We start from the raw sequence: 111,417 nt of genomic DNA on the forward strand, positions 1-111,417 counted from the left end.
ATCGCCCATTGGGCGAATGCGCGCGCAGAATCGCGCCGAGATCGGATGCAGTTTTTGGGGGGAAACGCGAGGCCAATGCCGTCACGTTGCTGTTACTTTTCCTCAGCAATTGGTCTGTTTCTGCGCCTGCAACATCACGGGTTGCGAAAAAGGGCGCTTGAATTTGTCTTTTCAAACGCAAAGGGTTAACCGATCTGTTCACCTTAGGGTGAAAACGGCCCGATAATTTTGCACGTTTCCTTGAGAAACTAGGAGATTCCCATCCCGTTCTCGTGATTTCCCTCAAGTTCTCTTGCGTGGAACGGTACCCCTGCACACTCGCACACAAGGAAATATCCACATGATTGCAAAGAGAAAAACGGCGTTGCTGCTTGCCGTGTCCGCGCTTGGCATGTCCGGCGCGGCTGCTTTCGCCCAAGACGCCCAGACGCAAACGGAACTTGATGCCCTGCGTGCCCGCGTCGAAGCCCTCGAGGCCGCAAATCCCGGCGCTGGCACTGGCGATCTTCGAATCGGAAACACCACTCTTGATGTTTATGGGTACGTTAAGGCTGATTTCTTCTACGACACGGACTTTGAACTGGGCGATCTTGCTGATGCGACCCGAATAGGCGAGCCAGCAAACGCGACCAGCGGCACCTTTGGGGCTACCGTGCGCCAATCGCGCATCGGGCTTCGGACCAATACGCCGTCTGCCATCGGCGATATTGCGGGCCAGCTGGAACTGGACCTGTTTTCCGGCGGGACGGATGGGCCTGCTGAATTGCGCCTGCGCCACGCCAATATCCGTATTGGTGACAACTGGTTGATCGGTCAATTCTGGACCAACTTCCAGCCGTTGGACACCTATCCCACGACAGTCGAATTCAACGGCCCCGTTGGCATTCCTTTCGCCCGCGTCCCTCAGGTGCGCTATACGAACACGCTGGGCTCGAACACAACCTTTGCGGTGGCGATCGAGGAAAACGTTGGCGGGTCGGATTCGAATGATCCCGTCCTGACCGGATCCATCGAATACAACAACGGTACCTACCTGGCCCGAGCCTCGGCTTTGTATGGTAAGGCCCAATCCAGCGCGGTCGAAGTGGATCAGACCGGCTATACCCTCTCGGCTGGCATCCGGCCCTGGCAAGGCGGTCTGTTTCAGGTCAACTATGTCGACGGCGAGGCTTTGGGCCCCTACCTGATCGCTGCCGGTGACGCCATCGTCAACGGACAGGCCAACGACGTGGATGGATTTACCGTGGAATTCCGCCAGGAACTGAGCCCCAAATGGAACGTCGGCATCGCCTATGGGCAAGAGAATTACGACCTGCCGACCTCGACCGGGACCTTGTCCTTTACCGAAATTGAAACGATCCACGTGAACGCCTTTTACAAAGCGACAGACAATCTGACGCTTAGCGCCGAATACTTCTATGGTGAGCGGAACGATGCACCGACCGGACGCACCTTTGACAGCAACCGAATTCAATTGGCGGCGCAACTGAACTTCTGACCACACATACCGACCCTGCCCCGACACGGGCAGGGTTTTTGGCCTGGAAGGCCTCACCGCGTTATGTGCGACAGCGGTTGGCACGATCAGCGCACCCCGTCAAAAATTTCGGGGAAGGAAATCCGGCCCACATTCGGATCAATGACCAAAAGCGCGTCGTAACTAGCTGAATCAAAAGGATCTTCGGCCGGAATGACTTCGCGTTCGAAGAGCCAGCAAAGACGGCCAGCATCCAAATTGCCCCTCTCAAACGGTTGGTCGCCAAAATGCGCCCACAGGGCTTCCATAAAAGCCGCATCCGCGCGCTTGTCCGCGGGTTTACGATCTCGAAACCGCTCGCGGCGGGTCAGGGGCGTCACGCCTTTGGGATTGGCCCGACGAATAATGAACTGAAAGTCAGTTCCCGGCAGGCGCCCGGGAAATCCGCGATGTTTCAGCATGGTTCCACCTCAGTTGCACAAGGGGTCATGGGGATCAGATATTCACATCCGTCACAGGATGATGTCATGGTGCGCACCTCCAAAGCCGCGTAGCTGTTCAGAAATGCCCTGACGGGATGAATAGCGCGATTCATGGTCAAAGCCCCTCCCAGATACACCGGGACTGTTCCAGCCGGTAGGCTTCAAAGAACTGCGTGGCATCAGGGGATGTACGGCCGAATTCGATGGGCCGGTCAGACAGGGAAATGACCACCCGGGCAGCGTCCAGTTCGTATTTAGCCACATAAGTAACCGCAAGCGTCTGGCACAGATGTTCCATGTCGACCGAGGCGATATCGTACCCGATCCGGCCAATGTCCGAACCGATCTTGGGCGCAATAAAGCGAAACCGCACCCAAAGCTCACCGGGGTTATTGTCCAGCAGAACGTCGCTCAGGTGCACTGGCTGTCCGGACGGGACCGGCAACAGGTTTTCGGAATCAGCCAGAACGGGGACCGCAAAAACCGACAGTACAACAGCTAAAGCGCGATCCCGGACCCGCCACAGGCGAGCTCCTCTCTCCGGGATCGCGCGCGCCTGGCTTTCGGCCCGCGCTGTTCTATGTCTGATTGGGCAACTCATTAGCAGTTGTGGCCTCAAAGTCAATTTTGCACCCAAGTAATCTGCCCTGACCGTTTGTCCGAGACGCTGTCCAAACCGTTTTGGCCGGGCAGATTTCCTTGCACATCCCCTCAAAGAGGGATGTTGTCGTGCTTTTTCCACGGGTTTTTCACGTGCTTGTTCCGCAAGCTGGCAAAGGCCCGCGAAACGCGACGGCGGGTCGATTGAGGCATGATCACCTCATCGATAAAGCCACGCTCGGCCGCGACAAACGGGTTCGCAAACCTGTCCTCATAATCCTGCGTGTGCTGCACAATTTTCTCGGCATCGCCCAGATCGGCACGGTGAATGATCTCGGTCGCGCCCTTTGCGCCCATCACCGCGATTTCGGCTGTAGGCCAGGCATAGTTGAAGTCACCGCGCAGGTGCTTGGACGCCATAACATCATAGGCACCACCATAAGCCTTACGGGTGATGACGGTAACTTTTGGCACCGTGGCTTCACCGTAGGCAAACAACAGCTTGGCGCCGTGCTTGATCACTCCGCCATATTCCTGCGACGTCCCCGGCAGGAATCCAGGTACATCCACCAGCGTCAGGATCGGAATTTCGAAGCAATCGCAGAACCGCACAAACCGCGCGGCCTTGCGCGAGCTGTCGATGTCCAAACAACCGGCCAGGATCATCGGCTGATTGGCTACAACGCCCACTGTCTGCCCTTCAAGCCGGATGAACCCTGTGATGATGTTTTTAGCAAAATCCTCCTGAATTTCGTAGAAATCACCCTCATCCGCCACTTTGGTGATGAGTTCCTTCATGTCGTACGGCGTATTAGGGTTGTCGGGGATCAATGTATCCAGCGAGGTTTCCAGACGGTCGGGTTCGTCAAAGAACGGGCGCACTGGCGGCTTTTCGCGGTTGTTGAGCGGCAGGAAATCAACCAAACGGCGCACCTCGGCCAATGCTTCGACGTCGTTCTCAAACGCTCCGTCAGCAACCGAGGATTTCTTGGTATGGGTCGACGCCCCACCCAGCTCCTCGGCGGTAACGACTTCGTTTGTGACCGTCTTGACCACGTCGGGGCCGGTCACAAACATGTACGAGGTGTCTTTGACCATGAAGATAAAGTCGGTCATCGCCGGGCTGTAGACTGCGCCACCAGCACAGGGCCCCATGATCACGCTGATCTGCGGAACCACGCCTGACGCCATGATGTTGCGCTGGAACACCTCGGCATAACCAGCCAGCGACGCCACGCCTTCCTGAATTCGCGCCCCGCCCGAGTCGTTAATGCCAATCACCGGTGCACCGTTCTGAACGGCCATATCCATGATCTTGCAGATCTTCTGAGCATGGGTTTCCGAAAGCGAGCCGCCAAAGACCGTAAAGTCCTGGCTGAACACATAAACCATGCGACCATTGATAGTACCCCAGCCAGTAACGACACCGTCACCCGCTGGCCTTTGCTTCTCCATCCCGAAATCGGCGCACCGATGGCTGACAAACATGTCAAATTCTTCAAAGCTGCCTTCATCCAGCAACAGTTCGACCCGTTCCCGCGCAGTCAGTTTGCCGCGCGAGTGCTGTGCGTCGATGCGCTTTTGTCCACCACCCAGCCGCGCGTTGTCGCGACGGTCTTCAAGTTCGGAAAGGATGTCTTTCATAACGATGATCCCCTGTAAAATCTGGCCGGACACTATACGCAGATGCCGCGAGACCAAAGTATCTTTCGGCAAATTTGCAAATCTTATCCAATCATCTTGGTGAATATTGTAAACTTGCTAATTTTCACTCACAAAACGCGTGATGGATGGCATTCTGATCCGTGGTGACTATACACGTGAACTATGCAGTTTAGTTCTTCGTCGGCGCATCGCTCGCCTCCTAAAATTACCACTCTGGTTTTGCTGTCCGGATTGTCCGCGCTCAGCCTCAATCTGTTTTTGCCGAGCCTGCCCAATATGGCACTGCACTTTCAGGCCGACTACAAGGTCATGCAACTGTCGATTGCCCTGTACCTGCTGGTCAATGCGGTGCTTCAGATCCTGATCGGACCAATTGCCGACAAGGCGGGGCGCCGTCCCGTTCTACTTTGGGGGTTGGTCCTTTTTTTAGTGGCTACGTTGGGCTGCATCCATGCACCCAACGTCCAGGTTTTTCTTGTTTTCAGAATGTGTCAGGCAATCATCGTGGTCGGCATGGTTCTTAGCCGTGCGGCGGTTCGGGACCTATATGATCAGGACCAGGCGGCGTCGATGATCGGTTATGTAACGATGGGCATGGCCATTGTCCCCATGATCGGACCCGCGATCGGAGGCCTGTTGGAGGAGAGCTTTGGCTGGAAAGCCAACTTCTGGCTGCCCTTCGTTCTTGGCGTAATGACGCTGGTGCTAACTTACTTAGATTTTGGCGAAACCTCAGCCAAGAGCGGCAAAACACTGGTTCAACAATTCCGGGAATACCCCGAACTGCTGGGTTCCCCGCGATTTTGGGGCTATTCGCTGTCATCCGCGCTGTCGTCTGGCGCCTTCTTTGCCTATCTGGGCGGCGCTCCCTTTATCGGCACCGAACTATTCGGCCTCAGCGCCGCCGAGGTCGGCATCTACTTTGGCGCCCCAGCCGTAGGGTACTTTTTTGGCAATTTCTTCAGCGGTCGCTATTCCGTTCACTTCGGCGTCAATCGAATGGTACTTTGGGGCTGCTGGCTGAACGCAGCAGGCGTTGCAATGTCCGCGATCTTGTTTCTGGCCGGTTTCGGAACGGCGCTTAGCTTTTTCGGCTTCATGACCTTTGTAGGCATTGGAAACGGCATGACGATTCCCAACGCAACGTCGGGCGCACTTTCGGTGCGACCGCATCTGGCCGCCACAGCATCCGGACTGAGTGGAGCGATCATGCTGGGCGGCGGCGCGGGCCTCAGCGCGCTTGCAGGAGCCTTGCTAACCCATGAAACTGGAGCAATGCCCCTGCTGTGGTTGATGCTGGCAACCTCGGTCCTGGCAGTATGCGCAATATTGTCCGTCATTCGACGCGAACGGCAACTGGGCCTTTGAATGGCTTGCCTATGACGGTTTGCAAAGTTAGCTTGCCGAATTAGGAAAGTTGCAAAGGCCCAACATGGCGACTCAGAAACTCTATGCAGGTGCAAAGCTACGCGAAATGCGTACGCGCTTGTCACTGACCCAAAAGGAATTTGCCGCCAAACTGGGTGTTTCCCTGCCCTATCTAAACCAGATGGAGAACAACAACCGTCCGATTTCGACCACGGTCGTTCTGGCGCTGGCGCAAGAATTCGGAATGGATGTCACCGAGTTGAGCACCGGCGACAGTGAACGCCTGGTCTCGGACATGCGCGAGGCATTGGCCGATCCGGTCTTTGACGATGCCGTTCCGCCACTCGCCGATCTCCGCCTGACGGCTTCAAACGCACCCGCTCTGGCACGAGCCTTCATTGCTCTGCACCGCACCTATCGTCAGACGCATGAACGCCTGGCCTCTCTTGATGAAGCATTGGGGCGCGAAGACGCGCAAATCCAGGCCAGCCCATGGGAGGAAGTGCGGGACTTCTTCCACTATTGCGACAACTATATCGACGCGGTGGACCGCGCGGCTGAACGATTTGCCGGGCGCGCCGAGGATGCAGGTGGCATACGCGCCGCAGCCCTGGACGGCCTCGCGGAGCGCGGCATCCGGGTACAATTCCCGGATATCGATGAAACCCGAAAGTACGACCCAGAAAACAAAACACTGCAGCTTTCGTCCAGAACCGCACCACAAACTCAGGTGTTTCAGTTGTTGTTGCAGGTTGCACTGATCAGTCAGGACAAACTTCTTGAAGCAACGCTGGATTTTGCCAAATTTCACAGCGATGAGGCCCGTGCCATTGCCAAGATCGGGCTGGCAAATTACTTCGCCGGCGCATCACTGATGCCTTATGCCAAATTTCTGGCCACAGCACAGGAATATCGTCACGACCTTGAACTGCTTAGCAACCGGTTTGGCGCATCGATCGAACAGGTGGCGCACAGGTTGTCGACCCTGCAACGCCCTGGCGCAAAAGGCATTCCGTTTTTTTTCGTTCGCGTTGATCAGGCCGGAACGATCACCAAAAGACACTCGGCCACGCGCCTGCAATTTGCCCGGTTCGGCGGCGCCTGCCCCTTATGGAACGTGCACCGCGCCTTCGAAACACCCGGCCACTTTCTGCGTCAGCTTGCAGAAACACCCGATGGCGTTCAGTATATTTCTCTGGCTCGGGACGTGTCGAAATCCGGAGGCTCATACGGTGCACCGGTACGTCGTTATGCCATTGCCCTTGGGTGCGAAGTGCGTCACGCCGAGGCGCTGGTTTATGCCGACAATCTGGACTTCAAAAACGCCAGCGCCTACGAGCCAATTGGCATATCCTGCCGCATCTGCGAGCGGCAGAATTGTCATCAGCGATCGGTTCCGCCATTGGAAAGACGCTTAACGATAGACGCCCATACCCGCGGCACCCTGCCCTATGAAGTCACCTGATCTTTACCTGGCCTGACAATATCCCGGGGGAGGCGCGGCCTGCCGCGACCGGGGGCGGAGCCCCCGACATGCCTCAGGCTTTCGACAGGATAGCCCAGATCTCGTCTTTCAAACCCGCACGTTTCTTACGCAGGTCCGTTTCAGCAAGATCATCCATCGGCTCGACATTCGTTTCGGCTCGATGCACTTCGCGGTTAATCTCATGGTATTCATCCGCCAGCCGCGCAAAGTGAGCGTCCGTCTGCTTGAGTTGGCTCATCAGCTCAACCTTGTCCGGAAACTCTTCAGCCAGTTCGTGCGGGGTATGGGACATTCCTGTTCGCTCCTCAAAACATGTTGTTGCGATTCAAGTCTATTCGTCCGGTCCCCGTCAATCTTTGACGCGGATCAAATCATTCTTTCGATCATCGCTGTGCAACCGCCCATTGGGGATTAATCCAAGGTTGGTCATTGGCTGCTGGCAGGGCATTCTTACCCAACAGATGATCGGACATCTTCTCACCCACCATGATAGATGGCGCGTTCAGATTGCCATTGGTGATCTGCGGGAAGATGGAGCTGTCGGCAACGCGCAGCCCGTCCACGCCAATAACGCGCCCCTCGGGATCGACCACAGCGTTTTTGTCATCAGCCCGACCCATCCGGCAGGTTCCACAAGGGTGATACGCGCTTTCGGCATGTTCCGCGATAAATGCATTGAGCGCGTCGTCAGACTGCACATCCGCACCAGGTTGGATTTCTTTACCGGAATAAGGTTTGAACGCATCCTGTCCGAAAATCTCACGCGTCAGGCGAATACAGGTGCGAAAATCTGCCCAATCCTCTTCATGGCTCATGTAGTTGAATCGGATCACTGGCCTGTCTTCGACATTGGCTGACCGCAGCGTCACCGCCCCGCGCGACGGCGAGCGCATCGGTCCGACATGCGCCTGGAACCCATGACCTTCGGCCGCCGCCTGGCCATCATAGCGAACGGCAATTGGCAGGAAGTGATATTGAATATCCGGGTATTCCACGCCCGGTTTGGACCGAATGAAAGCCGCACTTTCGAATTGGTTGGATGCACCCAGACCGGTTTTTGTGAACAGCCACTGCGCCCCGATCAGACCTTTGCTGATCAGATTCCAGTGTTTGTACAGCGTGATCGGCTGTAGGGATGCCTGCTGGATGTAAAGCTCCAGATGGTCCTGAAGGTTCGCACCCACACCCGGGCGATCCGCCACGATGTCGATCCCATGCTCGGCCAGATGCGCTGCCGGACCGATGCCTGACAACATCAGCAGCTTGGGAGAGTTGATGGAGGACGCGGCAAGAACCACTTCGCGCCGAGCGCGGATGACCTCAGTCTTGCCACCTCGGATCAATTCCACTCCAATTGCGCGGCCATTTTCCATAACCACCCTTGAGGCCAGTCCGCGCACGATATCGCAGTTGTCGCGCTTGAGCGCAGGTTTCAGATAGGCATTCGCCGCCGACCAACGCCGTCCTTTCCAGACGGTTTGTTCCATCGGGCCAAAGCCTTCCTGCTTTTCACCGTTGTAGTCGCCGGTAACCTCGTACCCCGCCTGCTGACCCGCATCGACGAAAGCCTGAAATAGAGGGTTCTCGCGCGGTCCGCGAGAAACATGCAGCGGGCCATCGGTGCCGCGCCATGTCGGATCACCGCCGTGGCCACCATCATGCCAGGTCTCCATGCGTTTGTAGTACGGAAGAACATCCGCAAAGGACCAGCCATCGGCGCCCATCTCGGCCCATGTATCGAAATCGCGCGCGTGGCCACGAACGTAGACCATACCATTGATCGAAGACGAGCCGCCAATCACCTTGCCGCGCGGGCAGGCCAGTTCGCGGTTATTCAGGTGCGGCTCGGGCTCGGACTTGTAACCCCAGTCATACATCGGCATGTTCATCGGATAGCTCAGCGCCGCTGGCATCTGGATGAACGGTCCGGCATCGGTGCCACCATGCTCGATCACCAGAACCGAGGCCCCGGCCTCGCTCAGGCGATATGCCATCGCGCAACCTGCGGATCCTGCGCCGACGATGACGAAATCTGCTTCCATTTTCAGGTCTCCATATCCTGCCGAACTGCGTTTTGAACCGTTCGGCAGGAGTATTTTCAAAAAGGTGAAGAGGTTACTCGCCGCGCGGGTAGCGGGCGTTTTCCTCGACGACATTCAGATCCATGTGATTGCGCATGTAGCGCTCGGATGCCTTCTGCAGTGGCTGGTAATCCCATGGGTAATACCCGCCCTGCCGCAGCGCCTCGTAAACAACCCAGCGGCGCGCCTGGCTGGCGCGGACATCCGCGTCGAATTTATCCAAGTCCCAACGCGCCTGAGATTTCGCGCGCAAAGTTTCCAGTGTACCTGCGTGTTCGGGATTTTCCGCGAGGTTTTCCAACTCATGCGGGTCAGCCTCAAGGTCGTACAACTGATCAGGGTCCAGTGCGCAGCGATTGTATTTCCACTTGCCATAGCGCAGCGAAACCAGCGGCGCATACGAGCCTTCGGCCGCGTATTCCATCTTCACCGGAGCAGTCCGTTCGGTGCCATTGGCCAGTGGTACAAGGTCTTCACCATCGGTCCACGGCGCGATCTCGGCCATATCTACACCCGCCAGTGCGCCAAGGGTTGGCGTGACGTCGATTGTCGAAACCGGTGTGTCGATACGGCCTGCCGGCATATCCGGCGCGGCAATCATCAACGGCACGCGTGCCGATCCCTCGTAGAAGTTCATTTTGAACCACAGGCCCCGTTCACCCAGCATGTCGCCGTGATCCGAGACAAACATGATGATCGCCTCTTGCCGGGTTGTTTCCAGCACCTCGAGGATTTCACCGATCTTGTCGTCCAGATACGAGATATTGGAAAAGTACGCGCGGCGCGACTTGCGGATGTCTTCTTCTGTGATGTCGAAGCTGCGCCAATCATTGGCATCAAAGATACGCTTTGAGTGCGGGTCCTGATTGTCATAGCCAATGTCCGCAATCTCGGGCTGCAGGTGCTCGCAGTCTTCGTACAGATCCCAATACTTGCGGCGCGCCACGTAAGGGTCATGCGGGTGGGTAAAGCTGACGGTCACGCACCATGGGCGGTCATCCTTGCCGCGCGCCAGATCGTAGAGCTTGGCCTTGGCGTTGTAGGCGACCTCGTCGTCATACTCCATCTGGTTGGAGATTTCGGCCACGCCTGCGCCCGTCACCGAGCCCATATTGTGGTACCACCAGTCAATACGCTCACCCGGTTTGCGATAGTCCGGCGTCCAGCCAAAATCAGCCGGGTAGATATCGGTTGTCAGGCGGTCCTCAAACCCGTGCATCTGATCTGGGCCGACAAAGTGCATTTTGCCGGACAGGCAGGTGTAGTAGCCCGCACGGCGCAGATGGTGCGCATAGGTCGGGATGTCGCTGCGGAATTCTGCGGCGTTGTCGTAGACACCCGTGCGCGAAGGCAGTTGACCGGACATGAAGCTGGCCCGCCCTGGCGCGCAAAGCGGCGAAGCCGTATAAGCATTGGCAAACCGGGTCGACCGCTCAGCCAGCTTCTTCAGGTTTGGAGCGTGAAGCCAGTCAGCGGGACCGTCTGGAAAGAGGGTCCCGTTCAGCTGATCCACCATCAGGATCAGAATGTTCGGTTTTGTCATTTTTCAGCCTCGAGCAGAGTGTTGAGGACACGCATTGCGTGATTGACCGCCAGCTGCGGTTCTTCCGGCGCGCTTAGTGCGGCGCGGATATACAGCCCATCGATCAGGGCGATCATGTTTTCGGCCGCCTCGGCCGGATCGCCCAGCAATGGGCGCAGGGCGTGTGTCAGGTTCGACCGGATACGCGCCTGATAGATTTGCCACAGGCGCAAGGCGTCATCATTCGTTTGGGCCAGCACGTAAAACGTCATCCACGCAGCGATGACATCCGGTGTGAAACACGATGGTGCAAAACAGGCCCGAATAATGGCCTGCGCGCGTTCCTGCGGGACAGCATTCTTCAGCTCCTGCCTAGCCTCGTCGGCAAAGTCCGACAGGATACGGCGCATGGCAGCCAGAAAGATCTGGTCTTTGCCACCGAAATAATGATGCGCCAGCGCGCTGGACATGCCTGCCCGTTTGGCAATCTGGCTGACCGTTACATCAAGGGATTTCTTCGACCCGAGCTCGGCAATTGTTGCCTTGACGATCGCGTCACGGCGGATTGGCTCCATTCCGAGTTTCGGCATCGCTATCCCCTCATTGCGTATTTGAGAAAACGCTAAGGGGTTTTTATTGACTCGTCAATCAATAACGTTTCATGCGGCCGTCAACTGTCAGAGTTTGGGTGCGATACTGGGGGTCGTCAAGCTGCTGCGGTTCAAAACCGCTTCGCGCCAGGCAATGAAACTGACCGCCAACAGAATCACCGTACCACCCGCGACAACCCAAATGTCGATGCTTTCGTTGAAGACCAGCGCGCCCAACAGGGTGGCCCAGATCAGCTGCAGGAATGTAACCGGCTGTGTGACCGCGACCGGGGCCGCCTTAAGTGCGATCGTCATGAAATAGTGGCCCGCCGTGGCAAAACTGGCCACCAGAAACAGCACGCCGAGGTCGCGCAAGCTGGGCGTGGTCCAAACTGCAATCGCAAAGGGGATCAAGGCTATGGTCACCCAGATCGACATATGCGCCACAACGACCGACGGCGGCAGATCACGCACAAGCACTTTGGCGATCAGATAAGATCCGCCCAGGGTCAGGGCCGTGCCCAGCATGGTGATATGACCCAGTGAAATCTCACGAAAACCCGGCCTTAGGATGATCAGAACGCCAACCAGTGCCACGCCAATCGCGGCGATCCGACGGATGGCCAGCTTTTCGCCCAGAAACAATGCGGCCCCCAGCGTGACATAGACCGGCGTCATGTAGTTCATCGCCGTAACCTCGGCCAGCGGGATCTGGGTCATCGAGAAGAACCACAGCATCACTGCAAATGCGTGGACGACACCGCGTGTCCCCAGCAACACGATGTGGCTGCGTGTAAGGTGGGTTTTCAACACCAGGCGCAACGCCGGCAACAGAAAGATCAAGCCGAAGGCAAACCGCAGAAACGCAGCCTGCGTAGGGTCCATCGTGGAGCCCAGCGACTTTACCAACGCGGTCATGACCACAAACGACAAGCCTGCCGAAAACATCCAGAGCATGCCAGCCACGGGGCGGTGTTGGGCGGTTAAAGTTGACATGTTAACGGTTGAACACCGAATACTTGGCAGAGGCAACCCGTCACATCAATACGAGCTTTGCAGCAATTGCCAGCATGACCACGCCGATTATTAAATCCAGCAACTGCCACGCCCGTGGTCTTGCAAATATCGGCGACAGCGCCCCTGCCCCGTAGCCCAGCGAAAAGAAGAACACAAAGCTGGACGTCATTGCCCCAAGCGCAAAGGCCAGCCGATCATCATACTGCGCCGAGATTGACCCGATCAGCACAACTGTATCCAGATAGACATGCGGGTTCAGCCATGTGAACGCAAGAACAGTCAGCAAAACAGATTTCAGGCTGACGCGCTTCCCCTCGCCGATCTCCATCACCGCTCCGCCGCGCCATGCCGAACCCAGGCTGCGCAAACCGTACCATATCAGGAAGATCGCCCCGCCATACCGCATGACGGTCTCGAACCAGGGCAACGCGTGCGCCAATGTTCCGAAACCCGCAACGCCCGCGGCTATGAGAATGGCATCAGACACCGCGCAAGTCAGGCACAGTGGGAACACATGCTCGCGCCGCAACCCCTGGCGCAGGACAAAGGCGTTTTGCGCGCCAATGGCGAGGATCAGGCTGAAGCCAAGCACAAAGCCTGCAATCAAGGATGTGGACATGAAACCTCCGATAGTCTGAGGCGTTGACTACCTGCTTACCAAGCATCTATCAAATTAAAGAAACTGACCTGAATTAAGTCTGGCTAATGCTACTGGATCCAAACCATCTGTCCGCGCTGTCTGCCATCCTGCGTCATGGCAGCTTTGACGCGGCCGCCTCAGAACTTGCGGTTACGCCTTCCGCGGTTTCACAGCGGATCAAGGCGCTGGAAGACCTTGTCGGCGCAACACTGATCAATCGGGGAACGCCCTGCACGGGCACTCCGATGGGTTTGCGCATCGCTCAACACGCCGAGGACATCGGGTTACTTGAGACGCATCTGGCCCGCGAACTGACACTTGATCAAACCAACGGCCCCGCGCGCGTGCGCGTCGCCGTGCCAGCCGACGTCCTGGCGACGTGGTTCATCAATGTCATGTCTCAGGTTGACGGCCTGCTGTTCGATCTGGTCGTTGACGATCAGGATCATTCGGCGGAATGGCTGAGGCGCGGAGAGGTCAGCGCCGCCATAACGGTCGGAGGTGATACAGTCCCAGGCAGCGACGCCGTCGCCCTTGGCGCCCTGCGGTACATCCCCACGGCCAGCCCCGATTTCATACGCAAATGGTTCGCGGACGGTGTAAATGTCGAGACGTTGTCCCGCGCCACCTGTTTGACATTCAACCGCAAGGATGGGCTGCAAAAAGCCTGGATTACCCGGCAGACAGGTCAACGGCTATCACCCCCTTCGCATTTCCTGCCGTCCTCTCAGGGGTTTGTAGAAGCGGCCATTGCGGGGATTGGTTGGGGAATGAATCCGGAAAGTCTTGCGCGCCCAGCGCTGGAAGATGGCCGGTTATGCCCTTTGGTACCGGGCGCGCGGCTTGACGTAGGGCTGACCTGGCAGGTGGGTCGCGTGCTATCCACGGCGTTGGCCCCGCTGACTGACGCAGTCAAACGCGCCGCCAATGGTGCCCTGCTTCCTGCTGACACGGCAGACTAGGGCTGAACCGCTTTTTTCTCGCTGGGTACAACCACACGGTAACAGGCGATCGCCGCGAAAACGCTTGTGGCGACGATGAAGGCGATTGCCCAGGCGACCTCGTGCAAATGCGCAACGCCTGCCAACGCGGCCGAGAGCAATACACCGGAGATCCGGCAAATGCTCTTGATCGCTGCGGCACCTTTGACCCTCTGATCTTTTGGGGCAACGTCCAGGAAGTACAGCTTGCGGGCGCTGCTGATCCCTGTCACCGCAACAGTGACAACGAACAAGGCAATGGCGTGCAAGTGAACGTCGTGATCCATGCCCAGAAAGTGCACGGACAAAAGCGCACCGCCCGTCAGCGCCACCATCAGGTTCCCGGTGACCATCACGGCGCGATGCGATTTCATGTTCACCAATTGCCACAGTGGGGCAGATACAAGATACCCCGACGCCGACGACACGATCATCGCCGTCAGCCCTCTGGCCGAATCGTGGTGCGCTTCGGCTGCGATCAGCGCAAAGAACGGTACGGACAGGGATACGACAACAAGCGGCATGCGCATGATCATGTAACGGCGGAACCAGTGCTGATCGAACATTGCGGCGATATCGGTGAAGTTATCCAGGAACTTTCGCTTCTTGACCCGTTGCGCGCCCTGTTCCTGGGTGGGACCGGCGGTTTCGGACATCATTAGAATCGACAGGCCGGATAGGACAAAGAATGTTACCGAAACGGCGATGACTGCGGAATGGCGCGAAAACGGTGGGTTTTCTTTGGTGATCTCGTGAACCAGCAACGCCAATCCGATTGCGCCCAATCCACCCACCCCCAGCTGCAGATAATGCATGATCATCCGCGATTTGGAGCGCACCTGATCGCCCAGCAGATCGGTATACATCAGCGACTGAATTTCTTCGATCAAACCGATCATGAAAAATGCCGCGACAAAAGCCACACCTATGACCGGAACGACACCTGTTGAGGCCACCAACAAAGCCAAAATCAGGCAGGCACCGATTGCGACCTCAGTCATCGCGATTGCACGTTTCTTGCGGTCACGCGCTGCGATGGGATACGCGAGGAAAACATCCGAGATCATGCTGCCAACCATCCGCACCGACACCAGCGCGCCGGCTATGTACATCGGAAGCTCAAGCGACACGGCCAGAAATGGCAAGACCACGGATGGGCTGCCTAGGGTCCACGCCACCTGAGACAGAATGCTTTGCCCAGCCAGGACCGGAACGTTTCTTTTCGATGTGTCCAGTGACTTGTCAGTCATATGCGCGCTTGGGTTCCTCGGCTCGCAAAAGGGCGCGCCACTTGGGTTTGATCAATCCATGGTACTCAGTTCCACGCAACCGGCCAAGAACCCCCTGTGTCAAAAATGAAAACCCGGCCAAAGACCGGGTTTTTCGTGCTTTTCTTGCAATGCGGATCAGAGCTGAGCCATGACTTCGTCCGTGGCTTCGAAATTCGTCGTCACGCGTTGAACGTCATCGTCGTCCTCCAGCGCATCGACCAGCTTCATCAGCTTTTGCATGTCTTCCAGACCCAACTCGGTTGTCGTCGTAGGCTTCCAGATCAGCTTGGTGGAATCGGTTTCCCCCAGCGCAGCTTCAAGGGCGCTCGACACTTCGTTCAGGTCGGTATCGGCACACCAGATGATATGCCCTTCTTCCGAGCTTTCGACATCTTCAGCGCCGGCTTCGATTGCGGCTTCGAACACGGTGTCCGCGTCGCCGACGGAACCCGGATAAACCACTTCGCCCTTGCGTTCGAACATGAAGCCAACTGAACCGGTTTCGCCCAGGTTGCCGCCGTTCTTGGAAAAGGTCGAACGCACGGTCGACGCTGTGCGATTGCGGTTGTCGGTCATCGTCTCGACGATCACCGCCACACCGTTCGGGCCATAGCCCTCATACCGGATCTCTTCGTATTCATCGCCTTCGCCCGCCGTCGATTTCTTGATCGCGCGGTCGATGACATCTTTTGGAACCGACTGTGACTTGGCTTCTTTCACGGCCAAACGCAGCCGTGGGTTTTTTTCAGGATCGGGGTCGCCCATCTTGGCAGCGACGGTGATCTCTTTCGACAGTTTGGAAAACAGTTTGGACCGCGCGGCGTCCTGACGCCCCTTGCGGTGCTGGATGTTGGCCCATTTGGAATGGCCTGCCATGTTGCGTCCTCGTCATCGTGATTGCGTATTCGGCGCTCATATAGACGTTTGCGGGGCCAAGGATCAAGAGAGCGGCTTGCGACAGTCGCCGCGAAGGGTATGGTGGCCGCATGACGACAGACCAGATTATTCTTTTTTCCCTTTTCGCCACTGTGTTTGGAATGCTGCTTTGGGGGAAGTTTCGATACGACCTTGTGGCCTTCACCGCGCTATTGATCGGAGTTACGCTGGGTGTTGTGCCGGTCGATGACGCCTTTGCCGGGTTCGGACACCCCGCCACGATCATCGTCGCTTTGGTATTGGTTGTCTCGGCCGGGTTGGTGCGCTCCGGCGCTGTTTTCCTGATCACCCGCACACTGGTCGATGCCTCGCGCGGGCTTGGCGCGCACATCGCACTGATGGGCGGGATTGGCGCTGTTCTGTCAGCCTTTATGAACAACGTGGCTGCGCTGGCACTGCTGATGCCGGTCGATATCCAAACCGCGCGCAAGGCGGGGCGACCGGTCGGCCTGACCCTGATGCCGCTGAGTTTTGCCACTATTCTGGGCGGCATGGCCACGTTGATTGGAACGCCCCCAAACATCATCATCGCATCGATCCGGGCTGAGACCTTGGGTGAACCGTTCCGAATGTTCGATTTCGCCCCCGTTGGTGGATTGGCCGCGATTGCCGGGCTAGCATTTGTCGCGCTGGTCGGATGGCGGTTGATTCCCAATCGCGGAACACAGGAAGAGGCCTCGGAAACCCTTGCCGAATACATCGCGGAACTGACGGTCCCGCCAGAGTCGCCGCAAATCGGAAAACGTGTCAGCGAACTTTATGAGGCCGCCGAGAAATCCGACGTGGCCATCATCGGCCTTATTCGAGATGGAAAACGGCGCTATGGCCGGTCGGCCCATGCTACAATCAAACCGGGCGACGCTTTGGTGCTGGAGGCCCGCCCCGAGGCGCTAGACGAATTTCGCACCGCGCTGAACCTCGATTTCTCGGATACCCGCCGTCAGGAATTGCTGACCGCCGAAGGGGACGGTCTTGAGGTGATTGAGGTTGTTGTGCCGTTGAACGCACGCGTCACCGGTCGCACCGCGCAGGGCCTAGGATTGGCTTGGCGTCAAAGCACCGTTTTGATGGGGATTTCACGTCAGGGCCGCCGCATAACCGAACAGGTCCGCAAAACTCAGATTGAAGCGGGCGATATTCTGTTGCTGCTGTGCCCACGTGACCGCAGTGCCGATGTGACCGAATGGCTGGGTTGTTTGCCACTTGCTGAACGCGGTCTGAACGTCACCGCCAACGAAAAAGCGTGGCTTGCCATTGGCTTGTTTGGTGCAGCTGTTCTGGCGGCCAGTGTCGGGCTGATCTACCTGCCCATCGCTTTGGGGTTGGTCGTTGTCGCCTATGTTCTGACCAAGATCATGCCGATTGCCGATATCTACAATCATATCGAGTGGCCCGTTGTCGTTCTGCTGGGTTCAATGATCCCGCTAGGCAGCGCATTGGAGACTTCCGGCGGTACAGAACTGATTGCGAATGCTTTGATTCAATTGACCGACGGGCTGCCGGCCTGGGCCATTCTGACCGTGTTGATGGTGGTCACAATGACCCTGTCAGACGTGCTGAACAATACGGCTACCGCCATTGTTGCGGCTCCGGTCGGCATCCAGATGGCCCGCACGCTTGAGGTTTCACCCGACCCGTTCCTGATGACGGTTGCCGTTGCTGCGTCAGCCGCGTTCCTGACGCCGATCGGGCATAAGAACAATACGCTGGTGCTGGGGCCCGGAGGGTATCAGTTTGGTGATTATTGGCGCATGGGGTTGCCGCTGGAAATCCTGATCATCGCCGTTTCCATTCCCGCCATCCTTGTATTCTGGCCACTGTGACGGATAAAGGCCTTTCATGAAACGATTTCTGATCCTGCAACTGCGCCCGGAAACCGATGCTTCGGATGCCGAATATACCTCGATCCTGGACAAAACGGGGCTGACTCCCGATCAGACCCATCGCATCCGATTGGATTGTGAGGCTTTGCCCGACGATTTGAATGTCACTGACTATGCTGGGGTGATTGTTGGTGGTGGACCGGGATGCGTCAGTGACGACCCCGCAACCAAATCCGAAGCCGACGCGCGCATTGAAGGCGTCATCATGGGATTGATGCCGCAGATCATCGCACAAGATCATCCCTTTATGGGCTGTTGCTATGGGCTGGGCATTCTGGTCGCCCATCTTGGCGGTGACGTCAGCAAAGAGAAATACGGTGAACCTGTCGGACCTTCGACCTGCCACCTGACTGCAGACGGAGCGCAAGACCCGCTAACGGCAGGGCTGACCGGAACATTCGACGCCTTCGTCGGCCACAAAGAGGCCGTGCAGGCGCTGCCGAGCGGGTGCATCCACCTGCTGGCGTCGGACCCCTGCCCGTTCCAGATGATCCGCTGGGGGCAGAATGTTTATGCCACGCAATTCCACCCCGAGGCGGACGCGCGCGATTTTGAGCAGCGCATCAATATCTACAAGAACCACGGCTATTTTCCGCCCGAAGACGCCCAGCGCCTGATCGACATTTGTCACGCAGCGGACGTCACGCAACCGGCCGAAATCCTCCGCAGATTTGCCCAACGCTATGGGTGACCCAACGGCGTTATTGCCTGATCCACGACCGCTCGCTTAGGGTGACCCGAACGGCTTTGGGAGGAGTTGTTCTTGGATCTTCTAATTAATGTCGGCCTGCCGCTGTCGCTGGCCATTATCATGCTGTCTCTGGGCGTTGGGCTTGAGGTAGCTGATTTCCGCCGCGTACTCAGCCGGCGCTATCCTTTCGCCATCGGTGCGTTGTGTCAGATTGTGCTGCTGCCGGTCGCAGCCTTCATCACGGTCATAGTGTTCGCCTTACCGCCCGAGATCGCGGTCGGCTTCATGATCCTCAGTTTTTGCCCCGGCGGTGTGACCAGCAACATTTTGTCGAAACTGGCCAAAGGTGATGTCGCCCTTTCGGTCAGTTTGACAGCCGTCATCAGCCTGCTTTCGATGGTTACCGTGCCCTTTCTTGCCGCCTGGTCAGTGAACTATTTCATGGGCGATGCGGCACCCGAGGTGTCCATCTCAGGGTTTGCAATCGCCATGTTCCTGATCACCACGCTACCCGTGGCGCTTGGCGTCACACTTCGCAGCTTTGCAACAGATTTTGCAAAGCGGATCGAGCCCGGGCTGTCCAAGCTTGCGACCGTATTATTCGTGCTGATCGTTATGGCTGCTCTGGCTGGAAACTGGCAGCTGTTTGTCGACAACCTCGGCGTCATGGGCGCTGGGTTGATTACGTTGAACGTCGCGCTTTTGCTGATCGGGTTGGGGCTGGCACGTGCCGCAAAGCTGTCGTGGAACGAAAGCAAGACTGTTTCCATCGAAACCGGCATACAAAACTCGACACTTGGGATTACACTGGCCGCACTGATCACCGGGACGGAAAGCGGGTTCAGCCCGCTGGCCCTGCCGTCTGCGGTATACGGAATCACGATGTATGTTGTGGCCCTGCCCTTCATCCTTTGGTTCCGCAGTCGCTGAAAGGACGTGACATGACCAACAATACTGCTGATGCCATCGTCGTGGGGGCCGGGCTTGCCGGGTTGGCCGCAGCTGCCGAACTGGGCGACCGTGGCAAGAAGGTGATCGTGGTCGACCAGGAGCCCGCGCATTTCCTAGGTGGTCAGGCGTTTTGGAGTCTCGGCGGCCTATTCATGGTCGACACGCCGGAACAGCGGCGCATGGGCATCAAGGACAGCTACGACCTTGCCTTGCGAGACTGGATGGGCAGCGCGCAGTTCGATCGTGACGAGGACGCATGGCCCAGGAAATGGGCCGAGGCCTATGTTGAATTTGCCGCCGGCGAAATGCGCCCTTGGCTGCATGACATGGGCCTGCGCTGGTTTCCGATAGTCGGCTGGGCCGAACGCGGTGGATCATATGCGGATGGTCACGGCAATTCTGTGCCCCGCTTTCATATCACTTGGGGCACCGGCCCAGGTGTTCTGGAGCATTTTAAACGCCGCGTACGCGAACATGTCAGCAACGGATTGATCGAGCTGAAATTCCGCCATCAGGTCAGCCACATCATCATGCAGAACAGCGCGGCCAAAGGCGTCTCGGGCGAAGTTCTGGCAGACGACACCGCACCCCACGGCGCCAAGACTAACCGTGATGAGGTCGGCGAGTTCGAATTTTACGCCCCGGCCGTCATCGTCACGTCAGGTGGCATCGGCGGGAATTTTGAAATGGTGCGCAAAAGCTGGCCACGCGACCGTCTGGGCGAGCCACCACAGGACATGGTCGCAGGCGTGCCATTCCACGTTGATGGCCGCATGATCGGCATCAGCGAAAAGGCCGGCGGCCATGTGATCAACGGCGACCGGATGTGGCATTACACCGAAGGCGTGCGTAACTGGAATCCGATCTGGCCATCACACGGTATTCGCATTCTGCCCGGCCCAAGCTCAATGTGGTTCGACGCCGAAGGCAACCGGTTGAAACCGCCGTGCCTGCCGGGTTTTGATACATTGGGGACGCTAAAGGAAATCCTGAAAACCGGCCATGAATACAGCTGGTTCGTCCTGACCCAGAAGGTAATCAAAAAAGAGTTCGCCCTGTCCGGGTCTGAACAGAACCCCGACATGACGGACGGTGGTTGGAAAGAGGTTCTGTTCCAACGCATTCTGACCGGGTCCAAGGCCACCGCTCCGGTCGAGGCGTTCAAGGAACACGGCGAAGACTTCATCGTCGCCAATACCTTGACCGAGCTTGTTAACGGCATGAACCATCTGGGCGGAGGGCTGATCGATGAGGCGCATCTACGCGCCCAGATCGAGGCGCGGGATTCCCAGATCGACAACCCGTTCACCAAGGATGCGCAGATGGCCGCCATTCTGGCCGCGCGCAACTACCGTGGAGACAGACTGATCCGAACCGCCAAGCCGCACAAGTTCCTTGATCCGGCCAATGGCCCGCTGATCGCGGTGAAACTGCACGTGCTGACGCGCAAAACGCTGGGTGGGCTTCAGACCAATCTGGACAGTCAGATGGTCGGCGCAGACGGTCAGGTCGTTCCTGGCCTGTTCGCAGCCGGAGAGGTCGCGGGTTTCGGTGGCGGTGGCTATCACGGCTACAACGCGCTCGAAGGTTCATTCCTAGGCGGCTGCATTTTCTCCGGCCGCAATGCAGGACGGTCAAGGGCCGTCGCGTGACGGCCCCTTCAAACCCTACTGTTCCCGGGCAAACTGAACGACGGATTGCCCAGCACTGTCCAGCAACACCAGCGTATCGCCTTTGAACGCATATGCTGTCACCCCTTGTAGGGCTTTGAAAAATTGCCGCTCAACTTCATCCAGTGGGGGCGGACAGGCCATCAGGGTGGCAGCCATGTTGTCGGGGAATTCAATATTGTTTCCCGCAATCTCGGCTTGGCCGGAAAACCGGTTACATCCACCGCTGCCTGAGAACGCGCCATCATTGGCGAATGAAAGCGCGGGGCGCCTTTCGGTCTCAAGTGCTGCTCCATTTAGGCCGGTTGCAGTCCAGTTGGTGTTCTCCAGTACGGCAGCACCGGGCGGTTGTACTTTGACCAGCATCAGATCGGTCGTGTTCCCGGCCCCATTCGTCAGAACAGGGTAGGCGGTATCGGTTGTGAACAACAGCTTGTCGCCCTGAAAGATCGAACCACGCACCACATAGCGCATCCCCTCTTGAATAAGGGCGTCGTCATAGCTCAGCTCGAATTGTGCTGGCACTCCGGTCAGCGCATAGCGCTTTGCCGACAGGGTCACCGACGGTGCGTCCGCGCGCGAGACGTCTTGCAATTGCACGTAAAGCGTCGCATCCGGAGGTACGGCGATACGCTCGCGATATGCTGCAGTGCCTTCGATCGTTCCGCCGATGGCCGCGCCGCTCAGCAGGACTGATGTGGCCGCAACCGTAAGCGCAGTATATCCGGTCTTGAGCATTGGCGTGCTCCTTTTCGCAAAATCACTTATTCAAAACATTGTATGAGGTTTTGATTTTACAAGGACTTCGCCGGAAAACCAGCGGTTCCGTGCCAAACTCAAAGCGGCCAGATCAGAGGGATCAACAGCGAAGCCAGCAAACCCACGGTCAGATTCAGCGGCACGCCAACCTTCAGAAAATCTGTGAACCTGTACCCACCGGGGCCGTAAACCATCATGTTGGTCTGATATCCGATCGGCGTCGCAAATGAAGCCGAGGCTGCCACCATGACCGCCACCACCAGAGGACGCGGATCAACGCCCACGGCCTGCGCCAAACCGATGGCAATCGGCGTCACCACAACTGCCACGGCGTTATTCGACACTAGCTCTGTCAGCACAGAAGTCAGCAAATAGACCGCCCAGATGATCAGGAATGGTGGCAGGGCACCAAGACCCGGCGCCACGGCTTCGACAATTAAGGAAACTGCACCGGATTTATCCAAGGCCGCGCCTATGGCCAGCATTGAGAAGATGAGGGCCAGCAATCTTCCTTCGACAAAGGAAAACGCCTCATCCGCGTCGATGCAGCGCGTAATCAAAACTACCGCAACAGCCAGGATCGACAGCAGCAGGATGGGCGCAACGCCCAGCGCGGCCAGCACAACGATCCCGCTCAGCGCCCCGATGGCAATCGGTGCGTGGCTGCGGCGGAATGCGCGGGCCGAAGGTTGGGTCACATCGACCATATCCATATCGGCCGCCAGTTTCCGGATATCTGCTGGTGATCCCTCCAGTAGCAGCGTGTCACCGACCCGCACGACCAGATTATCCAATTGCCGCCCAATATTCTGGTTTCTTCGATGCACCGCCAGCACATAGACGCCATAACGGCGGCGTAAACGCATCGCGCCCAACGTCCGCCCCACCATGCGGCAACCCGGAGTGATCAGCACCTCGACCGTTTTCGTCTCAACCGCCGAGACCTGATCGACACGCTTGAGTTCTCTATTAGATTGCAGGCTCAGCAGTTCCGTCATCTCAGTCCGAAGAACTACACGGTCGCCAACTTTCAAAGCGACGCCCTTGAGGTTGCGCCGCAACGACTCGTCGCCGCGCACGACGTCGATCAGGCGCACGCCAGGACGTTTGAACAGCTGCACGCCCGTCACCTCACGCCCGATCAGGTTGCTGTCGGGAGGAATGACAGCCTCGGTAAAGAACTTCATCTTCGACCGATCGCTAAGCATTGTCGCCATGCTGTCCCGTTCCGGCAGCAGGCGCGGCGCGACAAACCGCAAGTAGAACATACCGTAAATGACCAGCGCAATGCCCAGCGGCGTGACCTCGAAGATCGTAAACGGGGCCATCCCCTGGGACCGCGCTACACCATCAACCAACAGGTTGGTCGAGGTCCCGATCAGGGTCAGCGTACCACCCAGAATGGCCGCATAACTAAGCGGGATCAGCAGTTTCGAGGCCGACACATTCAGCGTCCGCGCGATCTGAACAAATACGGGGATCATGACGACCACGACAGGCGTGTTTGAAACCACCGCCGAGGCAAAGACAACAAAGGCCATCAGCGTCGCGATTGCGACCTTGGGACTTACCTGTGCCTGTTTTTGCGCGGTCGATGTGAATGCGTCCAGTGCTCCGGTACGCACCAATGCTCCCATGATGATGAACATCGCGGCAATCGTCCAAGGGGCCGGGTTTGACAGAACGGCAAGTGCGCTTTGATAAGGCAGAATGCCCGTCACCAGCATCACGGCCACGCCACCAATTGCGACCACTTCAGTCGGATAGGATTCGCGCAGGAACATGATGAACATGCCTGCAACGACCAACAGCGCCAGTATCGCGCTTCCCATTTCTGTCAGTTGAAGGAATTGCATTCTTGGTTTTCTGTCCGAACCCTGGCCTGGTTTACGCGCCCGTCAGGCAGTTTCACGTATTGCGCGCGACAGAGCAAGCCTGACGTGCCCTTACTGTGGGCCAGCTTGCTGTAGCCGCCCGCCAACGCGCACCATTTGAACAGATTTCGCCTGACCGTCCCGGTCGTCGGTTTCAACGAACACGCCACTTAGCGTGGCCTCGCCATTAGCCGGCGTGAACCGGGCCTTGGGCATGCCAGTGATAAACCGGCGCATCGGTTCCAGCTTGTCCATGCCGATGACCGAGTCATAATCGCCGCACATGCCCGCATCCGTCAGATATGCCGTGCCACCCGGCAGGATTTGCGCGTCCGCGGTTGGCACATGCGTATGCGTGCCCACAACAAGGCTGGCGCGTTTGTCGCAATAGTGGCCCATGGCCATCTTTTCGGAAGTCGCTTCACAATGCATATCGACGATGATCGCCTGCGCTTGCCCGCCACGCGGGTGCGACTTCAGGATTGGTTCAATAGCAGAGAACGGATCATCAAAGGGGCGTTTCATGAAGACTTGCCCCAACACCTGAACAACCAGAACCTTGCGCCCGCCCGGCGCGGTGTACAACCGGTGGCCCCTGCCCGGCGCGCCCTTGGCAAAGTTCACCGGGCGCACGATACGGGGTTCACTTTCGATGAATTGCAACATGTCTTTCTGGTCGAACGCGTGATCGCCCAGTGTCAGGCAATCGGCCCCGGCATCCAGCAGCAGCTTGGCGTGATCCCCGGTCAGACCCATCCCGTTTGATGCGTTCTCGCCATTGACCACGACAAAATCCAACCGCCATTCGTCGCGCAGACGCGGCAAATGTTGCTGAATGGCCGCGCGTCCGGCGCGGCCCATCACGTCACCCAGAAAAAGTATCCTCATTCGAACTGTCCTAAGTGTGGTATCTCTCAAGCACAAGTGGTTAAGCTGGCAGAATAAACCGCCAAAGCACATTATGCAGGAGATTTCCCATGCGCCTTGCCCTTCTGACCGCCGCCAGTTTGACCGCGCTTTCAGCTTGCGACCAACCTGCTTCAAACGACTCGTCCACCCAGCTGGCGAACCCGGCAGCAACCTTTTGCGTTGAAAGCGGCAATCGTTACGAAATCCGAGATGGCGAAGGCGGCCAGATCGGTATCTGCATCCTGCCCGATGGCACAGAAGTGGACGCGTGGGAGTACTTTCGCGAAAACAGCCCGACCTAAGGCGGTCAGGCCGAGAACGTCAGTACTCGGCTTTCAGTGATGACCATATCCAACGTCTGATCCGTGGGTTCCAACGGCAGCCCCTCGGCCTCTTGTGCGTCAAAGGCAAAGCCGATGGCCAGTGTGGGGCGCTTGGCGCGCAATCCCTCTAGCGTGCGGTCATAAAAGCCACCGCCATATCCCAGTCTTCCGCCTTGCGCGTCAAAAGCAACCAGCGGCACAACCAGAATCTCGGGGTCAAAATAATCGTCAATCTCGGGAACCTTGGCGCCGAACGGGCCGTCTTTCAACACGCCCTCGGGCGTCCAGCGCGAAAACCGCAACGCCTGTCCGGCGGCCTGAATGACTGGCACACCGACCGGACCATAAGCCGCGGCCTCGGCCATAGCAGGCAAAGGATCAATTTCGGTGCGGATCGGCATGTACCCCGACATCGGGACGCCGCGATGCCCCGCAAGCACTTCGGACAAACGTCCGGCTGCACCCGGCAAACGCGCATCGAATGCAACCTTCCGGCGCGCAAATGCCGCCTTACGGGCGACGGCCTTGATTTCAGTCAGATCGGTCACAGAAGCACCACGCTGGCAAGCCCAAGAAAGATGAAGAACCCCATGACATCCGTTGTGGTGGTCACGAAAGTCCCTGACGCCAGCGCCGGGTCAATGCCCAGACGATCCAGCACAACCGGTACTACCGTACCTGCGAAGCCTGCGATCGCCATATTCACGACCAAGGCCGAGCCGATCACGACACCCAGCAAGGGTGAATCGAACCACATCATGCCGACAGTCCCCAAAACGGTCGCGAAGCACAGACCATTGAGCACTCCCACAAGCAATTCTCGCCGGATAACGCGCGCCACGTTCGATCCGGTCAGGTCGCGCGTTGCAAGCGCCCGCACTGCAACCGTCAGCGACTGTGTCCCGGCATTACCCCCCATCGAGGCAACGATTGGCATCAGGATTGCCAGTGCCACTAACTGATTGATCGCCGCCTCGAACTGCGAGATGACCAGTGACGCGCATATTGCGGTACACAGGTTGACAGCCAGCCACGGCAAGCGCCGCCTACTGGTTGCGGCGACACTGTCGGACAGCGAGCTTTCGTCGCTGACACCGGCAAGGCGTAACATGTCCTCTTCGTATTCTTCGTCCAGAACAACCATGGCGTCATCAATGGTAATCACGCCGACCAAACGCCCATCGGCATCAACCACCGGGGCGGAAATCAGGTGGTACTGGTTAAAGGCGTAGGCCACATCCTCTTCGTCCTGATCGACGGGGATGGTGTGAAATTCCTCTTCGGCGATGTCGTGCAACGGCACTTCGCGCCGGGTTGCCATCAGCTTGCCCAGCGTGACCTGTGCCACCGGTTTGAGCCGCGGATCAACCAGAACAACGTGATAGAACTGTTCCGGCAAGTCATCATTGGCGCGCATGAAATCGATGGTCTGCCCCACGGTCCAATGCTCGGGCGACATAACCACCTCGCGCTGCATGAGGCGACCGGCTGAGTTCTCCGGATAGGACAGCGCCTGTTCAGCGGCGATCCGCTCTGAATCTTCCAGCGCGTCCAGGATGGCTTCTTGCTGCGGCTCTTCAAGGTCTTCCAGCAGGTCGACGACGTCATCGCTATCCATTTCCCGCACGGCGTCGGCCAGAACGTCGGGGCGCAGGACACTGATAACCTCTTCGCGGACGGACTCATCCAGTTCGGATAAGATATCGCCGTCAAATTCCTTGTCGTAAAGACGGATCAAACGCCCACGGTCATAGGGATTAATCTGTTCAAGGAGGTCAGCAATGTCCGCAGGGTGCAGCGGCTCCATAAGCTCGATCAGCTTGTCGCGATCTTCCACATCAACCGCATACAGGATCGCGGCAACCATCCGGCGATCCAGCGCATAGGCGTCATCGTCGCTTGCGGAATCGATTACGGGTTCATCATAGCCTGTCGTCATGTCTGCCCCCGGTTGGTTCGCGCATTGACCCCTAATTAGAAGAAGCAGCTACCGGAAAACAATGACAATGCGCCGATTTACCGACAAGTTTCGCCCCACTATGCTGTTTCGCAGTCCCATACAGGCGGAGATGAACGGAAATGGCGCAAAAAACGCTGCTGAAAGGGCGTGTCCTGAGCTTCAACGGATCACCATTCAAAGGTGAGCCGACAGAGGCTGTGACAATCAGCGAAGCGGTCCTGATCGAAGACGGCTGCATATCTGCAGTCGGCGAGGCCGACAGCTTGATATCCGCGAACCGCGATGCCGAAGTTGTAAACCACGGTCAACACGTGATCATGGCTGGCTTTGTGGATGCGCATGTCCATTACCCACAGACCGCGATGATCGCCAGCTGGGGCAAGCGCCTGATCGACTGGCTGAACACATATACTTTCCCCGAGGAAATGAAGTTCGGGAATCCCGACTATGCAGCCGAGATCGCCAACCGTTATTTGGATCTGACGGCGTCGCACGGTACCACGACAATGTGCAGTTTCTGCACCATCCACCCCGAAAGCGTCGACGCATTCTTCACAGCCGCCCAGCAACGCCGGCAGCGTGTGGTGGCAGGCAAAACCTGCATGGATCGCAACGCGCCCGAAGGGCTGCGGGATACCCCGCAGACGGCCTATGATCAATCGCAGGCGCTGCTTGAGAAATGGCACGGTGTCGACCGGATATCTTACGCCATCACACCACGGTTCTCGCCCACATCCACGCCCGAGCAGCTTGAGGCGATGGGCGCACTGTGGGCCGAACACCCGCATTGCCTGATGCAAACACACCTGAGCGAGCAGACAGACGAAATCTCATGGGTTCGTGAGCTTTTCCCTGATGCGCGGGACTATTTGGATACCTATGAAAAGTTCGGGCTGCTGGGCTCGCATGGCGTATACGGCCACGTTATCCACCTGGAATCGCGCGAGCGCGACCGGCTACGCGAGGTTGATGCCTCGCTAATCCACTGCCCGACCTCGAACACCTTTATCGGATCCGGCTTGTTCGACATGGACGGACTGATGCGCGAAGGGCACCGGGTTGGTCTGGCAACAGATACTGGCGGCGGGTCGAGCTTTTCAATGCTGCACACGATGGCCTCGGCCTATGAAATCGGGCAACTGCGCGGCTCGCCGCTGCACGCGGCACAACTGCTGTGGCTGGGCACGGTTGGCTCGGCCCGTACGCTGCGGATGGATGATTGCATCGGCAATGTCGCACCGGGGATGGAGGCTGATCTGGTCGTTCTTGACCTCGCTTCAACCCCCGCAATTGCCCAGCGTGAAGCTTGCGCCGATGATCTGTGGGAGGCGATCTTTCCTACGATCATGATGGGCGACGACCGGGCGATTGCTGAGGTTTGGATCGCCGGTCGCCGCGTGTCTTCCTAGGCCTGCAAAGCGCGGGCCAATTGGGTCTGCCGTTCGATCACGCGCGGCAGGTCCAACGTCGTGACATGCCCGTCGCGCACGATCTGGCGGCCTTCAACAAACAAGTGTTTCACCTTCATCGGTCCGGCCAACAGCAATGCGGCCGGGTCCCAGCTGCCTGCACTTTCGATACCGCGCGTGTCCCATATGGCGATATCAGCGCGCTTGCCGGGCTCTAGCCGACCACAATCAGGGCGGTTCAGCACGTCTGCCCCGCCGCGTGTCGCGATTTCCAACGCTTCGCGTGACGACATCGCATCCGCGCCATTGGCAACGCGCTGCAGCAGCATGGCCTGTCGGGCCTCGAGGATCAGACTGCCGTTATCGTTACTGGCCGAACCGTCGGCGCCCAGACCCACCGGAACCCCGTGATCACGCATGGTTCGAACCGGTGCGATACCGGACCCCAAGCGGCAGTTCGAGCACGGGCAATGCGCCACGCCCGTTTGGGTTCTGGCGAACAGGTCAATCTCGGCCCCGTCCAGTTTCACGCAATGCGCGTGCCAGACGTCTGATCCGGTCCAACCCAGATCTTCGGCATATTGACCAGGGCGGCACCCGAACTGCGCCTGCGAATACGCTATATCCTCATCATTTTCCGCCAGATGAGTGTGCAGCATCACACCTTTGTCGCGCGCAAGGATTGCGGTGTCGCGCATCAGGTCCCTGCTGACGGAAAACGGGGAGCAAGGTGCCAACCCTACCCGGCACATCGCGCCATCGGATGGATCATGAAACGCGTCAACCACGCGGATCATGTCGTCGAGGATATCGGATTCGACCTCGACCAATGCATCTGGCGGCAACCCGCCGTCGCCTTCCCCGATACTCATCGCTCCACGAGTCGGATGAAACCGCAAACCAATTTCGGCGGCGGCAGCGATCGTATCCTCTAGGCGCGCGCCGTTGGGGTAAAGGTACAGGTGGTCAGAGCTGAGCGTACAGCCCGACAGAGCCAATTCAGCCAGACCGATCTGAGCCGACACAAACATCTCTTCAGGCCCGAAACGGGACCAGATCGGATAGAGTGTCTGCAACCATCCGAACAGCAATGCATCCTGCCCGCCCGGCACAGCCCGCGTCAGGGTTTGGTACAGATGGTGATGGGTATTCACCAGCCCGGGCGTCACAACACAACCCGCAGCATCGTGGATCTCACCGTCGGTTTGCAAGTTGTGGCCGATCTGCGCGATCTGCCCCCCCACGATCAGAATGTCTGCGCCTGACAACTCTTGCCGCGCGTCATCCATCGTCAGAATGGTATCTGCATTTTTGATAAGGATTTCGGTCAATTCGCCCTCCTGCAACAGCCCGTCTCATGCAAGAAGTGCAAAGGCTGGCGGAAAACGGGCATAAGAACCAGCCGCGTAGAACCTACCCGACCGGCCAAATTGCGGCAACCAGTTTCAGTAGTTGCGCAGGATTTCCAGTGCGACCGCGTGCAATTCGGGATTCGCCGCCGCCAGAGCCCGCCCGCCATTATGGGCCGGACCGCCCCGCCAGTCGGTCACAACCCCACCAGCAGCCTCTATCACTGCAATGGGGGCCTGAATATCATAGGCGTTCAGGCTGGATTCGATCACCAGATCAACCTGCCCCGCCGCCACCAACGCATAGGCATAACAATCCATGCCATAACGGGTCAGCTTTGCTTGCCGGGCCACCGCTTCGAACCCTGCGCGGTCCTCAGGTGTGCCAACCTCTGGGAAGGTCGTAAAAACAACCGCCTGATCCAAGGCGGATGTCGAGCGTGTCTTCAACGGTGCCGTTCCGGATGGGCCGGTGACCTGCGCGATATCCGCCGAACCCACAAACCGTTCGCCGATATAGGGTTGGTCGATCACCCCCATAATCGGGCCGTCAGTTGTGCTGAGAGCAATCAGAACCCCCCAAGTCGGAGTACCGCTGATAAAACCGCGGGTACCGTCGATGGGGTCCAGAACCCAAGTTCGTCCGCTGGAGCCTTCTTCGCGACCAAACTCTTCGCCGAAAATGCCATCTTCGGGCCGATAGCGCGCCAGAACCGCGCGCATCGCCTTTTCGGCGTTTCGGTCGGCTATAGTGACGGGGTCAAACCCATCATCCAATTTGTTCGTGGTGTCCAGATTAGTTTGCCGGAAATACGGAAGAATGGCCGCACGCGCCGCGTCGGCCATTTCTTCGGCAACTTCCAGATCGCTTAGAGAGGTCTCTTGCATGCGTAACCCGTGAGGCGCGCACGGTTTGAAGTCAACCCGCTAATTTATGCGACGTCGCTAAGAACCCGCGCCAGCTCAAAAAGGCGGCGACGTTGGTTTTCGGGAATCGCGTAATAGGACCGCACGAGGTCCAGCGCTTCCTTGTCCCCCATCAGATCGGCAGGAACCGACTTTTTACCTGATGTTTCTTTTTCGGCCTCTTCCAGACCTTCAAAGAAAAAGCTGACGGGAACGTCCAATGCCTCGGCAATGTCCCACAGGCGAGACGCGCTGATCCGGTTGGCCCCAGTTTCATACTTTTGAATTTGTTGAAACTTAATACCAACTTGCTGCGCCAACTGCTGCTGGGTCATGCCAATCAGCCAGCGGCGATGCCGGACGCGCTTGCCCACATGGACATCGACGTGATGGGTCATTGGTATTCTCCTCTTTTACACACAACTACTAGGGGCGCGCGTTGCTTTTTATCGCAACACTAGCGAGTCGCACTTAACCACTCCCTAATTTGGAACATACCCCCAAAACAGCACCATAGCGCAATATTGCCGCATTTGGGTAATTTTTCAAGAAGGTTGAATCCGTTTCCCGTCACAAAGATTTAAGGTTGTGTGTTTTTGACGCTTCGAAGCGTACTGCACCCGCTGTCGGAAACCCGAATGCAACCGATGCGCCCGGAGAAATGATTGACAAACCCTGGCTGAAAAGAATCTATGCCTCAAAATTACGGAGCGCGATCATGCAGGCATTCACGATTCAATCCCAGGGAAGCGCGGCCCAATTGGCTGAAATTGACCCTCCCGAACCCGGCACAGGGCAGGTGCGCATCGCGATCAAGGCCTGCGGACTGAATTTTGCCGACCTGCTAATGCAGAAGGGTACGTATCAGGACACGCCCGAGGCTCCGTTCACGCTGGGTATGGAGGTTGCGGGCGTTGTCGACAAGCTGGGTAACGGTGTTACGCGCCTGAATGTCGGGGACCGCGTGGCCGTATATTCCGGTCAGGGTGGGCTGGCGGAATATGGCGTTTTTGATGCGAGCCGTGCGATACCCCTGCCCGACGCAATTAGCTTTGAAAATGCAGCGGCCATTCAGATCGCTTACGGCACAAGCCACATCGCCCTGGATCACCGGGCGCATCTGCGGCCGGGCGAGACCCTTTTGGTGACCGGGGCCGCAGGTGGGGTTGGACTTACCGCCGTCGAAATCGGCAAGCTGATGGGCGCGACGGTAATTGCCCATGCGCGCGGGCAGGAAAAACTGGATGTGGCCCGCGCGGCTGGTGCGGATCACCTGATCGACGCCTCGGAAGACTTGCGCGCACGCGTCAAGGAACTGGGCGGCGCGGATGTCGTCTATGACGCTGTCGGAGGGGATGTCTTCAAAGCCGCGTTCCGGGCAACCAACCCCGAAGGGCGTCTGTTACCCATCGGGTTTGCGGGTGGCGACGTCCCCCAAATTCCGGCCAACCATCTGTTGGTGAAAAACCTGACAGTGATTGGGTTTTACATCGGCGGCTATTTGAAATTCCGGCCGCAGATCGTTCAGGACAGCTTTGACACGCTGTTCGGCTGGCTTGCCGATGGTCGGATCAAGCCCCATATAAGCCACGTTCTTCCAATGGCCGAGGCCGACGAAGGCATGCAGTTGCTGCGCGATCGCGTGGCCACCGGCAAAGTGGTTATTACTCCCTGACGGGCGCTTACCCCACGACAGCCTTGAGCGGTGCACTGCCCAGCATACGAAAATTCTGACGCACCAGCGCAGCCAGCGCTTCGACGACGGCGCCGCGCCCGGTCTCGCCTCCGTACAGATTGATCATGTGGGCGGGCAGTTCCGGCAATGCCCCTCCGGTATCAATCTGTTCAAGATGTGCGGGTTCGGTCCCGTCCAGCATCGCGTGAACAGCCAGATCCGCGCTGACGGTCGCCTCGATCGTGCGGTCGTTTTCTGTTTCGACTGACAGTTCCCACGGGATACCTTCCGCATCAAGGGCCGAGATCATCTGGGGCCGAAACGCGCATCGCCGCCCAACAGCCAGCGGAATCGGGTTCTTACGCCATGCTGACCCGCCTGGCGCCCCAATCCACCGTAAGGGCAGTTCCGCGACGGTCTCAGATCCGTCACTGGCTGAGGCTTCGGTTGTCAGGATCAGATCGCACTCGCCGCGCTTGAACATTTCTTTCAGCTGAAGGGAATATGATGAAATCAGTTGCACTCGAACCCGCGGGAAGTCAGCATTGAAACGCTGCAAGACCCGCGGAATGGCCGGGTAGACGATATCATGCGGAACGCCCAGAACGACCTCGCCTTCATAGGCCTGATCCGTGAGCTTTGAGATCACTTCGTCATTCAGCACGATCATGCGCCGGGCATAGGCCAGCAGCTGCTCACCGGATGCAGTCAATGCAATTGTGCGTCCACTACGGTCCAATAATTCAAGGCCCAGCAGTTCTTCCAACCGCTTCAACTGCATCGACACAGCGGATTGCGTCAGATGCAGAAATCCGGCGGCCCGTGTGACGCCGCCTTGGTCAGCAACGGCAACGAAGGAACGGAGCGTGGTGATATCCAGATTTCGCATGTTCACAAATCCTTATGCATCTCTTCATAAATATTCATTTTCAAAATGTGACATGTTGCGCCATATAAATCAAGGAAGTTGATGGAAACACGATCAACCATCATGAAACAGAGAAAGGACAATAAATATGACCCAAATTGCAATCAAACAGCACTGCACACCGCAGCGTCGCTCTTTGTTGTCCTCGCTTCGGGATGCGCTCTCTCTTCTGCGTCAGCGCAAAACGCTTGCCAGACTTGATGATCGCGCCCTGGAAGACATCGGTATCACCCGCCAACAGGCCGAAGCCGAGGCGTCACGATCCATTTGGGATGCGCCGGAGTTCTGGCAAAAGTGATTCGATACCGCACCTTTTCTCAGTGAATGGCAGCGCGAACCGTCGGGCTGCCATTTTTGTTGCGTGTTTTAGCCAGTTTCGGCCGTTAAACCCTTGAAACACAGCCCGCACTTGCCGATATTTGCGGGGAATGGGGTCAACATCATGGCCCGACAAGAAATATGCAAAGGGAGACCCTTAATGGCACAATTTGACACGATCCGGACGGCGACCGGTGCGCGCGCTGCCCAGATTGACGAGGGCCTGCGCGCCCATATGAACAAAGTCTACGGCACGATGTCTGTGGGCATGCTGATTACATTCATGGCGGCCTGGGCCATTTCCGGCCTTGCAACCACAACGGACCCGTCGGCTGCGGTCGGGCAAATCAACTCGGGCACCTATCTGACTTCGCTGGGTGCCGCGATCTACACGTCGCCCCTGCGCTGGGTGATCATGTTTGCACCGCTGGCGTTCATCTTTGGCTTTAGCGCGGGCATCAACCGCTTGTCCGCCGCAGCTGCGCAGCTGGTGTTCTATGCATTCGCAGCGGTGATGGGCCTATCGATCAGCTGGATTTTCATTGCCTTTACAGGCATGTCGATCATTCAGGTGTTCCTGATTACTTCGATCGCCTTCGCTGGGCTGTCCTTGTATGGCTACGTGACCAAGAAAGACCTGTCTGGAATGGGTACCTTCCTGATCATGGGTCTTATTGGCCTGATCGTGGCGATGGTTGTAAACATCTTCCTGCAGTCACCCGCGATGATGTACGCGATCTCGGTGATCGGTGTACTGATCTTTGCTGGCCTGACCGCCTATGACACGCAGAAGATCAAAACCACCTACCTGCAGATGGCTCATTCGGGCGACCAGGAATGGTTGGGTAAAGCCGCAATCATGGGCGCGCTGAGCCTGTACCTGGACTTTATCAACATGTTCATGTTCCTGCTGCAGCTGTTCGGCAACCGCGAATAAGACAGCCGGAATTCGATTTCAAAGGCGGGCCAGATTTGGCCCGCTTTTTTTGTTTGCCTCGCTGCATGGCATCCTGCCCGGGACGGCAAACAGGCGGCGCAGACTTATGTCGCCAAGAACAAAAAAGCCTCCACCGAGACAGTGGAGACTTTTCATTTCGTAACTGCGTGGTTCGATCAGCTGCAGTTCAGAGCAACCGCAAAACCCGAGCTGCGCGACGACGATCCCTTGCGGAACACGTCACCTGCAGGCAAGCACCCGGTAAACTGTTCGGCATTTTGGCCAAAGGCTGCGCCGATGTCGTTGTCCACGCGGGTGCTGTTGTTTGCGGTTCGAAGAACTCCGAACAAAGTGCCGTTCACGCTGACTGTGCTTAAGAACAGGTTCATGTCCGAACCGGTCAGAACGACTGAGTTTGTGTCACTGCGCCCACCGTTGTCGATCGCGACGCGGGCTATTTTTTCCGCCTCGGTCTGATCCGTTACGACCGGGATGGATGGCAACAAAGCCAGTTCCGCCGGAATATTCGTGGCGTCTGGAAGGAACGAGACCGCACCGGGAACATCCGAGAGGGTCCGGGGCTCACCATCGATGCCCGTGAAGCCAACGCCCGATCGATTAAAGGGGTCTTCACAAGCCGCAAGGGTGAATACGGCAATTGTGGATAACAAGATTTTTTTCATGGCGACCAACATTTTGGAACGATTTGCTGAAGCGTATGGCCAAGGGGTTCCAAAAAGCAACCCGCCGCCCAACCGAATAGCCGTTACGCTGATGCGCCACTGCAACGGCCAATTCCTGATTCCGGGCATTTCACCCAGCCGCATGCACAAAGAAAAAGGGTTCCGCATCAGCGAAACCCTTTTCCATTCTGTCCAAGTTGGACGGCAGATTACTTGATCTTGCCTTCCTTGTACTCGACATGTTTCCGAGCAACCGGATCGTATTTACGAACGATCATTTTCTCGGTCATGGTGCGAGCGTTCTTTTTGGTCACGTAGAAGTGGCCCGTGCCCGCGGTCGAGTTCAGACGGATCTTGATTGTCGTCGGCTTCGCCATGGTTATCTCCTGCGTCCGAAAAGGCAGGGGCCTTTCGGTTGAATTCCTATGAGCGTGCGCTTTTACGCCTTGCACGGCTCGTGTCAAGGGCAATTGGGCACATGATCGGCTGATCAGGGATCAGGCCTAGGTCGAAAGTGTCGGCGCGCCCATATACGTGTGAATCTGGTCGCGTTCGGCATCAGATAAACCCAGCGCAGTGGCCAGTTGAACAAGGTAAGAGGCCTCGCGCTGGTTATCCAGACGAATCGCCGCCAGAGACGTTGCATAGACCTGCGCTTTCAATGGCGCACCGGAATCAGCAGCCAGGCCGATCACATCAATCGGGCCATTCAACTGATCCTGGACAAAGGCGCGTTCTTCGTCGCTGATGTCATCACCCAGTTCGCCCAGAATGGTTTCCTTCTCTTGCTCATCTAGCTCTCCGTCCGCCTTGGCTGCCTGGATCATCGCGCGCAGCATCAGCTTGGCCTGCTCCTCCATCGCCGCGCCCCCGGGTGTGCCTTTGAATACCGTATCCATCATGTCGGCGGTCTGCTGGCTGCCTGACTTTGCTGCCCCCTGCATGGCATTCATCAGCCCACCAAGACCTGCGGCCCCAGCCGGATTGGCCATGCCAAGCTTTCCAATTATCTCTTGCAGCCCACCGGCACCCCCCGGCATCCCGAACTGTTCTGCCATCTTGCCCAGTTGATCCATGCCAAAGCCGCCCCCGGCGCCCTGCATCATATCTTGCAGACCGGCCATCCCGCCCATTTGCTTGTACTTTTCCATGCCTTTTGCTGCAGCAAATCCAACTGCGACCGATGCCAGTGCCTTCATGAAACTCATAACAATCCTCCCAATATTCAAAATGCGTTTTTGCAATATAGCAGATATCTGCGACTCAAAAATCCACGGATAAAGCAGATGCCCTAACGCTAGCGCAAAGCTGAGCATTGGTGGCTTCGTTTCACCAAGTGAACATGTAACAGGCGTATTCCCGCACAAGCGCATGTCTAATTTGTCAGAAATTCGAATATGTGATACTTACCGCGCCATCAACAATCCAAAGAAGCCATTTTTCGGCTCGATCTTCGAGGCTCCATAAACAGGCAAGCAACCGTGCAAGCAGGGTTTGCACGATTGATTTTGTTTAGGGGGCATCATGACTGAATGGACCATTAAGGGCGAAGAGCTGGCCAACTGTAACTGCAACTTCGGTTGTCCTTGCCAGTTCAGCGTACTTCCGACACATGGCAATTGCGAGGCCGTCGTCGTATTCGACATCGAAAGCGGTCACTACGGGGACACAGATCTGGCGGGCGTAAGGGCGGCTGGGGTGTACTATTGGCCTGGCCCGATCCATGAGGGCAACGGTCAGATGCAACTGATCATTGATGCCAGCGCCAGCGCTGATCAGCGTGCGGCCCTGCAAGCCATCATGACCGGTGAAGATACCGATGAAATGGCAACCTTCTGGTATGTCTACAGCGCCATGGCTCCGACCAAACATGAAACGCTCTTCGTTCCGATCGAGCTGAACTGGAACCGCGACGAGCGCACCGGGTTTGCAAAGGTGAACGGCGTCTTCGATGTCGAAGTCAGCCCGATTCCGCATATCGTGTCGGGTGCGGCGCACCGGGCGTCAATTCAGCTGCCAAACGGGTTTGAATACCGTCACGCCGAAGCTGCCTCGGGCTCTGCCAAGACTCATGGCGGCGAAATTAGCCTGACCTTTGACGCGACGCATGCTCATCTGGCCCACCTGAACATTTCGGGCCACGGTGTCCTGGGCGCCTGATCCGGGGGTCATCATGACATCCCATCCCACACCGCCCCGCACTGGGGCGGTAGAGTGGCTTATGCGGCGTGAGCGGGTCATCGTGCTGTTCGGTGTGTCGCTGATTGTTCTGTTTGCAGCCTGGTACACCATCGCCGGGATCGGCATGAACATGACGGCCAGCGAAATGACCAATATGGCGGGTCCGATCGGAGAACCCATGCACATGGGCGAAGCGCCCAGTTGGGGCGTGCAATACGTAATCCTGATTTTTCTGATGTGGTGGGTCATGATGATCGCGATGATGACCCCCAGCGCTGCACCTGCAGTCTTGCTGTATTCGGCGATAAAGCGTGCGGGACCCGAACGTGACAAGGCCGCGCAGTTCAGCTTTTGCTTTCTCGCAGGCTACCTGATCGCCTGGGCTATATTCAGCCTTGCCGCGACGGGGTTGCAATGGGGGCTGGAAAGCATCGGGCTGTCCGATGGTCCAATGATGACAATCCGGTCCAAAACATTTGCTGGCTGCGTCCTGATTACGGCAGGCGCGTATCAGTTGTCGGACCTCAAGTCCGCCTGTCTGCGGCATTGTCAAAGCCCTGCCCGATTCATCGCCGATCATCACAAACCCGGCGCATATGGTGCGTTCCGAATTGGTGCTTTGCATGGGCTGTACTGTCTGGGCTGTTGCTGGGCTTTGATGGCGCTGCTGTTCGTCGGCGGGATCATGAACCTGTACTGGATTGCCGGAATCGCGGTCTACGTCGCATTGGAAAAGCTTCTGCCGGGTGCACGATGGTTGCCCACCCTGACCGGTCTTGGGCTAATCGCAGTGGGTTTCTGGATCGTCCTGAACGCCCTTATGAGCATTTTTTAGTCCCGTTTTCAGGCCGCGGAACAGGCCAATTTCAGCGTTCCAAACCATTGAAACAAGGAGAAGACTTATGCCTATTTTCATAACTTACGCGACCTACTCGCAGGATGGCGTCAAAGGAATGCTGAAGAAGCCTGCAGACCGCACGGCGGCCGTCCGGGCGTTGTTGAAAAAAGTCGGCGGCAAGCTTTTGGCTTTTTACATGACGACCGGCGAAAATGACGTGGTGGTCGTAAGCGAAGTTCCGGATGGCACTGACGCAGTAGCAATTGGAATGGCCGTTGCGGCCTCGGGTGCAGTATCAAACGTTGAAACAGTACGCGCCTGGAAGGCGAAGGACTTTGCCGCCATTACAAAGAAGGCCGCCAAGCTGACCGGGGCTTACACGCCGCCCGGTAAGTGAACAGAGTTATGCGCGGAGGGCCTGTAAGCCGGATCTTGTTCCGGGGTTGCCCCCTTCGATGACCATTCCTCTAGGCCGCGCATTGCTGCGCGGCTCAAGCTGCCAACCCGGTCCCTCTTGGCCAGGACGTGCCTAGCGGCGGTATCGGCTTACGCCGACCTGCCCGCGCGGGGACCCTATTTGGCATTGCTCCCGGTGGGGCTTGCCGTGCCGCCCCTGTTGCCAGCGGCGCGGTGGGCTCTTACCCCACCGTTTCACCCTTACCTCGGACCGAAGTCCGGGGCGGTCTGATTTCTGTGGCGCTTTCCGTCGGGTTGCCCCGCCCGGGCGTTACCCGGCACCGTTGTCTTGTGGAGTCCGGACTTTCCTCTCGGGCCTTGCGGCCCCAGCGGCCATCCGGCCCTCCGCGCAAGCGGTGGGTATGCCTTGTGACAGGCTGCGTCAAGAGTGCAGCGCGGATCAGGATCGGGCGGTCATCGGTACGAGATCAGCACTCTGCAACGGCCCTGTAGCCCAAGGACGATATCGCAGACGAACGGCGGATAGCAAAGTTTCGTCGTCTACGTCAGCGCTGAAGCCGGCGGATTGTGCCAGAATTCGAAACTGATCCATCGGCGCATCTAGCGGGCCATCGTTTTGTCCGCGCGGCGCGGCCAGTTTGTTGCGCTCGAGCCGCAGCCAGTCAAATCGCGGTCCGGGATCAAATTTGCGTCCGGGTGCCATGTCGGAATGACCGATCACACCGTATGGTCGAATGCTCCAGCGATGCATGATCTGAGGCAACAACTGTTCCAGCCTGCGCATTTGCAGGTCTGAAAATGGGTGCCTGCCAGTGTTGTCCAGCTCGATGCCAATCGAACGGGAGTTGATATCCTTCTGACCGCTCCATTCTCCGGCCCCGGCATGCCACGCGCGGTCCTCTTCTCGCACCATGTGCCAGAGCGTCCCGTCGCCCCCAATCAGGTAATGCGCCGAAACTTCGTGGACAGGGTCACACAACCTGTCCAGCGCCTCTTGCGCGCTGTTCATCGCCGTATAGTGCAAAACGATCAGGGACGGCTTCAGCCCGTCCCTGCGTGGTCCGTAGTTAGGCGAAGCGTGCCAGATTGGCGCTTGTGGATCAGTTGTTGACGGCACTGCGGAATGCACTTGGATCCCAGCCACATGCGTACCCATCCCCATCCGGGTCCAGACCGTTGCGATCACGCTGCGGGCCGCCGTTGGCCAGAAACTCGATCTGAGCTTGGTCAGGCGACGGGAACTTGGCGCAATTCCGCTGCGCCTTGGCCTCAAGATTGAAACCAGCGCGGCTGTAAAGCTGTGTACCAACTGGATTCGATGTGCTTAAAGCGTATTGCACGATGTTAGGCTGGCCGTCCGATCCGCGCTGCGGAACAGCAGTTGGGGTGACGACTTCGTAGGTCTGGCGGTTCTGTTGTATCAGGGCCGCGTCGTTTTCGATCGTGCGACGTCCTGATACAGCCGCGAAATCCTGTTCGTCGGAGATCGCATTGTTACTGGCGGCAGACAGCGGGACTTGCGTCAACGTGCTTTGCCCCGACGTGTTGGCCAATGCAGCCGCCGTTGCCGACGCGATATCAGCGTTATCCCCGGTTGGGGTGCTGCTGGGTGCGCCCAGTTGTTGTTCTGACACTTCAGCAGGGCCGGTCAATGGGTTGCCGGTGTAGCCCGGCCCGGCCAGCGCGGCCTCGCGCTGTGCCTGATATTGAGGCGTGTTAAATCCAGTACCCTGGACCGGGGCCACCGTGTTGCAGGCGGCCACAAGTCCGATTGCGGGGATCAGAAGCGTAAAGCGCATTCAGCTGCTCCGTTTTAGCTGGTCTTGCCTGATCCGAGGATTACCACCATTTGCCCGGCTTGGCCACAAACCCGGCGGCGCTTTCCAACGCATAGGCTGTGTTCAGCAAATCGCCTTCTTCCCATGGACGGCCGATCAGTTGAAGACCCAGCGGCAAGCCCTGCTGGTCCAGACCTGCGGGAACCGAGATACCGGGCAAGCCGGCAAGGTTCACTGTCACGGTAAAGACGTCGTTGAGGTACATCTGTACCGGGTCCGCCTCGGTCATCTCGCCCAGACCGAAAGACGCCGACGGGGTTGCCGGTGTCAGGATCGCGTCGATCCCTGCGGCGAAGACATCTTCGAAGTCTTTCTTGATCAGGGTCCGCACCTTACGGGCGCGGTTGTAATAAGCGTCATAAAACCCTGCCGACAGCACATAGGTGCCGATCATGACACGGCGCTGCACTTCGTGACCAAAGCCTTCAGCGCGGGTTTTTTCGTACATCTCGGTGATGCCATCACCCTGCGCCAGCTGGGCGCGGCGGCCATAGCGGACACCGTCATAGCGGGCGAGGTTCGAGGACGCTTCGGCCGGTGCAATCACGTAGTACGCAGGTAGCGCGTATTTGGTGTGCGGCAGCGAAATGTCGACGATCTCGGCGCCTGCTGCTTTCAGCATCTCAGCGCCTTCGGCCCACAGCTTTTCGATCTCGGCAGGCATGCCTTCCATGCGGTATTCTTTGGGGATACCGATCTTCTTGCCCTTGATATCGCCGGTCAGCATCGTCTCAAAATTCGGCACCGCCAGTTCGGTGCTGGTCGAATCCTTGGGGTCGTGACCACACATCGTCTCGAGCATGATCGCAGCGTCGCGCACGTTCTTGGTCATCGGCCCGGCTTGATCCAATGAAGAAGCGAACGCAACGATGCCCCAGCGCGAGCAACGACCATAGGTCGGCTTGATGCCAGTAATGCCAACAAATGCAGCAGGCTGGCGGATCGAACCACCGGTATCGGTACCGGTGGCGGCCAGACAAAGATCTGCTGCGACGGCCGAGGCCGACCCACCGGACGATCCACCGGGTGTCAGTTGCGCATCGTCATTGCCCCGGCGCCATGGGCTGACCGCATTGCCGTACACGGAAGTTTCGTTAGACGAGCCCATGGCGAATTCGTCCATGTTCAGCTTGCCCAGCATCACCGCGCCAGAATCTGCCAGTTGCTGAGACACAGTAGATTCGTATTCGGGCTTGAACCCTTCGAGGATTTTGGAAGCCGCCTGCGAGGGTACGCCTTTGGTGCAGAACAGATCCTTGATGCCGATCGGCAGGCCGCACATCGACGGCGCGTCGCCTGCTTTGATCCTTACGTCCGCCGCCTTGGCGCGCTCCAGCGCGATTTCGGGCGTTTTGTGGACAAAAGCGTTCAGCGCGTCGGCGTCATCGATTGCCTTCAGGCAGGATTCGGTCAGCTCGACAGAGGTTACGTCGCCAGCGCGCAGCGCGTCGCGCGCTTCGGCCAAGCCCAGTTTGTTCAGATCGCTCATGTCTTACTCCACAACTTTGGGAACAGCGAAGAACCCTTCGCGCGCATCAGGGGCATTGGCCAGAACCTTGTCTTGCTGGTTGCCGTCAGTGACCACATCCTCGCGGCGTTTCAGGCGCATCGGCTCGACCGAAACCATCGGTTCGACACCTTCGACATCAACCTCGTTGAGTTGTTCGATGAAGCCAAGGATGGTGTTGAATTCGGATGCCAGCGCGGGCAGCGCGTCATCCTCGACCTTGATCCGGGCCAGTTTGGCCACCTTGGCGGCGTTGCTTTGGTCAATCGACATCGGATATCCTCATATGCGTTAGGGGGCATTTACCTGTCTGGTCGCCGGGTCGCAAGACCGCCAAGGCGCTGATCCACCCTTGAGCGCATGGCAAAGGTCCATAAATCCTGTCCGATCATTCATTTCTAATTACTCCCATGCAAAAAATGAACCAATTAGTTCACTTCGCATCTTGAAATACTGAACTGAACTGTTCATTTCGTATGATACGGCACAGCCTTATATGGAGAAAAACGATGAAAACGTTCATGACTGCCTTTGTACTGGCCACTACGGTTCTTGCTGCGCAAGCTCAGGCGGGCGCTTTTGGCCCAAGCATGGACACCCTGACCCGCAGCCTGATTTTCCCCGATCAGGTGTCGGAACCTGTCACTCAGGATCAGAACAAACCGGGCAAGTAATTTAGCCCGCAAAAACCGGGTTGGGTCCAAATGCCCCGGCCCGGCAATTGCCTGCTGCGTTCCGCGCGGCGTATCGCTACGGTGGTCCACAAGTAACCCGCCGGCCTGCCCTGCAGACCCGGCAAGCCAACGGAGCGGAAGATGGACGCGCGCAAGCAAGCTGTTCTGGACGCAATTGATGCGGCCAACTCACACGACCCCAACCTCGAAGACGGCCAGCCCACTGAACTGCTTTATGGTCAGCGCATGAGCGCCGAGTTGGACAGGTTGTTCCCGGACGCCTCTGACCCGTTGCAGATTGCAGCGCGGGGTCAGCATGTGGAGCGGTGGAAACTGGCGCGCAGTAAATTCCCCGAAGGTCGCGCTGGATATCTGGCCTGGCGCAAGGCGCAGGGCGTCCACCACGCCGAGGTCGTGATGGGGCTTATGGAGCAGAACAGCTACTCTTCCGATTATGTGGAATCTGCCGGTCGGATGCTGCGCAAACAGGGCATCAAGCGTGACGACGAGGTGCAGGCGCTGGAGGATGTGATCTGTTTCGTTTTCCTTAAATGGTATTTCGCACCGTTCGCCGAAAAGCACTCGGCCGAGAAAATCCAAAGCATCGTCGAGAAAACCGCGCGCAAGATGTCGGATCAAGGCCGCGCACGTGTGCTGTCTGAATTTGACCTGCCCGCAGAACTGGCCGCAGCGTTTCAGACCTGAGTCGCGCGGGTCAGGTGCCTGCGATACACCTCGATCATCCAGCCCAGCATGAGGGCATTCAGGATGTGCCACATGAAATGCGTGCCAAACGGGATCTGCCCACATATGGGTTCGTCCAGCGCACGAAAGGTGATCGATGCGATCAGGATCATCGCCCCGATGGCCAGACCACGGGCGGTGTCCGGCACCCGGTGGCGCAAAAGAAACGCATAGATCAAGATCAGCAGCGGCACCGGGGCATAGGCTGCTGACCCACCCAAACCCGGAACCACCTGAAACAGGGGCACCGTCGCTGCGGCATAGGGAACGAACAGCGCCGTCACGATCCCGGCCGTAAGCGGCCGCATGTGCCAGACTTCCCGGTTGATCGCGAAGATGTAGACCAGGATGTATAGCAAAATCGGCAGAACATCCGCCATGGCGGCCCAGACCTGCGCGTGGGTATGGAACAGGTAACTGCCGACCCCGATAGCGGCGAGAATGACGACCAGCACCATCGCCAACGGCATCCCCTGCCCGCGCACACGCAGCCACATGACAAATGCTGCAATCAGAAACGCCGCGTTTGTCACCGCGTTTATCGGTTCGGCCCAATAGGCGGGCGACAAGCGCTCGCAATAGCCATCAATTTCCTGAAACCAGTCCATGAACTTTTACATAGCCGATGCTAAGTTAATGCCAACAGTTTGTTTTGGGAGGATGAATTCATGAACATCATTTGGCTGGGACACGGCAGTTTCCGCATCGAAACCGGCGGACAGGTTCTGCTGATCGACCCCTGGCTGACGGGTAACCCAGTCTTGTCCGAGGAACAGCATGATGACGCTCTAAACGGGGCGACTCATATCCTTCTGACGCATACACATTTCGATCACGTCGCCGATGTCGTATCGCTGGCCAAGCACCTGAACATCCCCGTGGTCGGACAATACGACCTGATGGGGTATTGGAACGAGTCTGAGGGGCTGGAAACTATTGGCTACAACAAGGGCGGCACCGTGAACCTGAACGGCGTCAAAGTGTCGATGGTGCCAGCCTCGCACAGCTCGACCTTTTCTACACCTGATGGGCTGCGTACCGGCGGCAGCGAGGTCGGGTACATGATCGCCTCGGAAGGGCACATGCTGTATGTCTCGGGCGATACCGACATCATGGCCGATATGGATTGGATGGGGGATTACTACAAACCCGATATCGGGATCCTGTCGGCAGGCGGTCACTTCACGATGGACATGAAGGGCGCGGCATATGCGGCCAAGCGGTATTTCAACTTCAAGACCCTGATTCCCTGCCACTACAAGACCTTCCCAATCCTCGAACAATCAGCTCAGGCGCTGGTCGACGGGTTGCCGGGGGTCGATGTCATCGAACCCGAGGTGATGAAGGCCATTACTCTTTGAGGTTAACGCCGCGCGGCGAAGAACTCTTTCAAAAGCTCGGCGGCCTCCTGCCCTCGGATGCCGTCGTAAACCTCTGGCACGTGGTGTGCTTGTGTATGGGTGAAAACCCGCGCGCCATGAGCAACGCCGCCTGATTTCGGATCGGCGGCCCCGTAATAGATGCGCCGGATACGCGCCGCTGCCAGAGCCGCCGCACACATCGCGCAAGGCTCTAGCGTCACATAAAGGTCGTGATCGGGCAGACGTTCGGATCCGGCTGCGGCGCATGCAGCACGCAGGGCCAGTATCTCGGCATGGGCGGTGGGATCGTTCAGCTCTCGTGTTCGGTTGCCCGCAGAGGCCACGATCGATCCATCCGGGCCGGCAATAACAGCGCCCACAGGTACTTCACCACGATCCGCCGCAGCGCGCGCTTCAACCAGCGCCTTATCCATGTGCGATCTGAACACCATGCCTCTGACTGCAACAGAAACCTGTCTTTCGCAAGCGGCCGGGATGCGCTATGGGCTGCGGATGACCAAAACCCCTCCTCCAGGCGACCGGATCGCCAAAGTCCTTGCCCGCGCAGGCGTTGCCTCGCGCCGTGAAGCTGAACGCATGATCGAAGCAGGTCGTGTGAGTGTAAACGGCAAGACCATCGACAGCCCTGCGCTGAACGTCACCGCCAAGGACAAGATCTTTGTCGACGGCAAACCGGTGTCGGAACCGGAACCTTCGCGCCTGTGGCTGTATCACAAGCCTTCGGGTCTGGTGACAACGACACGTGACGAAAAAGGACGCGCGACAATTTTTGACAAACTGCCCGAGGATATGCCCCGGGTCATGAGTGTCGGGCGGTTGGACCTGAACTCGGAAGGGTTGCTGCTGTTGACCAATGATGGCGGCATCAAGCGCAAGTTGGAACTGCCCTCGACCGGATGGCTACGCAAATACCGCGTGCGGGTGAATGGCCGCCCCAAGGACGAGGATTTTGCACCGCTTCGTAAGGGGCTTGTGATCGACGGGGAACGCTTTTTGCCGATGGACGTCACGCTGGACCGTCAACAAGGCGCAAATGCCTGGCTGACCATCGGTCTGCGCGAAGGCAAGAACCGTGAAATTCGGCGTGCGATAGAAGATATCGGTTTTGCGGTGAACCGGCTGCTGCGAGTGTCCTACGGCCCCTTCCAGTTGGGAAGCCTGAAACCCGGCGAAGTCGAAGAGATCCGCCGTCGGGTCATGCGCGATCAACTAGGGTTGGAAGCCGAGCCCGAAGCACCGGCCAAACGACCCGCTCGCCCACAGCGAAATCGGCCCCCGATCGGCAAGAAACCTCGCAAGTGACGCAGGTTAGGCAACCTTCCCCCTAGCGCCACGGTCTCTCATGGCCTAGATTTCCTCAAGGGACATTTTTGGGGGGCGCCATGTCCGGGACCGGAGTGCAAAAACTGGCCTATGTCGTGTTGTTGATGCTGATGTTCGGCGTCTGCACCGGCGTGTTGGGAGGCTTGTAAGCACATGGCCAAACGGTATGGCGGGAAATTCAGCCCACAGGACGACTCCTCGTCTCCGAATCAACCTTCGCGCGGACAGTTTGACGTCGCTCGGGTCGAACCGGCCGGGGCGCGCGCTAACCTGTTGTTTCTTCCGGCTGTTCCCTTGGTTTTTCTGTCGCTGAACGATGGGGCCGTCGGATTGACGATCGGCCTGATCGCAGCGGGTCTTTTGACAGCTGCAGCATTTCTGCTGCGCGAAGGGCTGCGGGCCGAATCCGCCTACAACGCTCGCCGCACAGCCCGTCGCCCGGCGTTTCCCAGAAAGATATTCTCCAGCCTATTGACCGGACTTGGCGTCGGATTGGCCGCTTATCGCACCGAATATCTGGATGCAGCCGCAGCGTCTGAAGCCAGCTTGATCGCCCCGATTCTGTTCGGTTTGATGGCCAGCGTCCTGCACTCTGTCTCTTTCGGAATTGATCCGATGACTGACAAAGGCATGGAAGGCATCGACACTTTCCAGCAAGACCGCGTTGCCCGCGTCGTGGAAGATGCTGAAACACATCTGTCCGAGATGACCGACGCCATCAAACGCGCTGGCGACCGCAGGATCGAGGCCCGGGTTGAACGCTTTCAGGATACCGCCCGCGACCTGTTCCGCACGGTCGAGGAAGACCCCCGCGATCTGGCCGGTGCGCGTAAATACCTGACCGTTTACTTAAAGGGCGCGCGTGACGCGACGGTCAAGTTTGCTGACGTTTATGCCCGCACCCGCGATGCGCAGGCGTTGGAGGATTATTCGTCCCTCCTGGATGATCTTGAACAGAATTTCGCGGCGCGTACCCGCAAGTTGCTTTTGGACGACCGCAGTGATCTGACGGTTGAAATTGATGTGTTGCGCGAAAGGCTGCAACGCGAAGGCGTCCGGTTGGACTGACCGGCCACAATTTGAGAGAGGATTACCCCATGTCCGATGACATCAAGAACAAGGCGGTCGAGGCTGAAACGCTGGTGCAGGAAGTGACCGCTGTCACCCTGCCCGACCCGACCGCCGAAATCGTCTTGCTTGAGGAGGCCGACGAACCTGTCAGCGCCGAAATCCGCAAGCGGATGAATGAGATCGACATGGATAACACCAATTCCATCGTCGCGTTCGGGTCGTCTGCCCAGGCGGAATTGCAGGAAATCAGCCAGGCCATGCTGGCGGATGTCCGCAACAAAGATGTCGGGCCCGCCGGGGATAGCCTGCGCAATATCGTCACGACGATCCGCGGGTTTTCAGTCAGTGAGCTGGACGTCCGGCGCGAACGCAGCTGGTGGGAAAAGCTGTTGGGCAAGGCTGCACCTTTCGCCCAGTTTACCGCCAAGTTTGAAGATGTTCAGGGGCAGATCGACAGGATCACCGACGACTTGCTGGGCCACGAACATACGCTGCTGAAAGACATCAAGTCGCTGGACCTGTTGTATGAAAAGACGCTGGGTTTTTATGACGAGCTTGCGCTGTATATCGCAGCTGGCGAAGAAAAACTGACCGAGCTGGACAGCCAGAACATCCCCGAAAAAGAAGCCGAAGTTCAGGCCGCGCCAGAAGACCAACAAGTCATGAAGGCGCAAGAGCTGCGTGACCTGCGCGCAGCGCGGGATGATCTGGAACGGCGTGTTCACGACCTGAAGCTGACGCGACAGGTGACGATGCAATCGCTGCCCTCGATCCGGTTGGTGCAGGAAAATGACAAGTCGCTGGTGACCAAGATCAACTCGACCCTCGTCAACACCGTTCCGCTGTGGGAAACGCAACTGGCTCAGGCCGTCACCATCCAGCGTAGCGCCGAGGCAGCCGCGGCCGTGCGCGATGCGAATGACCTGACGAATGAGCTGCTGACCTCGAACGCGGCGAACCTGCGTGAGTCGAACAAGATGATCCGCGAGGAAATGGAACGCGGCGTGTTTGATATCGAGGCGGTCAAGCAAGCCAATGCTGACCTGATCGGCACGATCAACGAAAGTCTTGCAATTGCTGACGAAGGCAAGGCCAAGCGCGCCGCAGCCGAGCAGGAACTGCAGAAAATGGAGACCGAGCTGCGCGACACCCTTGCCTCTGCCAAGGCGCGCAAAGACGGCGTCGGCGACAACGCTGGAACTGCGGTTTCGAGCTAAAGGCAGGCTGGACGTGCGAGTGCCGGGATATCTGAAACCCCTGTTGGGTATGGTGGCGCTGTTGGCGCTGGCCAATTGCGATGAGGCATTGACGTCGTCTGTCGTGCCGCAACCGCGCCCGGTGGCACCTGCACCGGCACCCAATGCTTATGTTCCCCCGTCTGCGGCAAGTCAGGATCTGGCCCGGTTCTATCAGCGGGTCGAACGTGACCTGCTGACCCGCGATATGTTGCGCGTGGACGGAGGCGGTCCCGATACACCCTATGATGCCGATGATCTTGCCCGTAATTTTGAGGCTATAGCCTTTTACAGCGAATACCCCGATCACGCTGTAACCACGCGCATTCGGCGAACGGACGGGCAGCTTAGCCGGTGGGCAGGACCTGTGCGGATTCAGACCGAATTCGCCCCGTCCGTGACACCCGAGATACGCGCAAAAGACTCCGCCGACGTCGAAGCGTTTGCGGATCGGCTGAGCAAATTGACGGATCATCCAATCTCGGTCGTCAATCGCAAGGCCAATTTCCATGTCTTCTTTGCAGGCAAGGATGACAGCGCCTATGTGGTGAAACGCCTGAAACAGCTGATTCCGGGCATCAGCACGCCTTCACTGGATTTGGTTGCAAACCCGCGCGCCAATATTGACTGTCTTGTTTTTGCGTCTCCTACCAATACCTCACCGTATAAATTTGTGCGGGCTGTCACGCTCATCCGCGCTGAACTGCCGGACCTGACCCGGCGCAGCTGCATCCACGAAGAAATTGCGCAGGGGCTTGGATTATCCAATGACAGCCCGGCGGCACGACCGTCGATATTCAACGACAATGACGAGTTTGCGCTGTTGACCAGCCATGACGAGAAACTTCTGACAATGCTTTATGACCCGCGCCTTGAACCCGGTGTGACAGCCGAGGACGCCCGCCCCGTGGTACGGATCATTGCACGCGAATTGATGGGCCAGCAGCTCTGAGCCCAAGAAAAGGAGACCCCAATGGGTATTTTCGATTTTCTGACCGGAGAATTTATCGACGTCATTCACTGGGTCGACGACACCCGTGACACCATGGTTTGGCGGTTTGAGCGTGAAGGACATGCCATCAAGTACGGCGCCAAACTGACGGTGCGCGAAGGACAGGCGGCGGTATTCGTGCACGAAGGGCAATTGGCGGATGTATTCACGCCCGGCCTCTACATGCTTGAGACCAACAACATGCCGATCCTGACGACGCTGCAGCATTGGGATCACGGGTTTCAATCGCCCTTCAAATCCGAGATTTATTTCGTCAACACGACCCGGTTCAATGACCTGAAATGGGGCACCAAAAACCCGATCATGCTGCGCGATCCGGAATTTGGCCCGACACGCATTCGCGCCTTTGGCACCTACACGATCCGGGTAAAAGATCCTGCGAAGTTCCTGATTGAGATCGTCGGCACCGATGGTGAATTCACAATGGACGAGATCAGCTTTCAGATCCGCAACATCATCGTGCAGGAATTCAGCCGCGTGATCGCCGGGTCCGGCATTCCGGTTCTGGACATGGCCGCCAACACCGCCGATCTGGGCAAGCTGATCGCGGCCGAGGTCTCGCCCGTTCTAGAAGGTTACGGGTTGGAGATGCCGGAATTCTACATCGAAAACATCTCGCTACCGTCTGCGGTCGAGGCTGCGTTGGACAAGCGGACGTCGATGGGATTGGCAGGCGATCTGGGCAAGTTCACCCAGTATTCCGCCGCCGAAGCGATGACCGCAGCAGCCAACAACCCCGGTCAGGGCGGCGGCATGGGTGCAGGCCTAGGCATGGGTATGGGCATGGCGATGGCCAACCAGATGGCAAACATGGCAGCGGGTCAACCAAGCGGACCGTGGGGCGGTTCCGCCCCCGCTGCCTCGCAACCGACCGCACATGCGGCACCGCCCCCTCCTCCGGTTGAGCATGTTTGGCATATCGCAGTGGAAGGGCAGACCAGCGGGCCGTTTTCCAAGGCCAAGATGGGCCGCATGGCGACTGATGGTGAGATCACCCGCGATACCCATGTCTGGACCGCCGGTCAGGACGGGTGGAAAAAAGCGGGCGACGTGCAGGAGCTTGCGCAGCTGTTTACCATCCTGCCCCCGCCGCCTCCTGGGGCCTAACCCTGTGGCTAACGCCGATCAAATGGCTCCATATTCCCAACGCGACATCGCGTGCGCGGTCAAGCTGTCTGCGCTTTTGGGGTGGGTCGGCGTTATTGGCGTACCAGTTTTCTCAAACGAATATCGAAGCGGCCTTGACCTGAACTCGCTGTCCCTTGTTTTTTGGTATGCGTTATTTGGGTTGCCTATTTCTCTTTTCATTTGCTGGCTGTTCGTCAAGCCGTTTTTGCGCGTCATGATGCGGCGCAAGGTTGGTTATGTCCGAGCAGCCTGTTGGGGCGCAGGAATCGGGTTTGGCCTTGTAGCCGTTTGGGTTGCCATAAGCCGCTACCGTGGTTGGCGAAAGTCACAGAACCCCGACACTAGGTTTGGCTTTGGCGACGCTAACGGAACAATCGAAGAAAACGGCATTTTGACTGATTATGGCTGGTGGCGGCTCGCCGAGAACTCTTTCCAGTTCATTCTGATCTGCGTCCTCGCTGCGTTGATCGTGCGCCTGATTATCGGGCCCGGAAAATACCCCCCTCCAATCAAGGTTCACCCATGACAGACGAACACCGCTTTCCCTGCGAGCAATGCGGCTCGGACTATCGGTTCAATCCGGGCGACGGAACCCTGACCTGCGATCATTGCGGGCATTCGGAATCCATAGGTGCCGGACCGTGGGGCGGTGCCAGCCTGAAAGAACTGGATTTCAACGCGGCGCTGGCGGACAAGCTGCCGGAAGCAGAGATCGAGGAAACGCGGGTTCTGTCCTGCCCGAACTGCGCAGCTGAGGTCGAGTTTGACCCGAACACCCATGCGGCCGAATGCCCGTTCTGTGCCACTCCGGTAGTCACGGAGACGGGAGTTAACCGGCATATCAAGCCAAAAGGCGTGTTGCCCTTTGCTCTGGATGAACGTTCGGCTCATAAGGCGATGTCGAGCTGGCTTGGCAAGTTGTGGTTCGCGCCCAACGGGTTGAAGGATTATGCCCGCAAAGGTCGCAAGATGCAGGGGATTTACGTCCCCTACTGGACCTTCGACGCGGATACCAAGTCAGCTTATCGCGGCGAGCGGGGCACGGTGTATTACGAGACCCAGACCGTCATGCGTGACGGCAAGCGCGTGCAACAGCAGGTGGCAAAGGTGCGGTGGTCCCCAAAATCCGGTCGGGTTGCCCGGTTCTTTGACGATGTTCTTGTGCTCGCGTCCCAGTCACTGCCGAAACGCTATACTGACGCATTGGAACCCTGGGACTTGCCGGCGCTTGAACCTTACCAGCCGGAGTATCTGGCGGGATTCCGGGCCGAGGCTTATACAGTCGAATTGCAGGACGGGTATACCGAAGCGCGCGGGCATATGGCCCGCGTAATTGAGCGGGATGTGCGTTTTGATATCGGCGGAGACCGGCAGCGCATTCACGCAATCGACACGGATGTGCAAAATGTAACCTTCAAACATATTTTACTACCTGTCTGGCTGGCCGCATACAAATACCGGGGCCAGACCTATCGTTTCGTTGTGAACGGCAGAACGGGGCGTGTTCAGGGCGAACGCCCTTGGTCCGCTATCAAGATCACGATCGCTGTTGTGTTGGGTCTGCTGGTTGCAGCGGGTGTCGGATACCTCATGGCAACTGGTCAGCAGTAGCACCTGTCCCCTTTTAACCGCTTGAATATCACCGATCCTACCGCCATCCTGCGCCTCGGCTACACGAAGGGGGAGCAGAGTGACGCTATCCGATTTGGATCGATTGCTGGCTGAGCGACATTCTTGCCGGGCGTTCCGACCTGAACCCGTTCCCAAAGACCAGATCAAACAGATTCTGACCAGCGCGTCCCGTGCGCCCAGCTGGTGTAATGCGCAGCCCTGGAACATCGTGATCACCAGTGGAGCCGAGACTGACGCTTTTCGAAAAGCGCTGCAAAACGAAGTCACAACCGGCGCACCGGAACCCGACCTGCCGTTCCCGACGGCGTATACCGGTATATATCAGGAGCGACGTCGCGAATGTGGCTGGGCATTATACGAAGCCGTGGGCGTGCAGCGCGGGGACCGCGCCGGTTCGGCCAAGCAAATGATGGAAAACTTCACCCTTTTCGGTGCGCCCCATTGTGCGATCATCTCAAGCCCTAAGGAACTTGGCGCGTACGGAGCAATGGACAGTGGTGGATTTGTCATGGCCTTCACCCTCGCCGCGCAAGCCTTGGGAGTGGCCACAATCCCTCAGGCCGCCGTGGCCAGCTATGGCAAGTTTCTGCACCGGTATTTCGACATTCCCGATGATCGGTTGATCTTGTGCGCAATCTCATTCGGATACTCGGATGCAGACCACCCTGCGAACGGGTTTCGAACCGACCGGGCCGATCTGGACGAGATCGCTCGTTGGGTCGGATAACCACGCCACCAAACGGAGAACAGATTTGCGTGCACTTTTACAGAGAGTTTCCCGGGCAAAAGTCTCGGTTGACGGACAAACGGTTGGGCAGTCCGGTCCGGGGCTGATGATCCTGGTCTGTGCGATGAAGGGTGACGACGAACAAAAGGTCGAACAACTGGCGGCCAAGGTTTCAAAGCTGCGTATTTTCAAAGATGACACAGGTAAGATGAACCGCTCTGTCGTGGATGTGGGTGGCTCGGCGTTGGTGATCAGCCAGTTCACGCTGGCCGCCGATACCTCGCGCGGGAACCGACCGGGGTTTTCCGAGGCAGCCCCCCCTGATGTGGGGCAGCGCCTTTATGAAGAGTTTGCGCGGCGGTTGCAGGCCCATGGCGTGCCCGTCGAAACCGGGAAGTTCGGGGCCGACATGGCGGTAGAGCTGGTCAATGATGGACCGGTCACAATTTGGACGGAAAGCTGATGGACCAAAGGCAACAAGCAATTCGTATTTGGCAGGCCGGTGTTGATGCGGTTGACGGAAAACGAGCCACCAAAGCTGCTCTGGATAAGGTCCCAACGCCCGACCGGATTCTGGCCGTCGGCAAGGCAGCCGCAGCGATGGCCAGCGCGGCATTGGACCACTTCGGACCGCGTCCGACGCTGGTTGTCACCAAGGACGATCACGGGCGCGACCTGCCGGAACATGTGCAGTTGATCGAAGCCTCTCATCCGGTTCCGGACACACGAAGTCTGGACGGTGGCCGCGCCCTGCGCGAAGAGATCGAGGCGATGGCACCTGGTTCCCATGTACTGCTGCTGGTTTCGGGCGGGGCATCATCCTTGGCAGAGGACTTACTGCCGGGTAACTCTTTGGCAGATCTGGCGCAATTGAACACAAGGCTGCTGGCCGAAGGTTTGGATATCACCGCAATGAATGCCGAGCGTCGAAAGCAGTCGCGGATCAAGGGCGGCGGGCTGTTGTCCCATTTCGACGGGGCGAAAGCGACCGTTCTGGCAATCTCGGATGTGCCCGGGGACGACCTGAAAGTCATCGGATCGGGAATTGGTGCATTGCCCGTCACTTACAAATTTGACGCCTCGACCAAGATCGTTGCTTCGAACGCCCATGCACGCTTGGCAGCCGCAGAAATGGCGCGCCGAGACGGATTGCAATTGCTGGCTGAGGAAGAATGCCTGCATGACGACTACTTAAGCGTCGCATCCCTTATCGGGCAACGCCTGAGGGATATACCCCCCGGCGTCATGGTTTTCGGCGGCGAACCAACGGTGGTTTTGCCGGACAAGCCGGGCCGTGGCGGGCGCAATCAGGCGTTGGCGCTGGCACTCGCCCGGGAAATAGCTGGAACACCAAACTTGACTGTTGTTGTCGGTGGTACCGATGGCACCGATGGTCCAACCAATGCGGCCGGAGCCGTAGTCGACGGCAAAACTTGGGGCAAAGGGGCCGATACCGCCTTGCAGCAGGCAGACAGTGGCAGTTTTCTGGACAAGGCCGGAGCTTTGCTGGTGACAGGCCCAACCGGAACGAACGTGATGGACCTTGTTGTCGCAATCAAACAGTGATTTGACGATTTTGGTACGTTGCAAAAAGACAAAGACCGAAAGACTTCCGAAATGACTCGCTCGCCCAATTCGCTATGCGATATCGAAGATCTACCGGATGTCGGCATAGTGATGCCGGATGGATGTCGTCTTTCAGCGCGTGTCTGGCGCCCGGTGGATGCGGACAGCAACCCCGTTCCGGCCATTTTGGAGTTCCTGCCCTATCGCAAGCGCGACGGCACGGCGACGCGGGATGCCCTGACCCATCCATGGTTTGCCAAACGCGGCTATGCTTGCATTCGTGCGGACATGCGCGGCAATGGAGACAGCGAAGGGTTGATGGAAGACGAGTACACCCAGCAAGAGCTGGAGGATGCCGTTTCCACAATTAAATGGCTGGCGGATCAGCCGTGGTGTTCGGGCACCGTTGGGATGATGGGAATCAGCTGGGGCGGGTTCAACGCGCTTCAGGTTGCTGCCCTTCGACCCGCGCCGCTGAAAGCAATTATCACCCTGTGTTCAACCGCAGATCGTTACGCAGACGACATCCACTTTAAGGGCGGATGCTTGCTGAATGAAAACCTGGGTTGGGGCGCGACCATGTGGTCCTACTCATCCCGCGCACCGGACCCTACGCTGCGCCCCAACTGGCGGGAGTTATGGCTTGAGCGTTTGGAAAACCAACCGTTCCTACCCTCGATCTGGCTGCGCCACCAGACGCGCGACGCCTATTGGCAGCATGGCTCTGTCTGCGAAGATTTCAGCGCGATCCGCGCGGCGACGTTGGCCATAGGCGGCTGGGGTGACGCGTACAAGAATACCGTGCCGCTGCTGGTCGAACAGCTTAGCGCTCCGGTCAAGGGAATCGTGGGGCCATGGGTGCACAAATACCCGCATTTCGCAGTGCCCGAACCGAGGATCGGTTTTCTGCAAGAGGCGCTGCGTTGGTGGGATCACTGGCTGAAGGGTCTGGATAGCGGCGTTGAAACCGACCCAGACTATCGAGCGTATCTGATGGACGGCGTCCGCCCAAAGCGGTGGTACAACAACAGACCCGGGCGCTGGATCAGCGAGCAAGCCGGCGCGACCTCGCATTTGTCCAACCTGACACTGAGCCTGTCGAACGGTGGGCTCGGGCAAGATGAGCCGCTGGATATGCGTGTCCAGTCGCCGCAAACCTGCGGCATGGATGGCGGCGAGTATTGCGCAATTTGGCTGGGACCCGACATGCCCGGCGATCAGCGCGCCGATGATGCGTTGTCCGCCTGTTTCGATGGCCCGCCTTTGTCGGAAGATCTTGATATTGTCGGCGCTCCGCGCATTTGCCTGAATGTCAGTGCCGACCGACCGCAAGCACAGATTGCGGTGCGGCTAAATCATATCCATCCGGACGGGGCCTCAACCCGGATCACCTATGGCGTTCTGAACCTGTCGCACCGAGACAGCCACGCGCAACCAACTCCGTTGATGCCCGGAGCGCCCTACGAAATCTCACTGGACCTGGATCACATCGCCTATCGCGTTCCCAAAGGGCATCGCGTGCGGGTGGCTGTGTCCAGCGCGTATTGGCCGCTGATCTGGCCCTCACCCGAACCCGTCGAACTGCACCTGACAGGTGGTACGATCACGATCCCGAACCGGCCGACAGCGGGTGATGATGAACATGTGTTTCAACCACCCGACTCTGAAACCCCGATTGACGTGACGTCCCTGCGGGACAGCAGCAATTCTCGCCGGGTGGAAACAGACATGAATTCAGGTGAAACCAGCCTGATAATCGAAGACGATTTTGGTCGTGTGACCGACAATCACCACGGGCTGACATATGGTGGTACAGCCGATGAACGCTGGACCATCCACCCCGACGACCCGCTATCCGCCCACGGGCAGTGCCGCTGGACACAGAAGATCAGTCGGGACGGGATAGACCTGCGCACGGAAACATCCTGCGAAATGTGGTCGGATCGAGAGAGCTTTTTTCTTAAGGCGCAAATAAGTGCCTTTGAAAACGAAACCTTGGTATTCTCTAAACAAACGGAGGACGCCGTTCCACGAAACCAGATGTGATATTTTGGTGGCCAAAGGTCAGACATTTGTCCTTGCTCGGTAGACCGAAATGCGCCTAACTTGACTCATGCGTCAATAAAAATGCCCGGGAAGGGCTGAAATTCAATCAACTGGGAGATCACTAAATGAACGAACAACTCACTCACATGGCCGGTCAGGTCACTGCGGGCAAACTGACCCGTCGCGAATTCATGGGGAAAGCGGCGGCTCTGGGTGTGTCGGCGGCGATGGCCAGCACCATGTTCGCTGACGCTGCGCGCGCGGCAGGACCGAAGAAGGGCGGCGACCTGAAATTTGGCCTGCAGGGCGGCGAATCCACCAATTCGCTGGATCCGGCGACCTATGCCAGCTCGGTGCCGTTCCAGAACGGCAAACAATTCGGCGACCAGCTTGTGGAAGTTGCGCCCGACGGGTCGATCGAGCCGCGCCTGGCTGAAGCCGTCGAAGGCAGCGCGGACGCCAAAGTTTGGACATTCAAACTGCGTCAGGGTGTCGAGTTCCACAACGGCAAGACCATGACCAGCGAAGACGTGCTGAAAACCATGGAGCGCCACTCGAACGAAGACTCCAAGTCCGGTGCCCTGGGTATCATGAAGGGCATCGAGTCAATGAAGGCCGATGGCGACAATTTCCAGGTCACACTGACCGAGCCAAATGCCGACTTGCCCTATCTGATGGCCGACTATCACCTGATCATTCAGCCTGATGGCGGAATGGAAAACCCAGGTGCGGGCATTGGCACCGGACCATACCAGTTGGAAGTCGACGAGCCGGGCGTACGCCACGTGTTCAAGAAATTTGCCAACCACTGGAACCCCGATTTCGGCAATTTCGACAGCGTCGAAGTAATTGTCATCAACGATGCGACTGCCCGTACGGCTGCTCTGCAGTCCGGTCAGGTTCACGCGATCAACCGCGTTGAACCAAAGGTTGCCGATCTGCTGGGCCGCGCCCCGAACTTGACGGTGCACTCGACCGCCGGCCGTGGACATTATGTGTTCATCATGCATTGCGACACCGCGCCGTTCGACAACAACGAACTGCGGCTGGCGCTAAAACACGCAATCAACCGCCAGGACTTGGTCGACAAGGTTCTGCGCGGCTACGGCACAATTGGCAACGACATGCCGATCAATGCGGCATACCCGCTGTTTGACGGCTCTATCCCGCAACGCGACTACAGCCTTGAAAAGGCGGCAGAGCACTATGCGAAGTCGGGCCATGACGGTTCGCCGATCATCCTGCGTGTTGCAGATGGCGCCTTCCCGGGTGCCGTTGACGCAGCGGCCCTGTTCCAGCAAAGCGCGGCTCAGGCCGGTATCCCGCTGGAAATCAAGCGCGAGCCCAACGATGGCTATTGGTCCGAGGTCTGGAACGTTCAGCCGTTCTGCGCATCCTATTGGGGTGGCCGTCCGGTGCAGGATCAGATGTACGCGACAGCGTATCTGTCGACTGCCGACTGGAACGACACCCGCTTCAAGGTGCCAGAGTTCGACGAAATGCTGTTTGCAGCACGGGCCGAACTGGACAACGACAAACGCAAGGACATCTACAGCAAAATGGGCATGATGGTCCGCGACCAGGGCGGTCTGATCTGCCCGATGTTCAACGATTTTGTCGAAGGCGTCACCAATCAGCTCGAAGGTTGGGAAAGCGACCCAACCCAAGAGATGATGAATGGCAACATGTCACGCAAGATGTGGTTCGCCTGATAGGGCCCACGGATAATGCATCCTATCATCAAACTGGTTTCCCAGCGCCTTGCGCTGGGACTCCTGCTTCTCTTCGGTGCATCGGCTCTGATTTTCGGCCTCACCGAAGCCCTGCCTGGGGACGCTGCGCAAGCGGTCCTTGGCCAATCCGCAACCCCCGAGGCGCTGGCAAACCTGCGCGAGGAAATGGGCCTCAACCGTCCCGCTCTAACCCGATATTTCGAATGGTTGGGCGGCATCCTGCAGGGCGATCTGGGTCAGTCTTTGACCAACAAACTCGACATCGCAGAAAGCATCGGAAAGCGCTTAGGGAACACCCTGTTCCTGGCATGTGCTGCTGCCGTCATTTCCGTGCCGCTAGCTATCTTTTTAGGCCTTCTGGCCGTTCGGTACCGCAACCGCTGGCCTGACAAACTGATCTCTGCCATCACCCTGACAACGGTTTCGATCCCGGAATTCCTGATCGGTTACGTGGTGATCTACTTCGTCTCAGTAAAACTGGGCTGGTTCTCCTCACTCGCAATGATCAACGACACAATGTCCTTCGGGCAAAAGCTCAATGCCATCGCCTTGCCTGCCTTCGTTCTGACACTGGTGGTTCTGGCGCAGATGATGCGAATGACCCGCGCTGCAATCCTGAACCTGATGCAATCGGCCTACATCGAAACGGCCGAACTGAAAGGCCTCTCGAATTTTCAGGTCATTGCGCGCCACGCGTTTCCCAACGCGATTTCCCCCATTGTCAACGTTGTGATGCTGAACCTGGCCTATCTGGTTGTGGGCGTCGTCGTTGTTGAAGTGGTGTTCGTATATCCCGGCATGGGGCAATATCTGGTGGATTCGGTGACCAAGCGTGACGTGCCAGTCGTTCTGGCCTGCGGCGTCGTCTTTGCCGCGGTCTATATCGGGCTCAACATGGTTGCCGATATTGTGTCTATCCTTGCCAACCCAAGACTGAGGCATCCGAAATGATGAAGAACATTCCTATTTCGGCCGCCGTCGGTCTGTTTTTCACCGGACTGTACTTTTTCATAGCCATCGCAGCCCCGCTGATCGCCCCTTACGGAATGGCCGAAGTGGTCGGTGATGTGTGGGAACCGTCAAGCGCCGAGCATCTGCTGGGCACGGACAATATCGGGCGCGATCTGCTGACACGCATGATCTATGGTGGTCGCACGACAATCTTTATCGCTGCGATGGCTACGATCCTCAGCTTTATCACAGGCACTTCGCTGGGCCTATTGGCTGCGGTTTTGGGTGGTTGGGCTGACCAGGCGCTTAGTCGGATGGTTGACCTGATCATGTCGATCCCAACGCTGATCCTGGCACTGGTTATCCTGGCGATTGTTCCGGTGACCGTTCCAATCCTGATCCTAGTGATGGGGCTGTTGGACGCCACACGTCCTTACCGATTGTCTCGATCGGTCGCCGTGGACATCAACGTGATGGACTATGTCGAAGCCGCAAAGCTGCGCGGTGAAGGTCGTCGCTGGATCATCTTCCGGGAAATCCTGCCAAACGCCTTATCACCTCTGGTGGCTGAATTCGGGCTGCGGTTCATCTTCATGGTCCTGTTCATCTCGACCCTGTCGTTCCTGGGTCTGGGCGTCCAGCCGCCGCTGGCGGACTGGGGCGGGATCGTGAAGGAAAATAAGGACGGGATCGTCTATGGCATCGGCGCGGCCCTGTACCCCGCTGTAGCCATCGCGACGCTCGCCATCTCGGTCAACCTTGTGGCTGACTGGGTTCTGAACCGTACCACATCGCTGAAAGGAGGCCGGGGATGAGTGATACCCTTCTCAAGGTCCGCAACCTCAAGATCGGTGCGACCGTCTATCCGCCCGGCGAAAAGCCCCATGACATCGAAATCGTGCATGGGGTCAGCTTTGACCTCGAACGCGGCAAGGTTTTGGGGCTGATAGGTGAATCCGGTGCCGGTAAATCGACCATCGGTCTGGCGTCCATGGCTTATGGCCGCGGTGGCGTCGAACTGACCGGTGGCGAAGTCTGGGTCAACGGGCGCGACATTCTGAAGACCCCGCATAGCGATATCCGCAATCTGCGTGGGGGCGAAGTTGCCTATGTCTCGCAATCCGCGGCCGCGTCGTTTAACCCGGCCAAGAAGATCATGGATCAGGTGGTCGAAGCGGCGGTCGAACATAAGAAGTTTTCGCGTAAAGAGGCCGAAGGCCGTGCCCGGGAACTGTTCGCCAAGCTAGGGCTGCCCGATCCGGACAATATCGGTGATCGTTACCCGCACCAGGTCTCGGGCGGTCAGCTACAGCGTTGCATGACGGCGCTGGCGCTGTGCCCCGAGCCTGATCTTGTGGTGTTTGATGAACCGACCACAGCACTGGATGTGACCACTCAGATCGACGTTCTGATGGCGATTAAAGAGGCCATTCGCGATACTGGCGTTGCTGCGCTCTATATCACGCATGACCTCGCCGTTGTCGCTCAGGTCAGTGATGACATCATGGTTCTGCGAATGGGCAATACGGTCGAGTATGGCAATACCGACCAGATCATCAACAACCCGCAGGAAGAGTATACCAAGGCGCTGGTTTCGGTCCGCTCGATCGAGCACGAAGAGAAAAAACCCACACCGGAATCGGTATTGAGTGTCGAAGGTATTACCGCGCGCTACAAGGGTTTGAATTTCGACGTGCTACACAACGTCAATGTCGAACTTCATCCGGGGCAGACACTGGCGGTTGTCGGCGAATCCGGCTCGGGCAAGTCGACACTGGCGCGGGTGATCACAGGCTTGCTGCCGCCGCGCGATGGTGAAATCACCTTTGCTGGTCGCAAGCTTAGTGGCGATCTGAAGGGCCGCAGCCGTGAAGACCTGCGCGAGCTGCAGATGATCTACCAGATGGCTGACGTGGCAATGAACCCACGCCAGACGGTTGGTACGATCATTGGACGTCCGCTGGAGTTCTACTTCAACATGCGCGGTGCTGAAAAACGCAAGCGGATCGTCGAACTGTTGGATGAGATCGAACTGGGCGAAAAGTACATGGACCGCTATCCGGCGGAACTGTCAGGTGGTCAGAAACAGCGTGTCTGTATCGCGCGGTCGCTGGCAGCCAAGCCCAAGATGATCATCTGTGACGAGGTCACCTCGGCGCTTGATCCACTGGTGGCGGATGGCATCCTGAAACTGCTGTTGGACCTTCAGAAGATCGAGGATGTGGCATACCTGTTCATCACCCACGATCTGGCGACGGTGCGCGCTATCAGCGATAGTATCGCGGTGATGTATCAGGGTCGTGTGGTTCGCTATGGGTCGAAAAGCGAGGTGCTGAGCCCGCCGTTCGACGACTATACCGACCTGCTGCTCAGTTCCGTCCCCGAGATGCATCTGGGTTGGCTGGAAGAGGTCGTTGCCCACCGCAAAATGGAAAGCGCCGGGAACTGACCCCTGCCCTTTCCGTGACAGTTAAGTGAAAAATTGAAATCCCGGCGCCTTGTTCGATGACAGGTGTCGGGATTTTGCTATTGGGGGCGTGAACGGGCAGACCCCTGATCGCGAATCCCCTAGGGTCGCCAGAAATATTTAGTCAAAAGGCCAAAGACATGGACCGCAAACTACTCCTTATCATCCTGGACGGTGTTCCGTGGCGCAATTTCCGACGGTTGTTCGGTAACCTTGAAGGATGGGTAGACAGCGGGGAGGCGCGCGTGTGGAAACTACGCGCTGTTTTGCCGTCCACGTCCGCCAGCTGCTATGCCTCGATCCACACCGGTGTCACACCCCAGGAGCATGGCTGTACCGGCAACGGCAATGTCTTTCGTCTAGGCCATAAGGATGTCTTCAGCCAGGTCCGTGAGGCTGGTGGCGTAACCGGGGCGGTCACCCACAGCTATTGGTCGCAGTTCTTCAACCGCCACCCGTTCGAGTACGTCCGCGACATCGAATATGATGAGCCTGAGAGCGAGACAATCAACCATGGCCGCTTTCACACCATGACCGGCTATGGCAAAGCCAATCAGATGACCCCGTCTGACGTGGATCTCTATGCCACTCTGACCAACCTTTGCCTGCGTCATGGGCTAGATTACGGCCTGCTGCATGCCTGCACATTGGACAGTATGGGGCACCGTTTCTACCATGATTGCGAGGAGATGGACCACGCCTGTTTCGTCGCAGACGAGATGCTGGCCCCCTTCATCCCGCGTTGGCGGCAACTAGGCTATGAGGTCATCGTGACCGCCGATCACGGTCAGGACGAACGCGGACATCACGGCGGGCGCAGCCCGCTGCAACAGGAAACGGCACTGTACTACTTTGGCGACGCGGAAGGCCCCGAGGTCGACACGGTGATCGACCAGCTACGGCTGGCGCCTACGATCCTGAACCGCATGGGTGCGCCCATTGCTAAAACGATGAAGGCACAGTCTTTCTTGAAATAACGGGTTAGTCGTAGGGCCAGATCTGCTGGCCCAGCGCCTCGATCGCGACTGAGATTCGCTCAAAGCTGTCTGCCGCGCGCTTAACACTGGTACGCGCGCGCAGATAGCCGTGAACGAGGCCCGGCTCGTTGATCCAATGCGCCTGCCCTCCGGCGGCGGAAATCTTGTCGCAATAAGCGCCACCATCATCCCGCAGCGGATCACAATCTGCAGTAACCACCACGGTCGGCGGAAGACCCGAGAAATCTGTGTCGTGAAGCGGCGCGAAGGTCGGATCATCTTGCGGGACATCACCACCACAACGCACTTTTTCGTAGAACTGAATCTCATCCAGCGTCAAAAGCGGCGCGTGGGCGTGCTCAATATACGACCCTTTTGTGCTGTCACCACCCAAACCGGGGTAGATCAGGACCTGACCCAGCACATGGTCCAACTTACCTCGTCCGTATTGGGCGACTGCGGCTGCCAGGTTGCCACCGGCACTGTCACCCGCAAGAACAATCGGGTCGCCGAATTCCTGCGCCACCCAGTTTGCCGCATTCCAGCTGTCCTGAAACTGCGCCGGGTGGACATGTTCGGGACACAGACGGTAGTCCACGGCCACAACCCGATATCCGGTCTGCGCGCAGATCTCGGCGCAAACATCATCGTGGCTGTCCAGACCTCCAACAACAAATCCGCCACCATGAAAATAAGTGACGGTTCGCGTCGGCTGACCCGCATTGTAGACACGGACAGGCACGCCAAATGCCTGCCTGTCCTCAGTCTCGACCCCCTGCGGGCGGGGTTGGCGAAAGTCGCGACACATTGTGTCGTACACCCGGCGCTGATCCTCGATCGACTGTTCGACCGCATCATCGGGATAGCTTTCAGCCGTTCGTTTTATGAACGCCCAAGTCTCTTCATCAATCAGACGTTCATAATCCATGTTTCCTCCCGGTCAGGCAGCCCACTCCCACGGCCGGGTGAACGATCCCAGCACTTTGCTGACATCGTCCTCTGCGGAACCCTTCGCGTCAAGCTGCGCAACGAGTCCGCGTTTCTTATCGTCGATGACCGAAATGACCCGTGCCTCAAGACCAGCCTCTTCCAACGCGCCGTTATAGATACGCGTGATCGCCTGTTTGCGAAGTTCGGGCTTAAAGACCTTACCGACCGCAGTTTTGGGCAGCTCGTCCAGAATGGTCATGTGCTTGGGTTGTGCCGCGCGTTCATGGACATGCACGTTGCAATACTCCATCAGCTCTTTCTCGGTGACCGAGGCTCCATCAACCAGTTCGACAAAGGCGCAAGGCACCTCGCCCGAGTAGGCGTCAGGCTGTCCGATGGCACCGGCAAACGCGACAGCATCGTGCCCCAGCAGAGCTTCTTCGATCTCGGCCGGGTCAATGTTGTGACCGCCGCGAATGATCAGGTCCTTGGCACGACCTGTGATCCACAGGTAGCCGTCCCCGTCAAAACGTCCCAGATCACCTGTGCGCAGGTATTTGTCGAAGTGGTAAAGACCTACGTTCTTGTCCGCCTCGGTATAGGTATTGCCCGCAAAGACACCGGGGTTCGAAATGCAAATCTCACCAATTTCATCTGCGGCGCATTCCTTTGGTCCGTCCGGACCATCCTGCAGGATTTTCACATCTGTATAGGGGAACGGAATACCGATCGAGCCAATCTTCTTTTCCCCGTCCACCGGGTTGCAGGACACCAGACAGGTGGCTTCGGTTAGCCCATAGCCTTCTACGATGGTCACACCTGTCGCTTCTTCGAACCTGCGGAACAGTTCGACGGGCAAAGGCGCTGAACCTGAAAACGCCGTCTTCACGCTTGAGATGTCCGCATCTACGGGGCGCTGCATCTTGGCAGCAATCGCTGTGGGTACGGTGATGATGAACGTTACTTTCCAGCGCTCAATCAATTTCCAGAAATTGTCGAAAACACCGTCGCCGCGATATCCCGCAGGCGTCGGGAAAACCACATGCGCGCCGGATGAGACGGCAGCCATCATGATCACATGCACAGCAAAAACGTGGAACATGGGCAGCGGGCACATGATCACGTCCTCGTCCGAGAACAACAGAGTGTTCCCCAGCCAGCCGTTGTAGACAAGGCCCGAGTATTTGTGCTGCGCGACCTTCGGCATGCCCGTTGTGCCGCCGGTGTGGAAATAGCAGGCAACGCGATCTTCCTTGCTGTCTTCGAAAGTCAGCGTCGTAGGCTGCTTGGCCAGTTCTTTATTGAAGTTCTTGTAATCCGCATGGGCCAGTTTTTCCTTGTCGCCCATCTTTGGACGCAGGAACGGCACCAGCCAGGATTTTGGCGGCGTCAGATAGCGGTTGAGATCAATCTCGAGAATGGTTTTGACGTTGGGCGCGTGGCGCACCGCCTCTTCGACCTTTTGCGCCACATCCGTTTTGGGGAAGGACTTCAACGTCACAACCACTTTGGCACCGGTTTCGCGCAGGATTGCGGCGATCTGCTCGGGCTCTAGCAGCGGGTTGATCGGGTTCACGATCCCTGCGACTGCACCGCCCATCATGGTGACCAGCGTTTCGTTACAGTTGGGCAGCACATAGGCCACCACGTCTTTCTCACCGACACCCAAAGACCGAAAAAGGTTCGCTGCCTGATTGACTTTGCCAAGCAGTTGCGACCACGCCAGAGTCTCGGCCTTGTCTGTCGGACCAGACATGAGCTGAAAGCTGACCGCATCACTGTTCGGAAATTTGCCTGCTGTGCGTGACAGCAACTGGTGGAAAGTGACCGGAACATCCCGATCCTCCCACGACATTTCCTGCTCCATTCTCGCCTTGTCTTCCAAACCCACAAAGGCCATGTGACTCCTCCCTGTTTTTCTCCCGCGTCTTGCGCGGTTTTTTCCAAAACAAGATGGAAGCAAAACCCCGCAGGTGCAAGCGACGGGTTAGAGGGGCCACGCCCAAATTTGTAGAATTACGCAGCGGCGTAAAACTGACTTCCCCGACGTCAGGCTATTCTGCCGCAACTCCGTCGGTGAATTGCAGGCGCGCCAGGCGAGCATATAAGCCATCCTGAACGACCAGATCCTCGTGCGTGCCTTGGGCCATGATCTGACCGGCTTCCATCACAACGATCCGATCCGCCTTTTTGACCGTCGCCAGACGGTGGGCCACGATCAGTGTGGTGCGCCCAGCGCGCATCTGGTCAACCGCGCCCTGAACCGCGCGTTCGCTTTCGGCATCAAGGGCCGAGGTCGCCTCGTCCAGCAGCAGAACCGGTGCATCACGCAGGATGGCGCGAGCAATGGCGATGCGTTGTTTCTGACCACCCGACAGCATAACGCCGCGTTCCCCGACAAAACTGTCATAGCCTTCGGGCAGTTTCGAGATGAACTCATGTGCCGCAGCTGCGCGGGCGGCGGCCTCAACCTCGGCATCCGAGGCGTCCAGGCGCCCGAACCGGATATTCTCGCGGGCCGAGGCTGCAAAGATGATCGGGTCCTGGGGCACCAATGCCATGTGCTGCCGGAAATCGGATCGGTCGAGGTCACGCAGGTCAACGCCGTCCAGACTGACATGACCTGCATCCGGATCGTAGAACCGCTGGATCATTTGAATCACCGTGGTTTTACCAGCGCCCGATGGACCAACGAAAGCCACTGTCTCACCCGGTTGGATCGACAGGGTCAGATGGTCCAGTGCCACAACATCCGGACGGGCCGGATAGTGGAAGATCACATCCTCAAAACGGATCTCGCCCCGAACAGGTGTAGGCAGCGACGCTGCCTTGTCCGGATCAATCACGGTATCCTGCGCATTCAGCAATTCCACCAGACGCTCGGTCGCGCCGGCGGCACGTTGCAGCTCGCTCCAAATCTCAGAGAGGGCGGCGACAGAGCCGGCCATGATGATTGAATAGATCACGAACTGGATCAGAACACCTTCGGTCATCACGCCGTTGCGAACGTCGTTTGCCCCCATCCACAACACGCCGACGATGCCCGAAAATACAAGGAAGATAACGATTACCGTCATCACGGCGCGCGTCTGAATACGCCGAAGAGAAACCGCATAAGAGGTTTCTGTCATATCGCCGAACTGCTGCCGGCTGGCTTTTTCATGCGTAAAGGCCTGAACGGTTTGCACCGCGCTCAGTGCCTCTCCTGCGTTGCCCGACGAGGCCGCGATCCAGTCCTGATTTTCGCGGCTGAGGACCCGCAGACGACGCCCCAGTACAAGTATCGGCACCACCACCACCGGGATCAGCAAAAGCACCAAACCCGTTAGCTTGGCCGAAGTCAGCAGCATTAGAACCAAACCGCCCGCGAACAAAAGCATATTGCGCAAGGCAATGGATACGGACGATCCCAGCACAGACTGAATCAAGGTCGTGTCCGTGGTGATACGGCTGAGAACCTCTCCGGTCATGACCCGTTCATAGAACTCGGGGCTCATCCCGATAACGCGGTTAAACACGGCCTTGCGGATATCGGCCACAACGCGCTCACCCAACCGGGTGACCAACGCATAGCGGATGCCTGTTCCCACTGCCAAAATCGCGGCAATGCCCAGCGCCGCCAGAAAGTACCAATCCAGCAGCTCACCATCTTCAATTCGGAAATTGTCGACTACGCGGCGTACCGCAAGTGGCAGAGTTAGCGTCATGCTGGCTGTCAACACCAGTGCCAGTATCGCCCCCGTCATCAGGGCCCGATACGGCTTCATAAATGGCCAAAGAGACGACAGAACGCCTATCTTCCGCGATCCAGCACGCTCTTCCGTGGCACCGGGTGCAGGTTTGCCCTTAGGCGTGGCTGAGGCAGAGTTTGCCATAATTGGCCCTTACGTCTTTTTCGCACTTAAGTGTTCGCTTCTTGGCGGCCACGGCAAGCCGGGTCAAGAACCACAATATATGACCAAACATAAAAGGGCTATTTGACGCAGAATTTTAGGGCTGATTTGGAGCGGGCGGCGGGAATCGAACCCGCTTCATCAGCTTGGAAGGCTGAGGTAATAGCCAGTATACGACGCCCGCTCAGCGCTGGTCGGTTTAAGCGATGCGTCAGATGTCGTCAAGCGCCGTTCGAAGCCAGATTTCAAATTCGTCGACAAAAATTGACAGGCGGTATACCGCATCCCGCAGCCAATCGTTCTGGCAGTTAAAGACAAACTCAAGATTGTGCGGGCAGCCATTCGCAACGGCTGAAATCGGCAGATATCCGGATCACCGAACCGTATTCTAAGACCGTTGGCGGGGCCAACCCGATCAGCTGAGCCGGATAAGAAGTGGCCGCCGCCAGTGCGTCCTGCAACGGCACACCGACTTGGTTGACCAGCACACCAACGGCGGTCGTCAGGTCCAGGTCCGCGCCGGCCAGCGTTCCGTCCGCCAGTGTCAACCTGCCTTCGGTTCGCGTGATTTTGCGACCTTCAAGGGTGAATTCGGTTTGATCCGTACCGGCCACAGCCATCGCATCGCTGACCAGAAAGATTTGACCCGGCGCAGTTTTCGCAGCCCAGGCAGCGCGCATCGCGGCGGGGTGCACATGGACACCATCGGCAATCAACCCTGCAGACAGCGTTCCGCTGGCCAGCGCCGCGCCGACGAGGCCGGGTTCACGATTGCCCAATTGGCTCATCGCGTTGAACAGATGGGTTACGCAACGCGCACCGGCGGCAGCATACCGCTGGCAAGTCGCAAAATCCGCATCGCTGTGCCCGAGCGAGACAAGGATACCAGCGTCGCTCATGGCGCGGACTTGCTTCTCGGACACACCCTCGGGGGCGACAGTTACCTTCAGGCAGGGAAGTGCATTAGCCGCTTCTATCAGCGTGTCCAGATCCGATGGTTCCATCGGCCGTATCAAATTACCGTCGTGCGCCCCTTTCCGCGCGACCGACAAATGCGGCCCTTCCAAATGCAGCCCTGCGACGCCCGGCACTTGTGCTCGCACTGCCTCGATCGTCGCATCTATTGCTGCGCGGGTTTTGGCGGGTTCGTCGGTGATCAGAGTGGGCAGCAGCGAAATCACCCCCAATCGGCGATGGGCACCGGCAATTCTGCGGATCGTTTCGACCGACGGATCATCGTTGAACATAACGCCATCGCCGCCATTGACCTGCAGATCCACAAAACCGGGGCTGAGGATATCGCCGTTCAGATCTACAACGTCCTTTTCCTGGGTCACCTCAGCGTCGGGGAAAACTTCACCCACGCGCCCCTCGCGAAAAATAATCGCGTGGTCGTGCAACAATCGGCTGCCGTCAAAGATTGGCCCGTTTCGAAAGATCACCTTGCGCTCTGTCATACCGTCTCGGTCACTTTCTTAAGGTGCCGCGGTGCGTCCGGGTCGATCCCCCGCGCACTGGCGACGGCCTCTACCATGCTGTAAAAAGACGTAATCGCCGTTATTGGGTCGGTGATCCAATGATCCGTTCGAACCACTGGCAGAGCCTGCGCGCGCGATACTTTGGTGGTCGTCGCAAAGACCGATGCCCCTTTTTCCGCCAAGGCATCAGCCGCATCGGCAGTCGCCCGTTCGGCTGCATCATTGGCTGCGAAGCAAATCACAGGAAATCCTTCTTCGACAATCGAAACCGGACCATGCAGCACTTCGGCCGCTGAATAGCTTTCGGCGTGAATTTGGCAGGTCTCTTTGATCTTCAATGCAGCTTCGTCAGAGATCGCATAAGAAGGACCGCGACCAAGCGTAAACAACGAGCGCCCGGTAATTTTTTCGGCTGCAGCCGACCAATCGCAATGTGCCGCCCGCGCCAGGTATTCGGGCAAGGATTGGATCGCCGCGATCAATTCAGCATCCTCTTTGACCTCGGCCAGCAGCCATAGACCGGACACCAGCGAGGTCACAAATGTCTTGGTTGCTGCGACGCTCAGCTCTGGTCCCGCGTGCAGTGGTAGAACCGCATCCGCCACGTCGGCCAGGCGCGATCCAGAGTTGTTGGTCACCGCAATTGTCAGTGCGCCAGAGTTTCGCAAAGACCCTGTGAGGCCAACGATATCCGGGCTTTGGCCTGATTGCGAGATGGACAGGCAGACAGATCCTTTTGACCTCAGATCCACCCCGTAAATCGAACTGACGGACGGCCCTACTGAGGCAACCGGTAATCCAAGAAGCAGTTCACTGGCATATTTCAGATAGCTGCAGGCATGGTCGGATGATCCCCGGGCGACCGAGATCAAAAAACGTGGATCCGTATCCCTTACGCTTTGCGCAGCTACTCGAATATTGTCTGCCCCCGAGCTGAGCAATCTGTCGACGGCATCAGGGATCTCCAGAATTTCCTGACGCATTTTCGAGTTCTTTTCGGACATTTGATCCCGGTCCTTCCGGTTATAGGCGCAATTCAGCGACAAAGTCATAAGCGTCGCCGCGGTAGAGCGACCGCGTCAGTTCCGCGACCCGCCCGTTTTTCAGAAATGAGATACGCTCGATGTTCAGCCCCGCCGCACCTTCGGGCACCTCCAGCAGTTCGGCCTCTCGCGCAGCAAGATTGAGGGCTGAGATCTTTTGGACGGCGCGCACCGGGCGGCAGCCCAGACCATCAAGCACTTCGTACAGAGACGTCGTGACTTCGATCGGATTCGGTAGAATATCCAGAGGCAGCGCAGCACGTTCCAGCGCCAAAGGACGCCCGTCCGCCTCACGCAGGCGGTAAATGCGGGATATCTGCTCACCCTCTGACAGATTCAGCGCAGTGACCTCTTCCGGGGTTGGCGCAAATACTCCGCGTTCCAACCACTTTGAAGTTGTCTCCATTCCTCGGCTCGACATATCTTCGGTGAACGAGGTCAGGTGTTTCAGCGATTGTTCAACCCTTTGAACACGTTCCCGAATGAAGGACCCTGACCCTTGGCGCTGCTCGATCACACCTTCCTGCACCAGCTCCTGAATCGCCTTGCGCACGGTTACGCGGGACAACTCAGTAATTTCCACCAGTTCCCGTTCGGATGGCAGCGATGAGTTCGGCGCAAGGACGCCCGTATCGATCCCCTCTTGCAACCTGCGCCGCAACTGCACGTAGCGGGGACCATTTTCCGAGGTCAGCCAAAGATCAGAGCGTAGGAATTCAGCAATGCTCATGCGGGACCTCCTTCGCCAAAGCCAGTGCCCCGGCCAACGGCTCGCCCGATGGAGGGCGTATCTCTGACTGCATGGCAGCAGGCAGATAGTGCGCATAATACGGAGAGATTCCGCCGGTCAGGCAGATCGCGACTGCTGGCTGCCATCCGAGACGTGCCGCCATATCGGCGATGTAAGTAGCACCGGCCTGCATAATTTTTCTGGCGACGTCGTCTCCGGAAACTGCTGCAGTGGTAACCATCGGGGCCAACGCGCCGAACTCTGTCGGCGTCGCCCGCCCGGCAAATTCGACGATCCCTGCACTACCGCCAAAATCATCCAGAAATTTCTGCGTAAGATCGCTAGTGACCTGAATTCCATCCACGGAATTCAATGCTTCTGCCAATGCAAAACGACCAACCCATTGCGCAGATGCCTCATCCCCCAATACTGGCCCCCACCCCCCGGCAAACCGCATCACCCGATCCTTCTGCGAAGCAACAAAGGACCCCGTGCCACAATGGGCGATCAAGCCGTCCTGAGACGCGAGCGCGCCCCGCAGCGCGGCTGGTCGATCATCGGAAACGCACGCCCGCGTTAGGCCCAGCGCGCTCTGCACGCGACGGGCAATATGGTCATCTGTGACGCCAGCCAATCCGACAAAGGCGGGCAACTGAGTCAGATCCTGAACATCTACAGCAAGCGTTTGCGCAATCTGGGTGATCCCCGATTTCATCTGCAGGACGGACGCATCGAAATCTGTCGAGACATTGGCAGCCCCGGTTTCAACAGAATGGACAATACCAGCGACTTCACATGCAACCCGGCATCGGGTTCCGCCACCATCTATGGCTAGTACAGCATTGCTCAGAGACTCAGTCATGACAATACCATTATAATACCTATTTGAATTTAGGAAGGCCAAAATAGGCCAGTTTCTGCAGCTTTTCTCTGTTTTGATGCAGAATATGTTGATTTCCACTGAAAAAATAAAATTATGGACAAGTGGTATTGAATAGGTATTGTATTGGGAACCGCAAAGGGGGATTCTTTTGACGCTGCCGCCGACCGAACAACTGCATCCAGACGCCAACAAGCTGGACCCACAAGACCCTGTCGCCTCTGCTCGGGCGCTGGTTGAGGGGCAGATTGCAGCCGCGACCTCAGCGCGGGGCGCGTTGGACGCGATCGCGCAGGGCGGCAACGCCATGGCGCAGACCATCCGCGCGGGCGGCGTGCTACACTATGTGGCCGCAGGCTCGTCCGGGTTGATGGCCGCTGCCGACGCGCAAGAGCTGGGCGGCACCTTCTCAATCCCTACGAACCAACTCCGTATACATATGGCAGGCGGCCTGCCTACCGGCGTCGAAATGCCCGGAGGCGCAGAAGACGAAGCCGACGGACTAGCGGACGCGCTTTCGACATTGCAACCGACGGATACGATCATCGCAGTGTCCGCAAGCGGATCGACGCCATACACCCTGACCGCCAGCAATATGGCACAGTCACAGGGCGCAACGGTTATCGGAATTGCCAATAACGCAGGCAGCCCTTTGCTGGAAAGCGCGGATATTCCGATTCTTTTGGCAACGCCGCCGGAATTGATCTCGGGCTCGACGCGTCTGGGTGCTGGAACAGCTCAGAAAATCGCTCTGAACATGCTGTCGTCTCTCATGGCGCTGCAACTTGGCCATGTTCACGGCGGCATGATGGTCAACCTGCGCGCCGACAACGACAAGTTGCGCGCGCGGGCGACGGGGATCGTCGCGCGGATCGCCAAAGTTGATACAAAAAAAGCAAAACTCGCGCTGGACGCCGCGAACGGAGACGTGAAGCCGGCGGTGCTAGTCGCTGCACGTGGCATATCACCCAAAGATGCCTCGGCCGTTCTGGACGCAAGCGGCGGGGTTCTGAAATCCGCACTGGAACAAGATAAATAACTGCTAACCAACTGGGAGAACACGAATGAAACGCAATAGCCTGAAACTGGCCTTACTGGGCACGACCCTGATGGCTTCAAGCGCCTATGCCGAGGACGTCACGCTGATCATCGAAAGCTGGCGCAATGACGACCTGACCTTGTGGCAGGAACAGATCATCCCGGCGTTCGAAGCCAAACACCCTGGGATCAAACTGCAGTTCACCCCATCAGCTCCGGCGGAATACAACGCCGTGCTGAACTCGAAACTGGATGCGGGTTCGGCCGGTGATCTTATCACGTGCCGTCCGTTTGATGCGTCGCTGGCACTGTATGAGGCCGGGCACCTGACCGATCTGTCCTCGGTCGACGCGATGAGCAACTTTTCGGACGTAGCCAAGTCGGCATGGCAGACGGATGACGGCTCGGCCAGCTTCTGTGTTCCCATGGCGTCGGTGATCCATGGCTTCATTTACAACAAGGATGCGTTTGCTGAGTTGGGCATCGAAGTCCCAACGACTGAAGAAGAGTTCTTTGCCGCACTCGACAAGATCAAGGAAGACGGCACTTACATCCCAATGGCGATGGGCACCAACGATCAGTGGGAAGCCGCCACAATGGGCTACAACAACATCGGCCCGAACTATTGGAAAGGTGAAGAAGGTCGCCAGGCCCTTATCGCTGGCGAACAGAAACTGACGGATGAAGCCTGGACCGCTCCCTACGCCACTCTGGCACGCTGGGGACAGTATCTGGGCGACGGGTATGAGGCACAAACCTATCCCGACAGCCAGAACATCTTCACCCTGGGCCGGGCTGCGATCTACCCTGCCGGATCGTGGGAAATCGCTGGCTTCAACACACAAGCCGACTTTGAGATGGGCGCGTTCAAGCCGCCGGTCCAAAACGCGGGCGACACTTGCTATATCTCTGACCACACGGATATCGGCATCGGCATGAATGCTGCTTCCGAGCACCCCGAGGCCGCTGAGACTTTCCTCGCGTGGGTCGCAAGCCCCGAGTTTGCCGAAATCTTTGGCAACGCCGTACCGGGCTTCTTCCCGCTGTCCAACACTCCGGTCGAGCTGGCAGATCCGTTGGCCAAAGAGTTCGTCGGTTGGCGCGACGAGTGTGAATCGACCATCCGTTCGACATATCAGATCCTGTCGCGCGGCACGCCGAACCTTGAGAACGAGACCTGGGGCGCATCCGTTGCCGCGATCAAGGGTGCCAACAGCCCCGAAGAACTGGGCGCCGACCTGCAAAAAGGTCTGTCCTCCTGGTACGCTCCGCACCAGTAAGCGCTGATCTGACATATACCCGGGCGGCGGTGATCGCCCGGGTATCCCCGACACCCCATTGAAAGCAGTCCCATGAACCGCCCCCGCTTCCGCTGGCATATCCTTGTGTTTCTTGCACCGGCCGTTCTTGTTTACACGGCGGTGATGATCTTCCCGCTGTTCAACACGCTGCGTCTGGCGCTCTACACCGAGATTGACCAAAGCCGCGTTTTCGTTGGATTGCAGAACTTTCAAACCCTGTTCTTTGATCCGATCTGGTCCGAACAGTTCTGGAACGCCTTGGGCAATAACTTCTGGTTCTTCCTGATCCACATGCTGGTTCAAAACCCGATCGGGATCGCCTTGGCCGCCCTGCTCAGCCACCCGCGCCTGAGGTTTGCGGCCTTGTATCGGTCGGCGATCTTCATTCCCACGATCCTGAGCTTTGTGATTGTCGGGTTCGCGTGGAAACTGATCCTCTCGCCGATCTGGGGCATTGCGCCGTCGATGCTGGATGCCGTCGGGCTCAAGTCGCTGTTCGCCCCATGGCTGGGGAAAGAGGAATACGCCTTGACCACACTGGCGCTGATTTCGGTCTGGCAGTTTGTCGGCATCCCGATGATGTTGATCTACGCCGCCTTGTTGACCATTCCGGAAGAAATCCTTGAGGCTGGAGAGATCGACGGGATCACCGGAACTGCGGCCTTCTGGAAGATCAAACTGCCGCTGATCCTGCCCTCGATCGGGATCATCTCGATCTTGACCTTCGTCGGGAATTTCAACGCATTCGATCTGATCTACGCGTCACAAGGCGCGCTGGCAGGACCGGACTTCTCGACCGATATTCTTGGGACCTTCATGTATCGCACATTCTTTGGCTTCCAACTTCAATTGGGTGACCCGCATATGGGTTCGGCTATCGCCGGGGCGATGTTCGCCATCATCCTTGTGGGTGTCTGTATCTACCTGTTCGGCATCCAGACCCGGATGCGCCGGTATCAATTGTGAGGGCCACGCGATGAACAAAGCACGTCATAACCCCCTCAACATGGTCGCGATGCACGGCGCGCTGATCCTGTACGCACTGATCGCGCTGTTTCCGGTCTTTGTTATCCTGATCAACAGCTTCAAATCCCGCCGCGCGATCTTTCGCGAACCACTGGCCCTGCCCAATGCGGACAGCTTCTCGATGATCGGCTATGAGACGGTGATGAAGCAGGGAGATTTCTTCCTGTATTTCCAGAACTCGATGATTGTCACCGTGGCATCGCTGTCCTTCATTCTGTTGTTTGGCGCGATGGCCGCCTATGCGTTGTCGGAATACCAGTTCAAGGGCAACCTGATCATGGGGCTGTACCTCGCGCTGGGGATCATGATCCCAATTCGCATCGGCACCGTGGCGATCCTTGAGATGATGGTGGCGACCGGGCTGGTAAACTCGCTCTGGGCGCTGATCCTTGTATACACGGCCCAGGGACTACCATTGGCGGTATTCATCCTGTCTGAATTCATGCGACAAGTCAGCGACGACCTGAAAAATGCCGGGCGCATCGACGGATTATCCGAATACACGATATTCTTCCGCCTTGTCCTGCCTCTGGTCCGGCCCGCGATGGCGACCGTGGCCGTGTTCAACATGATCCCGATCTGGAACGACCTTTGGTTCCCGTTGATCCTCGCCCCAGCCGAAGAAACCAAGACCCTGACGCTGGGAAGCCAAGTGTTCATCGGCCAGTTCGTGACCGATTGGAACGCGGTCCTGTCGGCCTTGTCGATGGCCATTCTGCCGGTGCTTGTCCTATACGTCATCTTCTCGCGCCAGCTGATCCGCGGCATCACATCCGGAGCAGTCAAATGACCCGCGTACTGATTGCAGGCCTTGGTAATATGGGTTTGAGCCACGCGCTGGCGCACCATCACCATCCCGACGCGCAGATCGTTGGTTTCGTGAACCGGTCCGGCCGTGTGGATCACCCGGAACTCATCGATTACCCGGCCTATTCCGATTTCGACTTGGCACTGGCCGAAACCAAACCCGATCTGGTCGTGGTCGCCACCTACTCTGATAGCCACGCGGATTTCGCCTGCGCGGCGATGGAGGCTGGCGCACATGTGTTTGTTGAAAAACCGCTGGCCACTAATGTCGCCGACGCCCGGCGTGTGGTCGAAAAAGCAACGCGGCTGAATCGTAAGCTGGTGGTTGGATATATCCTGCGCCATCACCCCTCTTGGATGCGGCTGATTGACGAGGCGCGCAATCTTGGCGGGCCCTACGTGTTCCGGTTGAACCTGAACCAGCAGTCGTCAGGCGCGGAATGGGAAACGCATAAGGCACTGATGCAGACGACTTCGCCCATTGTCGATTGCGGCGTGCACTATGTCGACGTGATGTGCCAGATCACCGACGCGCAGCCCGTCCGGGTGCATGGTATGGGCCTGCGCCTGTCGGATGAAATCGCGCCGGATATGTATAATTACGGCCAGTTTCAGGTGGTCTTCGACGACAGCTCTGTCGGCTGGTACGAGGCTGGATGGGGCCCGATGATGTCGGAAACCGCGTTCTTTGTGAAAGATATCGTGTCGCCCAACGGGTCCGTTTCGATTACCGATGGGAACAAGGGTGCGTCTGCCGACATCGACGGCCATACCAAAGTCGGCGGCTTGCTGGTCCATACACCGCAAGGCGACCACACCATCGAGATGCCGGACGAACCCGGCCATCAAGACCTTTGTGATGCTGAGCAGGCTTATATGCTGCGCACCATCGCCGAAGATATCGACCTGACCCGTCATATGAATGACGCCGTCCAATCGCTCGCCATTTGTCTGGCTGCGGATCAAAGTATCCGAACCGGCCAGCCCGTTTCCCTTGAGGAGCCCGCATCATGACCGCCCTGACGCTGAACAATGTGAACAAGTCCTTTGGCAACGTGCATGTCCTGAAAGACATCACGCTGGAGGTTGAAGAAGGCGAATTCGTCGTCTTTGTCGGCCCGTCGGGCTGTGGCAAGTCCACCCTGTTGCGCGTGATTGCGGGGCTAGAGGATGCATCGTCAGGTGAGATCAACATTGGCGGGCAGCAGGTCAATCTGGTGCCACCATCCAAGCGTGGGATCGCGATGGTTTTCCAAAGCTATGCGCTCTACCCTCACCTCAGCGTTCGGGGCAATATGACCCTTGCGCTGAAGCAGGAAAAGCAGCCCAAATCGGAAATCGAAGGCCGTGTCGCCAAAGCCAGCCGGATGCTGAACCTTGAACCCTATTTGGACCGTTACCCGTCCGAGCTGTCAGGTGGCCAGCGCCAGCGCGTCGCCATCGGGCGCGCCATTGTGCGTGAACCTAAACTGTTCCTGTTTGATGAGCCGCTGTCCAATCTGGACGCCGCCCTGCGAATGAACACTCGGATCGAGATCGCCAATCTGCACCGTGCTTTGGATGCATCGATGATCTACGTCACCCATGACCAGACCGAAGCCATGACGTTGGCCGACAAGATCGTTGTTTTGCGCGATGGTCAGGTCGAGCAGATCGGTAGCCCGATGGAACTGTACAACAACCCCGCAAATCAATTCGTCGCCGGGTTCCTGGGCTCACCTTCCATGAACTTCCTGCCTGAAGCGTTAGTTCAAGAAAGCGGTCAGAACACGATCGGAATTCGCCCCGAGGACCTGTTCCTGTCAGATGACGGCCCGCTTGCCGCGCGTGTCAGCCATGTGGAAAAGTTGGGCGGGGACACCAATGTGATAGCCAAAGTTCAGGACCACGACGTCACAGCCCGTTTGTTTGGCCAGCATGCCATCGCCGAAGGTCAGGAGTTGCGATTCGGATATGCATCCGAGAAGGCCTATCGCTTTGACGAAGCAGGGCAGCGGCTGGCTTAAACCGGCATACTGCTGGGATCACACAACCTGATCGTCACAACAACATTTTACCAAGATAACAAGCGCGGCTGGCAGAAAGCTTTGGTATGCTTTCGCCAGCCGATTGCTTTTTCTTGAGGGCCAAATGAAGCCATTAATAATGTTGTTAAGAACATGTCACAAAGTCGCCCTACATGCCTTTCATCGACTACTCTAAGACAGCCAGGAGCCATTCATGAAAGACGTTGATACCACCACCCTGTCCGCCGACGATTGGGACGAGCTGCATTTTCCCCGCCCTGAGGAAAACGATTTTGATCGCGTCGTCGAAAACGCCATCTCGCGCCGTGGGTTTCTGGCTGGCGTAGTGGCCTTTGGCTCGGGTGCCGGCGCAATGGGCACGGGCCTGCTGGGCTCAACTGCAGCACACGCTGTTACGGCCTCGCGCTTTGCCTTTACTCCGATTGCCGCACAGACTGACGGCACTGTTCACGTACCTGAAGGCTATGAGTGGAAGGTTATGACGCGCTGGGGCGACCCGCTGTTTTCCGATGCCGACGGCTATTACATCACCGATGGTGGCCCAGTTGAAAAATCGGACCGCATCTTCGGTGAAAACACCGACGGGATGGAGACATTTTCATTCCAGGGTCACGAGTTGATCGCGATCAACCACGAATACCCGAACCGCAAGATCAACCTGCCCGCCGCGCAGGAAGGTGTTCCGGCCAACGCCGACGATGTTCTGAAGTTGCAGAACATTCAGGGTGTCACCGTGATGGAAATCACCGAAGGCCCCGATGGCTGGTCGGTCGTCAAGGACAGCCCTTTCAACCGTCGTATCCACCATAACACGCCGATGAAGATCGTTGGCCCGGCCGCTGGTCACGACCTGCTGAAAACTGAAGCTGATCCGACCGGAACTACGTCGCTAGGTACGATGAACAACTGTGGTGCGGGTAAAACTCCGTGGGGTACCTACCTGACCTGCGAAGAGAACTTTAACGGCTACTTCGGGTCCAGTGATGAAAACGCCACTTACGACCAAAAGGTTGCAGATGGCTTCAAACGCTATGGCGTCAAAGCCGAAAGCTGGAACGGCTATGAACTGTTCGATCCGCGTTTCGACACGTCGAAAAACCCGAACGAACCGCACCGCGCGGGCTGGATCGTCGAAATCGACCCGACCAAGCCCGACAGCACGCCGGTCAAGCACACCGGGCTGGGCCGTTTCAAGCACGAGAATGCCGAGGTCACTCTGGCCGCAGATGGTCGTGTTGTTGTCTACATGGGCGACGATGAGCGGGGCGAGTACCTGTACAAGTTTGTGTCGAATGGCACCTACCAACCGGGAGGTGAAACCGAGGGCCTGCTGAACGACGGCACGCTCTACGTCGCCAAGTTCAACGACGACATGAAGGGCGAATGGCTGGCTCTGACACCGGAAACCACCGGGATGGACGAAGCCGATATCGCAATCTTTACCCGTATGGCCGCGTCCAAGGCCGGCGGCACGACCATGGACCGCCCTGAATGGGTCGCATCCAGCCCTGTTGCGGTAGAAGCGTATTGCTGTCTGACCAACAACAAGAACCGCGGCGTGAAGGCTAACGCCGGTGGAGATGACACCTCGGTCAACGCCCCCAACCCGCGCGAGGCCAACAAGTACGGTCAGATCGTGCGCTGGCGCCCCGCAAATGACGACCACGCCGCCGAAGGGTTCGATTGGGACCTGTACGTGATGGCGGGCAATCCGACGGTTCACTCGGACGATCGCGCCGGCTCGGCAAACGTGAATGAAGGGAACCTGTTCAACTCGCCCGATGGCATGGTGATAGACTCGACCGGGTTGATCTGGATCCAGACGGACGGCAATGACGACAATGAAGGAGACTTCGCAGGCAACGGCAACAACCAGATGCTGGTTGGTGACCCGATCACCGGCGAGATCGCGCGCTTCATGACCGGCCCGAACGGCTGTGAGGTTACCGGTCTCGCCTGGTCCAGCGATCTGCGCACCATGTTTGTCGGCATTCAGCACCCCGGCAGCAATTGGCCGGACGGCGGCACGCCACGGTCGTCGGTTATAGCAATCAAACGTACCGATAACGGTCTGGTCGGCTAATCCCCACAAAACCTATACGCCCCCGACCTTGCGGTTTCGGGGGCGTTTTGTTTCAAATGTCCTCACCCGGTATGGCAAGTGGCCCACCCGGTGCCATGAGATGGCGCTCTGAAAGCCACGGGTTCAGCTCCAACGCCTGAGACAACGCTTCTCGCGCCTCGTCCATGCGCTTTAGTCCCATCAGGGTCAGCGCACGGCCACTGATCGCGGCGACGTGGTTGGGAGACAGCTCGATTGCCTTGTCCAAGTCAGGCAGCGCGGATTGAAAATCCTGACGCAGGTAGTGGGCGAATGCGCGTTGGTTGTACCCTTCGGCGTAGGACGGGCAGTACGCGACAAGCTTGTCAAAATCTTCAATCGCGCCCAGCAAGTCCCACGCATTTCGACGTGTCATGCCACGGTCCAGAACGGCCTGAGCACTTTCGTCCGGGGCATCGGTCCATAACTCCCATAAATGACCGGACAGTGCACGAGCGGACTGTTCGGTTTCAGCGCTCTGTATTTGTTCCAGAACCGCCGATACATCTGCGGAATGGTCTGGCGCGGCAGGGCAGTCTTGCGCATTGGCCGCAAAAACGGTCGCAGCATAGAAAATTGAGGCGTAAGCAAAGCGTTTCATGCGCCAATGGTGACGCGTGCAACGTGTTCGTCAACCCATCGCATCCAAGGCCCCAGACATCCCGGTCTCTTTCACAGCCTCCATCGCGACAAAGGTTGAGGTGCTGGCGACATGCGGCAATGATGAGATCTTTTCGGCCAGAACCGCGCGGTATTCCGACATAGACCCGGTGCGAATTTTCAGAAGATAGTCAAAATTCGACGCAATCATATGGGCTTGTTCGATCTCAGGCACTTTACGAACGGCCGCGTTGAAATCGGCTAAAGCTCTCTCGCGCGTGTCAGTCAATCGGACTTCGACAAAGGCTACGTGGTCCAAACCAAGGCGAATGGGGTCCAGCAAGGCACGATATCCGGTAATGATGCCATCAGCCTCAAGTCTCTTCACACGTGCTTGAGTTGGGGATTTCGAAAGCCCGATACGCCGCGCGAGATCGGCGATGGGGATCCGGCCGTCCTCGGCCAGAATCGCCAGAATTGATTTGTCAAACCGATCCAGCCCCGGAAAGTCTTTTTGCATCGCCCAAACCTCAAAAAACAGGCTGATCGCCCGACCAGAGACAAAATTAAGGCAATCGTCCCGAAAAATCGACACTATATTACTCAAAAGACCGGAGGACACATGTCACACAGCCTGCGCGCCCGCATTGATGCCGAAACCTATGCCGATCCGTCGAGAATTCTTGACGCGTTGATCGCAAATGCTGATCTGAGCGAAGCCGACCGCGCCGCGATCTGCGCGGCTGCGGCGCAATTGGTGCTTGATATCAGGTCCAGCACCTCACCCGGTATGATGGAAGTGTTCCTGGCCGAATACGGCCTGTCCACCGACGAAGGCATCGCGTTGATGTGTCTGGCCGAGGCGCTGCTGCGCGTACCCGATGCCGACACCATCGACGCGCTGATCGAGGACAAGATCGCCCCGTCGGATTGGGGCAAGCATCTGGGTCAATCCTCATCGTCTCTGGTCAATGCGTCCACATGGGCCCTGATGCTGACAGGCAAGGTGCTGGATGAAGACAAGACCTCTCCGGTCGGTGTCTTGCGCGGTGCGATCAAACGGCTGGGCGAACCCGTAATCCGAACGGCCGTCGGGCGCGCGATGAAGGAAATGGGTCGCCAGTTTGTCTTAGGCGAGACCATCCAATCCGCCTTGGACCGCGCCAGCGGTATGGAGGCAAAAGGCTACACCTATTCCTATGACATGCTGGGCGAAGCCGCGCGAACCGAAGCCGATGCCGCCCGCTATCACCTGTCCTACTCACGGGCGATTGCTGCAATCGCCGAAGCCTGCATTCACGACGATATCCGGGCCAATCCGGGGATTTCCGTCAAGCTGTCGGCGCTCCATCCACGCTATGAGTTGGCGCAAGAAGCAGAAGTCATGGAAGAACTGGTGCCCCGGTTGCGGGCGTTGGCCCTTTTGGCCAAGGCGGCAGGTATGGGCTTAAATGTGGACGCTGAAGAAGCAGATCGCCTGTCCTTGTCTTTGCAGGTGATCGAGGCGGTGATGGCCGAACCGGCCCTGGATGGTTGGGACGGCCTGGGTATCGTCGTTCAGGCTTATGGCCCGCGTGCCGGGATCGTGCTGGACACACTGTATGGCATGGCTGGGCGTCACGATCGAAAGCTGATGGTTCGTTTGGTCAAAGGGGCCTACTGGGATACCGAGGTCAAACGAGCTCAGGTTGAAGGCATCGATGGCTTTCCCGTGTTCACCCGCAAGGCGGCCACGGACATTTCTTACATCTCGAATGCGCGCAAGCTGCTGGGTATGACCGATCGAATTTACCCGCAATTTGCCACCCACAACGCCCATACGGTCAGTGCGATCCTTCACATGGCCGATGACCAGCCATTCGAGTTCCAGCGCCTGCATGGAATGGGCGAAACCCTGCACCAGCTTGTCAAAGACCAAAACAACACACGTTGCCGGATCTATGCGCCGGTCGGGGCGCATCGGGACCTGCTGGCCTATCTGGTGCGGCGTCTGCTGGAGAACGGTGCAAACTCATCATTCGTAAACCAAATTGTAGACGAGAACGTTCCACCGGAAGAGGTCGCCGCTGATCCGTTCCTGACCATTGTGGATCAGGTACGACCGCTGCCAACCGGGCCGGACCTGTTCCAACCGGAACGCGTCAATTCGAAGGGTTTCGACCTTCACCACACCCCGACATTGGACAAGATCGACGCCGCGCGGGATGCTTTCCGAGCGCACCATTGGTATGCCCAGCCGCTGCTGTCCGGCGATGCAAGCCCGGAACAGGACCAACCGGTCACCAATCCGGCCCAACCACAGGATCGCCCCGGAGCAATCGCCCCTGCCAGCGCCGAGGATGTCGAGCTTGCCCTGAATTCCGCGGCACCGTGGCAGGCACCACCAGCAGAACGGTCGCGTATCTTGAATACTGCTGCCGATCTTTATGAGGCTCATTTTGGCGAGCTTTTCGCCTTGCTCGCGCGCGAGGCAGGTAAGTCCCTGCCCGATGCCGTTGCCGAACTACGTGAGGCGGTCGATTTCCTGCGCTACTACGCTGCGAACATTCCCGATGCGGAACCGGCAGGCGTTTTCACCTGCATTAGCCCTTGGAACTTCCCGCTCGCTATCTTCACAGGCCAGATTTCAGCGGCCTTGGCCACAGGCAACGCAGTTCTGGCCAAGCCCGCACCGCAAACGCCACTGATCTCACATCGGGCCGTTCAAATGCTGCACGAGGCCGGCGTTCCCCGCGATGTGCTGCAATTATTGCCCGGCGACCCGTCCGTTGGCGCGGCGTTGACTTCTGACCCGCGCGTATCCGGCGTGGCGTTTACCGGATCGACGGCGACCGCGTTGAAAATACGCGCAGCCATGGCTGACAACCTGCGCCCCGGCACGCCTCTGATCGCCGAGACCGGCGGGTTGAACGCGATGATCGTGGACAGTACCGCCCTTCCTGAACAGGCCGTTCAGTCTATCATCGAAAGCGCGTTTCAATCTGCCGGACAGCGATGCTCCGCCTTGCGGTGTCTCTATGTCCAGGAAGATATCGCCGACGATTTGCTGACAATGCTAACCGGTGCAATGCAGGCTCTCCAGGTCGGAGATCCTTGGTTGATCTCAACCGATTGCGGACCGGTTATTGACGAGACCGCGCGCCAGGGCATTGCAGATCACGTTGCCAATGCCCGCGCCGCAGGCTGCGTTTTAAAGGACACGCCCATACCGCCCGAAGGGACGTTCATCGCCCCGACGCTTATCGAGATACCCGGCATTTCCGCCTTGCAGCACGAAATTTTTGGCCCTGTCCTGCATGTCGTTCGCTTCAAGGCATCTGAGATTGATCAGATCATCGCCGACATTAACGCAACCGGGTACGGACTGACATTTGGTTTGCACACACGTATTGACGACCGGGTGCAACACATCACCGAAGCGGTGCATGCGGGCAATATCTACGTCAACCGCAACCAAATCGGCGCCATCGTAGGATCTCAGCCATTTGGCGGTGAGGGGCTTTCGGGCACAGGCCCCAAGGCGGGTGGGCCGAATTACATGACGCGGTTCTGCGCCCCGGACCGGCAGCAGTCCGACGAACAATGGGACCACCCAATGAGCGAGCTTCCCGATGTTCAGGGTACGCCCGCGCCGGTGCAGACCCAATCCCTGCCCGGCCCGACGGGCGAATCCAACCGGTTGAGCGAATTCGCACGCCCGCCATTGCTGTGCATGGGACCCGGAACCGAGGACGCGCGCGCGCAAGCCGACTCCGTTCAGGCGCTGGGTGGTACGGCCATTCAGGCGACCGGTTCGTTAGACTTGCATCGGCTGGAGAACGTGACCGGGATATCGGGCGTTCTTTGGTGGGGCGATGACGACACAGCGCGTGAGATCGAACGTCACCTCGCCCGCCGGGACGGTCCGATCCTGCCGCTGATCCCCGGCCTTCCGGACCGCGCGCGCGTTCTGGCCGAGCGTCACCTGTGCGTTGATACAACAGCCGCGGGCGGCAATGCCGCATTGCTTGGGGGTGCGGCGTAAGCATGCCTTGACGCTGGGCCGGGAAAAGCCCAGCGTCGCCTCATGTTTCCAATCCGCGACCATAACCCTTCGGGGCGAACACCTTATGTCGTCTATTTGCTGATGGCGGCCAATATCCTGATATTCCTCAGCTATGTGGGTATCATGAACGATGCTCGGCTGATCAATCAGCTATACTACGACTATGCGATTATCCCGGCGCGGATCACGGACGGTTTTGCGTTTGAGACACTGGTGACCTCGATGTTTCTGCACGGAGGTTGGATGCATCTGGCCGGAAACATGCTGTTCCTGTGGATTTTCGGCGACAACCTCGAAGATGAAATGGGCCACCTGCCCTTTCTGCTGTTCTATATTGCAGCCGGAATCGGGGCGGGTCTGATCCATGTTTTCACAGCGCCGGGCTCGGTCGTGCCGACCATTGGCGCATCCGGTGCGATTGCGGGTGTCATGGGTGGTTACCTGCTGCTATTCCCAAAGGCCCGCGTGGATATCCTGCTGATCCTCATTGTCTATTTTCGCATTTTCACAATACCTGCCTTTGTCATGCTGGGGGTCTGGTTAGCTATGCAGTTCTTTGGCAGTCTGGCCAGCAACCCGGACGAAGGCGGGGTGGCCTATTGGGCGCATACGGGTGGGTTTTTTGTGGGTCTGATCTTGTGCATCCCAATCTGGCTGCGGCGCGGCGGCACTGATTTTTGGGGCCGCACCCACGGCCATCCGCCGCATCCTGAACACAAGTACAAGCTAACTCAGTCGCGTATTCCCCGCGTACCCCGCAGGTAGCAGGGCTTCAGGTTTTCGGGGTCTGGCCGCCGCTAAGATGGGTGATTTCCCGCGCCGCGGCCAGAACCAATTCACCCAGCGCATGCGCTCGATCCGCGCCAAACCGAGCGGTCGGACCCGATACCGAGATCCCTGCACATGGCTCCCCCCGGTCATTGAAAATCGCCGAGCCGATACAGGACATGCCCTGATATCTTTCTTCTCGGTCATGCGACCAGCCGCGTGCACGGGTCTTGGAAAGATCCTGTTGAAGTCCGTCGCCCGGTATCTGCGTGTTCGCGGTGAATTCCACCGGATCAATTGCCTCTAGCGTTTTGGCCAACCCCGTTTCGGTCATCGCGGCAAGGATCGCCTTGCCGGTGCCCGAGGCATACATCGGCGTTCGCGCCCCGGGCGGGAAAAAGGCGCGGATGGGATTCGGAGTTTCGACCTGACCGACAAAGACCACCTCGGACCCATCCGGCACCGCCAGGTTGGCGGTCTCACCGCTCTCCTGCATAAGGCGTCTCAGGATTGGGCGCCCGATTTCAAGCACACTGTTGCGGCGCAGGAACGAGGCGCCGGTCCGGTATGCCTCGATCCCGATCATCCATTCCTGACGTTCGTCGTCAAAGGCAACAAAGCCGTGTTTCTGCAAGGTCACCAGAATGCGGTGCGTCGTAGCCGTCGGCACATCGATCTCGCGTGCCAGATCGCTGAGCGCTGCGCGTTCCAACCGAGCCACCGTTGTCAAAACGCCCAGCGCCCGATCCAGCGACTGCATGGTCCCGGCCGAACTTTCTTTGAACAGGGATTTGGGTCTGCCGCGCGGTCTTTTCTGATTGTCCATCACCCTACTCCCTTGCTCTACGCCAGAATATTTCTGAACCGTTCATTTTTTAGGTCCAAAAAATGAAAAACGAAAAACTGCATAAATACAGCGCTTTAAATATTTAATCGCAAAAATGAAAATATTTTTCAAGAAAATTGCACGCCGTGAGGTTTTCCCGGACACTTACATCCAAAGCGGAGGAATAACAGATGTCCAACCAAAACCCGGTTTTCATACCCGGTCCAACCAACATTCCAGACCGGTTGCGTCTTGCCATGCAGGTCCAAACGCAGGATCACCGCGCGCCGGATTTTGTCGAAACCTTTGCACCTGTCCTTGAGGACACAAAAAAGGTGTTCGGCACCACGACCGGCCAGATCGTGACCTTTCCATCCAGTGGCACCGGTGGGTGGGAAGCAGCCGTAACCAACACACTCAGCCCCGGCGACAAGGTTCTGGTTGCCCGCTATGGCGTGTTCAGCCATCGCTGGATCGACCTGTGCGAGCGTCATGGGCTGGACGTTCAGATCGTCGAATGTCCTTGGGGCACCGGCGCGCCCGCTGATCAGTTTCAAGCCGCTTTGGCCGATGACACCGCGCATGAAATCCGCGCTGTTCTGGTGACCCACAACGAAACAGCCACCGGGGTGCGTTCCGACATCGCAGCGGTTCGGCAGGCGATGGATTCGGAAAATCATCCCGCGATGCTCTTCGTCGACTGCGTCAGCTCTCTGGCTTCGATGCCGTTCGACTTTGACGCTTGGGGTGTAGATATCGCCGTATCGGGGTCGCAAAAGGGGTTCATGCTGGCGACCGGCATGGCAATTCTGTGCGTCAGCACCAAGGCACAGGACGCGATGAAAAGCGCCAAGCTGCCGCGTACCTTCTTTGACTTCGACGATATGATGGCGGCCAACGCATCGGGCGGGTTTCCCTATACTCCGCCGCTGCAACTGATCTACGGCATGCGCGAAAGCCTCAAGATGCTGTTCGAAGAAGGGCTTGAGAACGTTTATGCCCGGCATTTCCGACTGGCCGAAGGTGTGCGCCGCGCCGTTGACGCATGGGGGCTGAAACTGGTCGCGCAATCGCCCGATCTGTATTCTGACACTGTCAGCGCGATCTACGTGCCAGACGGGTATGATAGCAACACACTGACTGACCACGCGTTCAATGCTTATGGCGTGTCCTTTGGTATTGGACTTGGTCAACTGAATGGTAAGGCGTTCCGCATCGGCCATCTGGGCAGTCTGACGGATGTGATGGTTCTGTCCGGCCTTAGCACAATGGAGATGGCGATGGCCGATCTGAACTATCCGATCACTTTGGGCAGCGGGGTCGCGGCCGCACAGGATTTCTATCGCACCGGCCCATCTGACCGCGCCCAGGCCGCAGCCTGAGGAGGATGGCAATGCTGGATCACATCCCCGCAGCCGATCTGACGATCGACGATATGCGCGCTGCGCATGAACGGATCAAACCCTTCATCCGGCGCACGCCGATCATGGTGTCGGACTATTTGAACGACCTGACCGGAGCGCAGCTGTTCTTTAAATGCGAGAACTTCCAAGAGGCTGGTGCGTTCAAAGTACGCGGTGCGAGCAATGCGGTTTTCGGCCTGAGTGATGATATGGCGACCAAGGGTGTTTGCACACACTCCAGTGGCAACCACGCTTTGTCCCTGTCTTATGCCGCCGGACGGCGGGGTATTCCCTGTAACGTGGTGATGCCGCGCACTGCGCCGCAAGCCAAGAAGGACGCCGTGCGCCGCTATGGAGGTACGATCACGGAGTGCGAGCCGTCAACCTCATCCCGCGAGGCGACCTTTGCCGAAGTTCAAGCCAGAACAGGCGGAGAGTTCGTGCACCCCTATAACGACCCGCGCGTCATTGCGGGTCAGGCCACCTGCTCGGCCGAATTGTTAGAACAGACAGACGGAGTGGATGCGGTCATCGCCCCAATCGGAGGCGGGGGCATGGTCTCGGGCACGTGCCTGACGGTGTCGAACCTGGCCCCCGACACCGCAATCTATGCCGCCGAGCCAGAACAGGCGGACGACGCATACCGGTCCTTCAAAGCAGGACACATCATCGCCGACGATGCGCCAAAAACGATCGCCGATGGGCTGCTGGTGCCGCTGAAAGAGAACACGTGGCACTTCGTGTCCCGAAATGTGACCGACATTTTCACCGCCTCTGACGACGAGATCATCGAAGCGATGAAGCTGACGTGGAAATACCTGCGCGTCGTGATGGAGCCGTCATCGGCCGTGCCTCTGGCAACCATACTCAAGAACCCGGACGTATTCCGCGGCAAGCGCGTCGGCGTGATCATCACCGGCGGCAACGTGGATCTGGACAAACTGCCCTGGCTGAAAGGGTAAGGAGGAACGACATGAACAAACCTGTGAACATCAAAGAACTGGAAGTCGGGTTCGACATCCCCGCTGCCATCGGTATGGATGAAAGCGAAATCCAGACCCCTTGCCTGATCCTGGATCTCGATGCGCTGGAGCGGAACATCAAGAAGATGGGCGATTATGCGAAGGCCCACGGTATGCGCCACCGCGTGCACGGCAAGATGCACAAATCCGTCGACGTCGCCAAGCTACAAGAACAGCTCGGCGGTGCGGTTGGCGTCTGCTGTCAAAAGGTATCTGAGGCTGAGGTTTTCGCGCGGGGCGGCATCAAGGATGTCCTCGTGTCGAACCAGGTCCGCGACCCGGCCAAGATCGACCGATTGGCGCAACTGCCCAAATTGGGCGCGCGCACTATTGTGTGCGTGGACGACATCGACAATGTCGCCGACCTGTCCAAAGCCGCTGTCGATCACGGCACGGAGCTTGAAGTCTTTGTCGAAATTGACTGCGGTGCAGGTCGGTGCGGCGTGACCACGACCCAAGCCGTTGTCGATATCGCAAAAGCTGTCAACGCTGCGCCCAACCTGAAATTTACCGGCATTCAGGCCTATCAGGGCGCGATGCAGCACCTCGACACCTATGAGGCGCGCAAAGAGAAGCTGGATACAGCCATCGCCATGGTCAAAGACGCAGTTGACGGTTTGAAAGCCGAAGGCATCGAATGTGAACTGGTCTCGGGTGGCGGAACAGGATCATACTACTTCGAGAGCAATTCAGGCGTTTACAACGAGTTGCAGTGCGGATCCTACGCTTTCATGGATGCGGATTATGGGCGCATTCTGGACGAGAACGGCAAACGGATCGATCAGGGCGAATGGGAAAACGCGCTGTTCATTCTGACCAGCGTGATGAGCCATGCCAAGACTGACAAGGCCATCTGCGACGCCGGCCTCAAGGCGCAATCGGTCGATAGCGGCCTGCCCTTCATCTTTGGGCGCGATGATGTGGAATACCTCAAATGCTCGGACGAACACGGTGTCATTGGCGATCCCGACGGCGTTTTGAAGGTGAACGACAAGCTGCGGCTTGTGCCCGGACATTGTGATCCCACCTGCAACGTCCACGATTGGTATGTCGGCGTACGCGGTGGCAAGGTTGAGGCGCTGTGGCCCGTGTCGGCCCGCGGAAAGGCTTATTGATGAGGGATGCTATGACCACGCAAGATGGCCTGCTGATTGTGGGCGAAGACCTGTGCGAACAGCTGGTGGGCCGCCAACAGGCCTTTGATGCGGTGCAATCCGTGTTTGGTGCGATGGCCAGCGGTGGAGCACGGAACTTTCCGGTTGTTCGCGAGGCGCTGGGTTATGCTGATGCGCTGTATGGTTTCAAATCCGGCTTCGATCGGGATGGGCAGGTGTTGGGCGTGAAATCTGGCGGCTATTGGCCGGGCAATGCCGAACAAGGATTGACCAATCACCAATCCACGGTGTTTCTGTTCGATCCCGACACGGGGCGGCTTTCGGCATTGGTGGGTGGCAACTACCTAACGGCCGTGCGAACAGCAGCTTCATCAGCGGTTTCCATCGCACATCTTGCCCGAAAAGACGCCAAAGTGCTGGGCATGGTTGGCGCCGGACATCAGTCGGCCTTCCAGCTACGCGCCGCCGCTGAACAGCGGGACTTTGAAAAAGTTGTCGCCTGGAATCCGCACCCCGACATGCTGCCCCGTTTGGCGGCTGTCGCCGAAGAAATCGGTCTGGAGTTTGAGGCTGTCAGCCAGCAGGACTTAGGGGCACAGGCGGACGTCATCATCACAATCACCTCGGCATTCGAGCCGCTATTGATGAAAGACTGGATCAAACCCGGCACGCATCTGGCCTGCATGGGCACAGACACGAAAGGCAAGATGGAGGTCGATCCGGCGCTGGTCGCCTCGGTCACCGTTTTCACCGACGAGGTCGCCCAATCCGCGACGATTGGCGAGGCGCAGCACGCCATAGGAAGCGGCACTTTGACCGAAACAAAGATCACCCCAATTGGTGCGGTCATCAACGGTGATCATCCCGGGCGGAGCAGTGCTGACGAGATCACCTTGTTCGACGGAACTGGCGTGGGTCTGCAGGACCTCGCTGTTGCATCCGTCGCCGCGCGGCTGGCGGACGAAGCAGGTCTGGCGCAACGCGCGACCCTCTGAAAACAAAAAAAGCGCGCCTCAATCGGGGCGCGCTTACGGAATTGCTATGTGGCTGATTAGCCTCGGATCACCTTGGAAAACTGGTCGAAAATCGGCTCGTTCGAACAGATCACTTCACCGTCTTCCAAAACGTTGCCTTCAGGGTTTAGCGCCTGAACAAATCCGCCCGCTTCCTGGACGATGATGATCCCAGCGGCCACATCCCATGCATTCAGCCGACGTTCCCAAAAGCCTTCGTAACGTCCCGCTGCGACATAGGCCATGTCCAGCGCGGCGGCACCCCAACGGCGCACACCGGCACAAGCAGGCATCAGACGCGCCAGATCCTGCAGGGTCGCAGGCAGGTCCGAACGGCCACCAAAAGGCAGGCCGGTCGAGAAAATCGACTCGATCATCCGATGACGGCCCGAGACGCGGATACGCATGTCGTTCATCCAAGCGCCCTCGCCTTTTTCGGCAAAGAACATCTCATCCTTGGCGGCGTCATAGATTACGCCAGCCACGATCTTGCCCTTGTGTTCCAACGCGATCGAGATTGCCCAGTGCGGCAGACCGTGCAGGAAGTTCGTAGTACCATCCAGCGGATCAACGATCCAGCGGCGGGTCGGGTCTTCGCCCTCGATCACACCACCTTCTTCAGCCAGCCAGCCATAGGTCGGACGCGCGCCCAGCAGCTCCTCTTTCAGGATCGCCTCGGCAGCAATGTCAGCTTTGGACACAAAGTCGCCTGCGCCTTTCATCGAAACCTGAAGGTTCTCGACTTCACGGAAATCCTTGACCAAAGAACGCCCCGCCTTACGCGCGGCTTTGATCATGATGTTGAGGTTTGCACTGCCAACCATTGTCCAAAGGCTCCTGTCCGGTCAAACCGCGCGTATACTGATGCAAAGCGCCCTTGCCAAGAGGAATGATGCGCATAGCAGACCCGCGTTTTTTGCCTATTGCTCTTGCAGCTTGCGCGCCTCGGTTTCGGCCAGCTGAATCAGCTCTTGCACGAAAGGTTTTTCTAGGTCCTCGCTGCGCACTGCCGCGTAAAGCCTGCGGGTGATGCCGTCCTTGGTCAGGGGGCGAGTGACGTAGTCCGAATTGTACTTCACTTCGCGCACAACCCAGTCAGGCAGCACCGAAACACCGCGGTTCGACGCGACGAGCAAAAGGATCACTGCAGTCAATTCGACCTGCCGGATTGCGGCCGGCTCGACCCGCGCGGGTATCAGCAACTGGCTGAACACATCCAGCCGGGTGCGCTCCACCGGATAGGTAATCAGGGTTTGCCCACGGAAATCCTCGGCCTCGATGAACTCTTTCTGCGCCAACGGGTGGGATGATGCAGCGACAAAGACGGCATCATAGTCAAACAGTTCAATGAACTCGATGCCCGGCAGGTCCTCGGGGTCGGACGAGACAACCAGATCCACCTCTTCTTTTTGCAGTGCTGGCAGGGCGTCGAATGCCAAACCTGGGCGGATATCAACGTCCACATCACCCCATGATTTCCGGAAAGATTCAAGAACTGGAAACAGCCATTCGAAACACGCGTGACATTCGATCGCGATATGCATCCGCCCCGTGCGTCCATCCCGAAGCGACGAGAATTCCTGTTGTGCGGCTTGGATTTGCGGCAATATCTGTTCGGCCAGACGCAACAGGCGCAGCCCGGCCGCAGACAGCTTCATCGGTTTGGACCGGCGTAGGAACAATTCAACCCCCGCCTGATCCTCTAACCCTTTGATTTGGTGGCTCAGAGCCGATTGGGTGATGTTCAATTGATCCGCCGCACGGGCCAAACCACCACATTCATGGATCGCCTTGATCGTACGCAGGTGGCGGAATTCGATGTGCATTACAGCGATACTCATGTTGTTCTTGAATAATATGAGTTTGTCTCACATTGCCCGAACTGGCACAAGGACTCTGCACCAACCAAATGAGGCCGAGATGACCAAGCCAGAAATTTCATTCGAGTTCTTTCCGCCCAAGACGCTCGAAGCCTCGTTTCGTCTTTGGGACACGGTCCAGACTCTGGCCCCTTTAGAGCCGCGCTTTGTCTCGGTCACCTATGGTGCGGGTGGCACAACGCGGGAACTGACCCGTGATGCGGTGGCGACCCTGCACAAATCCTCGGGGCTGCCTGTTGCCGCCCATTTGACATGTGTTGATGCCTCGCGGCAGGAAACGCTGGAAATCGCGGATACTTTCGCGCGCGCGGGCGTTCAGGATATCGTTGCCCTGCGCGGTGATCCGCCAAGCGGTCAGGATCGTTTTGAACCACACCCCGAAGGTTTTGCAAATTCGGTGGAACTGATCTCGGCCCTGGCTGAGACCGAGATGTTCAACATTCGGGTCGGCGCCTACCCCGACATTCACCCCGAGGCACAAAACGCCCGCACCGATATTGATTGGCTCAAAGCCAAACTGGATGCGGGCGCAGATGAGGCCCTGACCCAGTTCTTTTTTGAGGCCGAGACGTTTTTCCGGTTCCGGGACGCCTGTGAAAAAGCCGGCATCGACAAGCCCATCGTGCCCGGCATCCTTCCGATCGAGAACTGGAAGGGTGCACGCAATTTTGCCAAACGATGCGGCACGCGCATTCCCCAATGGGTCGAACAGGCGTTTGAAAAGGCCGTGCGCGACGATCGTGAGGATTTGCTGGCTACAGCATTGTGTAGCGAGCTGTGCTCGGACCTGATCGACGGGGGCGTGGACAAGCTGCATTTCTACACGCTGAACCGGCCGGAATTGACGCGTGATGTGTGTTTTGCCCTTGGCATAACGCCGAAGGCTGATCTGCAAAACGTGGCCTAATCAGGTCGGCCCGAAAGACAGTATCCCACTGCGGGGAAAGAAACTAAGAACAATTGCCGCGACGCGCTGCAATTGTTCCCGTAAGCACTTCAATTTTGCGTGAAATTTGACAAATTCAACGTCCTGCTCAAACTGAAGGAGTGACGTTTTTTTGTTTTGTAATGAGTAAATTGGGTTATGGAAACTGTTGAGAAGATCAGAGCCCGCACAGAAGCACTGCATGCTCTGGGGTTGGATCAAAACGCCAGTTCGGACGACATCAGAAGCGCCTGGCGGGACATTGCGTTCCATGGTCATCCAGACCAAGCCAAGGGCGATAGCTCCGGATTTACCCGCGCCAAGGATGCATATGATTTTTTGCGTAAAGAAGGGCTGGCGGGTAAGGGTGTTGGATCGGGAAAACCGCGGCGCCCGAAACTGCGCCGTCGTATTCTGACACTGGAAACCGCCGATATCAACGCATGCCGCGCCCTGTTGAACAACGCGTTGCCGGACCGATCAGACGAGGTTGAAACACCGGATTCCGAGCTGATGTGCAAGTCGGACCATGTGCCCGATGCGGTCGGGTTCTTTGGCCGCCATTTGACATTCTTTGTCTCAACGCCGGTCTATGAAGGTGCAAACCGCGTGGCATTGCCCACGTCGGTTTTGGCGAGCTCACGCCAGACGGAAACCGAGGTGCTGAATTTCCAGTCCAACGACTCTGGCGGTGGCGAGGTTGTTGTGCCCGAAGCGATTACTGCGCGTACGTTCCCTGGGGCCAAAAGCGTTCGCATTCGGTTCGATGCCGATCAGCAGATGCGGGACGAATTCTCGTTTGCGCATTGACGAAAAAGCCCGGCTTAAATGCGCCGGGCTTTGGCTTGGTGAGTGGCCACTTAGTTTGAAATCGGGCCTTCCGACGTGAATTTCGGGATCACGCTGGAGGATGCGGCATCGGGTTCGATCCCCGGCCAGTTGCCTTCGGCGAGGTTGATATTGCCGGGCACGTCTTCTTCCCAGAAACCGACAACGACATCGGTGATGTTCAAATAAAGCTTGTCATCGACGATGCGCCAAAGGTTCGGGTTCGCAGGGACTTTGCCGCCCTTCGAAACACCGTATGCGCAATGTCCGTCATATTGCGGCGCGTAGAAGGCTGGGTTCTCCTGAAATTTGTCGCGGTTCTCTTCAGACGAAAATGCCCAGGTGGCACCATTGTATTCTGCGGTGATGTCTGCACGGCCGCGTACAGGCGCGGGCTGAGATTGACCAACCGCAACCTGATCTAGACCACGGTATGCGACGACATCGTAGCCGGACACGGCGAACCCGGTGCCGTCAATATACTGGTCACCAGCAAAGGCCGGAGCGGCAAGGGTCAGAGCCGCAGCTACAGTCAGGGCAAAACGTTTCATGGTGGTAAGTCCTTTTGTCCTCGGGGTTGTTGATTTGCCCGAACTTGCGGGTCTGAACATACAATAGGTGATTCAGACTGCTTGCGAAGTCCCCCTCGCGTCGCTGTGACGTTGAATGAGAATTCGTGAGATGTCGGGTGAGAATTGTTACAAAAACGCTGTGCTCTGGGGGGTTGGACTTGGTGCTTTGCAACATTAGCTGTTGTGTTGGACGGACAATTCACCTGCACTTTGCGAAGAAAGGCAAGAAATGAGCGAGCAACCGACCTATACGCCCCCAAAGGTCTGGACATGGGACAGCCAGAATGGCGGCCAATTTGCCAACATCAATCGCCCAATCGCTGGCGCCACCCACGACAAGGATCTGCCGATTGGACGGCACCCCCTGCAGCTCTATTCACTGGCCACGCCGAACGGCGTGAAAGTGACCGTGATGCTGGAGGAACTGCTGGCGCTGGGTCACGAAGGTGCCGAATACAACGCCTGGCTGGTCAATATCGGCGAAGGCGATCAGTTCAGCTCGGGCTTTGTCGGGGCCAACCCAAATTCTAAAATCCCCGCTCTTTGGGATCGCTCGGGCGACAAGCCGACACGCGTGTTCGAAAGCGCTTCGATCCTGTTTCATCTGGCCGAAAAGTTTGGCGTGTTTTTGCCCGCGTCCGGACCGGAACGTACGGAAGTCATGAACTGGGTCTTCTGGCAGATGGGCAGTGCACCCTATCTGGGCGGTGGGTTTGGCCATTTCTACGCCTATGCGCCGGAAAAGTTCGAATACCCAATTGACCGCTTTACGATGGAGACTAAGCGCCAGCTGGACGTTCTGGATCGCGAACTGGTCGACAAGACGTATATCGCAGGCGAGGATTACACCATCGCGGACATGGCGATCTGGCCCTGGTATGGCCAGCTGGTTCTGGGCCGACTTTACAGCGCCGCCGAGTTCCTAGACGTGGAATCCTACAAGAACGTCATGCGTTGGGCCAAGGCGATCGACGCACGCCCTGCCGTTCAGCGGGGCCGCATGGTCAACCGCCCGTTCGGTGAGCCACATACCCAGCTGCACGAACGTCACGAGGCCAGCGATTTCGAAACCCGCACCCAGGACAAACTGGAAGCAGCTGCGGAATAATCACAAAAAGCCCCGCAGATCAGTCGTGCGCGGGGCTTTTTTCCTACTTCAGAATAGGCGGTTTATCCGGGTTGCTGCCAGGTGTCGTCTGCGCGACAACACGCGCCTCTGGCTGTGGCAGATCGAACCGCAAACCGATCCGCGCCAATGAGGCAGCAGCCTGATCGTGTGCACCGAAGAACCCGACATCCATTGCCCCGGCCTCAATCCCGGAAAACGTCAACGCCTCGGACGCGGCCTTGGCCAGTGCGGGCTCTGCCCCTTCTACCGCACCAATGAACCCAAGCAGGTGACCGGAACCGCCGCCTTCGGACTTCGTTCCCACCAAATATGCAGCTTCCGCCAGCCCAACTGCGGTGGCAAGTTTTGCGTCTAGCGCGGTCAACAGATCGTCGGGCAGGCCCGCAGGGGGCAAGAACTCTGCCAACCGTTGCTGAACCTCCTCTGGCTCATGCTGCAGAGTTTCCGCCAGCCAGCCCAGCGCCTCGGACGGGATCAGCATAGAGGACGGCGCAACTTCGAGGTTGAGGCCCAGCCCAATCCCCTGCCCCGCGAGCATGGAGGATAACACCCGGCCCGAAAGCGCCACATAAGGGACAGGACGTTCGGCAAATCGCGCCAACCGGTCCTCTCGGTCAAAGGCCAGCACAAAGCGCCCATCGGCGACGTCGAACAACTCGGGTGAGATGTTTTCGCCCTTCGCCTCTTCTGTCAGCATCAGAAACAGCTCGCTGTCGGCAAGCCGTTCGAAGAACCGCAATCGCGCTGCATCATCTTGTGGGGCGGCAGTCATTGCGGCGTAGGCAGTGTCCAGAGCCGTGGTTTCAGTCATTCAGAACCTCTTGCACCCGTGCACGCAGAACCGGCAGAAGGTCGGTCTGGAACCACGGGTTTTTCTTCATCCATGCCGTATTCCGCCACGAGGGATGAGGCAAGGCAAAGACGCGCGGCGCATGGTCCCGCCAGTTGCGAACCGTTTCCGTCACCGAGCTGCGCACATGCAGGTGGTATTTATGAGCGTGCCCACCCACCAAAATAGTCAGGGGTATTTCCCCCAGGGTTTGCATGACTTTGTTGTGCCAGGTTTTCCCGCAGACGGGGGGCGGCGGCAAATCCGCCTTGCGCGTATCATACCCCGGAAAACAAAAAGCCATCGGTACGATCGAAACCTTTGACCGATCGTAGAACACAGATTCATCCACCCCAAGCCAGTCCCTTAAACGATCTCCGGACGGATCGGTGAACGGTCGGCCCGACTCATGCACCCGTGCGCCAGGGGCCTGACCGGCAATCAAAACTGGCGTCCCGGGCTGAAACCAGACCACTGGGCGCGGCTGATGCGCGGTCTCTGTCGCGGCAAATCTTTCCGCGCAAATACGGCAGGCCGAGATTTCTTTCTGTAGCGAATTCATCAGATGGCAAGGTTTCCTGCATCAAATTGGTTGACGGTCACCCTGAAAGATAGTCAACGCAATGCGTGGGTCCAACCGATGGAAAAGTCACATTACCAACAGCACACGTGCCGGTGCATTGATCATTGCCACCAAAACTCGACATAATATGGCCCACATAAAACGTAGGATAACAACCCGATCACCGGCACATCCGGTACTTTTAAAATGGTGCAAGCAGCAGGCTCTCAATGCTTGAGTTTGAAAATGTCAGTAAGTCCTTCTGGACCGGGACACGCCGCAAGGTGATCCTGGACAGTGTCTCGTTTCGGGTTCAATTGGGCCGTTCGATTGGCATTCTTGCACCTAACGGAACCGGCAAGACCACCTTGATCAATATGATGGCCGGCCTGGAAAAGCCCGATGAAGGCGTGATTCGAAAGTCCTGCCGAGTGTCTTTTCCTATGGGTTTCACCGGAGGTGTCGCAAACAAACTGTCCGCCCTGGAAAACGCGCGCTACGTCGCCAACATCTACGGGATGGACCCCGATTACGTCGAAGCCTACTGCAAATGGCTATGCGGATTGGGGGAGTATTTTAACCAACCTTTGGCCACTTACTCCAGCGGTATGAAAGCGCGCTTTACGTTTGCGTTGATGTTGGCCCTGGATTTCGACATGTACCTGATTGACGAAGGGATGCCGGCGTCGACGGATGTGGAATTCAACAGGAAGGCCGGCGACATCCTTCGGGAAAAACTACGCACGACTACAATGGTGATCGTGTCGCACAGTCCCGCCGTGCTGGAGAAATTTGCGCAAGAGGCTGCCGTTTTGATGGATGGCCAGCTTTATATGTTCGACACCTTGGAAGAGGCAAAGCAGCTATATGACTACCAAACCCAAGGCTAGCATCTACAACTGGCGCCGCAAACGCCGCAACGCGGGAACGGAAGAAGACCGCGCTGATGCCATTTCACGCATTCGCAACGCGACCCAGCCACCCACTGCGGCCAATGACTCGGAGTCCAATACCGAGATTGACGCCATCAAACGCGAGGGACTGACCGGGCGCCAATTGCGGTTGGCACGCAGATTGGCGCAAAAGAACGGCCTAGAGGCGACCTCGGACTATGATGCGGTGCGTTTGCTACGCCAAAAGGGCATCGATCCGTTTCATCGCGCCAATTTGCTGGGGATGGCCGGTGAAACGGCACAGACCGAGGATCAAGCCAAGGACAAAGTCACGATTCATTTGCCGCAAACGGTCAGTGAAGGTGGAAAGACCCTGCCCGGGCCCGAGATGTCTCCTGCGCAACGACGCGAGCTTGAAATTGGCGAGATACAAAAAGACATCGCCCGCCGTCGCCGTCGCAAACTGCTTGCCCTGTTTGCCCGCCTGACGGTTTTCGTCTTCCTGCCCACCTTTATTGTCGGGTTCTATTTCTACCGTGTGGCGACGCCCATGTATGCCAGCGACTCGGCCTTTTCGATCCTGCAGGCGGACGGGGGCGGTGCAGCTTTTGGCGGGCTTTTGGCGGGCACACAATTCGCCACCGCACAGGATTCTGTCGCTACTCAGGAATTTCTTGAGTCCAAGGATGCGCTGCTGAGGCTTGAACGTGACATGGGCTTCGCAGAGATTTTCCAGCAAGACTGGATCGACCCTATTCAACGGCTTTCGCCGGACGCCACGCTGGAAGAAGCCTACAAGCTTTTCCGGCGCATGATCACCATCGGATACGACCCGAGCGATGGCATTATCCGAATGGAAGTTGCGGCACCTGATCCGCAGATTTCGGTGGCCATCTCTGACCGTCTTCTGTCCTACGCCGAAGAAACCATAAACGGGCTTACGGAACTCAAGCGCGAGGACCAGATGCGCGACGCGCTGGATGGTTTTGAAATGGCACAGAAGGAGCGTAGGAGAGCACAGGAAGATCTGATCGAACTTCAGATTCAAGGCGCGCTGCTGGACCCGCAAAACGTCATCGTCAGTTTGCGCGGCCGCATCGACGCCCTGGAAACACAGATTCAAGAAAAAGAGCTGCAGCTGGCCGCATTGCTGGACAACCGTCGTCCGAACCAGGCCAAGGTGGATGGTGCCCGTGCCGACATCGCGCGGCTTGAGACTGTGTTGGAAGAACTCAACTCGGAAATGCTGGATGTGTCTGCAGGCGAAAACTCGCTTGCCCGGCTCAGCTTACGAATTCAGATGGCACAAGCCGATCTTGTTGCCAGGGACATGATGCTGCAGACAGCCATGCAGCAAATGGAAACCACGCGGACCGAAGCAAACCGTAAAGTGCGCTATTTGACAGTGTCTGTGAGGCCGGTGCCAAGTCAGGAACCCACCTATCCGCGCAAGTTCGAAAATACGATTTTGGCTTTTCTGTTGTTTGCTGGTATCTACCTGTTGATCTCGCTTACCGCGTCGGTCCTTCGTGAACAGGTATCCTCGTAAGACACATGAAACATGTAAAAATCTCCGACCTCACGGTCGGCAATGATCTGCCTCTGACGATCATTGCCGGCCCCTGTCAGCTTGAAAGCGCGGATCATGCGCAGATGATCGCAGGCAAAATGAAAGAAGCCTGTGATGCCGCCGGTGCGCAGTACGTCTTTAAGGCCTCGTATGACAAGGCGAACCGCACCTCAATTTCAGGTGTCCGTGGGCCCGGAATTGCTAAAGGACTGGACATTCTGGAAGGTGTCAAAAAACAAATTGGGGTACCTGTCCTGACTGACGTACATACGCCGGAGCAATGCTCAGACGCGGCCAGTGTTTGTGATGTTTTGCAGATTCCCGCGTTATTGTGCCGTCAAACCGACTTGGTGTTGGCCGCAGCCCAAACAGGCGCAGCGATCAATGTCAAAAAAGGGCAATTTCTGGCACCATGGGATATGGCGAACATTGTCGCCAAGATCGAGAGTGTTGGTAACTCGAATATTCTGCTGACAGAACGTGGCACCTCGTTTGGGTACAACACCTTGGTGACAGATATGCGCTCGCTCCCGCAGATGGCGGCGACGGGCTATCCGGTTGTGATGGACGCAACCCACTCGGTTCAGCAGCCTGCAGGGCTTGGAGGTTCGACCGGCGGACAGCGTGAATTTGCTCCGGTGATGGCGCGCGCAGCTGCCGCCATCGGCGTAGGTGCTGTGTTTATTGAAACACACGAAGACCCGGACAAGTCTCCGTCAGACGGGCCCAACATGATCTATCTGGATCAAATGCCTCAATTGATTGACACATTGATGCGCTTTGATGCATTGGCCAAAGCCAATCCTATACAGATTTAAGCAAGAGCAATAGCATGACCAAACCCATCCCAGAGGTGACCCCGAACACCTGGAGTTTTCTGCGCGATCCGATGATCAAGCCGACCGGCTTTCGCGAATATGACGCGCGCTGGAAATATCCCGAAGAGATCAACCTGCCCGGCATGACCGCGCTTGGCTTGGGTCTGGGCACACAGATGCGCAAACGTGGGATCGAACCGGTGATTGCGGTGGGCAACGACTACCGCGACTACTCGCTGGCGATCAAAAACGCGCTGATCCTGGGTCTGATGCAGGCTGGCATTCAGGTCAAGGACATTGGCCCCGCGCTCAGCCCGATGGCCTATTTCGCGCAATTCCATCTGGATGTGCCGGCCGTGGCCATGGTCACAGCCAGCCACAACCCTAACGGCTGGACCGGCGTCAAGATGGGCTTTGATCGTCCTTTGACACACGGCCCCGACGAGATGTCAGAGCTCCGCGACATCGTCCTGAACGGTGAAGGCACCCCACATGAAGGCGGAACATACGAATTCGTTGATGGTGTAAAAGAAGCCTACATCGACGATCTGGTCGGCGATTTCAAAATGTCCCGCCCCCTGAAAGTCGTGTGCGCAACTGGTAATGGAACGGCTTCGGCCTTTGCGCCTGAGATTTTCGAGCGCATTGGCGTCGAAATGGTGCCCAGCCATACCCAATTGGATTATACTTTCCCCCACTATAACCCCAACCCCGAGGCTATGGAGATGTTGCACGACATGTCCGCCTCTGTGAAAGCCAGCGGTGCCGATCTGGCTCTGGGCTTTGACGGCGACGGCGATCGCTGCGGTGTTGTGGATGATGAGGGGGAAGAGATCTTCGCCGATAAGGTCGGAGTGATCATGGCCCGTGATCTGGCCAAATTGTATCCGAACTCGACCTTTGTGGCAGATGTGAAATCCACTGGTCTGTTTGCCAGCGACCCCGAACTGCAGGCCCTTGGTGTCAAAGCGGATTATTGGAAGACCGGGCACAGCCACATGAAGCGTCGGGTCAAAGAGATCAATGCGCTGGCCGGCTTTGAGAAGTCTGGTCATTACTTTCTGGCTGAACCTATCGGGCGCGGCTACGACTGCGGGATGCGGGTTGCCGTTGAAATCTGCAAGCTGATGGATCGCAATCCTGACCAAAGCATGTCGGACTTGCGTAAAGCGCTGCCGAAAACCTGGTCGACGCCGACCATGTCGCCCTATGCGGCCGACACCGAGAAGTATGACATTCTTCAGCGGTTAGTCGACAAGCTGGTCGCCAAGGCAGATGCCGGAGATACCTTTGCCGGTCGCGCGATCAAAGAGGTCGTCACTGTCAATGGCGCTCGCGTCATTCTGGACAATGGCAGCTGGGGTCTGGTGCGGGCATCCTCGAACACTCCGAACCTTGTTGTGGTCTGCGAAAGCAGCGAGAGCGAGGATGAAATGCGCGCAATCTTTGGCGATATCGACGCGGTCATTCGCACGGAACCCGGTGTGGGCGACTACGATCAGACCATCTAAGTGCTACTGCGTTTCGGGGCACCTTCTGCCCCGACGCCCTTGCGTATCGGCGCTTTTTAGTTACCGCCAAACAGCTTCAGCAGCCCCTTGTTCACTTCGTCTTCCAGTTTGTTCTTGATCGCGTCTTCGATCTGATCGCTGTCCGTAATCGTTGTATTCAGCTCGTCCCCGACCTTGTCCAAAACTTTCTGCTTGGCCTCATCTTCAAGCTCTTTGGCCTTTCCTTCAGCAACAGCTTCGAGGACTTTGGTTAGATCCGGCTTGATCGTCGGGTTGCTCCACGGCCCGACAATTTTCACTGGTACCGCGATGCCGTTTCCCGAATTCGCGCGCAGCGCCACAGGTGTGAAAAGATAGTCGATATCGCGGTTGCCGATTCCGACCCGACCGGACCCGTCGGCCCGGAAGTTATCCAGCGACATCAACAGGTCGTTGTTCCACAACACCCCTTGATCCATGGTGAAGCTGGCAGACAAGCTGTTGAACACGGTTGTGCCGCGCTCGCCCCCGCTGCGGCCCATCAGGCGGTCCAGATCAAACCCCGAGATCACGCCCTTGCCCACGTCCACACGACCCTTGCCGCTGAGTGAGCGCATGATCTGATCCTCGGTCTGCCCAACTCCCAGAAACTCGAACGACCCTGATCCGGTGCCGGACAACCGCTCGATCCCGCCAAGAGCGGACAGAGCTTGCTGTACGTCCATGCCATTCGCGGTCAGATTGCCGCCGACCGACAAACCGTTCCGGTTGTTGGCAACCACCTGCCCGTTCAGATGCCCTGAAAACAATGTGGCCGGGTTCATCTGAAGAACCGCCCTGGATCGATCAAGGTTAAGCGTCAGATCGCTGGGTCCCAGCGTCAGACCCGGTACGGCAATGGAATTGGCTTTGAGGCGGATTTTGCCATTCGCCAAGGCCAGCGCAGACGCATCAATCGGGGTGGTCGACCACCCTTGGTCAGGCGACGGCGCCGACCCTCCGCCAGCGCCACCAGGCGTATCGTTGAATTGAGTAAGATCCAGGTCACCGCCTTCCAGCCGTGCGGTAATCTGCGGCGGGTCCGAGATAACGATATCTGCCTCACCAGTCAGGCGATTATTATCCAGCAACGCCACCAAGTTGCGCAGCGAAATCCGACCATCGCTAGTATAGGTCATCTGCCCAGCCACATCGGCCTCGCGCCCCAGTCCCAATGGCACCCCAACACCGGCCTGACCAAAAGCAGCCAGCATACGCTCCGTGTTCGTCGTTTTGGCCAGCAACCTGCCATCCATTTCACCAGCCAGATTGACCCGCCCGACAAAACCGAACTCTCCCCCGGGCGCGGTCATGGTTAAATCCAGCGGCGTTACTGCGCCGGACGCGTAAGCTGGCAGATCTTGAATCTTGAGGTCGACATCGACCGCCCCCCCGGGCACCGCCATCTGAGCCTGTACCTGCAGAGGCGCTGAAACATCCGGCCAACTGGCCGCCAGATTGACATTGGCAAAATCGAACTTGGTCGCGCCATTCTCGATGTAGACCAAGCGCGCGTTCGTCAGCTTCAGATGATCCAGCGTCACCTCGCCCTGCTGCCCTTGCGGTCCCGCGCCGCTTGTGGCGCCTGCCGAGGCTGCGTTTGCGGGTGCCGAAAGTTCCCAATTCCCGCGCCCATCCGAAAGTTCTAACCGCAGAACCGGATTGTCGGCGATCACCCGTTTTATGCGCAGGTCCCCGGAGATCAGCGCGGCAGCATCAACCCCCACGGCCAGGCTTTCGGCGCTCAGCATTGGTTCAGGACCGGCCCATTGTGCATTTCCAAAAGTCACCGGACCGGTTTCCAGCCCCAGCACGGGCCAGAAAGACAGGTTCACATCGCCCGTAAGCTTCAGGTCACGCCCGGTTTGGGTGCGGACCTGCTCAGCCAATATGGTGGCCAGCTTGTCGCCGGGCATCAGCAGCAAGGCCCCGATGACCAAGCCAAAAACCGCCACCAACAGGAAAACTATGCGCAACAGCCACTTCATATTCTGCTCTCCGCCTTTTTCATGCGTTAAAAAAGATCATCCAAAGCCTGCGCTGCATTTGCAAGGGGAAGCGTTCCCCACTATATGCCGCGCAATGACAACAAACCCGCCAAACCTCCGCCCCGACCTGGCGCCTGCCGCCCGGATGCCCGAGACGCCACGTTCGAACCAGCCGACCATCGGTATGGTCTCTTTGGGCTGCCCCAAGGCCCTGGTCGATAGTGAGCGCATTCTGACGCGCCTGCGTGCCGAAGGATACGGCATCTCGCCCGACTATTCAGGCGCGGATGCCGTGATCGTGAATACCTGCGGGTTTCTCGACAGTGCCAAGGCCGAGTCGCTGGACGCTATTGGTGAGGCATTGGTGGAGAATGGCAAAGTCATCGTTACCGGCTGTCTGGGTGCGGAACCGGATTACATCCGCGAACATCACCCACGCATCATGGCTGTTACCGGCCCGCACCAATACGAGCAGGTGCTGGATGCGGTGCACGCGGCCGTGCCGCCTGATCCTGACCCGTTTGTGGACCTGCTGCCCGTCGCAAGTGTGCAACTGACACCACGCCATTACAGCTATCTCAAGATTTCCGAGGGCTGTAACCACAAATGCAAGTTCTGCATCATCCCCGACATGCGTGGGAAACTCGCCAGCCGTCCGGCACATGCTGTACTGCGCGAAGCCGAAAAACTGGTCGACAACGGCGTGCGTGAATTGCTGGTGATCTCGCAGGATACATCTGCCTATGGGTTGGATCGGAAATACGACGTGAACCCGTGGAAGGATCGCGAGGTGCGCAGCCACATCACCGATCTGGCGCGTGAGCTGGGGCAGTTGGATGCCTGGGTTCGGCTCCACTATGTCTACCCCTACCCGCATGTTCGCGAGTTGATCCCCCTGATGGCCGACGCCGGATGCAACATCCTGCCCTATCTGGATATTCCGTTCCAGCATGCCCATCCGGACGTTCTGAAGCGCATGGCGCGCCCGGCGGCGGCGGCCAAAACTTTGGACGAGATCGCCGCATGGCGCGCAACCTGCCCGGACATCACGCTGCGGTCGACCTTTATCGTCGGTTATCCGGGCGAGACCGAGGCCGAGTTCCAGACCCTTCTGGATTGGATGGACGAGGCGCAACTGGATCGTGTTGGCTGTTTTCAATACGAAAACGTCGATGGCGCGCGATCAAACGACCTCCCGGATCACGTACCAGCCGAGGTCAAGCAAGAGCGCTGGGACCGTTTCATGGAAAAAGCTCAGGCCATCTCCGAGGCTAAGCTGGCCGCCAAGGTTGGCCAGACCATCGACGTGATCGTGGACGAGATTGATGACGAAGCCGCCACGTGCCGGACCAAGGCAGACGCGCCCGAGATCGACGGGAATCTGTTCATCGATGAGGGTTTTGATGACCTGAAGCCTGGTGACATCGTGTCGGTCGAGATCGATGAGGCCGGCGAATACGATTTATGGGGCACACGCACCTAAGCCTAATGTGCCGTTCACCCTCGATAGGCAGAGCGTGATTTAAGTTTATTGGCTTGAGACGGGATTTTCCCGGACCATGAATGAAAACCTCAACTCGCTAGAAGGAGGGTTTTCATGGCGTACCTTCGTGCAATCTCTTTCAATTGCATGGCCGCGATACTTGCGTCCCAACTTTTTGCCATCCCGGCGACCGCAGGCAGCATCACCGTTGGAACGAGCGGCCAAGTTGTTGTTGGGTCAAAATCGCAGAATACTCATAACCGCAATAATATCCGCATTCACCGGCACTATTACTCTCCGAAAGTCTACACACCCAAAGTCTACCACCCAAAACCGGTTCCTAAGAACGCGCCCTACGTTCAGCAAAAGCTAAAAAAGAAATCCTATCGCTACCTTTATGCGCCACGGTACGGGTCAAAGCGTCAACACTATCACCGCAAGTCATTTGGACACGGATATTGACGACTGGTGAGGCGATGATTGCCCATTTTCGGTGCATTCAGATCCGAGCCCGCGTCGGCATGAAGCGGACATAAAAAAAACCGCCCAACAAGGGCGGTCGGCTGTGTTGAGTAAGCGGGCGGCCCAACCAAGACCGCCCGCGGAATTCTTATTGTGCGACCGGGTTACAGATGGTCTGTCCCGCTTCGGTCGTGGCCAGCTCGGTTCCAGCCGGGCAGCTCGGTGTGCCGAACTTGTCGTATTCAGGCGTGATGTAAACCGGCGTCGGCTCTTCCTGCTGCGAGCATGCAGCTAGAACCAGGGCAATTGCGCTAACGGCAGCAAATTTAAGTTTCATGTCCGTCATTCCTCTAAAAATTTTCTCATATTGCCCTTTTTTCTGGGGCCAGTCTCAAAATACGACCTCGTTGATATTATTGCAACAAAATCAATCACAGTTTTGTGAGAGCGGCAAAACCATGCTGCTTGTATAAAGAAACATAAGCGCTCTACACGCCCCGCACGAAGGCCCTATAGTTGTTTCACGACATTAGCCAAAAGCGGAGCAGCCACATGTCAGATCAGCCGAAACCTGCCCAAAAAGCCCCCTACCCGGTCGAAGTGACCGAAGGGAAAACCTATTTCTGGTGTGCCTGTGGCAAGTCAGAGCGCCAGCCCTTCTGCGATGGTTCACACAAGGGAACCCAGTTTGAACCGGTGAAGTTTACTGCCGAGACCAGCAAGAAGGTGTTCTTTTGCGGGTGCAAACAAACGGCCAATCCGCCGCTGTGCGACGGTTCGCATTCCAAGCTCTGACTAAGTCTTCAAAGCGTTCAGCGTTTCCGCATTCACGCAGAATTCAGGGGCCGAATCGGCTTTGACCTGTTGTTTCGACAGCCACAATTCGCATTGGTCGCTGCACCCAGAGGCACGACAGCGCGTCACGATCTCCGCATAACCATTGGTGGTCAACCGCCCCTCGGCCATCGCTTCGGTCAACGAAACATCCATACATCTGGCCACCGACCGGGTTAGCCAAAAGTGTTTCTCCACGTCGCCCAGATTGTCTCGGGTCATTGGCAGATCTGCCTTTTGTTTGCACAAAGCGCCATCAAACGCGGCGATGGCGGGGCATGATTATTCCTAGCCGTCGAGTTTGCTTTCCGACAGCGAAGTGAGGCGGTCAAACAGGGACGTGTTCCTGCAATATTCCGGGGTTTTCTGGTCTTGGGCAGATTGTGCCAGAAATTGCGCACAATGATCTGGGTTCGAACAATCACTGCAACGCAGGACCGCATCAGAGATCTGGTCAATCGAGACATCACCACCTATGGCCGCATCTTCCAGATCGACCCCGACGTGGGTTGCCATCTGGTCGACCAGTTCCGCATGTCGTTTCAGAGTATTTTTGCCAAGCATTGCGCTGTCTCCCTGTCGCAGAGTTCTGACAGGATAGCGCAGCGGCCCGAACAGGCATTTGACTCAGGTCAAGACCCGGCGCCGATATGGTCCAGATAGGCGCGGGTGGCATCCTGCACCCTGCGAAAGCGGTCACCGCCCAGTTTTTTGCCCCCGTACCAGCGGGTGACAATGATGACGTGGCCCTCCAGTCCAGCCCTTTCGAGCATGCGCAGGATGACCATTCCGGCACCGCTTTCTCCGTCGTCGGCCTTGAGAGCCCCTGTCGGCAAGATCGTCGCCCAGGTATTGTGCGTCGCCTTGGCATAGGCTTTGTCGGACTTGAGGTCTTGCAGAACGGCATCCACGTCCTCGCGCGTTTGCACAGCAGCCCCCGACACCGCGTATTTCGATCCACGATCCGTCAGGATTACGCCCAGCCTTGTTATTTGGGTCATTGCGTCAGCCCAAGTTTTCGGGCCGTGTTCTGAACCATCTGCACACGCTGCGCATTCGGCGGATGTGACGCCAGAAAACTGTCCTCCGGGTCCGGGATGCGGTCAAAGTACTTTGCACCGATCAACGGGTTATATCCGGCATTGTGGGTAATGATTGTGCCCAACTGGTCAGCCTCAAGCTCGAAGGCCTTAACATTCAATTGCACACCCACTTCCGCCCCAATTTTCTGTGTACGCTCCAGGTCTTCTCCCTCTTCTCCAAAGAGTTCGCCCAGATTGTTGAATATGACTGCGCTTTCCTGCGCGTTTTCGGCCTGGCGCGGAATGTGACGCAGCAGATGATGAGCAGTCTCGTGCCCGAGTACAAATGCCAGCTCATCTGGATTTTGCGCCGACTGAATCATGGATCGGGTCATTATGATCACCGGCTGGCCCCTGTCATCCAAGGTCTGAAACGCATTCGCTTCCGCTTGTGGATTGAGATCAACAAGAACCGTGAAATCACAATTTTTGACTTTGGCCCGCTTCAGACACTCTGCCCGGGCTTCCTTGCCGATGGAGCGGCTGACATCCCGAACCGCAGCCGCCTCTACCTGATACTCACCCAAGGTCCCCGACCATTGGGTCGCGGGCTGCAATCGCATCTCGCCAGCACTACAGGCCGCCAGAAAAAGAGGAAGAAACAAACAGATCAGACGATACATTCATAATCCTTTGAAACGGTCGGCCCGTTTTCACGACCATAGCGCGGAGCCGCGCCAATCACCACAGCCCGATTGGTAAGCTACGGGTTGCATTGCATTCGGCTGACCTGCACTCTGCTTTCATGTTTTCGATTGAGCATGAATTCGACTCGACAGTCATTACTCTGGTGGACGAAGGCCCAAAGCCTTTGCAAGAGGATGTCGTCATCAACAGCTTCGCCGAATGTGTGACGCTTGAACAATTGGACCCGCGCACGGATCAGATTCAGAGGATCACGTTATCCCCTGAACAGGTGCGCGATCTGGCGGCGGCTTTAGATCTGCCGGAAGGCGTGTACCAAATCCGGGAAACACCGGATCAGGGTAAATAGACAAATACCTTGTCGCGCGACGCCTGCCCCCGCCTGAGAATCAGAGTAGACGGTGCCACCCCCATGGCCACGGCCAATATGTTACGCGCCGCCTCGTTTGCCTTGCCGTTTTCGGGCGGCGCGGTGACGAAGATGCGAATGTTTCCCTGATCGGTCAAAATCCCATCCTTCGCAGCTTTCGGCGTGACCCGGACCTCGATCCCTTCATCGGGTACGGCGCGCGCACTCAGATCCGGTACATTTCGCAGCTTTGGTTTGGCCATCTTCCCTTTCTTCTTCTTGAACACCCTTGCACGAACGCTCAGGGAGTGAAATTGATCTCCTGCATCCAGCCACTTGCCCTTGAAACCCGCCAGATGTTCAACCACATACACAACCGCCTATGTAAAGGAAGTTAACATATGTCCTTGAAGAATCCGGCCGCTCTGGAGTTTCTGCAATCGCGCCGGTCGCGCCCTGCAAAAACGCTGATTGAACCCGCCCCCACGCGGGACCAGCTGTTGCCCCTGCTGACCGCCGCTGCACGCAGCCCGGATCATGGCAAGCTGGAACCCTGGCGTTTTATCGTGCTTGAGAATAGTGCCATGCCGCGCCTTGCGCAATTGACCGAAGAATGTGGCTCGGCGCTGGGTAAATCCGCTGAGGACATAGCCAAGGCCCGCAACCAGTTCGACATGGGCCATCTGGCGGTCGCCGTGATCGAGGTTCAAAAACCCTCCGCGAAAATCCCTGCAATCGAACAGACCTATTCCGCTGGCGCAGTGTGCCTGGCTTTGCTGAACGCGGCACTTGCTGCGGGTTGGGGCGCAAACTGGCTGTCCGGTTGGCAGACCCACGACCGCGACTTTTGCCAAAAAGCGTTCGGGCTGCAAGAAAACGAACGCGTCGCGGGTCTGGTCCATATCGCGACCGAGGGCAAAGCACCGCCCGAAAGACCCCGCCCTGACGTGGATGGGTTGACGCAGTGGGTTTCGGAATGACCATTCTCAACGCCTTTTTTGCAGCGCTGGGACAGATCGGCGACCCAAAGTTCCGGGCTGTCCTGTTGCGCGGCGTTGGTCTGACGATCGTTTTGCTGATCGCCGCCTGTGCTTTGGCAATCTGGCTGATCAACCGGCTGTCGGGGAACGAGATCTCTCTGCCCTTTATTGGTGCCGTGCCGTGGCTGAACGACGTGCTGAACTATTCCGGCATCTTTGTGGTCCTGATCCTGCCCGTATTTCTGATGGTCCCGGTGGCCTCGGCGATTACGTCGATGTTTCTGGAAGACGTTGCGCAAGCGGTCGAAGACAAGCATTACCCATCTTTGCCAACTGTTCCCGGCATTCCGTTCAGCGAAAGCCTGCGCGACGGGCTGAGCTTCATGGGGGTTTTGGTCGTTGCCAATCTGCTGGCCCTGATCCTCTATGCGATCTTTACTCCGCTCGCCCCCTTCATCTTCTGGGGCATGAACGGTTTCTTGTTGGGACGAGAATACTTTACGTTGGCTGCCATGCGCAGGTTGGGTCGGGAAGGTGCACGTAAGCTGCGCGCCAAACACGCAACGACCATCTGGATGGCAGGCATTTTGATGGCGATCCCGCTATCCGTGCCCCTGGTGAACCTTGTGATCCCAATCCTTGGCGTCGCAACGTTCACCCATATCTACCACAAGCTATCAGGGCCTATGGCTTAAAGATCAACCGCGCGGCTCCAGCTGGTTCAGCCAGTCGAAATCACGCACAGAAATCACGCCGGACAGGATGATGCCTGCTATAATGGCCCAGAGCACCACCGTGATACCGGTGGTGATCCACATCTTTTTCTTCAGGTGATGCTCTTCCGGTGCGCCCGCGTGGGTGCCCGGAACGATATCACCCAGATCGCCCTGCGTCTTGATGCGGATTGGCAGCACCACCAGCAAGGTCATGAACCAGATCACGGCGAACAGAACGGCCGCACCAGTAATCGACATCTCATCCCCTCCGGGGTTAGGTTACACCTGTTCCAGCTCGACCAGGCAGCCGTTAAAATCTTTAGGGTGCAGGAACAGCACCGGTTTACCATGCGCACCGATCTTGGGCTCACCCGAACCCAGCACGCGTGCGCCGGTTTCCTTCAGGTGATCGCGGGCAGCGATGATATCCTCGACCTCATAGCAGACATGGTGGATGCCGCCAGCGGGGTTCTTTTCCAGAAACCCGTTGATCGGGCTGTCATCGCCC

At 57.7% G+C, this 111,417-nt stretch carries 115 protein-coding genes, 1 tRNA gene and 1 other RNA gene (1 of these 117 running past the window's edge); 62 read left to right on the forward strand and 55 right to left on the reverse strand.

All coding sequences use genetic code 11. The annotated features are described in order from the left end of the window. Nucleotides 1-340 precede the first annotated feature (340 nt). Nucleotides 341-1,498, forward strand: a complete 1,158-nt coding sequence (locus tag AC2FIO_RS04740; protein WP_496695994.1) for a DcaP family trimeric outer membrane transporter — start codon at nt 341-343, stop codon at nt 1,496-1,498. A gap of 86 nt (nt 1,499-1,584) precedes the next feature. On the opposite strand, the gene AC2FIO_RS04745 is transcribed toward AC2FIO_RS04740, so the two are convergent. From AC2FIO_RS04745 to AC2FIO_RS04755, 3 genes are all read right to left on the reverse strand, one after another. After that, nucleotides 1,585-1,938: a hypothetical protein gene (locus AC2FIO_RS04745; RefSeq protein ID WP_496695996.1), complete on the reverse strand. Its 354-nt coding sequence runs from the start codon at nt 1,936-1,938 to the stop codon at nt 1,585-1,587. A 136-nt stretch (nt 1,939-2,074) separates the two neighbouring features. Continuing rightward, nucleotides 2,075-2,560 (reverse strand): DUF6497 family protein, encoded by a 486-nt coding sequence (locus tag AC2FIO_RS04750; RefSeq protein WP_282168867.1) that lies wholly within the window; start codon nt 2,558-2,560, stop codon nt 2,075-2,077. A 110-nt stretch (nt 2,561-2,670) separates the two neighbouring features. Further along, entirely contained in the window at nt 2,671-4,203 is a 1,533-nt protein-coding gene (locus tag AC2FIO_RS04755) for an acyl-CoA carboxylase subunit beta (protein WP_496695998.1), read from the reverse strand. Between the two features lie 183 nt (nt 4,204-4,386). On the opposite strand from AC2FIO_RS04755, the gene AC2FIO_RS04760 reads away from it, so the two are divergent. Together AC2FIO_RS04760 and AC2FIO_RS04765 are read left to right on the forward strand one after the other, a co-directional pair. Continuing rightward, nucleotides 4,387-5,592 (forward strand): multidrug effflux MFS transporter, encoded by a 1,206-nt coding sequence (locus AC2FIO_RS04760; protein ID WP_496696000.1) that lies wholly within the window; start codon nt 4,387-4,389, stop codon nt 5,590-5,592. Nucleotides 5,593-5,656: 64 nt separating this feature from the next. Then, complete coding sequence (locus AC2FIO_RS04765; RefSeq protein WP_496696002.1) at nt 5,657-7,057, forward strand: helix-turn-helix domain-containing protein; 1,401 nt, start codon at nt 5,657-5,659, stop codon at nt 7,055-7,057. A gap of 73 nt (nt 7,058-7,130) precedes the next feature. Here the strand turns inward: AC2FIO_RS04765 and AC2FIO_RS04770 are convergent, their stop codons facing one another. The 6 genes from AC2FIO_RS04770 to AC2FIO_RS04795 form a co-directional block, all read right to left on the reverse strand. Then, nucleotides 7,131-7,370, reverse strand: a complete 240-nt coding sequence (locus AC2FIO_RS04770) for an HP1242/YdcH family protein (protein WP_170558723.1) — start codon at nt 7,368-7,370, stop codon at nt 7,131-7,133. 91 nt (nt 7,371-7,461) lie between these two features. Continuing rightward, nucleotides 7,462-9,120, reverse strand: a complete 1,659-nt coding sequence (gene betA, locus AC2FIO_RS04775; RefSeq protein WP_496696004.1) for a choline dehydrogenase — start codon at nt 9,118-9,120, stop codon at nt 7,462-7,464. 73 nt (nt 9,121-9,193) lie between these two features. Beyond that, nucleotides 9,194-10,702, reverse strand: a complete 1,509-nt coding sequence (betC, locus tag AC2FIO_RS04780; RefSeq protein ID WP_282119079.1) for a choline-sulfatase — start codon at nt 10,700-10,702, stop codon at nt 9,194-9,196. Next, nucleotides 10,699-11,271 carry a choline-binding transcriptional repressor BetI gene (gene betI, locus AC2FIO_RS04785; RefSeq protein WP_108859390.1) on the reverse strand — a complete coding sequence of 191 codons (573 nt, stop codon included), beginning with the start codon at nt 11,269-11,271 and terminating at the stop codon, nt 10,699-10,701. Before betI ends, betC begins: the two co-directional genes overlap by 4 nt. A gap of 87 nt (nt 11,272-11,358) precedes the next feature. Further along, a complete protein-coding gene (locus AC2FIO_RS04790) occupies nt 11,359-12,267 on the reverse strand; it encodes a DMT family transporter (RefSeq protein WP_282151670.1) in 909 nt (302 codons plus the stop codon). Between the two features lie 40 nt (nt 12,268-12,307). Next, nucleotides 12,308-12,907, reverse strand: coding sequence for a LysE/ArgO family amino acid transporter (locus AC2FIO_RS04795; RefSeq protein ID WP_496696007.1), 600 nt, complete (start codon nt 12,905-12,907; stop codon nt 12,308-12,310). Between the two features lie 86 nt (nt 12,908-12,993). On the opposite strand from AC2FIO_RS04795, the gene AC2FIO_RS04800 reads away from it, so the two are divergent. Next, complete coding sequence (locus AC2FIO_RS04800) at nt 12,994-13,890, forward strand: LysR family transcriptional regulator ArgP (RefSeq protein WP_496696009.1); 897 nt, start codon at nt 12,994-12,996, stop codon at nt 13,888-13,890. On the opposite strand, the gene AC2FIO_RS04805 is transcribed toward AC2FIO_RS04800, so the two are convergent. Both AC2FIO_RS04805 and AC2FIO_RS04810 read right to left on the reverse strand, forming a co-directional pair. Beyond that, the gene (locus AC2FIO_RS04805) at nt 13,887-15,158 is read right to left on the reverse strand and encodes an MFS transporter (protein ID WP_496696011.1); all 1,272 of its coding nucleotides are present in this window, start codon (nt 15,156-15,158) and stop codon (nt 13,887-13,889) included. The genes AC2FIO_RS04800 and AC2FIO_RS04805 overlap by 4 nt on opposite strands. Nucleotides 15,159-15,314: 156 nt before the next feature. Then, nucleotides 15,315-16,055 carry a YebC/PmpR family DNA-binding transcriptional regulator gene (locus AC2FIO_RS04810; protein WP_058275643.1) on the reverse strand — a complete coding sequence of 247 codons (741 nt, stop codon included), beginning with the start codon at nt 16,053-16,055 and terminating at the stop codon, nt 15,315-15,317. A gap of 110 nt (nt 16,056-16,165) precedes the next feature. Here AC2FIO_RS04810 and AC2FIO_RS04815 point away from each other — a divergent pair, with 110 nt between their 5' ends. The 4 genes from AC2FIO_RS04815 (at nt 16,166) to AC2FIO_RS04830 (ending at nt 21,292) form a co-directional block, all read left to right on the forward strand. Further along, nucleotides 16,166-17,938, forward strand: coding sequence for an SLC13 family permease (locus AC2FIO_RS04815; protein WP_496696013.1), 1,773 nt, complete (start codon nt 16,166-16,168; stop codon nt 17,936-17,938). A gap of 16 nt (nt 17,939-17,954) precedes the next feature. Beyond that, entirely contained in the window at nt 17,955-18,689 is a 735-nt protein-coding gene (locus AC2FIO_RS04820) for a glutamine amidotransferase (protein WP_496696015.1), read from the forward strand. A 72-nt stretch (nt 18,690-18,761) separates the two neighbouring features. Continuing rightward, on the forward strand, nt 18,762-19,619 hold the full coding sequence (locus AC2FIO_RS04825) for a bile acid:sodium symporter family protein (protein WP_496696017.1): 858 nt from the start codon (nt 18,762-18,764) through the stop codon (nt 19,617-19,619). A gap of 11 nt (nt 19,620-19,630) precedes the next feature. Next, complete coding sequence (locus tag AC2FIO_RS04830) at nt 19,631-21,292, forward strand: FAD-binding dehydrogenase (protein ID WP_496696018.1); 1,662 nt, start codon at nt 19,631-19,633, stop codon at nt 21,290-21,292. 15 nt (nt 21,293-21,307) lie between these two features. On the opposite strand, the gene AC2FIO_RS04835 is transcribed toward AC2FIO_RS04830, so the two are convergent. The 3 genes from AC2FIO_RS04835 to AC2FIO_RS04845 form a co-directional block, all read right to left on the reverse strand. Further along, nucleotides 21,308-22,048 carry a YbaY family lipoprotein gene (locus tag AC2FIO_RS04835; RefSeq protein ID WP_496696020.1) on the reverse strand — a complete coding sequence of 247 codons (741 nt, stop codon included), beginning with the start codon at nt 22,046-22,048 and terminating at the stop codon, nt 21,308-21,310. Between the two features lie 98 nt (nt 22,049-22,146). Further along, on the reverse strand, nt 22,147-23,925 hold the full coding sequence (locus AC2FIO_RS04840) for an SLC13 family permease (RefSeq protein ID WP_496696022.1): 1,779 nt from the start codon (nt 23,923-23,925) through the stop codon (nt 22,147-22,149). A 90-nt stretch (nt 23,926-24,015) separates the two neighbouring features. Next, a complete protein-coding gene (locus tag AC2FIO_RS04845) occupies nt 24,016-24,831 on the reverse strand; it encodes a TIGR00282 family metallophosphoesterase (protein ID WP_496696024.1) in 816 nt (271 codons plus the stop codon). Nucleotides 24,832-24,920: 89 nt separating this feature from the next. Here AC2FIO_RS04845 and AC2FIO_RS04850 point away from each other — a divergent pair, with 89 nt between their 5' ends. Next, nucleotides 24,921-25,154 (forward strand): putative hemolysin, encoded by a 234-nt coding sequence (locus AC2FIO_RS04850; RefSeq protein ID WP_058275635.1) that lies wholly within the window; start codon nt 24,921-24,923, stop codon nt 25,152-25,154. A 5-nt stretch (nt 25,155-25,159) separates the two neighbouring features. Here AC2FIO_RS04850 and AC2FIO_RS04855 read toward each other — a convergent pair whose 3' ends face one another. Further along, the gene (locus AC2FIO_RS04855) at nt 25,160-25,723 is read right to left on the reverse strand and encodes a 5-formyltetrahydrofolate cyclo-ligase (RefSeq protein ID WP_472723206.1); all 564 of its coding nucleotides are present in this window, start codon (nt 25,721-25,723) and stop codon (nt 25,160-25,162) included. Continuing rightward, complete coding sequence (gene mgtE, locus AC2FIO_RS04860) at nt 25,720-27,114, reverse strand: magnesium transporter (protein WP_496696027.1); 1,395 nt, start codon at nt 27,112-27,114, stop codon at nt 25,720-25,722. Before mgtE ends, AC2FIO_RS04855 begins: the two co-directional genes overlap by 4 nt. 140 nt (nt 27,115-27,254) lie before the next feature. On the opposite strand from mgtE, the gene guaD reads away from it, so the two are divergent. Further along, entirely contained in the window at nt 27,255-28,544 is a 1,290-nt protein-coding gene (guaD, locus tag AC2FIO_RS04865; RefSeq protein WP_496696029.1) for a guanine deaminase, read from the forward strand. Here guaD and AC2FIO_RS04870 read toward each other — a convergent pair. The 3 genes from AC2FIO_RS04870 to AC2FIO_RS04880 all read right to left on the reverse strand — a co-directional run bounded on the left by AC2FIO_RS04870 (nt 28,541) and on the right by AC2FIO_RS04880 (nt 31,197). Beyond that, nucleotides 28,541-29,875: an 8-oxoguanine deaminase gene (locus tag AC2FIO_RS04870; RefSeq protein ID WP_496696031.1), complete on the reverse strand. Its 1,335-nt coding sequence runs from the start codon at nt 29,873-29,875 to the stop codon at nt 28,541-28,543. The two genes, guaD and AC2FIO_RS04870, sit on opposite strands and share 4 nt — an antisense overlap. 114 nt (nt 29,876-29,989) lie before the next feature. After that, nucleotides 29,990-30,781, reverse strand: coding sequence for a histidinol-phosphatase (gene hisN, locus AC2FIO_RS04875; RefSeq protein ID WP_496696033.1), 792 nt, complete (start codon nt 30,779-30,781; stop codon nt 29,990-29,992). Between the two features lie 44 nt (nt 30,782-30,825). Next, nucleotides 30,826-31,197 carry a helix-turn-helix domain-containing protein gene (locus AC2FIO_RS04880; protein ID WP_058275630.1) on the reverse strand — a complete coding sequence of 124 codons (372 nt, stop codon included), beginning with the start codon at nt 31,195-31,197 and terminating at the stop codon, nt 30,826-30,828. Nucleotides 31,198-31,517: 320 nt separating this feature from the next. Between AC2FIO_RS04880 and AC2FIO_RS04885 the strand changes: the two genes are divergently transcribed. Then, nucleotides 31,518-32,474, forward strand: a complete 957-nt coding sequence (locus AC2FIO_RS04885; RefSeq protein WP_496696035.1) for an NADPH:quinone oxidoreductase family protein — start codon at nt 31,518-31,520, stop codon at nt 32,472-32,474. Between the two features lie 7 nt (nt 32,475-32,481). On the opposite strand, the gene AC2FIO_RS04890 is transcribed toward AC2FIO_RS04885, so the two are convergent. Beyond that, nucleotides 32,482-33,363 carry a LysR family transcriptional regulator gene (locus AC2FIO_RS04890; protein WP_496696037.1) on the reverse strand — a complete coding sequence of 294 codons (882 nt, stop codon included), beginning with the start codon at nt 33,361-33,363 and terminating at the stop codon, nt 32,482-32,484. A 127-nt stretch (nt 33,364-33,490) separates the two neighbouring features. Here AC2FIO_RS04890 and AC2FIO_RS04895 point away from each other — a divergent pair, with 127 nt between their 5' ends. Beyond that, nucleotides 33,491-33,700 carry a DUF1127 domain-containing protein gene (locus AC2FIO_RS04895; RefSeq protein ID WP_282119062.1) on the forward strand — a complete coding sequence of 70 codons (210 nt, stop codon included), beginning with the start codon at nt 33,491-33,493 and terminating at the stop codon, nt 33,698-33,700. A gap of 180 nt (nt 33,701-33,880) precedes the next feature. Further along, nucleotides 33,881-34,657 (forward strand): Bax inhibitor-1/YccA family protein, encoded by a 777-nt coding sequence (locus AC2FIO_RS04900; RefSeq protein ID WP_282119061.1) that lies wholly within the window; start codon nt 33,881-33,883, stop codon nt 34,655-34,657. Between the two features lie 176 nt (nt 34,658-34,833). On the opposite strand, the gene AC2FIO_RS04905 is transcribed toward AC2FIO_RS04900, so the two are convergent. Next, nucleotides 34,834-35,340 carry a hypothetical protein gene (locus tag AC2FIO_RS04905; protein WP_282119060.1) on the reverse strand — a complete coding sequence of 169 codons (507 nt, stop codon included), beginning with the start codon at nt 35,338-35,340 and terminating at the stop codon, nt 34,834-34,836. On the opposite strand from AC2FIO_RS04905, the gene AC2FIO_RS04910 reads away from it, so the two are divergent. Continuing rightward, the gene (locus AC2FIO_RS04910; RefSeq protein WP_496696038.1) at nt 35,318-35,557 is read left to right on the forward strand and encodes a hypothetical protein; all 240 of its coding nucleotides are present in this window, start codon (nt 35,318-35,320) and stop codon (nt 35,555-35,557) included. The genes AC2FIO_RS04905 and AC2FIO_RS04910 overlap by 23 nt on opposite strands. Here the strand turns inward: AC2FIO_RS04910 and rpmG are convergent. Together rpmG and AC2FIO_RS04920 are read right to left on the reverse strand one after the other, a co-directional pair. After that, the gene (gene rpmG, locus AC2FIO_RS04915; RefSeq protein ID WP_058275626.1) at nt 35,550-35,717 is read right to left on the reverse strand and encodes a 50S ribosomal protein L33; all 168 of its coding nucleotides are present in this window, start codon (nt 35,715-35,717) and stop codon (nt 35,550-35,552) included. The two genes, AC2FIO_RS04910 and rpmG, sit on opposite strands and share 8 nt — an antisense overlap. A 126-nt stretch (nt 35,718-35,843) precedes the next feature. Further along, nucleotides 35,844-36,548 (reverse strand): DUF533 domain-containing protein, encoded by a 705-nt coding sequence (locus tag AC2FIO_RS04920; RefSeq protein WP_058275625.1) that lies wholly within the window; start codon nt 36,546-36,548, stop codon nt 35,844-35,846. A gap of 316 nt (nt 36,549-36,864) precedes the next feature. Here AC2FIO_RS04920 and AC2FIO_RS04925 point away from each other — a divergent pair, with 316 nt between their 5' ends. The 3 genes from AC2FIO_RS04925 (at nt 36,865) to AC2FIO_RS04935 (ending at nt 38,756) form a co-directional block, all read left to right on the forward strand. Next, nucleotides 36,865-37,500: a DUF1326 domain-containing protein gene (locus tag AC2FIO_RS04925; protein WP_282168890.1), complete on the forward strand. Its 636-nt coding sequence runs from the start codon at nt 36,865-36,867 to the stop codon at nt 37,498-37,500. A gap of 13 nt (nt 37,501-37,513) precedes the next feature. Beyond that, on the forward strand, nt 37,514-38,356 hold the full coding sequence (locus AC2FIO_RS04930) for a DUF2182 domain-containing protein (protein WP_496696041.1): 843 nt from the start codon (nt 37,514-37,516) through the stop codon (nt 38,354-38,356). Between the two features lie 67 nt (nt 38,357-38,423). Further along, nucleotides 38,424-38,756: a GYD domain-containing protein gene (locus AC2FIO_RS04935; RefSeq protein ID WP_058275623.1), complete on the forward strand. Its 333-nt coding sequence runs from the start codon at nt 38,424-38,426 to the stop codon at nt 38,754-38,756. A gap of 8 nt (nt 38,757-38,764) precedes the next feature. Here the strand turns inward: AC2FIO_RS04935 and rnpB are convergent. The 5 genes from rnpB to gatC form a co-directional block, all read right to left on the reverse strand. Continuing rightward, an RNA gene (gene rnpB, locus AC2FIO_RS04940) (RNase P RNA component class A) lies at nt 38,765-39,164 on the reverse strand. A 51-nt stretch (nt 39,165-39,215) separates the two neighbouring features. Next, nucleotides 39,216-39,932, reverse strand: a complete 717-nt coding sequence (locus AC2FIO_RS04945) for an N-acetylmuramoyl-L-alanine amidase (protein ID WP_496696512.1) — start codon at nt 39,930-39,932, stop codon at nt 39,216-39,218. Continuing rightward, nucleotides 39,877-40,575 carry a hypothetical protein gene (locus tag AC2FIO_RS04950; RefSeq protein WP_496696043.1) on the reverse strand — a complete coding sequence of 233 codons (699 nt, stop codon included), beginning with the start codon at nt 40,573-40,575 and terminating at the stop codon, nt 39,877-39,879. Before AC2FIO_RS04950 ends, AC2FIO_RS04945 begins: the two co-directional genes overlap by 56 nt. A gap of 40 nt (nt 40,576-40,615) precedes the next feature. Further along, a complete protein-coding gene (gatA, locus tag AC2FIO_RS04955; RefSeq protein WP_496696045.1) occupies nt 40,616-42,103 on the reverse strand; it encodes an Asp-tRNA(Asn)/Glu-tRNA(Gln) amidotransferase subunit GatA in 1,488 nt (495 codons plus the stop codon). Nucleotides 42,104-42,106: 3 nt separating this feature from the next. Next, the gene (gatC, locus tag AC2FIO_RS04960; RefSeq protein WP_058275619.1) at nt 42,107-42,394 is read right to left on the reverse strand and encodes an Asp-tRNA(Asn)/Glu-tRNA(Gln) amidotransferase subunit GatC; all 288 of its coding nucleotides are present in this window, start codon (nt 42,392-42,394) and stop codon (nt 42,107-42,109) included. A gap of 236 nt (nt 42,395-42,630) precedes the next feature. On the opposite strand from gatC, the gene AC2FIO_RS04965 reads away from it, so the two are divergent. Then, complete coding sequence (locus AC2FIO_RS04965; protein ID WP_186437502.1) at nt 42,631-42,795, forward strand: hypothetical protein; 165 nt, start codon at nt 42,631-42,633, stop codon at nt 42,793-42,795. Between the two features lie 141 nt (nt 42,796-42,936). After that, a complete protein-coding gene (locus AC2FIO_RS04970) occupies nt 42,937-43,500 on the forward strand; it encodes a DUF4202 domain-containing protein (RefSeq protein WP_496696048.1) in 564 nt (187 codons plus the stop codon). Here the strand turns inward: AC2FIO_RS04970 and AC2FIO_RS04975 are convergent. After that, the gene (locus AC2FIO_RS04975) at nt 43,491-44,147 is read right to left on the reverse strand and encodes a ceramidase domain-containing protein (RefSeq protein WP_496696050.1); all 657 of its coding nucleotides are present in this window, start codon (nt 44,145-44,147) and stop codon (nt 43,491-43,493) included. The two genes, AC2FIO_RS04970 and AC2FIO_RS04975, sit on opposite strands and share 10 nt — an antisense overlap. A 60-nt stretch (nt 44,148-44,207) precedes the next feature. On the opposite strand from AC2FIO_RS04975, the gene AC2FIO_RS04980 reads away from it, so the two are divergent. After that, nucleotides 44,208-44,900, forward strand: a complete 693-nt coding sequence (locus tag AC2FIO_RS04980; RefSeq protein WP_496696051.1) for a metal-dependent hydrolase — start codon at nt 44,208-44,210, stop codon at nt 44,898-44,900. 2 nt (nt 44,901-44,902) lie between these two features. Here AC2FIO_RS04980 and AC2FIO_RS04985 read toward each other — a convergent pair whose 3' ends face one another. Continuing rightward, nucleotides 44,903-45,352: a nucleoside deaminase gene (locus tag AC2FIO_RS04985; RefSeq protein WP_108859360.1), complete on the reverse strand. Its 450-nt coding sequence runs from the start codon at nt 45,350-45,352 to the stop codon at nt 44,903-44,905. Between AC2FIO_RS04985 and AC2FIO_RS04990 the strand changes: the two genes are divergently transcribed. The 16 genes from AC2FIO_RS04990 (at nt 45,351) to AC2FIO_RS05065 (ending at nt 62,789) form a co-directional block, all read left to right on the forward strand. After that, on the forward strand, nt 45,351-46,223 hold the full coding sequence (locus AC2FIO_RS04990) for a pseudouridine synthase (RefSeq protein ID WP_282119051.1): 873 nt from the start codon (nt 45,351-45,353) through the stop codon (nt 46,221-46,223). The two genes, AC2FIO_RS04985 and AC2FIO_RS04990, sit on opposite strands and share 2 nt — an antisense overlap. Nucleotides 46,224-46,397: 174 nt before the next feature. Beyond that, nucleotides 46,398-47,312, forward strand: a complete 915-nt coding sequence (locus AC2FIO_RS04995) for a 5-bromo-4-chloroindolyl phosphate hydrolysis family protein (RefSeq protein ID WP_282119050.1) — start codon at nt 46,398-46,400, stop codon at nt 47,310-47,312. A 29-nt stretch (nt 47,313-47,341) separates the two neighbouring features. Continuing rightward, nucleotides 47,342-48,532 (forward strand): toxic anion resistance protein, encoded by a 1,191-nt coding sequence (locus AC2FIO_RS05000; protein WP_472723191.1) that lies wholly within the window; start codon nt 47,342-47,344, stop codon nt 48,530-48,532. Nucleotides 48,533-48,581: 49 nt separating this feature from the next. Next, nucleotides 48,582-49,502 (forward strand): DUF2927 domain-containing protein, encoded by a 921-nt coding sequence (locus AC2FIO_RS05005; protein ID WP_496696514.1) that lies wholly within the window; start codon nt 48,582-48,584, stop codon nt 49,500-49,502. 21 nt (nt 49,503-49,523) lie between these two features. Beyond that, complete coding sequence (locus tag AC2FIO_RS05010; RefSeq protein ID WP_496696054.1) at nt 49,524-50,669, forward strand: SPFH domain-containing protein; 1,146 nt, start codon at nt 49,524-49,526, stop codon at nt 50,667-50,669. 235 nt (nt 50,670-50,904) lie between these two features. Next, nucleotides 50,905-51,216 (forward strand): hypothetical protein, encoded by a 312-nt coding sequence (locus tag AC2FIO_RS05015; RefSeq protein WP_496696056.1) that lies wholly within the window; start codon nt 50,905-50,907, stop codon nt 51,214-51,216. Continuing rightward, a complete protein-coding gene (locus AC2FIO_RS05020; RefSeq protein WP_496696058.1) occupies nt 51,213-52,301 on the forward strand; it encodes a TFIIB-type zinc finger domain-containing protein in 1,089 nt (362 codons plus the stop codon). The genes AC2FIO_RS05015 and AC2FIO_RS05020 overlap by 4 nt, the downstream gene beginning before the upstream one ends. 79 nt (nt 52,302-52,380) lie before the next feature. Further along, a complete protein-coding gene (locus AC2FIO_RS05025) occupies nt 52,381-53,049 on the forward strand; it encodes a nitroreductase (RefSeq protein WP_282119046.1) in 669 nt (222 codons plus the stop codon). Nucleotides 53,050-53,074: 25 nt separating this feature from the next. Next, nucleotides 53,075-53,512 (forward strand): D-aminoacyl-tRNA deacylase, encoded by a 438-nt coding sequence (gene dtd, locus AC2FIO_RS05030; protein ID WP_496696060.1) that lies wholly within the window; start codon nt 53,075-53,077, stop codon nt 53,510-53,512. Then, nucleotides 53,512-54,615 (forward strand): glycerate kinase type-2 family protein, encoded by a 1,104-nt coding sequence (locus tag AC2FIO_RS05035; RefSeq protein ID WP_496696062.1) that lies wholly within the window; start codon nt 53,512-53,514, stop codon nt 54,613-54,615. Before dtd ends, AC2FIO_RS05035 begins: the two co-directional genes overlap by 1 nt. 51 nt (nt 54,616-54,666) lie before the next feature. Next, nucleotides 54,667-56,661 carry a CocE/NonD family hydrolase gene (locus AC2FIO_RS05040; RefSeq protein WP_496696064.1) on the forward strand — a complete coding sequence of 665 codons (1,995 nt, stop codon included), beginning with the start codon at nt 54,667-54,669 and terminating at the stop codon, nt 56,659-56,661. A gap of 125 nt (nt 56,662-56,786) precedes the next feature. After that, nucleotides 56,787-58,373 carry an ABC transporter substrate-binding protein gene (locus AC2FIO_RS05045; RefSeq protein ID WP_058275605.1) on the forward strand — a complete coding sequence of 529 codons (1,587 nt, stop codon included), beginning with the start codon at nt 56,787-56,789 and terminating at the stop codon, nt 58,371-58,373. 15 nt (nt 58,374-58,388) lie between these two features. Further along, nucleotides 58,389-59,345 (forward strand): ABC transporter permease, encoded by a 957-nt coding sequence (locus AC2FIO_RS05050; RefSeq protein ID WP_282168914.1) that lies wholly within the window; start codon nt 58,389-58,391, stop codon nt 59,343-59,345. After that, a complete protein-coding gene (locus AC2FIO_RS05055; protein WP_058275739.1) occupies nt 59,345-60,160 on the forward strand; it encodes an ABC transporter permease in 816 nt (271 codons plus the stop codon). The genes AC2FIO_RS05050 and AC2FIO_RS05055 overlap by 1 nt, the downstream gene beginning before the upstream one ends. Continuing rightward, complete coding sequence (locus AC2FIO_RS05060; RefSeq protein WP_109313204.1) at nt 60,157-61,794, forward strand: ABC transporter ATP-binding protein; 1,638 nt, start codon at nt 60,157-60,159, stop codon at nt 61,792-61,794. Before AC2FIO_RS05055 ends, AC2FIO_RS05060 begins: the two co-directional genes overlap by 4 nt. Before the next feature lie 158 nt (nt 61,795-61,952). Next, on the forward strand, nt 61,953-62,789 hold the full coding sequence (locus tag AC2FIO_RS05065; protein ID WP_496696067.1) for an alkaline phosphatase family protein: 837 nt from the start codon (nt 61,953-61,955) through the stop codon (nt 62,787-62,789). A 4-nt stretch (nt 62,790-62,793) separates the two neighbouring features. Here the strand turns inward: AC2FIO_RS05065 and AC2FIO_RS05070 are convergent, their stop codons facing one another. From AC2FIO_RS05070 to AC2FIO_RS05105, 8 genes are all read right to left on the reverse strand, one after another. Further along, entirely contained in the window at nt 62,794-63,717 is a 924-nt protein-coding gene (locus AC2FIO_RS05070; protein WP_496696069.1) for an alpha/beta hydrolase, read from the reverse strand. Between the two features lie 12 nt (nt 63,718-63,729). Further along, nucleotides 63,730-65,619: an acyl-CoA synthetase gene (locus tag AC2FIO_RS05075; protein WP_496696071.1), complete on the reverse strand. Its 1,890-nt coding sequence runs from the start codon at nt 65,617-65,619 to the stop codon at nt 63,730-63,732. A 154-nt stretch (nt 65,620-65,773) separates the two neighbouring features. Beyond that, nucleotides 65,774-67,594, reverse strand: a complete 1,821-nt coding sequence (locus AC2FIO_RS05080) for an ABC transporter transmembrane domain-containing protein (protein ID WP_496696073.1) — start codon at nt 67,592-67,594, stop codon at nt 65,774-65,776. Nucleotides 67,595-67,721: 127 nt separating this feature from the next. Further along, nucleotides 67,722-67,796 (reverse strand) — tRNA-Gly (locus tag AC2FIO_RS05085). 136 nt (nt 67,797-67,932) lie between these two features. Beyond that, nucleotides 67,933-69,069: an N-acetylglucosamine-6-phosphate deacetylase gene (gene nagA / locus AC2FIO_RS05090; RefSeq protein ID WP_496696075.1), complete on the reverse strand. Its 1,137-nt coding sequence runs from the start codon at nt 69,067-69,069 to the stop codon at nt 67,933-67,935. Further along, nucleotides 69,066-70,094: an SIS domain-containing protein gene (locus AC2FIO_RS05095; RefSeq protein ID WP_496696076.1), complete on the reverse strand. Its 1,029-nt coding sequence runs from the start codon at nt 70,092-70,094 to the stop codon at nt 69,066-69,068. The genes nagA and AC2FIO_RS05095 overlap by 4 nt, the downstream gene beginning before the upstream one ends. A 19-nt stretch (nt 70,095-70,113) precedes the next feature. After that, nucleotides 70,114-70,863 carry a GntR family transcriptional regulator gene (locus AC2FIO_RS05100; RefSeq protein ID WP_282151717.1) on the reverse strand — a complete coding sequence of 250 codons (750 nt, stop codon included), beginning with the start codon at nt 70,861-70,863 and terminating at the stop codon, nt 70,114-70,116. Next, nucleotides 70,850-71,725, reverse strand: a complete 876-nt coding sequence (locus tag AC2FIO_RS05105) for a glucosamine kinase nucleotide-binding domain-containing protein (RefSeq protein WP_496696078.1) — start codon at nt 71,723-71,725, stop codon at nt 70,850-70,852. The genes AC2FIO_RS05100 and AC2FIO_RS05105 overlap by 14 nt, the downstream gene beginning before the upstream one ends. A gap of 169 nt (nt 71,726-71,894) precedes the next feature. Between AC2FIO_RS05105 and AC2FIO_RS05110 the strand changes: the two genes are divergently transcribed. The 7 genes from AC2FIO_RS05110 to AC2FIO_RS05140 all read left to right on the forward strand — a co-directional run bounded on the left by AC2FIO_RS05110 (nt 71,895) and on the right by AC2FIO_RS05140 (nt 80,025). Then, nucleotides 71,895-72,782, forward strand: a complete 888-nt coding sequence (locus AC2FIO_RS05110) for an N-acetylmuramic acid 6-phosphate etherase (RefSeq protein WP_496696080.1) — start codon at nt 71,895-71,897, stop codon at nt 72,780-72,782. A 25-nt stretch (nt 72,783-72,807) separates the two neighbouring features. Beyond that, entirely contained in the window at nt 72,808-74,061 is a 1,254-nt protein-coding gene (locus AC2FIO_RS05115) for an ABC transporter substrate-binding protein (protein WP_496696082.1), read from the forward strand. A 72-nt stretch (nt 74,062-74,133) separates the two neighbouring features. Further along, the gene (locus tag AC2FIO_RS05120) at nt 74,134-75,048 is read left to right on the forward strand and encodes a carbohydrate ABC transporter permease (RefSeq protein WP_058275594.1); all 915 of its coding nucleotides are present in this window, start codon (nt 74,134-74,136) and stop codon (nt 75,046-75,048) included. Nucleotides 75,049-75,058: 10 nt separating this feature from the next. Then, a complete protein-coding gene (locus tag AC2FIO_RS05125) occupies nt 75,059-75,898 on the forward strand; it encodes a carbohydrate ABC transporter permease (protein ID WP_496696085.1) in 840 nt (279 codons plus the stop codon). Further along, nucleotides 75,895-76,929 (forward strand): Gfo/Idh/MocA family protein, encoded by a 1,035-nt coding sequence (locus tag AC2FIO_RS05130; protein WP_496696087.1) that lies wholly within the window; start codon nt 75,895-75,897, stop codon nt 76,927-76,929. The genes AC2FIO_RS05125 and AC2FIO_RS05130 overlap by 4 nt, the downstream gene beginning before the upstream one ends. Continuing rightward, nucleotides 76,926-77,921 (forward strand): ABC transporter ATP-binding protein, encoded by a 996-nt coding sequence (locus AC2FIO_RS05135; RefSeq protein ID WP_496696089.1) that lies wholly within the window; start codon nt 76,926-76,928, stop codon nt 77,919-77,921. Before AC2FIO_RS05130 ends, AC2FIO_RS05135 begins: the two co-directional genes overlap by 4 nt. A 214-nt stretch (nt 77,922-78,135) precedes the next feature. Beyond that, nucleotides 78,136-80,025 carry a PhoX family protein gene (locus AC2FIO_RS05140; protein ID WP_496696091.1) on the forward strand — a complete coding sequence of 630 codons (1,890 nt, stop codon included), beginning with the start codon at nt 78,136-78,138 and terminating at the stop codon, nt 80,023-80,025. A gap of 52 nt (nt 80,026-80,077) precedes the next feature. Here AC2FIO_RS05140 and AC2FIO_RS05145 read toward each other — a convergent pair whose 3' ends face one another. Then, nucleotides 80,078-80,644, reverse strand: coding sequence for a tetratricopeptide repeat protein (locus AC2FIO_RS05145; protein WP_282119032.1), 567 nt, complete (start codon nt 80,642-80,644; stop codon nt 80,078-80,080). A 30-nt stretch (nt 80,645-80,674) separates the two neighbouring features. Then, nucleotides 80,675-81,163, reverse strand: a complete 489-nt coding sequence (locus tag AC2FIO_RS05150) for an Lrp/AsnC family transcriptional regulator (RefSeq protein WP_282169094.1) — start codon at nt 81,161-81,163, stop codon at nt 80,675-80,677. A 102-nt stretch (nt 81,164-81,265) separates the two neighbouring features. Here AC2FIO_RS05150 and putA point away from each other — a divergent pair, with 102 nt between their 5' ends. Together putA and AC2FIO_RS05160 are read left to right on the forward strand one after the other, a co-directional pair. Beyond that, nucleotides 81,266-84,667 carry a bifunctional proline dehydrogenase/L-glutamate gamma-semialdehyde dehydrogenase PutA gene (gene putA, locus AC2FIO_RS05155; protein ID WP_496696093.1) on the forward strand — a complete coding sequence of 1,134 codons (3,402 nt, stop codon included), beginning with the start codon at nt 81,266-81,268 and terminating at the stop codon, nt 84,665-84,667. A 42-nt stretch (nt 84,668-84,709) separates the two neighbouring features. Further along, nucleotides 84,710-85,453 (forward strand): rhomboid family intramembrane serine protease, encoded by a 744-nt coding sequence (locus AC2FIO_RS05160; protein WP_282168927.1) that lies wholly within the window; start codon nt 84,710-84,712, stop codon nt 85,451-85,453. 7 nt (nt 85,454-85,460) lie between these two features. Here AC2FIO_RS05160 and AC2FIO_RS05165 read toward each other — a convergent pair whose 3' ends face one another. After that, nucleotides 85,461-86,282: an IclR family transcriptional regulator gene (locus AC2FIO_RS05165; RefSeq protein ID WP_282119029.1), complete on the reverse strand. Its 822-nt coding sequence runs from the start codon at nt 86,280-86,282 to the stop codon at nt 85,461-85,463. Between the two features lie 191 nt (nt 86,283-86,473). Here AC2FIO_RS05165 and bhcA point away from each other — a divergent pair, with 191 nt between their 5' ends. The 4 genes from bhcA to bhcD are packed head-to-tail and all read left to right on the forward strand — an operon-like array spanning nt 86,474 to nt 90,817. Next, nucleotides 86,474-87,664 (forward strand): L-aspartate--glyoxylate aminotransferase BhcA, encoded by a 1,191-nt coding sequence (gene bhcA, locus AC2FIO_RS05170; protein WP_496696096.1) that lies wholly within the window; start codon nt 86,474-86,476, stop codon nt 87,662-87,664. A gap of 11 nt (nt 87,665-87,675) precedes the next feature. Further along, a complete protein-coding gene (gene bhcB, locus AC2FIO_RS05175; RefSeq protein ID WP_496696098.1) occupies nt 87,676-88,647 on the forward strand; it encodes a beta-hydroxyaspartate dehydratase BhcB in 972 nt (323 codons plus the stop codon). Nucleotides 88,648-88,658: 11 nt separating this feature from the next. Beyond that, nucleotides 88,659-89,822 (forward strand): 3-hydroxy-D-aspartate aldolase BhcC, encoded by a 1,164-nt coding sequence (bhcC, locus tag AC2FIO_RS05180; protein WP_496696100.1) that lies wholly within the window; start codon nt 88,659-88,661, stop codon nt 89,820-89,822. A gap of 11 nt (nt 89,823-89,833) precedes the next feature. Then, a complete protein-coding gene (gene bhcD / locus AC2FIO_RS05185; protein ID WP_496696102.1) occupies nt 89,834-90,817 on the forward strand; it encodes an iminosuccinate reductase BhcD in 984 nt (327 codons plus the stop codon). Nucleotides 90,818-90,873: 56 nt separating this feature from the next. On the opposite strand, the gene AC2FIO_RS05190 is transcribed toward bhcD, so the two are convergent. After that, nucleotides 90,874-91,659 (reverse strand): inositol monophosphatase family protein, encoded by a 786-nt coding sequence (locus AC2FIO_RS05190; protein ID WP_282119024.1) that lies wholly within the window; start codon nt 91,657-91,659, stop codon nt 90,874-90,876. Nucleotides 91,660-91,755: 96 nt separating this feature from the next. After that, entirely contained in the window at nt 91,756-92,661 is a 906-nt protein-coding gene (locus tag AC2FIO_RS05195) for a LysR family transcriptional regulator (RefSeq protein ID WP_496696515.1), read from the reverse strand. 94 nt (nt 92,662-92,755) lie between these two features. On the opposite strand from AC2FIO_RS05195, the gene metF reads away from it, so the two are divergent. Further along, a complete protein-coding gene (gene metF, locus AC2FIO_RS05200; RefSeq protein ID WP_496696104.1) occupies nt 92,756-93,622 on the forward strand; it encodes a methylenetetrahydrofolate reductase [NAD(P)H] in 867 nt (288 codons plus the stop codon). 177 nt (nt 93,623-93,799) lie between these two features. Then, on the forward strand, nt 93,800-94,450 hold the full coding sequence (locus AC2FIO_RS05205; RefSeq protein ID WP_472723168.1) for a J domain-containing protein: 651 nt from the start codon (nt 93,800-93,802) through the stop codon (nt 94,448-94,450). Between the two features lie 50 nt (nt 94,451-94,500). Here the strand turns inward: AC2FIO_RS05205 and AC2FIO_RS05210 are convergent, their stop codons facing one another. Further along, the gene (locus tag AC2FIO_RS05210) at nt 94,501-95,019 is read right to left on the reverse strand and encodes a YHS domain-containing (seleno)protein (protein ID WP_282119021.1); all 519 of its coding nucleotides are present in this window, start codon (nt 95,017-95,019) and stop codon (nt 94,501-94,503) included. A 250-nt stretch (nt 95,020-95,269) separates the two neighbouring features. On the opposite strand from AC2FIO_RS05210, the gene yghU reads away from it, so the two are divergent. After that, the gene (gene yghU / locus AC2FIO_RS05215; RefSeq protein WP_496696106.1) at nt 95,270-96,148 is read left to right on the forward strand and encodes a glutathione-dependent disulfide-bond oxidoreductase; all 879 of its coding nucleotides are present in this window, start codon (nt 95,270-95,272) and stop codon (nt 96,146-96,148) included. A 43-nt stretch (nt 96,149-96,191) separates the two neighbouring features. Here the strand turns inward: yghU and AC2FIO_RS05220 are convergent, their stop codons facing one another. Both AC2FIO_RS05220 and AC2FIO_RS05225 read right to left on the reverse strand, forming a co-directional pair. Further along, entirely contained in the window at nt 96,192-96,980 is a 789-nt protein-coding gene (locus AC2FIO_RS05220) for an SseB family protein (protein WP_496696108.1), read from the reverse strand. Continuing rightward, entirely contained in the window at nt 96,973-97,560 is a 588-nt protein-coding gene (locus tag AC2FIO_RS05225) for a uracil-DNA glycosylase family protein (protein WP_496696109.1), read from the reverse strand. The genes AC2FIO_RS05220 and AC2FIO_RS05225 overlap by 8 nt, the downstream gene beginning before the upstream one ends. A 230-nt stretch (nt 97,561-97,790) precedes the next feature. Between AC2FIO_RS05225 and AC2FIO_RS05230 the strand changes: the two genes are divergently transcribed. Genes AC2FIO_RS05230 through AC2FIO_RS05245 form a run of 4 tightly spaced genes read left to right on the forward strand, consistent with a single transcriptional unit; the run spans nt 97,791 to nt 102,352 of the window. Beyond that, entirely contained in the window at nt 97,791-98,450 is a 660-nt protein-coding gene (locus tag AC2FIO_RS05230; RefSeq protein ID WP_282119017.1) for an ABC transporter ATP-binding protein, read from the forward strand. Continuing rightward, complete coding sequence (locus AC2FIO_RS05235; protein WP_496696110.1) at nt 98,428-100,002, forward strand: KpsE/RkpR family capsule polysaccharide export protein; 1,575 nt, start codon at nt 98,428-98,430, stop codon at nt 100,000-100,002. Before AC2FIO_RS05230 ends, AC2FIO_RS05235 begins: the two co-directional genes overlap by 23 nt. 5 nt (nt 100,003-100,007) lie before the next feature. Next, nucleotides 100,008-100,841 (forward strand): 3-deoxy-8-phosphooctulonate synthase, encoded by an 834-nt coding sequence (gene kdsA / locus AC2FIO_RS05240; protein ID WP_282168938.1) that lies wholly within the window; start codon nt 100,008-100,010, stop codon nt 100,839-100,841. Between the two features lie 14 nt (nt 100,842-100,855). Next, entirely contained in the window at nt 100,856-102,352 is a 1,497-nt protein-coding gene (locus tag AC2FIO_RS05245; RefSeq protein ID WP_496696111.1) for a phosphomannomutase/phosphoglucomutase, read from the forward strand. A gap of 56 nt (nt 102,353-102,408) precedes the next feature. Here AC2FIO_RS05245 and AC2FIO_RS05250 read toward each other — a convergent pair whose 3' ends face one another. Next, complete coding sequence (locus tag AC2FIO_RS05250) at nt 102,409-104,358, reverse strand: AsmA family protein (RefSeq protein WP_496696112.1); 1,950 nt, start codon at nt 104,356-104,358, stop codon at nt 102,409-102,411. Nucleotides 104,359-104,452: 94 nt separating this feature from the next. On the opposite strand from AC2FIO_RS05250, the gene rimO reads away from it, so the two are divergent. Together rimO and AC2FIO_RS05260 are read left to right on the forward strand one after the other, a co-directional pair. Further along, nucleotides 104,453-105,841 (forward strand): 30S ribosomal protein S12 methylthiotransferase RimO, encoded by a 1,389-nt coding sequence (gene rimO / locus AC2FIO_RS05255; RefSeq protein ID WP_496696113.1) that lies wholly within the window; start codon nt 104,453-104,455, stop codon nt 105,839-105,841. A gap of 114 nt (nt 105,842-105,955) precedes the next feature. Continuing rightward, nucleotides 105,956-106,303: a hypothetical protein gene (locus AC2FIO_RS05260; protein ID WP_496696114.1), complete on the forward strand. Its 348-nt coding sequence runs from the start codon at nt 105,956-105,958 to the stop codon at nt 106,301-106,303. Nucleotides 106,304-106,451: 148 nt separating this feature from the next. Here AC2FIO_RS05260 and AC2FIO_RS05265 read toward each other — a convergent pair whose 3' ends face one another. Next, nucleotides 106,452-106,640, reverse strand: a complete 189-nt coding sequence (locus AC2FIO_RS05265) for a hypothetical protein (RefSeq protein ID WP_058275732.1) — start codon at nt 106,638-106,640, stop codon at nt 106,452-106,454. Between the two features lie 215 nt (nt 106,641-106,855). Between AC2FIO_RS05265 and AC2FIO_RS05270 the strand changes: the two genes are divergently transcribed. Next, on the forward strand, nt 106,856-107,098 hold the full coding sequence (locus tag AC2FIO_RS05270) for a CDGSH iron-sulfur domain-containing protein (protein WP_058275570.1): 243 nt from the start codon (nt 106,856-106,858) through the stop codon (nt 107,096-107,098). Here the strand turns inward: AC2FIO_RS05270 and AC2FIO_RS05275 are convergent, their stop codons facing one another. The 4 genes from AC2FIO_RS05275 to AC2FIO_RS05290 all read right to left on the reverse strand — a co-directional run bounded on the left by AC2FIO_RS05275 (nt 107,099) and on the right by AC2FIO_RS05290 (nt 108,842). Then, on the reverse strand, nt 107,099-107,359 hold the full coding sequence (locus AC2FIO_RS05275) for a DUF6455 family protein (protein ID WP_496696115.1): 261 nt from the start codon (nt 107,357-107,359) through the stop codon (nt 107,099-107,101). Nucleotides 107,360-107,425: 66 nt separating this feature from the next. Beyond that, entirely contained in the window at nt 107,426-107,701 is a 276-nt protein-coding gene (locus AC2FIO_RS05280; protein ID WP_496696116.1) for a DUF6455 family protein, read from the reverse strand. Between the two features lie 68 nt (nt 107,702-107,769). Continuing rightward, nucleotides 107,770-108,138, reverse strand: coding sequence for a YigZ family protein (locus AC2FIO_RS05285; RefSeq protein ID WP_496696117.1), 369 nt, complete (start codon nt 108,136-108,138; stop codon nt 107,770-107,772). Beyond that, nucleotides 108,135-108,842 carry a M48 family metallopeptidase gene (locus AC2FIO_RS05290; protein WP_496696118.1) on the reverse strand — a complete coding sequence of 236 codons (708 nt, stop codon included), beginning with the start codon at nt 108,840-108,842 and terminating at the stop codon, nt 108,135-108,137. The genes AC2FIO_RS05285 and AC2FIO_RS05290 overlap by 4 nt, the downstream gene beginning before the upstream one ends. Before the next feature lie 122 nt (nt 108,843-108,964). On the opposite strand from AC2FIO_RS05290, the gene AC2FIO_RS05295 reads away from it, so the two are divergent. Continuing rightward, nucleotides 108,965-109,213 carry a DUF8831 family protein gene (locus AC2FIO_RS05295; RefSeq protein ID WP_058275565.1) on the forward strand — a complete coding sequence of 83 codons (249 nt, stop codon included), beginning with the start codon at nt 108,965-108,967 and terminating at the stop codon, nt 109,211-109,213. On the opposite strand, the gene AC2FIO_RS05300 is transcribed toward AC2FIO_RS05295, so the two are convergent. After that, nucleotides 109,201-109,476 (reverse strand): DUF167 domain-containing protein, encoded by a 276-nt coding sequence (locus AC2FIO_RS05300; RefSeq protein ID WP_496696119.1) that lies wholly within the window; start codon nt 109,474-109,476, stop codon nt 109,201-109,203. The two genes, AC2FIO_RS05295 and AC2FIO_RS05300, sit on opposite strands and share 13 nt — an antisense overlap. 138 nt (nt 109,477-109,614) lie before the next feature. On the opposite strand from AC2FIO_RS05300, the gene AC2FIO_RS05305 reads away from it, so the two are divergent. Then, the gene (locus AC2FIO_RS05305; RefSeq protein WP_496696120.1) at nt 109,615-110,193 is read left to right on the forward strand and encodes a nitroreductase family protein; all 579 of its coding nucleotides are present in this window, start codon (nt 109,615-109,617) and stop codon (nt 110,191-110,193) included. Next, nucleotides 110,190-110,888: an EI24 domain-containing protein gene (locus AC2FIO_RS05310; protein WP_282119006.1), complete on the forward strand. Its 699-nt coding sequence runs from the start codon at nt 110,190-110,192 to the stop codon at nt 110,886-110,888. The genes AC2FIO_RS05305 and AC2FIO_RS05310 overlap by 4 nt, the downstream gene beginning before the upstream one ends. A 3-nt stretch (nt 110,889-110,891) precedes the next feature. Here AC2FIO_RS05310 and AC2FIO_RS05315 read toward each other — a convergent pair whose 3' ends face one another. Continuing rightward, complete coding sequence (locus AC2FIO_RS05315) at nt 110,892-111,167, reverse strand: DUF1467 family protein (RefSeq protein ID WP_058275562.1); 276 nt, start codon at nt 111,165-111,167, stop codon at nt 110,892-110,894. 21 nt (nt 111,168-111,188) lie between these two features. Continuing rightward, a protein-coding gene (gene mce / locus AC2FIO_RS05320; protein ID WP_109313240.1) for a methylmalonyl-CoA epimerase crosses the window boundary here: on the reverse strand, nt 111,189-111,417 show its 3' portion. The gene runs 176 nt beyond the window's last position; the window shows 229 of its 405 coding nt (coding positions 177-405); its start codon lies off the right edge, out of view — the gene reads right to left on this strand; its stop codon occupies nt 111,189-111,191.

This window comes from Ruegeria sp. CDSB086 (genome assembly GCF_059611065.1).

Bases quoted from the DNA above. Each gene is read 5' to 3' on its own strand.
- AC2FIO_RS04740 (WP_496695994.1), top strand. From the start codon at position 341: ATGATTGCAAAGAGAAAAACGGCGTTGCTGCTTGCCGTGTCCGCGCTT.
- AC2FIO_RS04745 (WP_496695996.1), bottom strand. From the start codon at position 1,938: ATGCTGAAACATCGCGGATTTCCCGGGCGCCTGCCGGGAACTGACTTT.
- AC2FIO_RS04750 (WP_282168867.1), bottom strand. From the start codon at position 2,560: ATGAGTTGCCCAATCAGACATAGAACAGCGCGGGCCGAAAGCCAGGCG.
- AC2FIO_RS04755 (WP_496695998.1), bottom strand. From the start codon at position 4,203: ATGAAAGACATCCTTTCCGAACTTGAAGACCGTCGCGACAACGCGCGG.
- AC2FIO_RS04760 (WP_496696000.1), top strand. From the start codon at position 4,387: ATGCAGTTTAGTTCTTCGTCGGCGCATCGCTCGCCTCCTAAAATTACC.
- AC2FIO_RS04765 (WP_496696002.1), top strand. From the start codon at position 5,657: ATGGCGACTCAGAAACTCTATGCAGGTGCAAAGCTACGCGAAATGCGT.
- AC2FIO_RS04770 (WP_170558723.1), bottom strand. From the start codon at position 7,370: ATGTCCCATACCCCGCACGAACTGGCTGAAGAGTTTCCGGACAAGGTT.
- betA (WP_496696004.1), bottom strand. From the start codon at position 9,120: ATGGAAGCAGATTTCGTCATCGTCGGCGCAGGATCCGCAGGTTGCGCG.
- betC (WP_282119079.1), bottom strand. From the start codon at position 10,702: ATGACAAAACCGAACATTCTGATCCTGATGGTGGATCAGCTGAACGGG.
- betI (WP_108859390.1), bottom strand. From the start codon at position 11,271: ATGCCGAAACTCGGAATGGAGCCAATCCGCCGTGACGCGATCGTCAAG.
- AC2FIO_RS04790 (WP_282151670.1), bottom strand. From the start codon at position 12,267: ATGTCAACTTTAACCGCCCAACACCGCCCCGTGGCTGGCATGCTCTGG.
- AC2FIO_RS04795 (WP_496696007.1), bottom strand. From the start codon at position 12,907: ATGTCCACATCCTTGATTGCAGGCTTTGTGCTTGGCTTCAGCCTGATC.
- AC2FIO_RS04800 (WP_496696009.1), top strand. From the start codon at position 12,994: ATGCTACTGGATCCAAACCATCTGTCCGCGCTGTCTGCCATCCTGCGT.
- AC2FIO_RS04805 (WP_496696011.1), bottom strand. From the start codon at position 15,158: ATGACTGACAAGTCACTGGACACATCGAAAAGAAACGTTCCGGTCCTG.
- AC2FIO_RS04810 (WP_058275643.1), bottom strand. From the start codon at position 16,055: ATGGCAGGCCATTCCAAATGGGCCAACATCCAGCACCGCAAGGGGCGT.
- AC2FIO_RS04815 (WP_496696013.1), top strand. From the start codon at position 16,166: ATGACGACAGACCAGATTATTCTTTTTTCCCTTTTCGCCACTGTGTTT.
- AC2FIO_RS04820 (WP_496696015.1), top strand. From the start codon at position 17,955: ATGAAACGATTTCTGATCCTGCAACTGCGCCCGGAAACCGATGCTTCG.
- AC2FIO_RS04830 (WP_496696018.1), top strand. From the start codon at position 19,631: ATGACCAACAATACTGCTGATGCCATCGTCGTGGGGGCCGGGCTTGCC.
- AC2FIO_RS04835 (WP_496696020.1), bottom strand. From the start codon at position 22,048: ATGCTCAAGACCGGATATACTGCGCTTACGGTTGCGGCCACATCAGTC.
- AC2FIO_RS04840 (WP_496696022.1), bottom strand. From the start codon at position 23,925: ATGCAATTCCTTCAACTGACAGAAATGGGAAGCGCGATACTGGCGCTG.
- AC2FIO_RS04845 (WP_496696024.1), bottom strand. From the start codon at position 24,831: ATGAGGATACTTTTTCTGGGTGACGTGATGGGCCGCGCCGGACGCGCG.
- AC2FIO_RS04850 (WP_058275635.1), top strand. From the start codon at position 24,921: ATGCGCCTTGCCCTTCTGACCGCCGCCAGTTTGACCGCGCTTTCAGCT.
- mgtE (WP_496696027.1), bottom strand. From the start codon at position 27,114: ATGACGACAGGCTATGATGAACCCGTAATCGATTCCGCAAGCGACGAT.
- guaD (WP_496696029.1), top strand. From the start codon at position 27,255: ATGGCGCAAAAAACGCTGCTGAAAGGGCGTGTCCTGAGCTTCAACGGA.
- hisN (WP_496696033.1), bottom strand. From the start codon at position 30,781: ATGCAAGAGACCTCTCTAAGCGATCTGGAAGTTGCCGAAGAAATGGCC.
- AC2FIO_RS04880 (WP_058275630.1), bottom strand. From the start codon at position 31,197: ATGACCCATCACGTCGATGTCCATGTGGGCAAGCGCGTCCGGCATCGC.
- AC2FIO_RS04885 (WP_496696035.1), top strand. From the start codon at position 31,518: ATGCAGGCATTCACGATTCAATCCCAGGGAAGCGCGGCCCAATTGGCT.
- AC2FIO_RS04890 (WP_496696037.1), bottom strand. From the start codon at position 33,363: ATGCGAAATCTGGATATCACCACGCTCCGTTCCTTCGTTGCCGTTGCT.
- AC2FIO_RS04895 (WP_282119062.1), top strand. From the start codon at position 33,491: ATGACCCAAATTGCAATCAAACAGCACTGCACACCGCAGCGTCGCTCT.
- AC2FIO_RS04900 (WP_282119061.1), top strand. From the start codon at position 33,881: ATGGCACAATTTGACACGATCCGGACGGCGACCGGTGCGCGCGCTGCC.
- AC2FIO_RS04905 (WP_282119060.1), bottom strand. From the start codon at position 35,340: ATGAAAAAAATCTTGTTATCCACAATTGCCGTATTCACCCTTGCGGCT.
- rpmG (WP_058275626.1), bottom strand. From the start codon at position 35,717: ATGGCGAAGCCGACGACAATCAAGATCCGTCTGAACTCGACCGCGGGC.
- AC2FIO_RS04920 (WP_058275625.1), bottom strand. From the start codon at position 36,548: ATGAGTTTCATGAAGGCACTGGCATCGGTCGCAGTTGGATTTGCTGCA.
- AC2FIO_RS04925 (WP_282168890.1), top strand. From the start codon at position 36,865: ATGACTGAATGGACCATTAAGGGCGAAGAGCTGGCCAACTGTAACTGC.
- AC2FIO_RS04930 (WP_496696041.1), top strand. From the start codon at position 37,514: ATGACATCCCATCCCACACCGCCCCGCACTGGGGCGGTAGAGTGGCTT.
- AC2FIO_RS04935 (WP_058275623.1), top strand. From the start codon at position 38,424: ATGCCTATTTTCATAACTTACGCGACCTACTCGCAGGATGGCGTCAAA.
- AC2FIO_RS04945 (WP_496696512.1), bottom strand. From the start codon at position 39,932: ATGGGTACGCATGTGGCTGGGATCCAAGTGCATTCCGCAGTGCCGTCA.
- AC2FIO_RS04950 (WP_496696043.1), bottom strand. From the start codon at position 40,575: ATGCGCTTTACGCTTCTGATCCCCGCAATCGGACTTGTGGCCGCCTGC.
- gatA (WP_496696045.1), bottom strand. From the start codon at position 42,103: ATGAGCGATCTGAACAAACTGGGCTTGGCCGAAGCGCGCGACGCGCTG.
- gatC (WP_058275619.1), bottom strand. From the start codon at position 42,394: ATGTCGATTGACCAAAGCAACGCCGCCAAGGTGGCCAAACTGGCCCGG.
- AC2FIO_RS04965 (WP_186437502.1), top strand. From the start codon at position 42,631: ATGAAAACGTTCATGACTGCCTTTGTACTGGCCACTACGGTTCTTGCT.
- AC2FIO_RS04970 (WP_496696048.1), top strand. From the start codon at position 42,937: ATGGACGCGCGCAAGCAAGCTGTTCTGGACGCAATTGATGCGGCCAAC.
- AC2FIO_RS04975 (WP_496696050.1), bottom strand. From the start codon at position 44,147: ATGGACTGGTTTCAGGAAATTGATGGCTATTGCGAGCGCTTGTCGCCC.
- AC2FIO_RS04980 (WP_496696051.1), top strand. From the start codon at position 44,208: ATGAACATCATTTGGCTGGGACACGGCAGTTTCCGCATCGAAACCGGC.
- AC2FIO_RS04990 (WP_282119051.1), top strand. From the start codon at position 45,351: ATGCCTCTGACTGCAACAGAAACCTGTCTTTCGCAAGCGGCCGGGATG.
- AC2FIO_RS04985 (WP_108859360.1), bottom strand. From the start codon at position 45,352: ATGGTGTTCAGATCGCACATGGATAAGGCGCTGGTTGAAGCGCGCGCT.
- AC2FIO_RS04995 (WP_282119050.1), top strand. From the start codon at position 46,398: ATGGCCAAACGGTATGGCGGGAAATTCAGCCCACAGGACGACTCCTCG.
- AC2FIO_RS05000 (WP_472723191.1), top strand. From the start codon at position 47,342: ATGTCCGATGACATCAAGAACAAGGCGGTCGAGGCTGAAACGCTGGTG.
- AC2FIO_RS05005 (WP_496696514.1), top strand. From the start codon at position 48,582: ATGGTGGCGCTGTTGGCGCTGGCCAATTGCGATGAGGCATTGACGTCG.
- AC2FIO_RS05010 (WP_496696054.1), top strand. From the start codon at position 49,524: ATGGGTATTTTCGATTTTCTGACCGGAGAATTTATCGACGTCATTCAC.
- AC2FIO_RS05015 (WP_496696056.1), top strand. From the start codon at position 50,905: ATGATGCGGCGCAAGGTTGGTTATGTCCGAGCAGCCTGTTGGGGCGCA.
- AC2FIO_RS05020 (WP_496696058.1), top strand. From the start codon at position 51,213: ATGACAGACGAACACCGCTTTCCCTGCGAGCAATGCGGCTCGGACTAT.
- AC2FIO_RS05035 (WP_496696062.1), top strand. From the start codon at position 53,512: ATGGACCAAAGGCAACAAGCAATTCGTATTTGGCAGGCCGGTGTTGAT.
- AC2FIO_RS05040 (WP_496696064.1), top strand. From the start codon at position 54,667: ATGACTCGCTCGCCCAATTCGCTATGCGATATCGAAGATCTACCGGAT.
- AC2FIO_RS05045 (WP_058275605.1), top strand. From the start codon at position 56,787: ATGAACGAACAACTCACTCACATGGCCGGTCAGGTCACTGCGGGCAAA.
- AC2FIO_RS05050 (WP_282168914.1), top strand. From the start codon at position 58,389: ATGCATCCTATCATCAAACTGGTTTCCCAGCGCCTTGCGCTGGGACTC.
- AC2FIO_RS05055 (WP_058275739.1), top strand. From the start codon at position 59,345: ATGAAGAACATTCCTATTTCGGCCGCCGTCGGTCTGTTTTTCACCGGA.
- AC2FIO_RS05060 (WP_109313204.1), top strand. From the start codon at position 60,157: ATGAGTGATACCCTTCTCAAGGTCCGCAACCTCAAGATCGGTGCGACC.
- AC2FIO_RS05065 (WP_496696067.1), top strand. From the start codon at position 61,953: ATGGACCGCAAACTACTCCTTATCATCCTGGACGGTGTTCCGTGGCGC.
- AC2FIO_RS05070 (WP_496696069.1), bottom strand. From the start codon at position 63,717: ATGGATTATGAACGTCTGATTGATGAAGAGACTTGGGCGTTCATAAAA.
- AC2FIO_RS05075 (WP_496696071.1), bottom strand. From the start codon at position 65,619: ATGGCCTTTGTGGGTTTGGAAGACAAGGCGAGAATGGAGCAGGAAATG.
- AC2FIO_RS05080 (WP_496696073.1), bottom strand. From the start codon at position 67,594: ATGGCAAACTCTGCCTCAGCCACGCCTAAGGGCAAACCTGCACCCGGT.
- nagA (WP_496696075.1), bottom strand. From the start codon at position 69,069: ATGACAGAGCGCAAGGTGATCTTTCGAAACGGGCCAATCTTTGACGGC.
- AC2FIO_RS05095 (WP_496696076.1), bottom strand. From the start codon at position 70,094: ATGTCCGAAAAGAACTCGAAAATGCGTCAGGAAATTCTGGAGATCCCT.
- AC2FIO_RS05100 (WP_282151717.1), bottom strand. From the start codon at position 70,863: ATGAGCATTGCTGAATTCCTACGCTCTGATCTTTGGCTGACCTCGGAA.
- AC2FIO_RS05105 (WP_496696078.1), bottom strand. From the start codon at position 71,725: ATGACTGAGTCTCTGAGCAATGCTGTACTAGCCATAGATGGTGGCGGA.
- AC2FIO_RS05115 (WP_496696082.1), top strand. From the start codon at position 72,808: ATGAAACGCAATAGCCTGAAACTGGCCTTACTGGGCACGACCCTGATG.
- AC2FIO_RS05120 (WP_058275594.1), top strand. From the start codon at position 74,134: ATGAACCGCCCCCGCTTCCGCTGGCATATCCTTGTGTTTCTTGCACCG.
- AC2FIO_RS05125 (WP_496696085.1), top strand. From the start codon at position 75,059: ATGAACAAAGCACGTCATAACCCCCTCAACATGGTCGCGATGCACGGC.
- AC2FIO_RS05130 (WP_496696087.1), top strand. From the start codon at position 75,895: ATGACCCGCGTACTGATTGCAGGCCTTGGTAATATGGGTTTGAGCCAC.
- AC2FIO_RS05135 (WP_496696089.1), top strand. From the start codon at position 76,926: ATGACCGCCCTGACGCTGAACAATGTGAACAAGTCCTTTGGCAACGTG.
- AC2FIO_RS05140 (WP_496696091.1), top strand. From the start codon at position 78,136: ATGAAAGACGTTGATACCACCACCCTGTCCGCCGACGATTGGGACGAG.
- AC2FIO_RS05145 (WP_282119032.1), bottom strand. From the start codon at position 80,644: ATGAAACGCTTTGCTTACGCCTCAATTTTCTATGCTGCGACCGTTTTT.
- AC2FIO_RS05150 (WP_282169094.1), bottom strand. From the start codon at position 81,163: ATGCAAAAAGACTTTCCGGGGCTGGATCGGTTTGACAAATCAATTCTG.
- putA (WP_496696093.1), top strand. From the start codon at position 81,266: ATGTCACACAGCCTGCGCGCCCGCATTGATGCCGAAACCTATGCCGAT.
- AC2FIO_RS05160 (WP_282168927.1), top strand. From the start codon at position 84,710: ATGTTTCCAATCCGCGACCATAACCCTTCGGGGCGAACACCTTATGTC.
- AC2FIO_RS05165 (WP_282119029.1), bottom strand. From the start codon at position 86,282: ATGGACAATCAGAAAAGACCGCGCGGCAGACCCAAATCCCTGTTCAAA.
- bhcA (WP_496696096.1), top strand. From the start codon at position 86,474: ATGTCCAACCAAAACCCGGTTTTCATACCCGGTCCAACCAACATTCCA.
- bhcB (WP_496696098.1), top strand. From the start codon at position 87,676: ATGCTGGATCACATCCCCGCAGCCGATCTGACGATCGACGATATGCGC.
- bhcC (WP_496696100.1), top strand. From the start codon at position 88,659: ATGAACAAACCTGTGAACATCAAAGAACTGGAAGTCGGGTTCGACATC.
- bhcD (WP_496696102.1), top strand. From the start codon at position 89,834: ATGACCACGCAAGATGGCCTGCTGATTGTGGGCGAAGACCTGTGCGAA.
- AC2FIO_RS05190 (WP_282119024.1), bottom strand. From the start codon at position 91,659: ATGGTTGGCAGTGCAAACCTCAACATCATGATCAAAGCCGCGCGTAAG.
- AC2FIO_RS05195 (WP_496696515.1), bottom strand. From the start codon at position 92,661: ATGCACATCGAATTCCGCCACCTGCGTACGATCAAGGCGATCCATGAA.
- metF (WP_496696104.1), top strand. From the start codon at position 92,756: ATGACCAAGCCAGAAATTTCATTCGAGTTCTTTCCGCCCAAGACGCTC.
- AC2FIO_RS05205 (WP_472723168.1), top strand. From the start codon at position 93,800: ATGGAAACTGTTGAGAAGATCAGAGCCCGCACAGAAGCACTGCATGCT.
- AC2FIO_RS05210 (WP_282119021.1), bottom strand. From the start codon at position 95,019: ATGAAACGTTTTGCCCTGACTGTAGCTGCGGCTCTGACCCTTGCCGCT.
- yghU (WP_496696106.1), top strand. From the start codon at position 95,270: ATGAGCGAGCAACCGACCTATACGCCCCCAAAGGTCTGGACATGGGAC.
- AC2FIO_RS05220 (WP_496696108.1), bottom strand. From the start codon at position 96,980: ATGACTGAAACCACGGCTCTGGACACTGCCTACGCCGCAATGACTGCC.
- AC2FIO_RS05225 (WP_496696109.1), bottom strand. From the start codon at position 97,560: ATGAATTCGCTACAGAAAGAAATCTCGGCCTGCCGTATTTGCGCGGAA.
- AC2FIO_RS05230 (WP_282119017.1), top strand. From the start codon at position 97,791: ATGCTTGAGTTTGAAAATGTCAGTAAGTCCTTCTGGACCGGGACACGC.
- AC2FIO_RS05235 (WP_496696110.1), top strand. From the start codon at position 98,428: ATGACTACCAAACCCAAGGCTAGCATCTACAACTGGCGCCGCAAACGC.
- kdsA (WP_282168938.1), top strand. From the start codon at position 100,008: ATGAAACATGTAAAAATCTCCGACCTCACGGTCGGCAATGATCTGCCT.
- AC2FIO_RS05245 (WP_496696111.1), top strand. From the start codon at position 100,856: ATGACCAAACCCATCCCAGAGGTGACCCCGAACACCTGGAGTTTTCTG.
- AC2FIO_RS05250 (WP_496696112.1), bottom strand. From the start codon at position 104,358: ATGAAGTGGCTGTTGCGCATAGTTTTCCTGTTGGTGGCGGTTTTTGGC.
- rimO (WP_496696113.1), top strand. From the start codon at position 104,453: ATGACAACAAACCCGCCAAACCTCCGCCCCGACCTGGCGCCTGCCGCC.
- AC2FIO_RS05260 (WP_496696114.1), top strand. From the start codon at position 105,956: ATGGCGTACCTTCGTGCAATCTCTTTCAATTGCATGGCCGCGATACTT.
- AC2FIO_RS05265 (WP_058275732.1), bottom strand. From the start codon at position 106,640: ATGAAACTTAAATTTGCTGCCGTTAGCGCAATTGCCCTGGTTCTAGCT.
- AC2FIO_RS05270 (WP_058275570.1), top strand. From the start codon at position 106,856: ATGTCAGATCAGCCGAAACCTGCCCAAAAAGCCCCCTACCCGGTCGAA.
- AC2FIO_RS05275 (WP_496696115.1), bottom strand. From the start codon at position 107,359: ATGACCCGAGACAATCTGGGCGACGTGGAGAAACACTTTTGGCTAACC.
- AC2FIO_RS05280 (WP_496696116.1), bottom strand. From the start codon at position 107,701: ATGCTTGGCAAAAATACTCTGAAACGACATGCGGAACTGGTCGACCAG.
- AC2FIO_RS05285 (WP_496696117.1), bottom strand. From the start codon at position 108,138: ATGACCCAAATAACAAGGCTGGGCGTAATCCTGACGGATCGTGGATCG.
- AC2FIO_RS05290 (WP_496696118.1), bottom strand. From the start codon at position 108,842: ATGTATCGTCTGATCTGTTTGTTTCTTCCTCTTTTTCTGGCGGCCTGT.
- AC2FIO_RS05295 (WP_058275565.1), top strand. From the start codon at position 108,965: ATGTTTTCGATTGAGCATGAATTCGACTCGACAGTCATTACTCTGGTG.
- AC2FIO_RS05300 (WP_496696119.1), bottom strand. From the start codon at position 109,476: ATGGCCAAACCAAAGCTGCGAAATGTACCGGATCTGAGTGCGCGCGCC.
- AC2FIO_RS05305 (WP_496696120.1), top strand. From the start codon at position 109,615: ATGTCCTTGAAGAATCCGGCCGCTCTGGAGTTTCTGCAATCGCGCCGG.
- AC2FIO_RS05310 (WP_282119006.1), top strand. From the start codon at position 110,190: ATGACCATTCTCAACGCCTTTTTTGCAGCGCTGGGACAGATCGGCGAC.
- AC2FIO_RS05315 (WP_058275562.1), bottom strand. From the start codon at position 111,167: ATGTCGATTACTGGTGCGGCCGTTCTGTTCGCCGTGATCTGGTTCATG.